This is a genomic window from Actinomadura sp. K4S16 (assembly GCF_008327685.1).
Classification (GTDB): Bacteria; Actinomycetota; Actinomycetes; order Streptosporangiales; family Streptosporangiaceae; genus Spirillospora.
This window is the reverse complement of sequence record NZ_BDDE01000024.1, coordinates 115,343-227,726: the sequence shown is the minus strand read 5'-3', so window position 1 is coordinate 227,726 and position 112,384 is coordinate 115,343. Positions and strand designations below refer to the sequence as shown.

Below are 112,384 nucleotides of genomic sequence, written 5' to 3'. Positions count from 1 at the left end.
GGTCGTCTGAAGCTGGCGAAAATGGATGACCCACTGGACATCCGCTGGTCGCGGCCCCTGCCCCCAGAAGTGGACCCGACGACGGTGACGGTATCGCGGGACGCGGGAGGCCGATGGTTCGTTTCAATTCTCTGTGAAGACTCCATCGCCCGACTGCCCCCGTCAGACCGGATGGTGGGGATCGATGCCGGAATTACCTCATTGGTGACACTGTCGACCGGCGAAAAAATCGCCAATCCCCGTCACGAACGGCGCGATCGTGAGAGGTTGGCTAAAGCACAACGCCACTTGTCACGTAAAGCCCGCGGGAGTAAGAACTGGGAGAAGGCGCGCCACCGCGTTGCCCGAGCATACGGCCGGATCAGCGATCGCCGTCTTGACTTCCTGCACAAATTGTCGACTCGATTGGTGCGCGAAAACCAAACGCTCTGCATCGAGGATCTGCACATCCGGAACATGGTGAAGAACCGTGCCATGGCCCGTGTCATCTCCGACGCGGCCTGGCATGAACTGCGGTCACTGCTGGCATACAAAGCTGACTGGTACGGGCGGCGGCTGGTGACCGTGGACCGCTGGTACCCGAGTTCCAAGTTGTGCTCCACCACCGGGTGCGATTACATCAATGACACCGTGCCGCTGGGCGTGCGGTCTTGGACGTGCCCCGCCTGCCGGGCCGTCCACGACAGGGACGTCAACGCGGCGAAGAACATCCTCGCGGCCGGGCTGGCCGAGAGGTGAAACGCCTGTGGAGGGCTGGTGAGACCGGTTCCGGAGTCTCCGGGAAGGCGCGGCCCGATGAACCAGGAAGCCTCACCGGAGTGATCCGGGGAGTCGCCCCCTTCGGGTGGGAGAGAAGCCAACAACTCCTCAGACCGACCATTCGGGGAGAAACGGAGAGCAGCCGATGAGAGGCGTTTTCGCGCGCGGGACGTCCAGGGGTCTCGCTGTGCTGGCCGCCGCGGGGCTGCTGGCGCTGAGCGCCTGCAGCAGCTCGGGCGGCAAGAAGTCCGAGGAGACGCCGGAGGGCGCCGGCCCCCGGCTGAAGATCGCGATGGTCACGCACTCCGGCGCGGGCGACACCTTCTGGGACATCGTCCAGAAGGGCGCGAAGGCCGCCGCCGCCAAGGACAACGTCGAGTTCCTGTACTCGGCCGACCCGGACGGCGGCAAGCAGGCCCAGCTCGTCCAGGCCGCGCTCGACAAGAAGGTCGACGGCATCATCGTCACCCTCGCCAAGCCGGACGCGATGAAGGACGTGCTGGCCCGCGCCGCGGCCGCGAAGGTCCCGGTCGTGTCGATCAACTCCGGCGCCGAGGAGTCGGCGAAGCTCGGCGCGGTCGCGCACTTCGGGCAGGACGAGTCGATCGCCGGTGAGGCGGCGGGCACGGAACTGGCGAAGATCGGCGCGAAGAAGGCGCTGTGCGTCGTCCACGAGCAGGGCAACGTCGGCTTGGAGGACCGCTGCGCCGGAGCCAAGAAGACGTTCGGCGGCGACCTGCAGAACCTGTTCGTCCAGGGCACCAACATGCCGGAGGTGAAGTCGTCCATCACGGCCAAGCTCCAGGCCGACAAGAGCATCGACGGCATCCTCACGCTCGGCGCCCCGTTCGCCGCGACCGCCGTCGACGCGGTGAAGGAGACCGGCAGCAAGGCGAAGGTCGGCACGTTCGACCTGAACAAGGACCTCATCGCCTCGATCAACTCCGGGGCGATCGAGTTCGCCGTCGACCAGCAGCCCTACCTGCAGGGCTACGAGGCCGTCGACGAGCTGTGGTTGCTGAAGAACAACGGCAACGTGCTCGGCGGCGGGCGCCCCGTGCTGACCGGGCCCGCGATCGTCACCAAGCAGAACGCAGGGCAGCTGGAGGCGTTCGCGAACCGGGGGACGCGGTGACCCAGGCGGTCGCCGAGCCGCCGGTGGCCCGCCCCGACGAGCGCCTGGCCCGGCGGTCGCCGCTGCGGCGGCTGCTGGGCCGCCCGGAGCTCGGCGCGCTGCTCGGCGCCCTGGCGCTGTTCGTGTTCTTCTCGGTCGTCGCCGACGCGTTCCTGCGCGCCGGGTCGTTCTCCACCGTGCTCTACGCGGCCTCCACCTTCGGGATCATGGCGGTCGGGGTGTCGCTGCTGATGATCGGCGGCGAGTTCGACCTGTCCGCCGGGGTGATGGTGACCTCCTCGGCGCTGATCGCCGCGCTGACCGCCTACCAGTTCACGCTGAACGTGTGGGCGGGCGTGGTGATCTCGCTGGTGCTGACGCTGGCGCTCGGCATGGTGAACGGCGTCCTGTACGTCCGGACGCGGCTGCCGAGCTTCATCATCACGCTCGCCACCTTCTTCATGCTCGCGGGCCTGAACCTCGGCGTGACGAAGGCGCTCACCGGCAACGTCGCGAGCGACTCCGTCCGCGACATGGACGGCTTCTCCTCCGCCCGCGCGGTCTTCGCCTCCGATGTCGACGTGCTCGGCGTCAACGTCAAGATCACGGTGTTCTGGTGGCTGCTGTTTACAGCGGTCGCCACCTGGCTCCTGCTGCGCACCCGCCTCGGGAACTGGATCTTCGCGGTGGGCGGGGCGTCCGCCAGCGCCCGCGCGGTGGGCGTGCCCGTCGACCGCGTGAAGATCGGCCTGTTCATGGGGGTCGCGTTCTGCGCGTGGTTCTCCGGGATGCACCTGGTGTTCGCGTTCGCGACCGTCCAGTCGGGGGAGGGGATCGGCAACGAGTTCCTCTACATCATCTGCGCGGTCATCGGCGGGTGCCTGCTCACCGGCGGCTACGGCTCGGCGATCGGCGCGGCGATCGGCGCGTTCATCTTCGGCATGACGAACAAGGGCATCGTGTACGCCGAGTGGAACCCCGACTGGTTCCGGTTCTTCCTCGGCGCGATGCTGCTGGTCGCCACCGTGGTCAACCTGGTCGTGCGGCGCAGGGTGGAGCGGTCGGCATGACGGAGGCGAAGGAGGCGCCGCTCATCAGGCTGACCGGCGTCGGCAAGAACTACGGCAACGTCATCGCGCTGCGCGACGTCGACCTGGAGGCGTCCGCCGGCGAGGTCACCTGCGTCCTCGGCGACAACGGGGCCGGCAAGTCCTCGCTCATCAAGGTCGTCGCCGGGCTGCACCGCCACGACAGCGGGACCTACGAGGTGCGGGGCGAGAAGGTGGCCTTCGGGTCGCCCCGCGACGCGCTCGACCGCGGCATCGCGACCGTCTACCAGGACCTCGCGGTCGTGCCGCTCATGCCGGTCTGGCGCAACTTCTTCCTCGGTTCGGAGCTGCGCGGGCGCTTCGGCCGCCTGGACGTCGGGACCATGCGCGAGACCACCCACCGCGAGATGGCCGCGATGGGCATCGACCTGCGCGACGTCGACCAGCCCATCGGGACGCTGTCGGGCGGCGAGCGGCAGTGCGTGGCCATCGCCCGAGCCGTCCACTTCGGCGCGAAGGCCCTCGTCCTGGACGAGCCCACCGCCGCGCTCGGCGTCAAGCAGGCCGGGGTGGTGCTGCGCTACATCGTCCAGGCGCGGGAGCGGGGCCTCGCCGTCGTCTTCATCACCCACAACCCGCACCACGCCTACCCGGTCGGCGACCGCTTCCTGATCCTCAACCGGGGGCGCAGCATCGGCTACCACACCAAGGAGGAGATCACCCGCGAGGAGCTGACCGCCCTCATGGCGGGGGGCAGCGAACTGGAGGAGCTCGCCCACGAACTCGACGCGGCGGGCTCGTCCGCCGCCGCAGCCCAGGTGACGAAGGAGGCCGAAAGCCTGGGCCTCACCGAAGACTGACGACACCCCTGTGCCGCTCACCGCGCCCCGGGCCGCTGCCGCGGCCCGGGGCGCGGTCGTCGTGTTCCGGGCCGGTCACCGGAGCCCGGCTCGTCACCGCGCCTCGGGGGGCCGCCGAGGTTCGGGGGCGGTCGGGTCGGGCGTGGCCGGGTCGGGGCGGGCGGCGGTGATGTGGTCGGCGAGTTTGCGGACGCGGGCCTCGTGCTCGTCGTAGCCGACGACGACCGGGGGCTCGTTGTAGGGCATCGTGTCGGACGAGCGGCGCAGCTTCACGTACTGGCCGCACGCGTCGATCGCGTACGGCTCCATGTCGTCCTGCAGGGCGCCGATGACGGTGATGCCGTGCGTCTCACCGATCTTGCGGAAGAGCGCCACCGCCTCCTTGCGGTGCTCCTTGCCGAGGTTGCGGCCGAGCTCGTCCAGCACGAGGCACAGCCGGCCGCCGCCGGAGCTGGCGAGCGCCGCCGCGCACACCAGCTTGACGGCCTTCTCGTCCATGAGCGCGGTGTTGGCGCGGCGGTTGTAGGGGACGTACCGCTGCCCGTCCGAGCGGCGCCATTTCGGCGTGACGCGCCAGCGCCACTCCTGCTCGGGGTCGCCCGGCTGCTCCGGCGTGGGGAACTCCAGCGTCGCGCCGTACCCCCCGTACGCCACGTCCAGCTTCTCGAACTCCTCCGACACCCGCTGCAGGCGCGCGCGGATCGCGGCCGTCAGCGCCGTGCGGTGCGCCTCGGCCGCGCCCGCCGCCTCCGTCGCGCCCTTCTGCGCCTTGTCCAGGTCGGCGCGGCGCGCCGACAGCTGCACCTCGATCTGCCGCCGCTGGTGCTTCTCGTAGTCCTCCTGCTGGCGCAGGTAGCTCTCCACCGCCTTCACCAGGCGCGGGAACGTGGCCTGCTCGCGGTCGGTGCGGCGGCCCTCGCCCTCGGCGCGCTCGCGCAGCAGGAACCGCATCTCCTCGGGCATGTCCTCGTCGGACGGGCCGTCGGGGAAGACCCGCCGCAGCGCCTCCGACAGGTGCTTCTCGGCGGTGTGCCACCACTCGGCGGGCGTCCAGGTGGCCTCGTCCTCGTCCAGGCCGGACAGCCACTCGGCGGCGCCCTCGCGGGAGCCGCCCCACGCCTTCTCCAGGTCGTCCAGGCCGAGCGCGGCGCGCCTGTCGGCCAGCTCGGACGCGGCGCGGCGGACCTTGTCGCGCTCGCGCTCGTGGCCCTCCTTGCGGCCGCGCAGCCGGTCGACCTCCAGCGCGCGCGTGTCGGCCTTCGCTTGCAGCCGCCGCAGCGCCTGCTCCGCCGCCCCGAGGCGCGGGCCGAGCCGCGACTCGCTGCCGCCCAGCTCCTCCAGGCCCTCGCGCAGCCCCGCCATCGCCGAGCGGACCTCCTCCAGCTCGGCCGCCGCCCGCGCGCCCGCGAGCCGCCGCCCGGCCAGCGCCACGTCGGCGGCGGCGTCGGCCGTGGCCTGCCGCGCGCTTTCCAGCGCCTCCTTGGCGGAATCCACCGCCGTCCTGGCCGCCTGGACCCGGGCCACGCGCCCCGTGACGGGCTCCTCGAACCCGCCGACGACCACGGCCCCCGTGCCGTCCCCTTCGAGAGCGGCGAAGAAGCCGGCCGGCGCGGGTTCGCAGGCCACGCCCTCCGGGAGCGGCCCAGGGCCGTCCGCGGGCACGATCATGGAGCCGGGCATGCCCTCCAGGGCGGCGACCGCGGCGTCCAGGTCGTCCGCCCCAATGACGACGGCCTCCCGGTACGGCCAGAGGGCGGCCTCCCAGCGCTCCCGGACGTCCTCGGCCAGCTCCACGGCGTCCAGCAGGCCCACCGCCGCGATGCCCGCGGCGGACAGCGCGCGGATCTGCGCGGGCGCGCTGCCCTCGCCCGCCTCCGCCTCGGCCAGGGACCGCTCCGCGCGGGCGACGGCGCCCTTGGCCATCCCGTACTCCTGCTGGGCCTCGTCCCGGCGGGCCTCGGCCTCCGCCAGCTCGGCGCGCGCGGTGTCGCGGTCGCGCCCGTCGGCCTCGCGGCGGCGCTCCTCCAGCGCCGACACGCGCCGGCGCAGCTCGTCCAGGCGGTTGCGGGCGACGGCCTTGTCGGCGCCGAGCTTGTCGGCCTGGCCCTTCAGCTCGGCGAGCGCCGCGCCCGCCTCCTGGAGCTGCGCCTCCAGGGCGCCGCCGGTGAGCTGCTCGATCTCCTTCTCGGCGGCCTTCGCCGCGGCGGCGAGTTCCTCGCCCTCCCGGTGCAGCCGCTCCTGGTCGGCGGCGTGCGCGGCGTCGGCCTCGGCCGCGTCCGCCAGCAGCCGGGCCTGCCGCGTCCGCCAGTGCCGCACGGCCGCGGCCACCTCGTCGCGGGCCCGGTCGCGGCGGTCGAACGTCTTCAGCAGGCTCGCCGCCTCCCGCTCCCACTCGGCGAGCCGCTCGGCCGCCTCCGCGGCCTTGGCGCGCTCGCGGTGCTCCTCCGCGCGGGACTTGCGCTCTGCCTCCAGCTCCCGGTCCAGCCCGGTCAGCGCCGCGATCGCGCTGAAGATGCGCTCCGGGCTGATCTCGTTCAGCGGCTGCGACAGCAGGTTCGTCGCGACCTTGGACCGCACCGACGTCGACAGGAACGACACGCACCGGACCTGCCCCCCGTACAGCACGCGGGACAGGTCCTTCGCGACGAGGTCGCGGCGCCCGGCGCTGCGCGGCAGGCTCGCCCACAGCCGGTCGGCCAGCGACACCCGGTCGGCCTCGGACGGGGCCGACGCCAGGTAGACGCCCTGCCGCCACCGGATCTCCAGGTGCGGCGCGTCGACGTTCACCCGCAGCCACACGGTCACGGCGGTCTCGCCGTGCTCGTCCGCGGTCCCGTCCTCCGAGGTCCCGTCCTCCGCCGCGGCCCCGCCGCCCTCCGGGGGCTCGGCGTGGTCGAATACCCCGACGATGTACCCGTGGTCGGCGCTGGCCCACTGGCTGTCGCCCTGCGCGGCCAGTTCCGCGTTGAACAGCAGTTCCGCCACCGCACGCGCGCCCGATGCGAACCGCCACTGCTCGTCCCCCAGCAGCGCGGTGATGGCCGCGATGAACGAGGACTTGCCCGCGCCGTTGGAGTCCTTCGGCCCCTGCCCGGCCACAACGATGAGCGTCCCCGGGACGGTCGGCACCGGATGCGTCGACAGCCGCGAGATGTTCACCGCCTGCACGGCCACGAGGGTCCGGTCGCCGACGACGTTCTCGGCGTCGCGCGCGGTCACCATCGGTTCGAGGACCGCCGTCATGTGTGCTCCCCCTGCTCGCGTTCCCGCCCCCTGCGCCGCGCCCGGATCGCCGCCGCGAGCGGCGAGTCCGGCCCGGCGGCCAGGATCAGCTCCTCTTGCAGACGCCTTCGCGCGGCGCCGGTCAGCCGGTGGAACTGCGGCCCCGGCACGAACCCCCCGGCGTCGTCCGCCCCCGCCTTCACCTGCGACACCAGCCCGGCCAGCCGCAGCCGCCGCAGCGCCGACTCCAGCTCCCCGACCGGCAGCTGCGTGCGGCGGCGCAGCTCGTCCAGCGGCGTCGGGTGGGGCGACAGCCACGAGTCGTCCTCCAGCAGCCCCGCCGCCCTCGGGATCGCCACCGAGTGGATCAGCACCAGGGTCAGGACGGCCCGCTCCCGCACCGGCGGGACGCACTCGGGGTCGGCGGCCAGCTCCGCGGCGACGTCGTCGCGGTAGCCGGAGACCCAGCGGGTCTGCTCCGACCGGATGAGGGTCCGCCCGCTCAGGGCGAGCATCTGCTCCACCGTCCTGCGCAGCGCCGGCTCCCGCAGCGCCGCGAACCGCACCTCCGAGACCGGCTCGGCGGCGTGCTCGACCGCCATGTAGGCCGCCACGAGCTCCGCCCGGCGCCGCTCGTCGTAGGGCCGCAGCACCGGTTCGAACATGTCACTCACCCGCGTCCTCCCCGGTGCCGGGTTCGGGGAGGCGGCGCAGGAGGTCGCGCAGCGACCCCAGGGAGCCTTCCGGCCAGAGCGCGACCCGCGGACCGGGGCGGACGGTGCCGGAGGACTCGTCCAGCAGCAGCCAGCCGGTGTCGGACAGGCGGCGGAGCTCGCCGGTCGCCCAGCGGCGGGCCAGGTCGGTGTCGCCGCGCGTCATGCCCGCGTACACCTCCAGCACGTCCGCGACCGTGGACGGCGAGCCCGGCCAGGGGGCGTCGTCCAGGCGCGTCCAGCAGCAGCGCAGGGCCGCGGCGAGGACGCGGCGGGCCTGGCCTGCGCGGTCCAGGGGCATGGGGGCGGTGTCGTACTCCTCCAGCAGCGCGGGCGTCGCGCCGTCCGGCCACTCGGGCAGGAGCCAGACGCGGTCGCCGTCCGCCGCGGCGACCGTCCCCGGCGGCACCGGCTCGGACACTGGGACGGACGGCCCGCCCAGGACGCGGGCGCGTGCGCGGGCCAGGACATGCGGGTCGACGGTCACCGGTCCGTCCTTTCGAACCGGCCCGGGGACACCCATGTCGGGGAGCCCTCCGGACGCACCGCCAGGCCGTCGGACCAGACGAGGCGGTAGGGCAGTTCGGGGTGCAGGTGGATGGACGACAGGTCCGCGAGCATGCGGCGGGCCGTGGCCCAGTCGTGGGCGAGGACGTCCTCGACCGCGATCGCGTCGTGGCCGCGGAGGATCTGCTCGGCCAGGCCGCGGAGCCTCTCCGCCGCGGCCGTGTCCGAGCCGGTGTCGCCCGACAGGCCCGGGTCCGGGACCGACGGGCGGGGCGGCGCGGGACGCGGGGGCGTGGCGCGCGGGCCGTCCTCCACGGCCGTCACCACGGCGGACGGCTCGTGCCACGGCGCGGGCGCGTCGAAGACGAACCCGTCCAGGACGGCGGCGAGGTCCTCGCGGGACGCGGTGCGGGTGAAGGTGCGCCACGTCTCGGGCGGCAGGAGGGTCAGGTTGCGGGTCGTGCCCGCCGAGTCCGACAGCCGGGCGGCGGCGCGGCGGGAGGCGTCGCCGTAGGCGTAGATGGCGGCGCGCAGGTCGGTGCAGGTGCGGTCGAGCTGCGGCCAGCGGCGCAGGATCGCGCCGTGCAGCCGCTCGGCGCGCAGCAGGATCTCCTCGGTGCCCCAGAGCTTCGGCGCCTGCTCCCGGAGCTCCTCGATGGTGCCGTTGGTGAGGGTGACCAGCTCGACGCTCCACAGCCGGAACGCGCGGGCGAGGCCGTCCGCGCCGTCGCGGGCCTGCTCGGGCGTCATGCGCGGGTCGGCCACGTTGAGCTGCTCCAGCGCGAGGAGCCGGTGCATCTCGCTCTGGCCGCCGTCAAGCATCATCCGCCGGACGAACATCAGCCCGACGACGCTCGTGAACGAGGCCCTGTAGCGCAGCTGGTTCGGCTTGGGGAACACCTCGCGGACGGCGCCGAGCCCCTTGAGCACCCGCAGCCGGTTCTCGAAGACCTCGGCCGGGTAGCGGCGGCACACGTACCGCATCTGCTCGCGGCTCAGCCCGTCCTCGCCCGCGTCGGCGAACGCCGCGAGCAGCGTCTCGGCGACGTCCACGAGCTCCGGGTCGTCGACGACGGCGCCGCTGTCGCGGGCCAGCGCCGCGAACATCTGGCGGTAGACGCCCAGCACGGCCTCGCCGACCAGGACGTCGTCGAGGCTGGCGGCCGCGTTGTCGGAGGCAGGGGACACAGAGGACACGGCGCACTACGGTACGGCCACCGCGCCGCCAAGGTGGAATCGGCGCGGTCGCGCCCCGGCCTGCGGGCGTTCCCGCGCGCCCGGTGGGCGCGCGGGAACCGCGGAGGTCAGCCGGCGGGGGCCGGGTGGGGGATGGACTTGTGCTCCAGGTAGGCGTGCAGGCCCTCGGGGCCGAGTTCGCGGCCGAGGCCGCTGTTCTTGTAGCCGCCGAACGGAGTGTTCGGGTCGAGGGTGTACATGTTGACGCCGCAGCTCCCGGTGCGGATGCGGCGGGCGACCTCCACGCCGTGGTCGACGTCGGAGGTCCACACCGAGCCGCCGAGGCCGTAGTCGCTGTCGTTGGCGATCTTGATGGCGTCGGCCTCGTCCTCGTAGGGGATGAGGACGAGGACCGGGCCGAAGATCTCCTCGCGGGCGATGCGCATGTCGTTGCCGACGTCGCCGAAGACGGTGGGCGCGACGTACCAGCCGCGGTCGTGCGGGCGGTTCAGGCCGCCGGTGATGATCTTGGCGCCCTCGTCCTGGCCGATCCGGATGTAGTTCTCCACGCGCTCCTGCTGCCGCTTGGCGACCAGCGGGCCGATCTCGCAGCCGTAGTCGGCGGGGTCGCCCACGTTGAGGCCGCTCACCATGGTCGCGAGCGCGTCGGCGACCTCGTCGTAGCGGCGGCGGGAGGCGAGGATGCGGGTCTGGGCCGCGCACGCCTCGCCGTTGTTCATCAGCGAGGCGAGCTTGAAGCCCTCGACGGTGGCGGCGAGGTCCGCGTCGTCCAGGATGATCGCGGCGGACTTGCCGCCGAGTTCGAGGGTGACCCGCTTGAGCTGCTCGCCGCAGACCGCGCCGATCTTGCGTCCGGCGGCGGTGGAGCCGGTGAAGGACACCTTGTCGACGTCGGGGTGCGCGACGAGGTAGGCGCCGACCTCGCGTCCGGCCGGGACGAAGTTGACGACGCCCTCGGGGATGCCCGCCTCGCGGATCCACTCGGCGAGCAGGTAGGTGTCGAGGGGGGTCTCGGGGGAGGGCTTGGCCACGACGGTGCAGCCGGCGATGAGCGCGGGGGCGAGCTTGAGCATCAGCGTGAACTGCGGGACGTTCCACGGGACGATCGCCGCGACGACGCCGACCGGCTCCTGGGTGACCGTGACCGGGCCCAGCATGCCCTGCCGCTCCTCCTCCCAGGTGTAGGCGGCGGCGAGGTCCACGTAGTACTGGAGCACCATCTGCGGGATGGCGGCCTGCCCGAACACCGAGAACATGATGGGCGAGCCCATCTCGGCGGTGACGAGGTCGGCCATCTCCTGCTGCCGCTCGGCGTAGATCGCGGAGAGCCGGCCGACGATCTCGGCGCGCTCGGCGGGGGTCATCCGCGGCCAGGGGCCCTCGTCGAAGGCGCGCCGCGCCGCCGCGACGGCCGCGTCGATGTCGGCCTCGGTGCCCTCGGGCACCCGCCCGATGACCTCCTCCGTGTGCGGGGACACGACGTCGATCACGCCGGTGCCGGCCGGTGCGGCCCACTCGCCTCCGATGAACAGCCGATCGTGCTCGCGCATGCTGCTGTGCCTCCCCTGCCCGAAGGGCCGACGCGGGTAACCGAATGCTTGCTTGGCCACAGCATCGCATGACGTCCCCGGGCGTTGGCAAGAGCAAATGAGACTGGAGTCTCATTTGATAGAACGGGCCCATGGCCGAGATCGCGGACGTCTGGTTCGACCCCGCCTGCCCGTACACCTGGATCACGTCGCGGTGGCTGCTGGAGGCCGCGCGGGCCCGGCCCGTCGAGCCGCGCTGGCACCTGCTGAGCCTGGCGGCGCTGAACGAGGGCCGCGACGACGATCCCGAGAGCGACCCCGAGGGCTACCTGTGGCTGCCCGCCCGGGTCTGCGCGGCGGTCGCGGAGCAGGCCGGGCAGGAGGCGCTGGGCCGCTTCTACACCGCGTTCGGCTCCCGCGTCCACGAGCGGAAGGAGACGGGGCCGCAGACGATCCCCGACGCGCTCGCCGAGGCGGGCCTGTCCGCGGGCCTCGCCGAAGCGGCCCTGTCGGACCGCTACGACGCCGCGGTCCGCGCCTCGACGGCCGCGGGGCTCGCGCGGGTCGGCCCGCACGTCGGCACGCCCGTCGTCGCGGTCGGCGAGGTCGCGTTCTTCGGGCCGGTCCTGTCGCGGATCCCGCGCGGCGAGGAGGCCGGGCGGCTCTGGGACGGGACGCTCCTCGTCGCCGGGGTGCCCGGCTTCCACGAGCTCAAGGGGGTCCCGCACGCCGACCCCGACCCCTCCTAGAGCAGGTGGGCGTTCGGGCGGCGGGCGCGCTCGGCGAGCGCGGGCAGCTCGACCGCCTCGACGCCCGCGGCCTCCAGGATCTCCGCGCCCGTGCCCGCGGCGAACAGGGCCGGCTCGCGCCAGGCGAACACGACGCGCCGGGCGCCCGAGGCGACGATCAGCTCCGCGCACGTGCGGGGGCGCGACGCGCGGTGCCCGCACGGTTCGAGGGAGCTGTAGACGGTCGCGCCGGCGAGGTCCCCGCCGGTCCTGGCGAGCGCGGCCTCCTCCGCGTGGTCGTGCGGGTCGTCCTCGCGGGAGAAGCCGCGCGCGATCTCCAGCCCGTCCGCGCCGACGATGACCGCGCCCACCGAGAACGCGGTGCGCGAGGGCGGGCACAGCGCCGCGAGGTCGCAGGCGAGCGCCAGCCAGCCGAGGTCATCCACGCGCGCCTCCGATCAGGTAGCGCAGCAGGGCGAGGTCGCCGATGCGGGTGGCCTCCGCCAGCCGCATCGGGCGGGCCGGCGACTGCGGGAACACCCCGGACCGGACGAAGCGCGGCGCGGACGGGTCGCCGATGAAGAACGGCGCCACGACGAGCTGGATCTCGTCCACCGCGTCGGCGGTGAGGAACAGCGTGTGGATCCCGCCGCCGCCCTCGACCATCAGCCGCCGGACGCCCCGGGACGCGAGGTCGGCGAGCACCGCGCTGAGTGCGGGCGGGTCGCCGGCGTCCACGACATCGGCGAGGCCGCCCAGCCGGGCCGCGAGCTCCGGAGCGGTGCCGGTCGGGGCGTACACGAGCTTCGGGGACTCGCCCGTGGTGAAGAACTTCGCGCCCGGGTCGAGGTCGCCGCTCCAGGTCAGCGTCACCTTGGTGAGGTCGCCCGGCAGCCCGCGCGCGACGCGCTGCTCCCGCCGCGCCGCGGAGCGCACGAGCAGCTTCGGGTCGTCGGCCCGGACGGTCCCCGCGCCGACGAGGATCGCGTCGCAGCCGGCGCGCACCGCGTCGACCCGGTCCCAGTCGGCCGTGCTGGACAGCCGCAGCCGCTCCGGAGTCGCGTCGTCGATGTAGCCGTCGGCGGACATCGCGCAGCTCAGCAGCACGTAGGGGCGCTCGCTCACGCCGCCACCCTACGGGAGCGCCGCGCCCGCGGGCGCCACCGCCCGCGGAGATCGTTTGAGGCGACTCGGCGTTTCTGCGCCGGATGTGTCGGAGGGGGTGCCTATGGTTGCTGCGACATGCGAATCCTGCACACCTCCGACTGGCATCTCGGCAGATCGTTCCACCGCGAGGACCTGCTGGCCGCACAGGCGGCGTTCGTCGACCACCTGGTCGAGACCGTCGAGGCGGAGCGGGTCGAGTGCGTGCTGGTCTCCGGGGACGTCTACGACCGGGCCCTGCCCGCCGTCGACGCCGTCCGGCTGTGCGACGAGGCCCTGAAGCGGCTCGCCGACCGCACCCGGGTCGTCGTCATCGCGGGCAACCACGACTCCGCGCGCCGCCTCGGCTTCGGGTCGGGGCTGATGGACGCCGCCGGCGTGCACGTCCGCACCGAATTCGCGACCGTGGGGGAGCCCGTCGTCGTGGGCGACGCCGCGATCTACGGCATCCCCTACCTGGAGCCCGAGCTCGTCCGCCACCCGTGGGAGCTGGACGAGCGCAGCCACGCCGCCGCGCTCACCGAGGCGATGCGCCGCGTCCGCGCCGACGCCGCGCGCCGCGACGAGCTCTCGGTCGTGCTCGCGCACGCGTTCGTCACCGGCGGCGAGTCCAGCGAGAGCGAGCGCGACATCTCCGTCGGCGGGTCCTCGCAGGTGTCGGCGTCGGTGTTCGACGGCGTCGACTACGCGGCGCTCGGCCACCTGCACGGCCGCTGGAGCATCACCGACCGCGTCCGCTACTCGGGCTCCCCGCTGGCGTACTCGTTCTCCGAGGAGAAGCACGTCAAGGGCTCCTGGCTGGTCGACCTGCGCGCGGACGGCGTCGCCGCGGAGTTCGTGGAGGCGCCCGTCCCGCGTCGCCTCGCCCGGGTTCGGGGCCGCCTCGACGACCTGCTCACCGACCCGTCCTACGACGAGCTCGAAGACCGCTGGCTCCAGGTCACGCTGACCGACGAGCGCCGCCCGTCCGCCGCGATGGAGCGGCTGCGCCGCCGGTTCCCGCACACGCTCGTCCTCGGCTTCGAGCCCGAGGGCGGCGGCGCGGACGGCGCCCGCACGTGGTCGGGCCGCGTCCGCGAGCGCTCCGCCCTCGACGTCGCGGGCGACTTCGTCGCCGAGGTCACCGACGGGCCCGCCACCGACGCCGAGCGCGCGCTTCTGCACGAGGCCTTCGAGGCGTGCCGCCGGAAGGAGGCCATGGCGTGAGGCTGCACCGGCTGGAGATCGCGGCGTTCGGGCCCTTCTCGGGGACGGAGGTCATCGACTTCGACGCGCTGTCCGACGCCGGGCTGTTCCTCATCCAGGGCCGGACGGGCGCGGGCAAGACGAGCATCCTCGACGCGGTCTGCTTCGCGCTCTACGGCCAGGTCCCCGGCGTCCGCAACGCGGTCAAGGGACTGCGCAGCGACCACGCGCCGCCCGGCGCCGGGCCGCGCGTGGTGCTGGAGACGACCATCCGGGGCCGCCGCATGCGCATCACGCGCTCGCCCGCCTGGGAGCGCCCCAAGCTGCGCGGGTCCGGGACGACGACCGAGCACGCCAAGGTGATCCTGGAGGAGTTCGAGCACGGCGCGTGGGTGGGTCTCAGCACCCGGATCGACGAGGCGGGCGACCTCGTGTCGGGGATGCTCGGAATGACCGCGGTCCAGTTCTGCCAGGTGGCGATGCTGCCGCAGGGGGAGTTCGCCGGGTTCCTGCGCGCCGGCGCCGAGGAGCGCCGCAAGGTGCTGGAGCGGCTGTTCGCCGCCGAGGTGTTCGCCCAGGTCGAGAAGTGGCTCGCCGACCGGCGCGCCGCGACCGGCCGGGAGGCCGCCGAGCTCGGGGCGCGCGCAGTCTCGATCGCCGACCGGATCTGCGAGACGACCGGCGCCGCGTCGCCGCGCGGGCCCCGTCCGGCCGTCCCGGCGCCCCGCCGCGGGGAGCCCGTGGTCGAGCCGTTCGCCGAGGTGGAGGCGCTGCCCGCGTGGGCCGCCGAGCTGGCGGGCGGCCAGGAGGACGTCCGCGCGGTCGTCGAGGAACTGCGCGCGGGCGTCGCCGCCGCCGCGCACGCGGCGCGCGCGGCGCTGGAGGAGGCGAGGGCGCTCGCCGACCGGCGGCGCCGCCACGCCGACGCGCTCGCCAGGCGCGACGCCCTGGCCCAGCGTGCGGAGGAGAAGTCGCGGCTGGCCTCGCGGCTCGACGCCGCCGCCCGCGCCGACCGGGTCGTCCCGCTGGTCAGGGACGTCCAGGCCCGGCACGGGGAGGCGGCCCGCGCCCGGCGCTGGGCCGAGGAGACCCGCTCCCGGGTCGCGGCGCTGCTGCCGCCGAAGGCGCCGCAGGACGTCCTCGCCAAGGCCGAGCGCCAGCGCCGCGACGAGGTCGCCGCGCTGGAGGGCCGCCGTGCCGCCGCCGCCCGCCTCCGCCAGATCGGCCGCGACCGCGAGGCGCTGGCCGGGGAGCTGCGGCGGCTGGAGCCCGAGGACGCGCGGATCCGCGCCGCCCTCGCCGAACTGCCCGCGCTCGTGGAGGGGCGCCGCGCCGAGCTGGACGAGGCCCGGCTCGCCGCCGCCGGGCGCTCCGGCGCCGCGGCCGCCGTCCAGGACGCCGGGCGCCGCCTCGACGCGGCGCAGCGCCGCGACCAGGTGGAGCACCGGCTCGCCGAGGCGGAGGCCGGGTACCGGACGGCGGTCGACGCCGCCCAGGACGCCCGCCAGCGCGTCCTCGACCTCCGCCAGGCGCGGCTCGACGGCATGGCCGCCGTCCTCGCCGAGGAGCTGGTGGACGGCGAGCCCTGCCGGGTCTGCGGCTCCACCGAGCACCCGGCCCCGGTCACCTCGCTCGCGATCATCCCGACCGAGGAGCAGGTGGAGGAGGCGCAGGCCGAGGCCGACGGCGCCCAGGACGTCCGGGAGCAGGCCGCGACCGCGGTCGGGGAGCTGCGCACCGAGCGCGACAAGCTGCTGGAGATCGCCGGCGAGGCGGACGCGGACGCCCTCGCGGCCGAGCTCGCCGAGGCGCAGGCGGCGCTGGCGGCGGCGGAGGCCCGCGCGGCCGAGGCCGAACGCCTGGAGGCGGAGCTGCACCGGCACGAGCAGGAGCTCGACCGTGTCCGCACCGCGCAGGAGGAGACCGGCCGGGCCCTCACCGAGAACCGCATCCACGACCGGGAGCTGGCCGCCGAGCAGGCCAGGCTCGCCGCCGAGCTGGACGAGGCGCGCGGCGGCGACCCGACGCTGGAGGCCCGCATCGCCAGGCTCGGCGAGGAGGCCGACGCGCTCGCCGCGGCCGTCGAGGCGGTCCGCGCGCACGGGCGCGCCGACGAGGAGCTGGCCGCCGCCCGCGCGAAGGCGGGGCAGGAGGCTGCGGAGCAGGGGTTCCGCACGCCGGAGGAGGTCCTCGAAGCCGCGCTCTCCGACGAGGACCAGGGCGTCCTGCGCGACAGGGTCCGCAAGCTCGACGACGAGGAGGCCGAGGTCCGCGCCCTGCTCGCCGACCCGGAGCTGGTCGCGGCCGCCGCCGCGCCCGCCCCCGACCTGCCCGCCCTGGAGGCGGCGGTCGCCGCGGCCGACGCGGCGCACACCGGGGCCGCGAACGCGGCCGACCGCGCGCGGCACCGCTGCGAGCGCCTCGCGGAGCTGCGCATGGAGCTCGCCGCCGCCGTCGGCGAGTGGCGCCCCGCCGCCGCGCGCCACGAGGTCGCCGAGCGGCTCGCGGGCCTCGCCTCGGGCAAGCACGCGGCGAACCGGCACTCCATTTCGCTGTCGGCGTACGTGCTGGCCGCCCGCCTCGAACAGGTCGTCGCCGCCGCGAACGAGCGGCTGCACCGCATGTCCGGGGGCCGCTACGCCCTCGTCCACACCACCGACAAGGCTGCGGGCGACCGCTCCAAGGGCGCCGGGGGCCTCGGCCTGCGCGTCGCCGACTCCTGGACGGGCCTGGAGCGCGACCCGGTGACCCTGTCGGGCGGCGAGTCGTTCATCAGCTCGCTGGCGCTGGCGCTCGGGCTCGCCGACGTCGTCACCGCCGAGGCGGGCGGCACCGAGATCGGCACCCTGTTCGTCGACGAGGGGTTCGGCACGCTCGACGAGGAGACCCTCGACGAGGTCATGGACGTCCTCGACGGCCTGCGCGACGGCGGCCGCGCGGTCGGCATCGTCAGCCACGTCGCCGAGCTGCGCGCCCGCATCCCCGCCCAGCTCCGCGTCACCAAGGACCGCGCCGGCTCCACCGCCGCGGTCGTCGTCTGACGCGGGCGCCGGTCGGAGCCGGTCAGCCGGAGATGTACTGCAGGATCACGTTGTGCACGTGGTGGCTCTTGTCGGCGCCGCGGAACTCGACCTCGTAGGTGTGGGTGCCGACGTTGATCGCGATCGAGCCGGTGGAGAAGTAGGACCCGGCCCACGACTTGTTGCTGACCACGCTCACCGAGGTGATCCTGGAGTAGGGGATGCTGGTGATCGCGTACTTCTTGCCGGCGAAGCTGCGGTCCTGGACGATCACCCGGCGGTCGGTGAGCCCGATGAACCCGGTGCCCGTGCCGACGGCGTCGTAGACGGCGATGATCTGCTCGCCGGGCAGCAGCCCGCTCTCGATCTGCTTGAGCTGCCCCGACCTGTCGTGCTCGACCCCGTCTCCCATGGCTCCTCCGGTGCTCGTGGCATTCGTCCCGTTCCGTAGCGAGTGTCTCAGCCGCCGGGGGTGGACCGGGCGGCTTCCAGGAAGCCGACGCACCGGCCGAGCAGTTCGATCAGCGTCGCCCGCTCGGCCTCGGTGAACTCGGCGGCGAGCCCCCGCTCGACCTTGACCGCGCGGACGTCGGCCCTCTCCAGGACCGCCGCGCCCTCGGCGGTGAGCCGCGTCTCCAGGATGTTGCGGTGCCACTCGTGCGGGGTCCGCTCGATCAGCCCGCGCTCCTGGAGGTTCTTCAGGACGGTGTTCATCGTCGGCGGGGTGACCGCGCACGCCCTGGCCAGCGCGGCGGCCGACATGCCCGGGTTGTCGGCGAGGTGGAGCAGGGCCGCGTACTGGGGGACCGTGAGCCCGCTCGGCTTGATCGCCGCCTGCTTGGCGCCGTTGAGCGCCTGCTCCGCGCGCTTGAGGTGGGAGCCGAGCCGCTCCGGGACGGGCAACGAGGTCATGCCCGCATGGTATCGAGCCTGTTCAGCCTTCCGACAGAAGACCGTTGACGAGCATTAGGGTTCTAACTATCGTATGTACGCGTCCTAACGAGCTAACTCGAACGGAGAAACAATGACGCGCATCCAGCGCACCACCGCGGCCGCGGCCGCGGCGCTCGCCGTCGCGGTGCTGCCCGCGTCCCTGGCCGCCGCCCCGCCCGCCGCCGCCGCGCGGGCGGCCGCCGCGCGGATCTCCACCGCCTACGTCCTGCCGGGCGACCGCGTGTACCCCGAGGGCATCGCCGCCGACCCGCGCGGCGGCGCGATGTACGCCGGGTCCTTCGCCGACGGCACCGTCTACCGGATGCGTCCGGGGCACCGGACGGCGGAGGTGTTCCTGCCCGCGGGGGCGGACGGCCGCCGCACCGCGAACGGGTTGAAGGTCGACTTCGCGGGACGGCTGTGGGTCATCGACTCCACGTCCGGCGTCGCGGTCTACGACGCACGGAGCCGCGCCCTGCTGGCGCGGTTCGTCGTTCCCGGCGACGGCGCCCGGTTCGTCAACGACCTCGCCGTCGCCCCGGACGGCGCCGTCTACCTGACCGACAGCACCCGTGCCGTCGTCTACCGGGTCACGCCGCACGACCTGGACGCCGCCAGGGGAGGGACCGGCACGCTCGCGCCGGCCTTCGACCTGAGCGGCGTCCTGGAGCCGCACAAGCCGACCGACTTCACGCTGAACGGGATCGTCGCCGACCCCGCGGGCCGGTTCCTGCTGACCGACGACATGCTCGGCGGCGACCTCTACCGGCTGGACCCGGCGACCGGCGCCGTCCGCAAGGTCGCGCTGAGCGGCGGCGACATGCACAACGCCGACGGCCTCGAACTCCAGTACGGGCGCCTCTGGACGGCCAACAACGTCGACAACGTCCTCACCCGCTGGCGCGTCGCGCGGGACGGGACGAGGGCCCGCCTCGAGCGCACGCTGGCGGACCCGTCCCTCCAGCTCCCGACGACGCTCGTCCGCCGCGACGGGACGCTCTACGTCGTCCGCTCGCAGTTCGACAAGGGCGGCCCGCTCGGCGACGGCACCCCGGAGATCCCGTTCACCGTCGCCGCCGTCCGGGGCCTCTGACCGCCGCAGTCACGGGCCCGCCGTCACAGGTTCGTGAGCAGGACCGCGGGGTTCTCCACGCAGTCGGCCACGAACCGCAGGAACCCGCCCGCCGCGCCGCCGTCGCAGACCCGGTGGTCGAACGTCAGCGAGAGCTGGGTGATCTTGCGGGGCACGACCGCGCCGCCGACCACCCAGGGGCGGTCGATGATCCGGCCGACGCCGAGCAGCGCCGCCTCCGGGTGGTTGATGATCGGGGTGGAGCCGTCGACGCCGAAGACGCCGTAGTTGTTGAGGGTGAACGTGCCGCCGGTCAGCGCCTCGGGCGGCAGGCCGCCCGAGCGCGCGAGGCCGGTGAGCCGGGCCAGCTCCGCGGCGAGCTGCGCGGTCGTCATCAGGTGCGCGTCCCGGACGACCGGCACGACGAGGCCGCGTTCGGTCTGCGCGGCGAAGCCGAGGTTGACGTGCCCGTACCGGACGATCTCCTGCCGGTCGGCGTCGACCGAGGAGTTCAGCTCGGGGAACTCCGCCAGGCCCGCCAGGCAGATGCGGGCCAGGATGGCCAGCAGCCCGATGCCGGCGTCCGGGCGGGTCCGCCGCAGCGCGTCCTTGGCCTCGACAAGGGCGGTGGCGTCGGCGTCCACCCAGGTCGTCGCGTCCGGGATCTCGCTGCGGCTGCGGGTGAGCTTGTCGGCCACCGCGCGGCGGAGCCCGCGAAGCGGGATGCGCTCGGGCATCGGACGGGCGGCCGGCGCCGGCGCCTCGGCCGGCGCCGGCGTCCCGGAGGCGGCGGCGACGGCCTGCTCGACGTCGCGGCGCAGGATCACGCCCTGGGGCCCGGTGGCCGGGATGCCGGCGAGGTCGAGCCCGTGCTCGCGCGCCATCCTGCGGACGAGCGGGGAGATCACGCGGGGGGCCTCCGCCGGGCGGGGAGGCGGTGCCGGGGCCACGGGCGCGGGAGCCGCCGCGGGGGCGGCCGCCGCCGGGGCCTTCGGTCCGCCCGCGCGGCGGCGTCCCCGCCGACCGGGCCCGTGCCCGGTGCCGTAGCCGATCAGGACGTTGCCGGAGCCGGCCTGCTCCTCCTCGCGGTACCGGGCCGCGTCGGGGTGGAGGTCCGGGGCGGGGCGCACGGCCGCGACCGGCGCCGTGCCGGACCCCGCGTCGGAATCCGCGCCGGCCGGGCCGACCTCGATGAGCGGTTCGCCGACCGCGAGGATCGCGCCCGCCTCCGCGTGCAGTTTCAGGACGGTCCCCGCGAAGGGGACGGGCACCTCCACCGCGGCCTTGGCGGTCTCGACCTCCACCACGACCTGGTCGACCTCGACGGTGTCGCCCGCGGCGACCTTCCATTCGATGATCTCGGCCTCGGTCAGGCCCTCGCCGAGGTCGGGCAGCCGGAACACCTGCCGGGTCGCGGCGGCGGTCATGAGGCCTCCCTGTCCAGGTGCAGGAGGTCGGGCGTGTCGTCGAACTGGAGCCGGTCGACGGTGTCGAGGACGCGGTCGGCGTCCGGCAGGTGCGAGTGCTCCAGCTTCGGCGGAGGGTAGGGGATGTCGAAGCCGGAGACGCGCAGCACCGGCGCGGCCAGCGAGTGGAAGCAGCGCTCCTGCACGCGGGCCGCGATCTCCGCGCCCACGCCCGCGAAGCCCTGGGCCTCCTGGACGACCACGCAGCGGCCCGTCTTGCGCACCGAGGCGGCGACGGTCCCGTCGTCGAACGGGACGATGGTGCGCAGGTCCACCACCTCGAGGTCGCGGCCCTCGCGCGCGGCGGCCTCGGCGGCCTCCAGCGCCACCGGGACGCTCGGTCCGTAGGCGACCAGCGTCGCGTCCCGCCCCTCGCGGCGCACCTCGGCGCGCCCGAACCCGGGGGCGCGGCGGTTCTCGCGGTCGGTCTCGCCCTTGGCCCAGTACAGCCGCTTCGGCTCCATGAAGACGACCGGGTCCGGGTCGGCGATGGCGTCGCGCAGCAGCCAGTACGCGTCGTCGGCGGTGGCCGGCGTGACGACCTTCAGGCCCGGCGTGTGGGCGTAGTAGGCCTCGCTGGAGTCGCAGTGGTGCTCGACGCCGCCGATGCCTCCCGCGTAGGGGATGCGGATCACCATCGGCAGCGACAGGCGGCCGCGGGTGCGGTTGCGGAACTTGGCCACGTGCGAGGCGATCTGCTCGAAGGCGGGGTAGGCGAAGGCGTCGAACTGCATCTCCACCACGGGCCGGAAGCCGCCCATCGCCATGCCCACGGCCAGGCCGACGATCCCCGACTCGGCCAGCGGGGTGTCGAAGCAGCGGTCCTCGCCGAAGTCGCGGGTCAGCCCGTCGGTGATGCGGAAGACCCCGCCGAGCGGGCCCACGTCCTCGCCGAAGACCAGGACCCGCTCGTCCTCGGTGAGCGCGTCCCGCAGCGCGGTGTTCAGCGCCTGCGCCATCGTCATCGCGGGCATGTCAGTCCTCTCCGGGCATCATCTCGGACGCCAGCAGGGCGCGCTGCTCGCGCAGCTGCGGCGTGGGTTCGGCGAAGACGTGGTCGAACAGCTCGAACGGGTCGGCCTCCGGGTCGGCGGCCATCCGGTCGCGCAGCCGCGCGGCGTACTCCTCGGCGGCCTCGTTCGCCGCGGCGACGTCCTCCGCGGAGAGCAGGCCGCGCCCGCGCAGGTGCGTCTCCAGCCGCGCGAGCGGGTCGGCGGCCTCCCACCGCGCGACCTCCTCGTCCTCGCGGTACCGGGAGGCGTCGTCGGCGTTGGTGTGGGAGTCCATGCGGTAGGTGTGCGCCTCGACCAGGAATGGGCCGCCGCCGGAGCGGGCGTGCTCGACGGCGGCCGTCAGGACCGAGAGCACCGCGACCAGGTCGTTGCCGTCCACCTGCTCGGACCGGATGCCGTACCCGACCCCCTTGTAGGCCAGCGCGGGCGCGGCGGTCTGCTTGGCCAGCGGCACGGAGATCGCGTACTTGTTGTTCTGGACGAAGAACACCACGGGCGCGCGCAGGACCCCGGCGTAGTTGAGCGCCTCGTGGAAGTCGCCCTCGCTGGTCCCGCCGTCGCCGACGAACGCCATCACCACGCCGTCCTCGCCCTTGCGGCGCATGGCGTCGGCCATGCCCACGGCGTGGATCGTCTGGGTGGCCAGCGGCGTGCACTGGGGCGCGACGCGCGTGGCCACGGGGTCGTAGCCGCAGTGCCAGCCGCCGCGCAGCAGCGTGAGGACCTCGACGGGGTCCATGCCGCGGGCGACCAGCGCCACCGAGTCGCGGTAGGTCGGGAACAGCCAGTCGTCCTCGCGCAGCGCGAGCACCCCGGCGACCTGGCAGGCCTCCTGACCGCGGCTGGACGGGTAGACGGCCAGCCGGCCCTGCTTGGTCAGCGCGGTGGCCTGCCGGTCGAAGCGGCGGCCGAGCACCATCCGGCGGTAGGCCTCGACCAGCGCGCCGTCCTCCGGCGCCTTGTATCCGGCGGGCGCTCCGGCGTCCGTGCCGTCCTCGGCGACGAAGCGCACCGGGACGGGGGAGGGGAGGAGGCCCTCGGCCTCCTGGTGAGGTGTCCGCACGGACATGGCGCCGCTCCCTTCCTGTGGACGGTTGTCGGTTCGATCGTCCGCTCGGACGACGATCTGCTCAAGACATCAGGCACAATGGGCGACAAATGGCTTGTTCGGCGGCTATGGGGGCACCAATTGTCATCGGAGGCGGGGGCTGAGGGCATCCGGCCCGGACGTTCTGCCGCGCGGCTGGACGCCGTGGACCGCGCGATCATCGCCGAGCTGCTGCGCGACGGCCGGATCTCGGTGCGGGCGCTGGCCGAGCGCGTGCACGTCTCGCGCGCCAACGCCTACGCGCGGCTGACCCGCCTGACGGACGAGGGCGTGGTCACCGGCTTCACCGCGGAGCTCGCCCCGCACAAGGCCGGCCTCGGCACCAGCGCGTACGTCTCGGTCACCATCGAGCAGAACTCCTGGCGCTCGGTCTCGGCCCGGCTCCAGGACACCCCCTACGTCGAGCACTTCGCGATGGTCGGCGGCGACTACGACGTCCTGGCCCTGGTCAGGGCCCCGGACAACGAGGCGCTCAGGCACGTGGTGCTGGAACGCATCCAGGACATCCCCGGCGTCCGGGCGACGCGCACCTGGCTGGTCTTCGACGAGGCGCGGGGCCGGGGAGCGCAGTGGGAGAGCTGGGACGACTGAGGTCCCGGCCGTCCCGCGGGCCGGGCGTGCCGCCCTTCTTGCACCCTCGCGCGGCCTGTGTCACGCTGAATACAGACCGCTCGGTCAGTAAATAGGCCGAGTTCAGCCGGGTCCCCAGCGGGAGGAGCCCATGACGACGACGCCGCAGGCCGCGCCGCAGCCGGCGCCCGCCGAGCAGTTCGAGGCGACGATCGCGCGCAACGACCGGATCGAGCCGCGCGACTGGATGCCCGACGCCTATCGCAGGACGCTGGTCCGGCAGATCGCCCAGCACGCGCACTCGGAGATCATCGGGATGCAGCCGGAGGGCAACTGGATCACCCGGGCCCCCTCGCTGCGCCGCAAGTCGATCCTGCTGGCCAAGGTCCAGGACGAGGCCGGCCACGGCCTCTACCTCTACTCGGCGTGCGAGACCCTCGGCGTCTCCCGTGCCGAGCTGACCGAGATGCTCCTCACCGGCCGGCAGAAGTACTCCTCGATCTTCAACTACCCCACGCTCTCCTATGCCGACGTCGGCACCATCGGATGGCTGGTGGACGGCGCGGCGATCTGCAACCAGGTCCCGCTGTGCCGCACCTCCTACGGCCCCTACGGCCGGGCGATGATCCGCATCTGCAAGGAGGAGTCGTTCCACCAGCGGCAGGGCTACGAGCTGCTGATGACGATGATGCGCGGCACCGACGAGCAGCGCCGGATGGTCCAGGAGTCGGTGAACCGGTTCTGGTGGCCGTCGCTGATGATGTTCGGGCCCCCGGACGCGAACTCGCCGAACTCCGAGCGGTCCATGGCGTGGGGCATCAAGCGCAACAGCAACGACGAGCTGCGCCAGCGCTTCGTCGACATGACCGTCCCGCAGGCCGAGGCCCTCGGCGTCACGCTCCCGGACCCCGACCTGCGGTGGAACGAGGAGCGCCAGGCCCACGACTTCGGCGAGCCCGACTGGTCGGAGCTGTCGGCCGTCATCAAGGGCGAGGGCCCCTGCAACGCACAACGGCTGGCGCACCGCCGCCGCGCCCACGAGGAGGGCGCGTGGGTGCGCGAGGCGGCGACCGCCTTCGCGCGCAAGCAGGCGGCCCGGAGCAGTGCGGACGCAGGGCGCGAGGAAGGAGCCGAGGCATGAGCGAGTGGCCGCTCTACGAGGTTTTCGTGCGCGGCAAGCGCGGCCTCAACCACGTGCACGTCGGGTCGCTGCACGCCCCCGACGACGAGATGGCCGTCCGGCACGCGCGCGACGTGTACACGCGCCGCAACGAGGGCGTGAGCATCTGGGTGGTGCGGTCGGACGCCATCACCGCGTCCAGCCCGGACGAGAAGGACCCGCTGTTCGCCCCCAGCGGCGACAAGGTGTACCGGCATCCGACGTTCTACGAGATCCCCGAGAACGTCCCCCACATGTGAAGGCCGCCATGGAGAATCAGCACGCCTCTCAGCACGGCTCCGTGTACGACGGGCTTCTGGACGGCGACAGCTCCCAGTGGGCGTTCGGGACCGACTTCGAGGACCCGCTGGCCGGCGTCGACACGACCGTCCCGGACGGCGTCGACCCGCACGCGCTCGCGACGTACTGCCTGATGCTCGCCGACGACGCCCTCGTCCTGTCGCACCGGCTCTCCGAGTGGTGCAGCCACGCGCCGGACCTCGAAGAGGACATCGCCCTCGCCAACATCGCGCTGGACCTGCTCGGCCAGGCGCGGCTGCTGCTCGCCCGCGCGGCCACCGCCGACCCGTCGGTCGTCCCGGCGCTGCCGGAGGGCTCGCCGGTCCCGGCCGAAGACGCGCTGGCGTTCTTCCGGGACGCGGACGCCTTCCGCAACGTGCGCCTCGCCGAGCTGCCGAACGGCGACTTCGGGCACACCATGGCCCGCGTCCTGGTGTTCGCGACCGCTCGGCTGGCGCTGTTCGAGCGGCTCACCGGCAGCCGCGACGCCGTCCTCGCCGCGGTCGCGGCCAAGGGGGTCAAGGAACTGGCCTACCACCGCGACTTCGCGGGCCGGTGGTTCCTCACCCTGGCGCAGGGCACCGAGGAGTCGCGCCGCCGCGTCCTCGCCGGGCTCGACGACGTGTGGCGCCACCACGACGAGCTGTTCCGCACCCACCCGGTGGAGCGCGCGCTCGCCGAGGCGGGCGTGGCCGCGGACCCGGCCGCCACCGCGGACGACGCCGACGCCGTGCTCGCGCAGGTCTTCGCCGCGAGCGGGGTCGAGCGGCCGGAGGTGCCGCAGACCGGGATGCTCGCCGGCCGCGCCGGACGCGACGGCGTCCACACCGAGGCGCTGAGCCGGATGCTGGCCGAGATGCAGGTCGTCGCCCGCGCGCACCCGCTGGGACGGTGGTGAGCGCCGTGCCCGGCACCGCCCACGCCGTCGCCGCGTCCGTCCGGGACCCGGAGATGCCGATGCTGACCCTGGAGGACCTCGGCGTGCTGCGCCGCGTCGAGGAGCACGGCTCCGCGGTCACCGTGGCGATCACCCCGACGTACTCGGGGTGCCCCGCGCTCGCCACGATGCGCGACGACCTGGTCCACCGGCTCACCGACGCCGGATACGCCGACGTGCGGGTCGAGATCGAGCTGACCCCCGCGTGGTCCAGCGACTGGATCAGCGAGCGGGGCCGCGCGGCCCTCGCCACCGCCGGGATCTCGCCGCCCGGCCCGGCCCCGGAGCGCTCCGGGCCCGTCGCGCTGACCCTCGCGCCGACCCGCCGCAGGCTGCGCTGTCCGCGCTGCGGGTCGGACTCCGTGGAGCTGACCTCGGAGTTCGGCTCCACCTCCTGCAAGGCGCTGTACCGGTGCACCGCCTGCCTTGAGCCGTTCGAGCACGTGAAGGAGATCTAGCGGTGGCGGCTGCGACGTTCCACCCACTCAAGGTCGCCGCGGTCGACCGGCTGACCGACGACTCGGCGGCGGTGACGTTCGACGTCCCGCCCGAACTCGCGGGCGACTACGCGTTCGCGGCCGGCCAGAGCCTCACGCTGCGCCGGACGGTCGACGGCCGGGAGCACCGCCGGTCGTACTCGATCTGCGCGCCGGCGGGGGCCCGGCCGCGGATCGGCGTCCGGGAGATCCCCGACGGCATGTTCTCCTCCTGGCTCGTGCGGGAGGTCCGCCCCGGCACCGAGATCGAGGTCCAGGTCCCGTCCGGCAGCCTGCGGGCCGACCCCTCCGAGCCCGGTCGGCACCTGCTGATCGCGGCGGGCTCCGGCATCACCCCGATGATCTCGATCGCGGCCACCGTGCTCACCCACCCCGGCTCCCACGTGCGGCTGCTGTACGGCAACCGCACGAGCGGGACGGTCATGTTCGCCGAGGAGCTCGGCGACCTCAAGAACCGCTACGGCCCCCGGTTCCAGCTCGTGCACGTGCTGAGCCGCGAGCCCCGCGAGGTGGACCTGTTCTCCGGCCGGCTCGACGCCGACCGCCTGCGCCGCCTGCTCACCTCCGTCACGCCGGTCGACGACGTCGACCACGTGTGGCTTTGCGGCCCGCTGCCGATGGTGACCGGCGCCCGCGACGTCCTGTCCGAGCTCGGCGTCCCGCGCGAGAAGGTGCACGTCGAGCTGTTCTACGTCGACGAGCCGCCCCCCGAGGTGCGGCGCGAGGGCCCGGTCGTCACCGGGGAGACCAGCAAGGTCACCGTCGTCCTGGACGGCCGGTCGAGCACCGCCCCGATGCCGCGCGACGAGCGCATCCTGGACGCCGCCCAGGCCACCCGCGCCGACCTGCCCTTCGCCTGCAAGGGCGGCGTCTGCGGCACCTGCCGCGCCAAGGTCACCGAGGGCGAGGTCGACATGGTCCGCAACTACGCCCTGGAACCCGAGGAGGTCGAGGCGGGGTTCGTGCTCACCTGCCAGTCGCACCCGGTCAGCGCCGCCGTCACCGTCGACTTCGACGCCTGAGCGGGCCGGCTCAGGACGGCGGCGCGGCCAGCCCGTCGAACGCGATCGTGGTGATGGCGTCCGACAGGGCGGACGCGCTCACCTCGCCCCCCGGGCGGTACCACTCGACTAGCGAGTTGACCATGCCGAACAGGAGCCTGCTCACCAGCTCGGGCGGCACGTCGCCGCGCAGCGCCCCCTCGGCGGCCGCCGCGCGCACGAGCTCCGCCAGCCGGGCGTCGATCCAGCGGCGCCGCTGGAGCGCCGCGAGCTCGACCTCGCTGTTGCCGCGCACGCGCAGCAGCAGCGTCACCGCCGGCTGGTGGGCGACCAGCACCTCGACGCTCTTCCGCACCACCCGGCGCAGCCGCTCGTAGGCGGTGCCGCCCGACTCGTCCTGGGCCGCGCGGATCACCGCGGTCAGCTCGTCGAGGGCCTCGTCGAGGGCCAGCGCGAGCAGATGCGTCTTGCCCGGCACGTGGTGGTAGATCGCCGACTTGCCGACCCCGAGCTCCTCGGCGAGGTCGCCCATGCTGGTCCCCTCGTAGCCCTTCCGGTTGAAGAGCTCGATGGCCCGCCGCAACACGGTCGCCTGGTCGTAACCCGGACGCCCAGGGCCCCGGGGACGCGCGCTGACCGGCTCGGACATGAGTTCATGATTCCACAAGGGGCACGGTCGACAGATGGGTGGCGGGGAGGGGTTTTCATGTAGCACGTTTGTGTTTATGGTCGTCGGTGTCGGGGGTGCACCACCTGTCCGGATCCGCTCCCGAACCGGAGGCCCGCCGTGGCGCTCTCCTTCCTCGATCTGCGGCACACCGTCGCGAAACCGGGGTACAACCGCTGGCTCATTCCACCGGCCGCGCTCGCCGTGCACCTCTGCATCGGTCAGGCCTACGCGACCAGCGTCTACAAGACAGCGCTCGTCAAGCACTTCGACGCCAGCCTCACCGCGGTCGGCGTCGTCTTCTCCATCGCGATCGTGATGCTCGGCGCGTCCGCGGCGGTCATGGGCACGTGGGTGGACCGCGTCGGGCCGCGCCGGGCGATGTTCACCGCCGCGTGCTTCTGGGCGTCGGGCTTCCTGGTCGGGGCGCTCGGCATCGCCCTCGGCCAGCTCTGGCTGGTCTACCTCGGCTACGGCTTCGTCGGCGGCATCGGGCTCGGCATCGGCTACATCTCACCGGTGTCGACCCTGATCAGATGGTTCCCGGACCGGCCGGGCCTCGCGACGGGCATGGCCATCATGGGCTTCGGCGGCGGTGCGCTGGTCGCCTCGCCGCTGTCGCGCCGGCTGCTGGCGCTGTACGACCCGGGCGGCGACCCCGCGTCCGGCGGCGCCGTCGCGCTGCTGTTCGTCACGCTGGGCGTCGCGTACTTCCTGGTGATGATGCTCGGCGTGTTCACCGTGCGGGTCCCGCCGCCGGGATGGAGCCCCGCCGGATTCGCGCCCGCGGCGGAGCCCTCCAGGGCACCGGTCGCTCCGCGCGGCGTCTCGGCGGCGTCCGCGATCAGGACGCCGCAGTTCTGGCTGCTCTGGACGGTGCTGTTCTGCAACGTCACCGCCGGCATCGGGATCCTGGAGCAGGCCGGTCCGATGATCGGCGACTTCTTCCGCTCCGGCGGCTCGACGTCGGTGTCGGCGACCGAGGCCGCCGGGTTCGTGGGCCTGCTGTCGATGTTCAACATGGCCGGGCGGTTCGTCTGGTCCTCGACCTCGGACTACATCGGCCGCAAGCGCACCTACGTCGGCTACCTCGGCGTCGGCATGGCCGCCTACGTCCTGCTGGCCCTCTTCGGGGACGCCTCGACCGCGTTCTTCGGCGCCCTCGCCGCGCTGATCATCTCCTTCTACGGCGGCGGGTTCGCGACAGTCCCGGCCTACCTGCGGGACCTGTTCGGCACCTACCAGGTCGGCGCGATCCACGGCCGGCTGCTGACCGCCTGGTCGGCGGCGGGCATCGCCGGGCCGCTGATCGTGAACCGGTTCCTGGACGCGCGCGGCGAGCCGGGCGCGCTCGTGGCCGCCGACTACCGGCCCGCCCTGTTCACCATGGTCGGGGTCCTGGCGATCGGCTTCGCCGCGAACCTGCTGATCCGCCCGGTGGCGGAGCGGCACCGCGCGGCGGAAGCCGAGGCCCGCGTCTCCGACCCCAGCCCGGCAACCTGACCCCGACAGCGAAGGAGAAGCACCATGGCGTCAACGCCGGGCCCCGCGCCGGAGGAGAACCCCGAAACGGCCACCGACACGGCCGTGCCGCGTCTCGTCGTCTCCTGGGCCGTCGTCGGCATCCCGCTGATCTACGGCGTGGTGGAGACGGTCAGGGCGACCCTGCCCCTGTTCGGCGGCTGAGCTCGGGGCGCGCGAGGACGTGCACGAGGGCTTGCAGCGCGTTCTCGAAGGCGTGGTCCGGCGGTGTCGCGTAGCCGACCACCAGGCCGTCCTCGGGCGGGAGGCGGGCGGCGGGGTGGCGGAACATCGACAGGCCGTCGACGGCCACTCCCGCCCGGGTCGCGGCCTCCAGGGCCGCGGTCTCGGTGCCGGGCGGCAGGCGCAGGACGGCGTGCAGGCCGGCCGCGATCCCCGTCACGTGGACGTGGGGGGCCTGCTCGGCCAGAGCCGTGACGAAGCGGTCGCGGCGGGCGCGGTAGCGCTGGCGCATGCGGCGGACGTGGCGGTCGTAGGAGCCGGAGTCGAGGAAGTCGGCGAGGGCCAGCTGGTCGAGCACGCCCGCCCACGCCTCGCGCTCGCCCTTGGCCTTGAGCGCGCCGTCCACCAGATGGTCGGGCAGCACCATCCAGCCGAGCCGGACGGCGGGGGACAGGCTCTTGCTGGCGGACCCGATGTAGAGGACGCGGTCGGGGGCCAGACCCTGCACCGCGCCCACCGGCTGGCGGTCGTAGCGGAACTCGCCGTCGTAGTCGTCTTCGAGGATGAGCCCGTCCGATGCGGCGGCCCACTCCACCACCGCCGTGCGCCTGCGCGAATGCAGCGGACCGCCGGTGGGGAACTGGTGCGCGGGGGTGAGCAGCACGGCGCGCTCCGCTTTCGAGAGCTCGTCGACGCGGGCGCCGTCGCCGTCCACGGTCAGGGGGCGGGTCCGCACGCCGGCCTGCTCCAGCAGCCCCCGGTGGAAGGGCAGGCCGTACCCCTCGACCGCCAGGGGACCGGTCAGCGGGCCGCCGCCGAACAGCAGGCGCAGGGCGTGCGCGAAGCCGGAGCAGACCACGATGCGGTCGGCGTCGGTCCGGACGCCGCGCGTGCGGGCCAGGTACTCGGCGAGCGCGCGGCGCAGCTCGGGGCGCCCGCGCGGGTCCCCGGGGCCGAAGGCCTCGTTCGGCGCGGCCGTCACCGCCCGGCGGGCCGATGCCAGCCAGGCGGCGCGCGGGAAGGACGAGGCGTCCGGCTGCCCCTGCCGGAGGTCGTGCGCCGGTCCGGGGGAACGGCCGCCGGCGGAGCGCGCCGCCTGGCGCGCCGGGGCCGGCTGCGCGCCGAGCGCCACGCGCGTCCCGGAGCCTTGGCGGGCGGTCAGCCAGCCTTCGGCGACGAGTTCGGCGTAGGCGTCGGCGACGGTGTTGCGGGCCAGGCCGAGGTCGGCGGCCAGCGACCGGTAGGGCGGCAGCCGGGTGCCGGGGGCCAGGCGTCCGGAGCGGACGGCCGCGCGCAGCGCCCGGGTCAGCGCGGCCCGGCGCCCGCCGCCGCCCGGCAGCTGCAGATGGAGGTCGGCGCCGATCCGCTCCGCCAGATTGACCCAGTTTTCCGCCATGGGATTGCACTCTATCGCCGGTCTTCTTTCCTCCTAGATTGAGTTGCGGAGATCGTTCTCCGCACACCTGAACTGGAACTACGGAGGAACATGATGGACGCCCTGCGATCCGCCGTCCGTGGCCGGGTCCTGCTGCCCGGCGACCCGGAATTCGACGCCGCGCGCCGCCCCTGGAACCTGGCCGTGGAGCAGCCGGTCGAGGCCGTGGTCGAGGCCGCCGACGCCGATGACGTCGCCGCGCTCGTCCGGCACGCCCGCACGGCCGGGCTGGGCATCGCGACCCAGCCGAACGGGCATGGCGCCACGGGCCGCACCGGGGGCGCGATCCTGCTGCGCACCCGGCGGCTGGACGCCCTGGAGATCGACCCCGCCGCCCGCCGCGCCCGCGTCGGCGCGGGCGTCGCCTCCGGACGGCTCCAGGCGGCGGTCGCGCCGCACGGCCTGACCGGCCTGCCCGGAAGCTCTCCCGTGGTCAGCGTCGCCGGGGTCGCCCTCGGCGGCGGGCTGAGCTGGTTCGGCCGCGCCCACGGCTGGGTCGCCGACTCCGTCACCGCCTTGGAGATCGTCGACGCGGACGGCCGCCGCCGCCGCGTCGCCGCGGACACCGACCCGGACCTGTTCTGGGCGCTGCGAGGCGGAGGCGGCGACGTCGCCGTGGTGACGTCCCTGGAACTGGCCCTCCACCCCGCACCCCACCTTTACGGCGGCCGGGTGCTGTGGTCGGCCGAGCACGCGTCCGAGGTGATGGACGCCTACCGCCGGATCACCGCCGCGGCCCCGGACGCGTTGACCGCATGGCTGGACCTGCTGCACTTCCCCGGCGCCGACCCCATGGTCGCCGTGGACGCCACCTACCTCGGCCCGGCGGACGAGGCGCGCGACCTGCTGCGGCCCCTGGACGGGCTGCCCCGGCCCCTGTCCGACGGCAGGGCGGTCATGCCGGTCTCCGAACTGGGCGCCATCACGGCCGAGCCCACCGACCCCGGCGCGGGCCGCTCGCGCGCCGAACTGCTGACCGCCCTGGACGACGGCGCGGTCAAGGCGCTGCTGGCCGACCCCGTCGCCCCCCTGCTGAGCGTGCAGATCCGGCACCTGGAGGGCGCGTTCGCCCGGCCGTCCGACAGCCCGCACGGACCGCTCACCGAGCCCTACGCGCTCTACATGTTCGGAATCCCGTCCGACCCGGCGACCGCCGAGGCCGTCGCCGCGAAGCAGGCCGCGCTGGCCGGCCAACTGCCCACCACCGGCCGCAAGCCTTACACCTTCCTCAACCCCGAGGAGACCGCGGCGAACGCGTTCACCCCGGAGACCCTGACCCGCCTGCGCGGCATCAAGACCCACCACGACCCCCACAACGTCTTCCGCAGCAATTTCCCCGCCACCCCCTGAGAACCGAAGACCGAAACCACCACAGCACCACGCACCAACCCGGGGGCCCGCGATCGCGTCCGAAGGCAGATTCGAGCGAAGCGAGAATCTGATCGCGCAGCGAGCCGCAAGGCGAGTCGGAGCGATGCCAGCGATCGCCGCAGTGCTCGACGATGGAGGGCCGCCAAGGCCCGAAGGAGGAGAGCGCTGCAATAGACACAGAAAGGCAATAAGATCCCCAAGGCAGGGTTCGAATTGCAGAGGCGTCGCGCGTGTGCCGGTCCGCTGCCTTTATACCGGGACATGGGGCGGTGCCTCGCGCGGCCGCGGCCATGCCCGGCACAGCGTCGATGACCTGGTCTGTTCCCCGGCGGCCTAGTATGGAAGACGGGACCGTCATTCGTCACTGACCGAAGGGGAAGGCAATTCATGGCGCAGCAGGTCAAGGTTCACCTGGTCGACGACATCAGCGGTGGGGAGGCCGTGGAAACCGTCGCGTTCGCGCTCGACGGTAAGGCCTATGAGATCGACCTGAACAAGAAGAACGCCGCCAAACTGCGCAAGGTCATCGAGCCTTACCGGGAGCACGCCCGCAAGGCGCGCCGCACCGCGGGCCGGCCCGCCGCGCGCACGGCGGGCAGCCGCGAGCGCAGCGCCGAGATCCGCCGGTGGGCGCGGTCGGCGGGCATCCCGGTCAACGACCGCGGCCGCATCCCGGCCGACGTGATCCAGAAGTTCGAGGCCGCGCACTGACCCGCCGCCCGGAACGCCGGGTCGGACCGAGTGGGTGGCAGCCAGGCAGATGCCCGGCTCCAAACGGCTGCGAGTGCGGGTGCCGACCGCTCCAAAACGTCGTGCACCCGCCGCCGCACGGCAAGAGGCGACCGCGAGAGCGTCGAGGCCTTCAGGAAAGCCGCGACCTCAACCGGCACCGCAACCACGCGCCGACCCCAACCTCTGCGATCGCGTCCGAAGGCAGATTCGAGCGAAGCAAGAATCTGATCGCGCAGCGAGCCGCCAGGCGAGCCGGAGCGATGCCAGCGATCGCCGCGTTTTTCGACGATGGAGGGCCGCCAAGGCCCGAAGGAGGAGAAAAAGGCTATAGATACAGCCCGGTGCCGTGCTCGGGGCGTTCGCTGGCGATGGCGTGGAGGTCGCGTTCGCGCATGACCAGGTAGTTCTCGCCCTGGATCTCGACCTCGTACTGGTCGCCGGGGTGGTAGAGCACGCGATCGCCCGGTTTGACGATCCGGACGTGGTGGCCGACGCCGCAGACCTCTCCCCAGACGAGCCGGTTCTGCTGCTCGACCGTCGCGGGGATGACGATGCCGCCGGTGCTGCGGCGCTCACCGCTGTCCTTCTCGGTCTTGATCATGACCCGGTCGTGCAGCATCTGGACTTCGAACTTCGGCTCGGACACGCGGGCGAGTTTATCCGTCCGCGCGGGTAGGAACGTTCCGCGGCCGGTTCCGTCGTCCGGCCGGGGTGCCGGGTCAGGGCATGGAGGCCAGCTTGGCGTAGACGCCGGGGTATCCGGGCTTGCCGCAGCCGTAGCCCCAGGAGACGAGCGCGGCCACGCGCCCGCCGGCGATCAGCGGGCCGCCGCTGTCGAACTGGCAGGAGTCGGCCTTGGCCGATCCGGCGCACAGCATGTCGGACGGGTCGAAGGAGTCGCCGTACGCGCGCCGGCATGCCGCGTCGCCGGGGAGCGGCACGCGGGCCGCCCGCAGGCGGGTGTTGAACAGGTCGTTCTCGGAGGTGAAGCCCCACCCGGCGATCTCGCCGGTGCGGGCGTCGCCGGGCGCGCCGAGGGGTGCGGACGGGCGGTTCACGCGGCGGGCGAGCGTCAGGACGGCGAGGTCGTGGTGGCTGACGGTCTCGCCCTTGAAGGAGGTCTCGCGGTACTTCGGGTGCACGCGCACCGACTTGACCGTGACCGTCTCCCCGCCCCGGTTCGTCAGGTCGTCGCGGCCGAAGGTGACCGTCAGGACGCCGGGCACCGAGCGGAACATCGACACGCAGTGGCCCGCGGTGAGGAGCCGGTCGGGCGCGGTCAGCACGCCGCCGCAGAACTGCCCGGACGGCCGGACGAAGAAGATCGGCGACCCGACCGCGGCCAGCCACGGGTACCGCGCCGCGGGCACCGGGGCGCCGCCCAGCACGGCGTTCGCGGGCGGCGCGGCGAGCGGCGCGAGCCCCAGGGAGGCTCCGAGCAGTGCGGTGCCGAGCAGCCGGCGGGAGAGCAGCGCCATCCCGGCACTGTAAGCGATCAGGGGGTCGCGCGCACGCCCTTCCCGGCGGCCGCGCGGACCGGCGCGACCGGGTCCTCGTACCGGGGGAACAGCGCCAGCGCGGCCAGCGCCAGCGCGAAGCCGCCCGCACGCAGCGCGAACGGCCCGGTGTCGCGCGGCCACTGCTCGCCGAACAGGACGGTGCTGCTGACGACCAGGTACGTCCGGCCGATGACGGTCAGCACGACCGCGACGATCGCGACCCGGCAGCGCTGCAGCGCGACCTGCAACTGGCCGAGCGCGATCGCGGCGAGGCCGAGCGTCAGGTACGGGTAGGGGGACTCCAGCACGGCCCGCACGCTGCCGGTGTCCTCGTAGAGGATCGAGATGCCGCGGATGCCGGCCTCGGCCAGCCCGGCGCAGGCGCCGGCGCCGATCCCGTAGGCGACCCCGGCGAGCTTGCGGGCGTGCCGCCCGCCCGTGCGGCGGTCGCCGACCAGCCACACCAGGGCCGCGACGACGACCGCCGGGGCGCACACGGCGAGCATCGGCCACGGGCGGGTCAGCGTCCCGGTGAGGGTGGCGTCCGCGTGCGGCTCGCCCTCGGCCGTGGCCGAGAGCCCGATCAGCCCCGTGGCGAGGACGAACAGCGCGACGCTCGCCCATTCGCGCACGCTCAGCCGCTCACCGAGGACCCCCACCGCGAAGGCGACGAGGAACACCAGCCCGAGGGCGAAGACGGGCTGCGCGACGGCGAGCGGTATCGCGGAGAAGGCGACGACCTCGTAGCCGAGGCCGAGGAACAGCAGCAGGCCGCCGCCGAGCCAGACGGGGTCGGTCAGCATGAGCCGGGCGACCCGGAAGGGGCGGCTGCCGCGCAGCGGCTCCATCCGGCGCGCGGAGACGCGGAAGACGAGGAAGGCGATGTAGTAGACGGTGGTGGCGAGCAGGGCGAGGGCGGCGTAGCCCAGGTCGTGACCCATCGGGAAAGACCCTTCGGCGGACGGGGGCGGGAAGAGTCGTCCGGCGCGCCATCGAATCGACTTCCCTGCCACCTTGCCTTGTCGCACCGCCCGTGACAAGGCCGTGACCCTTGACTAAATGATCAATCGTATTTACGGCCGGTGGTGGACGACAGGCGGGCGATGAGCCCGCGCGGCAGCAGCCGCGTGGCGCCGACGACGGCCTTGTACTGCGCCCCCGGGACGCTGACCTGGACGCCGCGGCGCAGGTCGCGCAGGGCGGTGGCGACGACGTCGTCCTTGTCCAGCCACAGGAACTCCGGCACGCCTGACATGTCCATCTGGGCGCGGTCGTGGAACTCGGTGTGGACGTATCCGGGGCAGAGCGCCATCACCCGGACCTTGCCCCGCGACCGGTTCCGGATGTCGGCGGCGACGCCCTGGCTGAAGTTCACGACCCAGGCCTTGGAGGCCCCGTACGTGCCGCGCGTCGCGAACGCCGCGACCGACGAGACGTTGACGACGCCGCCCCGGCCGCGCTCCAGCATGCCGGGGAGGACGGCGTGCGTGAGCCGCAGGACGGCCTCGCAGTGCACGCGGAGCATGGTCAGCTCGTCCGACACCGGCACGTCGAGGAACACGCCCTTGTTGCCGAACCCGGCGTTGTTGACCAGCAGGTCGACGTCCTTGCGGACGCGCTCCTCCGCCGCGGCGAGCCCCTCGTCGGTGGACAGGTCGGCGGGCAGCGTCTCGGCGCGCACGGCGTAGGTGGCGCGGAGGTCGGCGGCGGTCCGCTCCAGCCGCTCGGCGTCGCGGGCCAGCAGGACCAGGTCGAACCCGTCGGAGGCGAGGCGGCGGGCGAAGGCGGCACCGATCCCCGCGGTCGCGCCGGTGATGAAGGCGGTCGGCATGGCACCGAGCCTAGGCCGCGTCGGCTACCGGACGGTAGCGCGGCGCGCGCGGAAGTGCCGCGGGTCGGGGCGGCGGGTCGCGCGGCGGTAGGCGAAGGTGTAGCCCGGCCAGTTGTTGACGATCTTGCCGCCGGCCGTCATGTACCAGCTCTGGCAGCCCGCCTGCCACACGGTCGAGCGCATCCGCTCCTGCATGTCCCGGGTGAAGGCGTCCTGCACGTCCGGCCGCACGTCGATCCAGTCGAGGCCCGCGCCGCGCAGCGCCTCCACGCAGCCGAGGACGTACCGGAACTGCGACTCCAGCATGTAGATGATCGAGTTGTGCCCGAGGTTGGTGTAGGGGCCGTACAGCAGGAACAGGTTCGGGAACCCGCTGACCGTGATGCCGAGGTGCGCCTGCGCGCCGTCCCGCCACGCCTCGTTCAGCTCCCGGCCGTCCCGTCCGACGATCTTCATGGGGGACAGGAACTCGGTGGAGCGGAACCCGGTCGCGTACACGATGACGTCCACCTCGTGCGCGCGGCCCGCCGCCCGGATCCCCGCCGGGGTGACGCGCTCGATCGGGTCGGTGACCAGATGGACGTTCGGCCTGGTCAGCGCCGGATAGTAGTCGCCGGACAGCAGGATCCGCTTGCATCCCATGCGGTATCCGGGGACGAGTTCGGCGCGCAGCGCGGGGTCGGCGACCTGCTCGGCCAGGAACCGGCGGAAGCCGCGCTCCATGACCCCCATCAGCCGCGGGTACCGGATGAAGCCGAGGGCGCGGGCCTCGAACAGCGCGTAGATCCGGGCGCGGCTCAGCGCGTACAGCCCCGGCACGGCCCGCAGCGCGGCGCGCTCCCAGGCCCGGTACGGCCGGTCGGGCTTGTCGATCACGTACGGCGCGGACCGCTGGAACAGCAGCAGCTCCGCCGCCTGCGCGGCGACCTCCGGGACGATCTGGATCGCGCTCGCCCCGGTCCCGACCACCGCCACGCGCCTGCCCCGCAGGTCGGTGCCGTGGTCCCAGCGGGAGGAGTGGAAGGACGGGCCGGCGAACGACTCGCGCCCCTCGATCGGCGGCAGCTCGGGCCGGTTGAGCTGCCCGCACGCCGAGACCAGGACCCGCGCCTCCAGGTCACCGGTCGTCGTGGAGATCCGCCAGAGCGCCGCGTCCTCGTCGAAGCGCGCCTCGGTCACCTCGGCGCCGAACCGGATCTTCTCCAGCACGCCGTACTCGCGGGCGCAGTGCCGCAGGTACTCCAGGATCTCCGCCTGCGGCGGGAATCGGCGCGACCAGTCGGTCTTGCGCTCGAACGAGAAGGAGTACAGGTGGGAGGGGACGTCGCAGGCCGCGCCCGGGTAGGTGTTGTCGCGCCAGGTCCCGCCGAGGTCGCCGGCCTTCTCCAGGACCACCACGTCGTGGACGCCGGCCTGCCGCAGCCGGATCGCCATCCCGATCCCGCCGAACCCGCTCCCGATGATCACAACGCTGTGCGCCATGGCCGCCCCGAACCTCATTCTGTCTCGGTACCCCCCGAGCGTAGGTGACCACGAAGTCACTGAACAGGTGTCGCCGCGGCGCGTTTTGTCGGTCGGATCTGCCAGCATCCCGGCATGCCCGACGCCACCCCCGCCACGGAAGCGCGCACGCGCGACGGCCTCGAAACGGTCCAGGCGCTGCTGGCGCGCGCCTGCGAGTCCGGGGAGGACGGCTACCGGTTCGCCCTGCTCCTCCAAGAAGTCCTCCCCGCCGCCGAGCGCCTCGACGCCGGGGCTCTGCGCGGGCTGGCGCCGCTGCTGAAGCGGGTCGAGGGCAGCTTCGCGCGGGCCGACGTCCCGATCGGGTACCGGCAGCGGGTCGACCGCCGCCTCCAGGCGCTGCTGGCGATCGTGGACGAGGCGTACCTGCCCGAAGGGGTGCTCCCCGTCCACGGCACGTGGGCCGCCCCGCTCCGGGAGCGTGCGCGGGCGGCGCCGTCGGCCGAGCTGGCCCGGTTCGTCCGGCACCTGGCGAGCCTTTCGGCGCCGCGCCCCACGCTGAAGTGGCACCGCGCGTGCGTCGCCCTCATGGACGAGGCGGCCGCGCGCGAGGACGTCGCCGAGTGCCTCCGCGCCCTCGCCGAGGACGCGCCGTACTGCCCCCACGACGACGCCCCGGGCACCGACCGGTCCTGCTGGTACCACCACCTGGTCGAACCGCACCATGGGGACGTCGCGCGCGGAATCGTCTGGGCGGGGGCCCTCACCGGCGGCGCGGAGGCCGTGCTTCGCCTGCGCTCGCTCGCCCTGCGCGCGAGCGTGTCCGGCGACGTCGTCAGGGATCTCAAGGTCGCGGGCGCCGCGATCAACGCGCTGGGCGCGATCGACGATCCGCGCGCGCTGGAGGCGCTGTGGCGGCTCCGCGCGCCGATCAGGGACCGCGCGCTGCGCAAGCAGCTCGACACGGCGCTCCAGGCGGCGGCCGAGCGGCAGGGCATCACGCGGGCGCAGCTCGTCGAGCGCACCGTCCCCGCCCACGGCCTGGGCCCGGACGGCGCGGTGGAGCGGACGCTCGGCGGCCACCGGGCGCGCGTCGCGGTCGAAGGCGCGGCGACCGTCCGGATGACCTTCACCGGCGCGGACGGCCGCGCCTCCCGGACGGCCCCGGCCGCGGTCAAGGACGGCTTCCCCGAGGAGCTGAGGCGGCTCAAGGCGCTCGCCAAGGAGGTGCGGGCGACGCTGTCGAGCGAGCGGGCGCGCGTCGAGGGCCTCATGTCCGAGGACCGCGTCTGGCCCTACGCCGAATGGTGCGAGCACTACCGCGACCACCCGATCACCGGCGCCGTCGTCCGCGGCCTCATCTGGGAGTTCCAGGGCGAGGACGGCGTCTGGCGCGCGTCCCTGCCGGTCGGTTCCGGCGCCGCCGGCGGCGGTGCCGCGCGGGTGCGGCTCTGGCATCCCATCCGGGCGGCCGTGGACGAGGTGCGGGCATGGCGGGAGCGCGTCGTCGAGGAGGAGATCCGGCAGCCGTTCAAGCAGGCGTTCCGCGAGATCTACCTCCTCACCCCCGCGGAAGAGGAGACCGCGACCTACTCCAACCGGTACGCGGCGCACATCGTCCACTACCGGCGGCTGTACGCCCTGTTCAAGGAGAGGGGCTGGCAGGCCAATTTCCTCGGCCCGCACGACGGCGGCTACAACGGCGAGGCGCGCGGCGAGTTCGGCGGCGGCGAATGGCGGGCGTGCTTCTACCACGAGCCGGTCGACGACGGCGGCGACTGGACGGTCGAGCACGCCGCGACCGACCAGGTCCGCTTCGAGCGCAGGCACGGCCGGCGCTGGTGTGAGGCGCCGCTCGCCGACGTCCCGCCGCCGGTGTTCAGCGAGGCGATGCGGGACGTGGACCTGTTCGTCGGCGTCACCTCCATCGCCGCCGACCCGGACTGGGCCGACCGGGGCGAGGACCGCCACGCCGCCTACCGGCGCGCGGCGGCCTTCGGCGCGCTGACCGCGAGCGCCGAGGTCCGCCGCGCCGCGCTGGAGCGCATCCTGCCGCGCACGCGGATCGCCGGCCGCTGCGCCCTCGACGGCCGCCACCTGGTGGTGCGCGGCGAGCTGCGCACCTACCGGATCCATCTCGGGTCCGCCAACGTGCTGATGGAACCGGACGGCGCCTACCTGTGCATCGTCCAGGGCCGCCGGCCGCCCGGCACGCTGTACCTGCCGTTCGAGGACGAGCGGCTCTCGCTCATCCTCAGCAAGGCGTTCCTGCTGGCCGCCGACCACAAGATCACCGACGCCTCGATCCGCCGCCAGATCGGGGGTGTGATCACCTGAAACGCCCCGGAACCGGAGCTTCCATCTGGAAAGATCACCTCATGTCCGACGACCTTCACGCGCCGCCGGCCGCGCTCGCCCTCCTGGACCGCCCGTCCGGCCCCGACGAGCCCGCCGTGCCCGCGCACGGCCTCGGCAGGGACGGCTCGCTCGCCCGCGACATCGGCGGCTACCAGGCGGTCCTCGCCATCACCGACCCGCTGACCGTGCGGCTCACCTTCATCGGCGCGGACGGCCGCCCGCTGCCGACCGTCCCGGGCGCGCTCAGGGTGCCGTTCGCCGCCCAGGTCAAGGAGACGAAGGCCTTGGTGAAGCAGGTCCGGGAGACGCTGGCCGCCGAGCGGGCGCGGGTCGAGGCGCTGATGGCGCTGGAGCGGACCTGGCCGTACGGCCAGTGGTGCCGGCACTACCGCGACCATCCGGTCACCGGCGCGGTCGCGTCCGGCCTGGTCTGGGAGTTCGAGACGCCGGACGGGCACTGGCACGCCGCCACCCCGGGCGAGGACGTGCTGGTCACCGTGGACGGCCGCGCCCTGCCCGTCCCGCCGCGCGGCGCGCGGGTGCGGCTGTGGCATCCGGCGCGGGCGTTCCCGGGCGCCGTCCGGGCCTGGCGGGCCTTCGTGACCGGCAACCGGATGACGCAGTCGTTCCGGCAGGCGTTCCGCGAGACCTACCGCCCCGGCCCGTCCGGCGCCGGGGCGGACCTGCGCCGCGGCCGCCTCGACGCGCGGCTGCGGCACGTCATCGCCGGGGGCGCGTGGCGGGTCGGCCGCGGGGGAGGGCCGGCGCGGGTGGCGTTCGAGCGGCGGATCGCCGGCCGCTGGCGGGACGTGCCGCCGCGGGAGGTCCCGCCGCTGGTGTTCAGCGAGGGCATGCGGGAGGCCGACCTGTTCCTGCGCGCCGCCCCGGCCGCGGACGAGGACCCGTTCGGCGAGCCGTCCGCGAGTGCCGAGATCCGCGGGGACGTGCTGCGCCGCGTCCTGCCCGGCACGAAGATCGCCGACCGCTGCTCGGTGGACGGGCGGTTCCTCGTGGTCCGCGGCGGGCTGCGCACCTACCGCGTCCACCTCGGCTCCGGCGGCGTGCTGATGGAGCCGGGCAACGACCGGCTGCTGGTCGAGCCGGTCCGGCGGGCCCGGCAGAAGGGCCTGTTCCTGCCGGTCGAGGACGAGCGGCTCACGCGCATCCTCGGCACCGCGTTCCTGCTCGCCGCCGACCACCGGATCACCGACGAGTCCGTCCTCCGGCAGATCAAGAGGGGCGCCTGATGGACCTGCCCGCGCGGCTGCTGCGCGCCATGACCGACCCGGCGCCGGAGGACGAGGAGTTCCGCACCTGGTATCCCGACCTGTCGGTCCTGTCCGACCAGGACCTCGGCGCTCTCGTGCCCGCCGCCTACGCGGTGGGCCGTGAGGCCCCGTTCGTGTCGATGTCCGTCCGGCTCAGGATCGAGGACGAGGCCAAGAACAGGCAGCCGCGCTACACGCCGGAGGCGTGCGAGCGGATGTTCCAGGCGCTCGTCGGCGGGCTGGCCCAGCGCAAGTGGGCCGACATCCAGCTCGGTGCGGGCGCGCTGGTCCGCTGCACCGGGCCCTGGCCCGACGTCTCGGGCCCGGCCCGGACGCTGGTCGAGTACCTCCTGAGCCGCAAGCGCCTCGACCAGCCCTTCGCGCTGCTCGCGATCGGCGGCCTCGCGGGCGACGACGTCCTGCGCGCGGTCGCCGGGCGCCTCCACCAGGTCTGGAAAGGGCCGATCGTGCACGATGAACTGGACGCCGTCCTGCGCCTCGCCCCGGTGGAACGGGTCCTGCTGGCCCAGGTGGCCGAGAACCGGTCGTTCAACGCTCCGCCTGTCCCGCCGGAGGTGTGGGAGCGGGTCGCCGCCGTCCCCGCCTGCGCCGAGTTCGCCCGCCGGGCCCTGGAGGCCGCCGCCGCCCGCGCCCGCGCCGTCCAGGAGGGTGAGATCCCGTTCCGCGCGGACAGCGCGTTCACCGGGGACGAGGTCGCCGCCGTCGGGCTCGCCGCGCGCATCGCGCTGCTGCGTGACGAGCCGTGGCTGCCCGCCCTGTTCGACCGCCTCCTGCCCGACATCTCCGTGGCGCCGACGCAGGCGAAGACGCTGCCGTCGCAGGCGCTGCTCTACGAGATCGTCCGGGCCGCGCAGGAGTTCCCGACGCCCGAGCTGGTCACCGTCGTCCGGAACGTCCGCCGGAACGTCCGGCACGCCGGGGTGCCCAAGCAGCTCGACAAGATGCTCAAGAAGGTCGAGGCCGCCCTCGCCGAGCGGACCGAGGTCGCGCTGCGCCTCCCCGACCACGGGTTCGGGCCCGGCGGCGTCCTGCGCCGGGAGCTCGGCGGCCACACCGCCGTCGTCACTGTCGCCGGCAAGGCCGAGCTGGCCTTCGAGAAGGACGGCAAGGCCCTGAAAGGCGTCCCCGCCGCCGCCCGCCGCGACCACAAGGACGAGCTCAAGGAGCTCCGCGACCTCGTCGCGCGCGTCAACGCCCAGCTCGTCACGCTCGCACGGGCGCTGGAGGCCGGATTCACCGTCGACGCAGTCCATCCGTTCGGCCACTGGCGCGACACGCTCCTGCTCCATCCGATCGCCGGGCCGACGGTACGCGTGCTCCTCTGGGAGATCGAGGTCGCCCCCGGCGACCGGCGCACCATCCTGCCCGAGACGGACGAGATGCCCGATGCCGCCGACGACGCGGCCGTCCGGCTGTGGCACCCGATCAGGTCGCGGCCGGACGAGGTGCGCGCGTGGCGCGACCTGCTCGTCGACCGGCGGATCCGGCAGCCGTTCAAGCAGGCGTTCCGCGAGATCTACCTGCTCACCCCGGCGGAAGAGGGCACTGGGACGTACTCCAACCGGTTCGCGGCCCACCTCGTCCACTACCGGCGCATGTTCGCGCTCTTCCGGGCCCGCGGCTGGACGAGCGCGCTGCTCGGCCCCTGGGACGGCGGAGGCTCCGACGAGGCGGCCCGGACGCTCGCGGCGGGGGAGTGGCGGGTCAGGTTCTCCCACGTCCTGGCCGACTGGCAGGGCGAGCACGAGATCGCCGGCACGAACCGCGTCATGTTCGACCGCCGCGCCGACGGCGGCGGCTGGCGGGAGGCGGCGCTCGCCGACGTCCCCCCGCTGGTGTTCAGCGAGGCGATGCGGGACGTGGACCTGTTCGTCGGCGTCACCTCCATCGCCGCCGACCCCATGTGGGAGGACGGCGAGGCGCACGAGTACTGGGTGCGCGAGTGGCACGCCGACCTGGCCGAGTCGACCCGGACCCGCAGGGACGCCCTGGAGCGCGTCCTGCCGCGCACGAAGATCGCCGACCGCTGCACGATCGACGGCCGCCACCTGGTCGTCCGCGGCGACCTGCGCACCTACAGGATCCACCTCGGTTCGGCCAACATCGCGATGGAACCGGACGACACGTACCTCTGCATCGTTCCCGAGCGCCGCAAGACGGGCGCCAAGGTCTTCCTGCCGTTCGAGGACGAGCGGCTCTCCCTCATCCTCAGCAAGGCGTTCCTCCTCGCCGCCGACGGTGCGATCGAGGACGAGTCCATCCTGGCGCAGATCAAGAGAGGTGCCTGATGCCCGCGGTGACCTTCCGCGACGAGACGGCGGCGGGCGCGCCCGTCGCCGGGTTCCAGGTGGCCGGGCTGCCCGACCGGATGACCGTACGGGAGCTGATCAGGCTCCGGGTCCGCGAGGAGGTCGCCCGGCACAACGCCCGCCCGTCCGACCGGTTCAACGGCCTGGTCCGCCCGGACGGCGCCGAGGCGGAGCTGAACGGCTACCGGCTCCGCGAGCCCCGCCGCCTCGACTGGGAGCGGCAGGCCGACATCGCCGAGCGGGCCTTCCTCGGCAACGGCTTCTTCGTGCTCGCCGGCGACCGGCAGGTCGAGGACCTCGACGAGGAGATCGACCTCACAGGCGACCCCGACCTGGTCTTCATCAGGCTCGTCCCGCTCGTCGGCGGCTGAGCCCTGCCCGGCTGCGGCCCTGCCCGGCCGAGGGCCTGACCGGCCGAGGGGTCAGGCGAGTCATTGTGGGGGGTGCCCCCCACGCCCCCAATCTCACCGCCGCATGAGTCCGAACTCGTGGGCGCGCAGGCCCGCCTGGAAGCGGGAGTCGGCGTCCAGGAGGACGAGGATCTCCGCGACGCGGCGCCGGTAGGTGCGCAGCGACATGCCGAGCCGCCGCGCGGCCGCCTCGTCCTTCAGCCCGCCGGCGAGCAGCCGCAGGATGCGCAGGCTCTCCTCGCCCAGCGCGGGCGGCCGGCCGCGCCGGTGGTCGGCCAGCTCCGTCGACGTCTCCCACGTCGCCTGGTACAGCGAGACGACGCCCTTCACCACGCCCGGTGACCGGACGACGGTGTACTCGCGGACGCCGCCCTCGGGCGGTCCGGCGAGGATGGCGACCCTGCGGTCCACAATGATCGTCTCGTGCGGGAGCGGCGTCGGGCAGATCCGCACGAGGACCCCCGCGGCGGCGACCTCCAGGAGCCGCCGCTCGGACTCCTCGTCGGCGAGGGCCGCCGGGGTGTACAGCTTGCGGACGGCGGGCGCGGGCCGGATCCGGCGCCGCTCGGCGACGATCCGCTCCCGCAGGCCCGGCAGCGCCCAGGTGTTCTGGTCGGTCGCCGCGCAGGCGAACTCCTCGCACGCGAGGAACAGCGGTCCGGCGCGCTCGACCAGCTCCGCCTCGCCGCGCAGCACGACGTTCCGGTCAAGGTCGACGCTCACGGATCCAGTCTGCCACGCGGCCCGCGCCGCGCCGCCGTGGCAGCAAGCTGCCAGCCGTTCGCCCCCGGCGGGCGGGCGCAGCACAGTGGACCGCATGACACGACACTTCGATCTCGGCGGCGATCTGCGGATCTCCCGGATGGGCTTCGGCGCGATGCGGCTGCCCGTGAGCACCCTCGGCGGGCCGCCGAACGACCGGGACACCGGGATCAAGATCCTCCAGCGGGCCGTCGAGCTGGGCGTGGACCACGTCGACACGGCCGCGTTCTACTACCACCAGGACGGCTTGGCGGCCAACGAGATGATCCGCGCCGCGCTCGCCCCCTACCCGCCCGGCCTCGTCATCGCCACGAAGGTGGGGCCGTACCGGGGGCCGGGCGACCCGATGCCGACCGGGCAGGTCCCGGCGTCCGGGCTGCGCGCCGAGGTGGAGCGCAACCTCACCGAGCTCGGGCTCGACCGGCTCGACCTCGTCTACCTGCGGCCCGGCGGCCTGGAGGCCCCGTCGGAGGAGCCGGTCGGGGAGCGCTTCGCCGTCCTGGCCGGGCTCCGCGAGGAGGGTCTGATCCGGCACCTCGGGCTCAGCCACGTGAGCCATGCCCAGCTGGAGGAGGCGCGGCGGATCGCGCCCGTCGCGGCCGTCCAGAACCGGTTCGACGTGACGCTCCCGCAGGACACCGAGCTGCTGGCCGCCTGCGAGCGCGACCGGATCGCCTACGCGCCCTACTTCCCGCTCGGCGGGTTCGGCATCCCGGACGACGCGCGCGTGAACGCGGTCGCCGCCCGGCACGGCGCCACCGTCCCGCAGGTGCTCCTCGCGGGCCTGCTCGCGCTCTCGCCCGTGATGCTCGCGATCCCCGGCACCGGCTCCCCGGCCCACCTGGAGGAGAACGTCGCCGCCGCGGACCTGGCGCTCGCCCCAGAGGATCTCGACGCCCTGAAGCGGTGACCCGCGCGCGCGGCGCGCGCGGGACCCTCTACCCTGAACAGGTTTGCGATCAGGGGGAGAGGATGTCGACGACGCGGCTGCTGGTGCTCGGCGGGGTGCGGCGGTTCGGGCGGGCGCACGGCTACGAGGTCCGCCGCGAGCTGCTCTCCTGGGGCTCGGACGAGTGGGCCCACGTCAACCCGGGCTCGATCTACCACGCGCTCAGGCAGCTGGCCAAGGAGGGCCTGCTGCACGCCCACGAGGTGGAGGAGAGCGAGGCCGGGCCGCCGCACACCGACTACGAGATCACCGAGGCCGGCCGGGAGGAGTTCCACCGGCTGCTGCGCTGCGCCCTCGCCGCGGTCGACGTCCGGCACCCGGAGATGCTCACCGCGGGCCTCGGGTTCCTCACCGAACTGCCGCGCGCCGAGGCGCTGGCCCTGCTGCGCGAGCGCCTCGAAGGCCTGGCCGGCTGGCGCGCCTCCGTCGCCCCGCACCTGGACGAGCTGAACCCCTCCGACCACCTGCGCGAGCTGCTCGGCTGGTGGGTCCACTCCGCCGACTCCGCCACGGCCTGGACGCTCGGCCTGATCGAGCGACTGGAGGCGGGCGCCTACGTCATGGCCGACGAGCGCGAGCCGGGCCGGCCCGGCGAGGTGCCCGGGGCGACGGCGCGGTAGCGGCCGGCCGCGCGGGTTTCCCGGCCGGTCACGTGTCGACGAACGACTGCGGGACGATCACCCGCAGGGCGTTGCCGCGCAGCTTGATCGACACCGGGGTGCGGCCGCGGACCTCGCCGTCCACGTCCACCTGCATCGGCGGGTCGGTCTCGACCTCGACGTGCGCCGTGGTGAGGAAGGCGTCGTCCTCGAGGGACCGCCACGGGCCGGTGAGGACGTGCCGGGCCGTGGCCGACGCCAGCCGCAGCCGCCGCTCGTCGCCGAGCCGGTAGACGGCGAGGAGCCGGTCGTCCGGGCTGGCGTCGCGGGCGATCCGCTGCCCGCTGTGGTGCGCGCCGTTGGCGATGTTGAGCTGGTGCGTAGCGACCTCGTGCGTCTCGCCGTCGATCGTGATGCGGGCGGTGAACGCCTCGTGCCGGGGCAGCAGCCGCGCCGCCGTCAGCGCGTACGCCGGGCGCCCGATGAAGCGCTTGAGCGTGTGCGGGACGTGCTCGGCGACCTCGACCGACAGGCCGAGGCTCACCATGTTGGCGAAGATGTGCTCCCGGTCGGCGCCCGGCCCCTCGCCCTGCGGGTCGCCCGTCGACTCGAACCAGCCGACGTCGACGTCGGCGACCTTGCCGGCCTCCGGGCGGCCGAGGGCGAGGGTCGCGACCGCGCCCGGCAGGTCGAGCGGCAGCTCCAGGCTGCGGGCGAAGTTGTTGGTGGTGCCGAGCGGCAGCACGCCGAGCGCGATGTCGCGGTGCGCCAGGTGCCCGACCGCCTCGGCGACCGTGCCGTCCCCGCCGCCGACGACCACGAGGTCGGGCTCCAGCGCGAGGACGTCGGCGAACAGCTCCCGCAGCCGGGCGGGGTCGGTCACCGGGAACACGTGCGGGAACTCCAGCCCCGCCTCGCGCAGCAGGCGGCGGGCCGTGCCGTAGAGCCGCCGGCCCCGCCGGGAGCGGGAGTTGATCACGAGCACCGCGCGTCCGCCGTCCGCGATCGCCGCCTGCAGCTCCGCCTTGCTCCGCATCTGGACGCTCCGCATCTCCGCCGGTCGCCCCCTTCGTCCGCGTCACCCTACAAGGAACGTGGACCGGAACTCCCGGCCCGACATTTTATAAACCGATTACACAGCGTTGAAACATTCCCGTCAGAGGGAACCTTTACAGAAGGCGAGTTCTGGAAGACCGGGGCGTGGACATGTGGATGCGCGGCTTGGCGGGTGCGGGTCTCATCGCGGCGGTCGCCGGGCTGACCGCGTCGATCGCGGCAGGCGGCACGGCCCCGGCCGGCGCCCCCGCCGACGACGGCGCGGCCGTGGTCGGCGAGCGCCGCCCGCGCCGCCGCGTCCTCGACCTCGCGGTCCGCTCGCCCGTCCTGGAGAGCGTCGCCCATGCCCGGCTCCTGCTGCCTCCGGGCTGGTCACGGGACGCCTCCCGCACCTGGCCGGTGCTCTGGCTCCTGCACGGAGCTGGCGCGGGCCGGGACGGCCACACCGCGTGGAGCGAGCACAGCGACATCGAGGAGCTGACCGAGGACGCCGACGTGATCGTCGTCATGCCGGACGGCGGCCCGTGCGGCAACTACACCGACTGGTGGAACCGCGGCGGCGGCGGGGCGCCGAAGTGGGAGACCTTCCATCTCGCCGAGCTCAGGCAGATCCTGGAGCGCGGATACCGGGCCGGGGCCGAGCGCGCCGTCGCGGGCAACGCGATGGGCGGGCTCGGCGCGCTGGCGTATGCGGCCAGGCACCGCGGCCTTTTCCGGGCGGCCGCGTCGTTCAGCGGGCCGGTCCACACGCTGCACCGCGACCCGTCCGGGCTCGACGTCGCCGACCTCGTCGAGTTGAGCGTCGCGATCGGCGCTCCGTCCCTCGACTGGACGGACGTGTGGGGCGACCCCGAGGCGCAGCGCGTCGTGTGGCGGCAGCACAACCCGTACGACCTCGCGGGCCGGCTGGCGGGCGTCCGCGTGCACGTGAGCGCGGGGGACGGCACCCCCGGCCCCTTCGACCACGGCCCGGCGTCCCGGGAGGCCGCCCCCCGCGACGTGCTGGAGGCCCTCGCCCACACCGTCTCGCGGGAGTTCGCGGGCAAGCTGAGGAAGCTCGGCGTCCCGGTGTCCACGCACTTCTACCGTGGTACCCACACCTGGCCCTACTGGCGCCGCGAACTGAGGGCCACGCTGCCCGCCCTGCTCGCGGAGATCACCTGAGCGGCGGCTAGGGTCGGGTCGTGGCCGAACCCCGTTCTGATTCAGCTGTCCCCACGTTCTGGCGCTCGCTCGGGCTGCCCGGCATCATCGACGTCCACGTCCACTTCATGCCGCCGCGCCTGATGAGCGCGGTGTGGGGGTACTTCGACGAGGCCGGTCCGCTGATCGGCACCGAGTGGCCCATCCGCTACCGCGACTCCGAGCAGGAGCGGCTGGGCCTCCTGCGCGGGCTCGGCGTCCGCGCGTTCACCTCGCTCACCTACCCGCACAAGCCCGGCATGGCCGAGTCGCTGAACGAGTGGACCGCCCAGTTCGCCGCCCGCGTCCCCGAATGCATCCAGACCGCGACGTTCTACCCCGAGCCCGGGGTCGAGGAGTACGTGCGCCGCGCGCTGGACGCGGGCGCCCGCGTATTCAAGGTCCACCTCCAGGTCGGCGGCTTCGACCCGCGCCTCAAGGAACTGGACGCGGTGTGGGGGATGCTCGCCGACGCCGGGGTGCCCGCCCTCGTGCACGCCGGGTCCGGGCCGGTCGCCAACGGCTACACCGGCCCCGGCCCGTTCGGCGAGGTCCTGGCCCGCCACCCGGGCCTGACCGCGATCGTCGCCCACCTGGGCGCGCCGGAGTTCGACGGCTTCTTCGCCCTGGCCGACGCCTACGAGCGCGTCCACCTCGACACGACGATGATCTTCACCCGCTTCGCCGCGCTGGCGCCGTTCCCGGACGCCCTGCTGCCCCGGCTGCGCGACCTCGGCCTGGAGGGGCGCGTTCTGCTCGGCACCGACTTCCCGAACATCCCCTACGAGTACGCGCACCAGCTGGAGTCGCTGGCCGCGCTCGACCTCGGCGACGACTGGCTGCGGTCGGTCTGCTGGCGCGGCCCGGCCGAGCTGTTCGGGCTCTCGTAGAGGCGCGCCGCCGTTTCACGGGTTTTCACGCGGGACGCCTGGTCACCGCGGGGCGCCCGGCCGCGTCCTTGACAGGCCGGTCGCCGGTCGCGACTTTGGGAGCGCTCCCACTGGCTCGACCGAGGACCCCGCATGAGAACGACCATGACCGCGAGACTCCGGCGGATCCGGCTCGTCCCGATCCTCGTGGCCGCGCTGCTGGCGCTGGCCCTAGTCCAGGCCGTGCCGCGCCCGGCGCAGGCGGCGGGCGCCGGCTACTGGCACACCAGCGGCCGGCAGCTGCTCGACGCGAACGGGCAGCCGGTGCGGATGACGGGCATCAACTGGTTCGGCGCCGAGACGTCCAACTACGCCCCGCACGGCCTCTGGTCGCGCGGCTACAAGGACATGCTCGACCAGATCAAGAGCCTGAAGTACAACACGCTGCGGCTGCCCTACAGCAGCCAGCTGTTCGACTCCGGCAGCAGCCCGAACAGCATCGACTACGCCAAGAACCCCGACCTGCAGGGCCTGAACGGGCTGCAGATCCTCGACAAGATCATCGCCTACGCGGGGCGGATCGGGCTGAAGGTCGTCCTCGACCGCCACCGCCCGGACTCCGGCGGCCAGTCCGCGCTCTGGTACACCGCCGCCTACCCCGAGTCGCGCTGGATCTCCGACTGGACGATGCTCGCCCGGCACTACGCGGGCGACACCACGGTCATCGGCGCCGACCTGCACAACGAGCCGCACTCGCCGGCCTGCTGGGGCTGCGGCGACCAGACGCGGGACTGGCGCCTCGCCGCCGAGCGGGCCGGGAACGCGATCCTCGCGGCCAACCCGAACTGGCTGATCATCGTCGAGGGCGTCAACGACCACGGCGGCGACAACTACTGGTGGGGCGGCAACCTGCAGGGCGCGGCGCAGTACCCGGTGCGGCTGGACGTCCCGAACCGGCTCGTCTACTCCGCCCACGACTACGCCACCTCGGTGTACCCGCAGCCGTGGTTCGACGACCCGTCCTTCCCGTCCAACCTGGCCGGGATCTGGGACAAGAACTGGGGCTACCTGTACAAGAACAACGTCGCGCCCGTCCTGCTCGGCGAGTTCGGGACGACCCTCTCGGACCCGCGCGACCAGACCTGGCTGCGCACCCTGATGGCCTACCTCGGCAAGGGCACCGGCGGGATCTCCTTCACCTTCTGGTCGTGGAACCCCAACTCGGGCGACACCGGCGGCATCCTCAACGACGACTGGACGACCGTGAACACGGCCAAGCAGTCCTACCTCGACCCCTACCTGCTCGGCGCGGGGGACCCGAGCGGCGACCCCGGTGACCCGGGCACGCCGGGGACGTCCTGCAAGGTCGCCTACACGGTGCAGAACAGCTGGTCGGGCGGCTTCACAGCGCAGGTCACGATCACCAACGGCGGGTCCTCGGCGCTGAACGGCTGGACGCTGGAGTTCGCGTTCCCCGGCGACCAGAAGGTCACCCAGGGGTGGAGCGCGACCTGGTCGCAAAGCGGCGCCGCGGTCACCGCCAAGAGCCTGGACTGGAACGCCTCCCTCGCGCCCGGCGCCTCCGTCACGGTCGGGTTCCAGGCGACCGGTGCGGCGAGCGGTGCGCCCGCCGCATTCGAGGTCAACGACAAGGCATGCGAGGTGTGACATGACCCGGAAGGCCTGGCTCGCCGCCGTGGCGGCCGCCGCGCTCCTGCCGTGGGCGGCGCCCCCGGCGCAGGCCGCGGACGGCCCCGCGCTGACCGTCGACCCGTCCGCGTCCCGGCACGCGATCAGCCCCTACGTCTACGGGATGAACTTCGCCGACGAGGCCCTCGCCAAGGAACTGCGGCTCCCCGTCCGGCGGTGGGGCGGCAACGCCACGAGCCGCTACAACTACCTCTACGACGAGACCAACCGGGGCTCGGACTGGTACTTCGAGAACGTGCCCGGCCCGGCCCCGGACCCCGCGAAGCTCCCCGACGGGTCCGAGACCGACCAGTTCACCGAGCAGGACCGCCGGACCGGCACCGACACGCTCCTCACCGTCCCGCTCATCGGCTGGACGCCGAAGGGCCGCGACTACACCTGCGGGTTCGGCATCGCCAAGTACGGGCCGCAGCAGGGCGCCGACACCCAGTGGCGGCCCGACTGCGGCAACGGCGTGAAGCCGGACGGCACGAACGTCACCGGCAACGACCCCGCGGACACCAGCGTCCCGGCGGGCCCCGAGTACGTCACCGACTGGCTGTCCCACCTGACCGGCAAGTACGGCCGGGCGGACGGCGGCGGCGTGCGCTTCTACGACCTCGACAACGAGCCCGACCTCTGGCACGCGACCCACCGCGACGTCCACCCGGACGGCGCCGGCTACGACGAGATGCGCCGCCAGACGTACGCGATCGCCTCCGCCGTGAAGGCCGCCGACCCGGGCGCGAAGACGCTCGGGCCGGTCGGCTGGGGCTTCCAGTCGCTCACCCTGTCGGGCCTGGACAAGCAGACCTGCGACCGGGAGGGCGGCGACTGCTGGTCCGACCCGCCGGACCGGGCGGCGCACGGCGGCCTCCCGTTCGCGGACTGGTACCTCCGGCAGATGAAGGCCTACGAGGAGGAGCACGGCACCCGCATCCTCGACTACTTCGACGAGCACATCTACCCGCAGCAGGCCGGGGTGTCCTCCACCGACCCCGGCGACGCGGCGACCCAGGAGCTGCGGCTGCGCTCGACCCGGCAGCTGTGGGACCCCTCCTACACCGACGAGAGCTGGATCAACCAGCCGATCAACTTCATCCCCCGGATGCGGGACCTCGTCGAGCAGAACTACCCGGGCACCAAGCTGGCGATCACCGAGTACAACTGGGGCGCGCTCGGGCACCTGAACGGGGCGCTGGCCCAGGCCGACGTACTCGGGATCTTCGGGCGCGAGGGCCTCGACCTGGCGACGCTGTGGGCGCCGCCGGGCACGTCCGACCCGGGCGCCTACGCCTTCCGCATGTACCGGAACTACGACGGCGCTGGGGCCTCGTTCGGCGAGACGTCCGTCCGCGCGTCGAGTGCCGACCAGGGCAGGCTCGCGGTGTACGCGGCGGAGCGCTCGTCCGACAAGGCGCTCACCCTGATGATCGTGAACAAGTCGCTCACCGACGACCTCACCAGCACGGTCTCGATCGCCGGGCGGTCGGGTTCCGCAGCCGGACGCGTCTACCGGTACAGCGGCGCGGACCAGTCCGCGATCGTCCGGGCCCCGGACGTGGCCGTGGGCGCGGACGGCTTCACCTCGACGTTCCCGGCGTCCTCGATCACGCTGGTCGAGATCCCCGCGGACGACGGCCCGGCCGCGTCGGCGTGCGAGGTCGGCTACACGGTGCAGAGCCAGTGGGGGAGCGGCTTCACCGCGCAGGTCACCGTCGCGAACACCGGCGCCTCGCCCGTCTCGGGCTGGACGCTGGGCTTCTCGTTCACCGCGGACCAGCGCGTCACCCAGGGCTGGAACGCCGCCTGGGCGCAGAAGGGCCCGGACGTCACCGCACGCAATCTCGACTGGAACCGGACGATCCGGCCGGGAGACTCGGTGACGATCGGCTTCAACGGATCGAGCGCCGGGACGAACCCGCCTCCGACCGCCTTCACCCTCAACGGCGCCCCCTGCACCCGCCGCTGACCACCGGGCCCCGCCGGCCGGCCGATCACCCCGGCCGCGGGGCCCGCCGGCGGTAGGCCCTGCGCTTCCCGAGGGCTCGGCGACCACTGGGCCCCGCGGCCGACCGGCCCTCGCGACCGCGCGGCTAGTGGTCGCACGGGGTGGTGCCCGCGTGCTCGTGGGGCTCGTCGGCCTCCGCCATATGGCGGGGGCCGTGCGCGTCGTCGCAGTGGCCGTGCCCGCCGCCGGCGGGCTCGTCCACGTGGTCGACCTCCAGCGTCGTGTGCGTGATCCCGTAGGCGTCGCGCAGCAGCTCCTGGAGGTCGCGGCGGACGGCGTGGCAGTCGCCCTGCGTGTCGACGAGCACGTGCGCCGACAGCGCCGGGTAGCCCGAGCTGACCTCCCACACGTGCAGGTCGTGGACCTCCTCCACGCACGGGCGCCCCGCGAGCCGGGCGCCGAGCTCGGACGGGTCGACGCCGGCGGGCGCGGCCTCCATGAGCACCCGGCCCGCGTCCCGCAGCAGCCGGTACCCGGCCTTGAGCATCAGCGCGGCCACCACCAGCGAGGCGATCGCGTCCGCGCGGGCGAAGCCGGTCGTCCACACGACCAGGCCCGCGACCGCGGTGGCGACGAACGCGAACAGGTCGTTCAGGATGTGCTGGAACGCGCCCTCGACGTTCAGGCTGCGCCGGTCGGCCCGGCTGATCAGCACGGTCGCCGCGACGTTGACGGCGATGCCCGCGAGGGCCGTCCAGAAGACGAACTGCCCCTCCACGGCGGGCGGCTCGATCAGCCGCCGGACGCCCTCGTACACGAAGTAGACGGTGAGCAGGATCAGCGTCAGGCCGTTGAGCTGCGCGGACAGGATCTCGGCGCGGCGCAGGCCGAAGGTGTACCCGCCCTTCGGCGGGCGCGCGGCGATGCGCATCGCGACCAGCGCCAGCGCGATCGCGAACGCGTCGGTCATCATGTGCGCGGCGTCGGTGATCAGCGCCAGCGACCCGGCGAGCAGGCCGATGACCACCTCGCCCGACATGTAGGCGACGATCAGCGCCAGCGCGCCGGTCAGCAGCCGCCGGTCGGCCCCCGCCGAGACGGCGTGCCCGTGGCCGTGCCCGTGCCCGTGGCCGTGCCCTTCGTGCCCCCGCTTGCCGGGCGCGTCCTCACGGTCCCCGATCATGTGCCTTCCTCCCCGTGGCCGACGTGGGTGAGGGCGAGATCGAGCAGCAGCCGGACGTGCGAGTCGGCCAGCCGGTAGTAGGCCATCCGGCCGGCGCGGCGGACCCGGACCACGCGGTTGGCGCGCAGCAGGCGCAGGGCGTGCGAGACCGCGGACTCCGAGTGCCCGCAGGCCGCCGCGATGTCGCACACGCACATCTCCCCTCCTTCGAGCAGCGCGGTGATCACCCGCAGCCGTCCGGGGTCGGACAGCAGCCCGAACACCTGCGCCAGCTCGGTGATCGTGTCCCCGTCCGGCAGGGACGCCGAGACGGCGGCGACCTTCGCGGCGTCGACCACCCGGACGGCGCAGGCGTCCGGGGCGATGACATCTGAAGCACTGCTCATATGAGCAAAGATAGCGCACCAGGGTCAGGAGGTCACGGGAGCGGGCTCCTCCGACGGCGGCAGGGACACCGGTCCGTGCCCGCCCTCGCCCGGCGTCTCCATCCCCCCGGCGCCCGTACCCGGGGCCTGCGTGGTCACGCCCGCGCCCGGGGTCGAGGGCCCGGGCTCCGGCGTCTCCGGCCCGGGCGGCTCCGTCCTCGGCGTCTGCGGCCCGGGCGTCTCCGTGCCGGGAGTCCCCGTGCCGGGCGACTCGGTGCCCGGCGACTCGGTGCCCGGCGACTCCAGGCCCGAGCCGGACGGCGCGGGCGAGTCGCTCGGCGCGGCCACCGTCTCCGTCACCGGCAGCGCGGTCGGGGGCCCGTCCGCCTTGCCCTCGGTGGCGCGGGGCCGCTCGAACCCCATCGTGGCCTCCGGGTCGACCAGGACGAAAGTGGTGATCGTCCCTTCCCGGGAATCCCGCGGCCGGATCCGGGTGACATTCCCCTTCTCGAATCCCGGCCAGGACCGGCCACTGTACGCCGCGTTCCGGGTAGAGATCTTTTTGTCGGGCGGAGTGAGGGGATTGCCGCAATTGCACTTCACCGTGGGCACACCGTAACCATTGACCAGAACGCCCATTCCGGCCTGCAGGACGGCGGGGCCGCTCGTCGCCCGGCCCTCGGAGTACCCGTGGTTGGTGACCAGCGTGTCGGTGCGCAGCAGCACCGGCGTCAGCCGCGACACGTACCGCGGGATGTCGCTCGCCGCGATGCCCTGCACCTGCGCCCACGCCCGCGCCTTCTCCGGGTTGGCCTGCAGGAACGCGGCCAGTCTGGCCCGGTCGCAGGTCGAGGCCCGGCGCGTCCCGCCGTAGAGTCCCGGTGCGTCCCCCTCCCTCGTGCCGCCTGCCTGCGGCCGCGCCTTCACGTCGCTCCGGTCGGTGCCGGCCACCAGCGTGTACGGCTCGGGACCGGGCGATCCCACCGTCAGCCGCGTGATGGTCGCGCCGGCGTCCCCGCACCCGGACAGCGCGCCCGCCGCCGCCACGAGGGCCGCGACGGCCCCCGCCAGCGACCGGGCGCGGGCCCCGGGCCGCGCAATTGTCGAACGAATCTCCAGCATCCTCTTCCCCCGCCTCGGGTTCGCCGAACCTATACTCTTCGATGCCGGGCGGAGCGGTTTTGTGCCCGCAGGAATGCTCGATTTTTTTCGCGGGGGTGCGAATGGCGGGTCCGGTTCCCCTCACGGCGGCCGATCCCACCCGGCTCGGCGGCTGGGAGCTGCTCGGCCGGATCGGCGCCGGCGGCCAGGGGGTGGTGTACCTCGGCAGGCCCGCGGCGCCGGGCCCCGGGCCCTCCCGCGTCGCCGTCAAGCTCCTGCACGCCCAGCTCGTCGGGGACGCGAACGCGCGAGAGCGGTTCGTCCGCGAGCTGGCGGTGCTGGAGCGGGTCGCCGGGTTCTGCACCGCGCAGATGCTCGCCGCCGACGTGGCGGGCGACCGCCCCTACATCGTCAGCGAGTACGTGCCGGGGCCGTCGCTGCGCGCCCTCGTCCGCGACGAGGGGCCGCGCACCGGCGCCGCCCTCGACCGGCTCGCGATCAGTTCGGTGACGGCGCTGTCGGCCATCCACCGCGCGAACGTCGTGCACCGCGACCTCAAGCCGCAGAACGTGCTGATGGGCCCGGACGGGCCGCGGGTGATCGACTTCGGGATCGCCCGCGCGTTCGACGCGGGCGCGACCATGACGAGCCAGGTCGTCGGCACGCCCGCCTACATGGCCCCCGAGCAGTTCACCGGGCGGGTCGGGCCGTCCGCCGACCTGTTCTCGTGGGCGAGCACCCTGCTGTTCGCCGCCACCGGCCGCGACCCGTTCGCGGGCGGCCCGCTGCCCGCGGTGATGTACCGGATCCTGCACGAGACGCCCGACCTCGGCGCCCTGCCCGGCCCGCTCGCCGAGGTCGCCGCCGCGTGCCTCGCCAAGGACCCGCAGGCCCGCCCCACCTCCGAGGACGTCCTGCTCTGGCTGCTCGGCGAGAGCGAGAGGCACGCCCGGCTGGAGATCCCCACCGAGCGCCTCGCCCCGCCGACGGCCCCGGCGCCGAGGCCCGCGCCCGACGCCGTCCCCGCGCCGGAACCGGCCGGCGGCGCGTTCGTCCAGGCGCCGGGGCCCCGGACGCCGCCACCGCCTGCGCCCACCCCGCACGCGCCCACCCCGCACGCGCCCACCCCGCACGCCCCGACTCCGACCGCGCCCGCGCCGACTCCGCCGGGTCCGATCCCGCCCGCGCCCGCTCCGGGCCCGCCGGCGTCCGCCGCGCAGGCGGGGCCGCGGCGGCTGCGGCGCGGTCCGGCGGTCGTGACCGGCCTGCTCCTCGCCGGGCTGCTCGCCGCCCTGGACGTCGCCGCCCTCGCGATCCTGATCGCCCGGCCGTCCCTCAGCGAGGGCCACCGGGGCGGCCTGCTGCCCGTGGTGGCCTCGTCGTTCGCCGTCGTCGCGGTGGTCACCCTGGTCGGGGTGATCCTGGCGTGGCGCGGCAGCCGTCCCGCGGCGTGGACGGTGATGGCCGCCCGCGTCGCCCGCGTCGCGATGTGGGCGGCCTGGGGCGCGCTCGTCCAGATCCAGCCGTCCGCGCTGGCGGGCCACGCCGCCCTGACCGCCGTCGTGGTGGTCCTACTGGCGCGCGGCCTGTCCCGCCCCTCCCGCTGACGCCGTCACCGGTCTCCCGCGGCGCGCTCGGACCACTCCCCGAGGTCGCGCCGTTCGATGGCCGCGGCCATCAGGCCGGGGAAGGCGTCCGGCGTGCACGCGAACGCCGGGACGCCCATCGCGGCCAGCGCCGCCGCGTTGTCGTGGTCGTAGGCGGGCGCGCCCTCGTCCGACAGGGCGAGCAGCACGACGACCTGCACGCCCGCCGCCGTCAGGGTCGCGACCCGCTGCAGCATCTCGTCGCGGATCCCGCCCTCGTACAGGTCGCTGACCAGCACGAGGATCGTCTCGGCCGGCCGCGTCACCAGCCCCTGGCAGTACGCGACGGCCCGGTTGATGTCGGTGCCGCCGCCGAGCTGCGTGCCGAACAGCACCTCGACCGGGTCGTGGAGCTGGTCGGTGAGGTCGACCACGCTGGTGTCGAACACCACCAGCGACGTGCGCAGCGACCGCATCGACGCCAGCACCGCCCCGAACACGCTCGCGTACACCACCGAGGCCGCCATCGACCCGCTCTGGTCGATCGCGAGCACCACGTCCCGCTTGACGGCCTGCCGCCGCCTGCCGTACCCGATCAGCCGCTCCGGCACGAGCGTCCCCTGCTCGGGCAGATAGTGGCGCAGGTTCGCGCGGATCGTGCGGTCCCAGTCGACGTCGGCGAGCCGCCTCGGGCGCAGCACCCGCGCGGACCGGTCCAGGGCCCCGCCGACGGCCGAGCGCGTCTTCTGCGCGAGCCGCCGCTCCAGGTCGCGGACGACCTTGCGGACCACCGCCCGCGCCGACTCCCGCGCCTTGTCGGGCAGCACCCGGTTCAGCGACAGCAGGGTCCCGACGAGGTGGACGTCCGGCTCGACGGCGTCCAGCATCTCCGGCTCCAGCAGCAGCCGGGTGAGGTCGAGGCGCTCGATCGCGTCCTTCTGCATCACCCGCACGACGCTCGACGGGAAGTACGCGCGGATGTCGCCGAGCCACCGGGCCACCGAAGGCGCCGAGTCGCCGAGCCCGGCGCCGCGCCGCCCCGGCCTGGGCCGCCCCTCGCCGCCGCCGGCCCCGTAGAGCCGCTCCAGCGCCCCGTCCATGCGGACGTCGTCCCCGGCCAGCGTCGCCCCGGTCCCGTCGGCCTGGTCGCCGCCGAGGACCAGCCGCCAGCGCCGCAGCCGGTCGTCCGCGCTCTCGCCGCTCACGTGCTCGTCGGTCACGGTCTCGTCGCTCACGAGGGCCTCTCCCATCCGAGGATCCGCAGGGCCGTTGCGGCCGCCGGCGCGGCCCGCGCCGCGTCCACGTCCTCCTCCGCCGGCCCGGCCCGCCCGGCGGGAGCGGCGCCGCGGCGGCGGAGCCGCTCGCCGATGGCCCGGCGCTCGGCGGCGGGATAGGCGCCGAAGGTGCGGCGCAGCAGGGGGAGGACGTCGGTGAACGAGTCGGCGGGCAGCCCGGAGATCCACTCGTCGACGAGCCGCAGGAGCGCCTCGTCGTGCATGAGGACGAGCCCGCCGCCGGCGAGGAAGCCCTCGACCCACGCGGCGGCGCGGTCGGGCGCGGCGCCGACGGACACCGCGCGCGCCATCCGGTCGGGGACGTCGTGCAGCCGCCCGGCGTCGAGCAGGAGGCGGGTCAGGCGGCCCTCGATGAGGCCGTGCAGGGTGTCCGGGCGGCCGAGCAGGCCCTCCAGGGTGCGGCGCCAGCGCTCGATGTGGCCCTCGTCGGCGAGCAGGGACAGGGCGCCGTGGACGGCGTCGACGTGCCCGAGGAACTCGCGGGCGGCGTCGTCGTCCAGGCCGGTGATCGCGGGCGGGAGGCCGACGCAGACGCGGACGACGAGGCCGTCCAGCGCCGTGCGCAGCGGGCCGGTGGAGGTGCCGCGGACGTCGCCGTAGCGCAGCGCGCGGACGAGCGCGGGCATCGCCGCCATCAGGTGCGCGACGTCGGCGTCCACCGCGGCGCGGTCGGCGAGGGCGCGCATGACCGCGGGGAGCGCCTCGCCGAGGTCGGCGAGCAGGCAGCGCTCGGCCACGGCGGTGAGGTCGGCGAGGGCGGTCGCGTCCTCGGCGGCCGCCTTGGCGCGGGCGGTGCTCGCGCCCCGCACGGTGGTGCCCCACGCGCCGGCCTCGATCAGCTCCACGTCGAACTCGGGCCGCCAGGCCAGCGTCCACGTCTCGCGGAACGTCCCCTTGGAGCGGCTCTCGGACGGCACGCCCCAGTTCACGTCCAGCAGGCGGAGCCGGTGCAGCAGGCGGCTGCGCTCCAGGTCGGTGGGCTTGCGGAGGTCGAGGTCCTGCTCCTTGTCGAGCGCGGACGGCCTCAGCCTGAGCCGCCGCTGCTCGGCCTGCAGGTCGCGCTGGAGCGGCACCATCGGGGTCCGCTCCGGGACGGCGCCGAGCCGCTCCCCGACGACCATCCGGTCCTGGATGAGCCGGACCGGCAGGTCGGCGCCCTCGCACAGGACGGCCCGGGTCGCCTCGGTGACCTCGTCCAGCCCGGCGAGGGGGCGGCCGCGCAGCGCGGCGAGGGCCTCGGCGAGCCGGACGGCCTCGATCACGTGCGCGGAGGAGACGTGCAGGTCCTCCTCGCGCAGGACGCGGGCGGCGGCGGTCAGCCAGCGCTCGATCGGGCGGTCGCGGGCCGTGAACAGGTGGTGGTACCAGCCGGGGGAGCGCACGCCGGCGCCGTAGCCGGAGCGCCCCGCGAGCCGCCCGTGCGTCCACGGCACCCACGTGATCGCGACCTTCGTCTTCGGCAGGCCGCGCAGCGTCCTGTCGTCGTGGGCCGCCGGGACCCTGGCCCGCAGGGCGGGGACGTGCCACGCCCCGCACACGACCGCGACCCGGTCGAGCCCCTCCTTGAGGGCGCGGCGCACCGTCCGGCGCATGTGGGCCTCGCGCTGCGCCTCCCGCGGGGGAGGTTCGAGCCCGCCGCGCAGCTCCGCCATGGCCTCGCCGATGGCGGGGAAGGGCGACGGGCCGTCGTGGCGGTGCTCGACCACGTCGTCCCACCAGCGCTCGGCGTCGTCGTACCCGGCGGCCTTCGCCAGCCAGCCGAGCGGGTCGAGCCGGATCCCCTCCTCGGGCGGCTCCTCCTCCGCGGCGACGAGCTGGTTCGCGGCGGGCAGGTCGCAGAACCGGACCGGGACGCCCGCCGACAGCCCGTACCTGATCGCCTGCCATTCGGGGCTGAACTCGGCGAACGGCCAGAACGCGGCCCTGCGGTCGCCGTCGGCGGGGGCGGGGGAGTAGGCGAGCAGCGCGACCGGCGGCACCATCCCGGCCTCGCCCGCCAGCTCCACGATCGCGTCGGCCTCGGGCGGCCCCTCGATCAGCACCGCGTCCGGCTTGAAGTCCTCCAGCGCATCCCGCAGCGCGCGGGCCGACCCCGGCCCGTGGTGCCGGATGCCGAAGACTTCGACCTCGCTCAAGAGACCTCCCGGCAGGCGCGGTAGAAGTCGCGCCACTCGGGGCGGTCCCGGACGACCGCCTCCAGGTACTCCTGCCACACGACGCGGTCGGACACCGGGTCCTGGACGACGGCGCCGACGATCCCGCCCGCCACGTCGGCGGCGCGCAGCACGCCGTCGCCGAAGTGCGCCGCCAGGGCCAGCCCGCTGGTGATCACCGAGATGGCCTCGGCGGTGCTGAGCGTCCCGCTGGGCGACTTCAGCTTGGTGCGCCCGTCGGCCGTGGCGCCGGAGCGCAGCTCCCGGAACACCGTGACGACGCGCCGGATCTCCTCCAGGCCCGCCGGGCTCTCGGGCAGCTCCAGCCCGGCGCCGATCTGGTCGACGCGGCGCGCGACGATCTCCACCTCGTCCTCGACGGACTCCGGCAGCGGCAGCACGACCGTGTTGAACCGGCGGCGCAGCGCGCTGGACAGCTCGTTCACGCCCCGGTCGCGGTCGTTGGCGGTCGCGATGACCGTGAAGCCCTTGCGCGCCTGCACCTCGGTGTTCAGCTCCGGCACCGGCAGCGTCTTCTCCGACAGGACGGTGATGAGGGTGTCCTGGACGTCGGAGGGCATCCGGGTCAGCTCCTCGATGCGGGCGACCGCGCCGCGCCGCATCGCGCGCATCAGCGGGCTCTCCACCAGCGCCCGCTCCGAGGGGCCCTCGGCGAGCAGCCGCGCGTAGTTCCAGCCGTAGCGGATCGCCTCCTCCGCCGTGCCCGCCGTCCCCTGCACGAGCAGCGTGGAGTCGCCGCTGACCGCGGCGGCGAGATGCTCCGACACCCAGGTCTTCGCCGTGCCGGGGACGCCGAGCAGCAGCAGCGCCCGGTCGGTCGCGAGCGTCGCCACCGCGACCTCCATCAGCCGCCGCGGGCCCACGTACTTCGGGCTGATCAGCGTGCCGTCCGGCAGTTCGCCGCCGAGCAGGTACGTGGTGACCGCCCAGGGCGACAGCCGCCAGCCGGGCGGCCGCGGCCGGTCGTCGTGCTCGGCCAGCCGCGCCAGCTCGCCGGCGTGCTCCTGCTCGGCGTGCGGGCGCAGCACGGCGTCCGCGGTCGGCGCGGGGGACGCGCCCCCGACCGGGCCTGCCTCTTCGGTCACTGGTCAAGCTCCTTCAGCATCTCGTCGCGGAAACGCAGGGTCGCGATCAGGTCGGTGACGGCCTGCGGGGCGGCCGGTCCGAGGCCCGCCAGGCGGGCCGCGGCGGCCGGGTCGAGCCGCTGGTCGGCGAGCCGGCACAGCTGCGTGATCAGCAGTTCGTCGCGGCGGGTGAGCCGCTCGGCGGACGCGGCCAGCGTCTCGACCACCGCCGCGGCGAGCGGCCCGGCCCACGGCCCGGGCACCCGTTCGAGGACCCGCAGCGGGCCCGACCGCCCCTCCACCCAGCGGAGCAGGTCGACCGCCGCCGGGTCGCGCTCCGGGCCGGGCAGGACGGACAGCAGGTCGGCGAGCTCCTCCGGCTCGTCCGCCATGACGCCGCCCCTGAGCAGGGCCCGCGCCCACTCGGTGTCGCGCTGGCCCAGGGCGGCGCGCGCCCAGCCGATGCGGACGTCCCGCCCGTCGGACTCGGAGACGGGCAGGCACACGATCTCCATGGGCGGCAGCCCGAACAGCTCCGCCCAGGTGACCAGCGGGGTGCGGGCCAGGATCTCGCGCAGCCACGCGGCCCGCGTCCCGACCGGCGCGCCGCCGCCGCGCGGCGCGAACGACCCGCTCGGATGGAACGGGACGCCGTCGCGCGCCATGCCCTCGTCGTGGTCGTGCGGCGGCTCCACCCGGATCCACGTCTGCCTGCGGCCCCCGACCGTGCGCTCCTCGGCTGTCAGGCAGGCCCGTGCGCGCGCCGCCATGCGCTCCCCGTACGCCGAACCCGGCAAGCGGGCCAGCAGGTCGGACGCGATCTGCCGGACGTCCTTCCCGCGGTCGTCCAAGGCCGTCTCGAGGAACTCCTCGTCGTCGAGGGACAGCCCATGCGCGAACGTGGCGATGAACGCGGCACGATCGGGCGCGGGCTCCTTGGCCCATGTCTCCAGGAGGAGTTCCCGCGCGCGCTCGGGGTCGGTCTCGCGGAGCCCGGTCAGATAGGCGACCCGCCGGTTGCGGGTGCCGGTCTCCCACACCTCGGGGCCGCCGCCCGGATCGTCGCCCGACCCCACCAGGTAGGCCCAGTCGGTGTTCTGGAGGGCCAGCCACACCCCGCGCCTCCCGCACGCCCGCGCGATCGACGGCCGCAGCATCCGGTCGCTGCGCCCCCGCTCCAGCAGGTCGGGCAGCGCCTGGGCGGGCACCCGCAGGCCCCGGGCGGCCGCCGCGTCCAGCCATTCGGGCAGCACCCGGATCTGCTCGCCGCCGAGGATCCGCCGCAGCCGCGCCGCGGCCGCCCTCGGCACCGCCGGGGCGTCCTCCACCGGGGCCGACGCCACGGGCTCGGGGCCCGCGCCCGACGGGACCAGGCCCGCCCGCCGCCGGACGGCCAGCAGCGCCGCCTGGTCGAGCAGCCGCCCCGCCTTGCCGGCGCCCTCGCCGCCGTCGCCGGGCGCCTCCGCCAGGGCGGGCGGGTCGCGGCGCTCGGTGCCGAGCAGCGCGGCGGTGACGTGCTCGTCCCACGCCGTCACAGGATCACCGTCCCCTCGTCCTCGTGCCAGGCGGCCAGCGGGCGCAGGCCCAGCGGGCGCCACTCCCCGGCCAGCGTGACCGGCCCGCCCCCCGACAGGGCGAGCAGGCGCCACGGCTCGCCGATCCGGAGCGGCAGCGCGTCACCGGCGTCGTCGACGACGTGCAGTTCTCCTCCTTCGGTGCGCGCCAGGCGGACCCTCTCCAGCGTCGCGGGCCAGCGGTCCAGCCACGGGTCGAGCGCGACGGCCGCGGCGTGCTCGTCCAGGAACCCCCGGACCGACGTCCCCGCGGGCGTGCCAGGCACGGCCGCCCCGTGCCGCTCGGCGACCAGCGCCCGCAGCGGCTGCGCGCCCGGATAGAAGGCCAGCTCCGCATCGACCTGCGTACCCACGACGAGCGAGGTGTCGAGGGTGGTGCCCGGCGCGGCGAAGGACAGCACGAGCGCGGGCCGACCTGTCCGGCTCCCGCGCAGCCACACCCGCCGCGTCGTGAGCAGCTCCTGCGCGGTGTCGCGCGACCCCGTCACCGACCACACGTCCCGGACGCGCTCCCCGCCGGACAGCACGTCCTCCTGCGGGACGGTGAACCCCACCCGCGAGCGGACGGTCGCGCGCAGCCCCTCGGGCAGCTCCTCCTGCCGCTGGTAGGCACGCACGAGCAGCCGCAGCAGCGCGTACTCCTCCAGCAGCCGGCCGGGCCAGCCCGGCCGGCGCGGGATCGCGGCGAGGCCCCTGACCTGGCCCGCGAGCGCCCCCGCCTGCGCGTCGACCAGGCGCCGCGCCGCGTCGTCCCACAGCCGGTAGGGGGCCTTCTCCGCCTGGGCGAGGCCGTGCGCGACCTGGTCGCGGAGCCACTGGTCGAGCTCGGCGAGCCCGTCGTCGACCCGCCTGGCCCGCCGCTCCACCGTCCTCGGGTCGCGGGCCTTGGCCGCCGACGCCGCCCGCCGCCCGGCCGTCCTGCCGGCCCGCTCCTGGCGGTCCTCCATCCACTCGGCCACCCACCCCGGCCGCACCCCGACCTGGGCTGTGTCACTTGCGGGGGGTGCCGGGATGAGGCCGTCCGCCCACAGGAGAAGCAGCGCCAAGGCGTGCTTGCACGGGAACTTGCGGCTCGGGCACGTGCACCGGAACGCGGGGCCGGTCAGGTCGGCGCACGTCCGGTAGACGGACTTGCCGCTGCCCTGGCAGTCGCCCCAGACCGCCTCGTCGTCGCACCCCGTGCGCGCCCACTTGGCGGGCTTGGCGACGCCGCCCGCCGCCTTGGCGGACGCCGCGTCGGGCGCGAGCCCGAGCACCTGCTCACGAGACCACCGATCCCTCACACAGCCGAAACTATCCGCGCCCTCGGACAGTCGGGGACGGACGGCGCGGGCCGGGCGTCAGCCCGTCCCGCCGAAGCCGGGCGGGGTCGGGAGGTCGGGCATGGAGACGTCCGGGACGAGCAGGGCGCCGCCCGCCAGCAGGGCGAGCAGGGCGGTGGCCGCGAACAGGCCAACCCACGCGAGCCCGGGGACGCCGGTGAGGTGGGCGAGCTGGTCGGCGTCGGAGCTCGGCGCCATGTGCCGGGCCCGCATCCGCTGCAGCTCGATCACCGGGCGGGTGGCGGCCAGCAGCAGGAACCAGGCGGCCAGGTAGGCGAACCCGGCCTGCACCGTGGCGCTGCCCAGCCACGACACCGCGAAGATGACCGCGCCCGTGGCGATCACCGACAGCGCCCCGTAGGCGTTGCGGATCATGACGAGCATCCCGGCGAGCAGGGCCAGCGAGAACCACAGCATCAGCGTGATGCGGCCGTCGGCGAGGAGCAGCGCGAACAGCAGCCCGAGCAGCGGCGGCGTCAGGTACCCGGCCATCGCCGTGAAGATCATGCCGGGGCCGTGCGGCTTGCCGCGCGAGACCGTGACGCCCGAGGTGTCGGAGTGCAGCTTGATCCCGTCCAGCTTGCGGCCGGTGACCAGCGCGATGAGCGCGTGCCCGCCCTCGTGCGCGATCGTGACGGTGTTGCGCGCCACCCGCCAGGTCGGGCCGTGGACCACCGAGGCGAGCGCCACGAGGCCGACGAGGGCCACCAGCCACCACGGGGGATCCGGCTGCGTTCCCGTCACCCGGTGCCACAGGTCGGCGATGCTCACGTTTTCCACGTCCACCTCGGAGTCGTCGTCGCGATGCCCAACATTAGGACGTCACGGATAACGTTCGCGTTCGGTTCTCCGACCCACGGACAGGGGCATGGCACCCCCGCCGGGCGGATGTGATCGATGTCATGGCGCATCCCCCGTAACGCGGCGTACCGGCACCGGACCACCAGGCCGATCTTCGCCATCTCGTTCCGAGGCGCCCCGCAATGCCGTTATGGTGCCCTTCGCGCCCCGGGTCCGCGGCTCCCGCGCCCGGCGCGCCGAGAGGGTGAGCGGGGATTGAACGGGGACCGATCCTCCGCGCGGACCAGGGGCCCGCGCGGTCTTTTCCGAAACTTCCGGCGTGACAGGCTGACGGGCCAGATCGCGGCCGGGCTGGTCGGCGTGCTCGGCGTGAGCGCGCTCGTCTACGGGGTGGGCACCGCGAGCGCGCGGTACCACGTCTCCGACGTGGGGGCCTGGCTGAGCGCGAGCGCGAAGGGCCTGGTCGTGCACGCCAACGGGCTGGCCGGCAAGGTCGACGGCAAGGCCGCGGTGGTGCCGCAGATGCGCGGCCACCGCATCAAGGTCGTCCAGGACGGGACGACGGTGCTGCTGGTCGACGAGGACACCGGCGTCGTCAGCCGGATCGACCCCTCCCAACTCAAGATCACCGGGAGCCGGCGGGTCGGCGGGCCGGGCCTGCAGGTGCTCTCCGGCGCCGGCGCCGCCTACACGGTCGACCTGCTCAAGGGCGCCGTCCAGCAGATCGATCCGCTGAGCCTGGCGCCGGTCGGCGGGCCCGCGGCCCTCACCGCGCCGCTCGGGCAGGCGGGCATCGACGCGGACGGCGCGCTGTGGGTGCCCGTCCCGCAGACCGGCCAGGTGGTCCCGTTCCGGTCCGGCCGCCAGGGCGAGCCCGTCGCGGCCGGGAAGGCCGGCGACCGCCTCGCGCTGACGATCGCCGCCGGCGCGCCCGTGGTCGTCGACAGCACGTCCGCGACCGCGCTGATCGTCCGCCCCGAGGGCACCCGGCGGATCAACCTGCCGGCGCCCGTCACGCGGGCCGCGAACGGCCTCAAGACCCCGGCGGTCGCCGACGGTCAGATCGTCCCGATGCTCGGCGCGGGCGGCGCCCTGTACCTGCTGGACACCGGCGTCGGACGGGTCGACTCGGTGGCCCTGCGCGTGCCGGACCACGCCTTCGAGCCCCCGAGCGTCCTCGGGCAGCGCGTCTACCTGCCCGACCGGACGTCCGGTCGCCTGCTGGTCTTCAACACCGAGCGCAACGCCTGGGAGCGGCCGATCACGGCCACCCGGCCCGGCGGCGCGATCGAGGTCCTCGTCCGCGACCACATGCTGTGGGTGAACGACCCCGACGGCCCCACCGCGCTCGCGTTCGGCCCCGACGGCGGCATGAAGCGCATCAAGAAGTACGAGGACAAGGTCCCCGGAAGCGCGCGGCGCCCGCTGCCCGTCCAGGCGAACCCGGGAGGCGGCCAGGGCAACCGCAACGGCGGCGGCGGGGGGACCGGCGGCTCCAACGCCGTGCCGCCGCCGGGCAGGCCCGCCAAGCCGCCGGTCAAGAGGGACCCCGCCGCGCCCGACCCGCCCACGCCCGCCGCGTCCGGCGACAACGGCTCGGTCCGGGTCCGGTTCACGGCGGCCGCGCAGCCGCCGGGCGTCTACCCGGTGAGCCGGTTCGTACTGCTCGGCCAGGACGGCAGGCCCGTCGCGAACGCGAGCCCCGCGCGGTTCCCCGGCTCCAGCCAGGGCGGCACGTTCACGGTCGGCGGCCTGACCTGCGACACGACCACCTACCTCTACAAGGTGGCCGCCGAGTACAAGGGGAAGGGCGGCAAGACCGCCTACAGCGAGTCCAGCCCGGTCGGCGCCACCGCCTGCACCGCCCCCGGCCCCCCGACCGGCCTCACGGCCACGCCCGTCAACCACGGCGCGGACCTCAGATGGGGGCCCTCCGCGGGCTACGACGTCACCTACGTGGTGACCTCGCCCAGCGGGACGCTCACGACCAGGCGCACGTCGCAGGCGGTCCGCGGGCTCGCCAACGCCACGACGCACCAGGTGACCGTCAGGGCGCGCAACGGCGCCGGCGACTCCACCGAACTGGTGAAGACCGTGGACCTCGCGTATCCCACGAAGCGGATCCGCAACCAGAACAACGGCCAGACCAACACGCTGATCCGGTCGGCCCCGAACACCTCCGGCCCCACCACAGGCAAGATCCCCCAGGGGCAGATCATCACGATGACCGTAGTGTGCCAGGTCCAGGGGCCGTCTTACCACGACGATGAGAGCAACACGTCGAGCACCGTCTGGAACCAGGTCCAGACGCAGTACGGCAACGGCTACCTCAACGACACGCTGGTGGCGACGTCCAAGAACGGCTACCCGTCGGACGGCCTCTTCGAATGCCAGACGTGAGCGGCCGAGGCCGAGGGGGAGCGAACGAACCATGTCGAGCGCGCAGGGATGCGGACGATGACTGAGAACCCCGGAATGGACGCGGACGCGCTGGCCGGGCGGTTCGCGCAGATGTTCGCGGCGCTGGCGGGCAACATCGAGCGGGTCGTGCGCGGCAAGCGGGAGAAGGTCGAGCTGGCGCTGATCTGCCTGCTGGCCGAGGGGCACCTCCTCGTCGAGGACGTCCCGGGCGTCGGCAAGACGACCCTGGCGCGGGCGATTTCGGCGTCCGTGGAGGCCAAGTGGGCGCGCATCCAGTTCACGCCCGACCTGCTGCCGAGCGACATCACCGGTGTGTCGATCTTCAACCAGGGGACGAGCGCGTTCGAGTTCCACCCCGGCCCGATCTTCGCGAACCTGGTCGTCGCCGACGAGATCAACCGCGGCTCGCCCAAGACGCAGTCGGCGCTGCTGGAGGTCATGGAGGAGCGCCGGGTCACGGTCGAGGGGGTGCCGCATCCGGTGCCGCGCCCGTTCATGGTGATCGCCACGCAGAACCCGGTCGACATGGACGGCACCTACCCGCTGCCTGAGGCGCAGCTCGACCGGTTCCTGATGCGGATCTCCATGGGCTACCCCGACCACCAGGCCGAGGTCGCGCTGCTCGCCGGGGCCCCGACCGGGGCGATGCTCGACCAGATGCCGCCGTTGATGGGCCGCGAGGACCTCGCCCGCATGATCGACTTCGCGCAGCGGCTGCACGTCGCGCCGCCGCTGCACGACTACCTCGTGCGGGTCGTCTCGGCCACCCGCGGGCACCCCGACCTGCGGCTCGGCGCGAGCCCGCGGGCCAGCATCGCGCTGCTGCGCGCCGCGCGGGTGCGGGCGGCGGCGGCCGGGCGCTCCTACATCGTCCCGGAGGACGTGAAGGCGCTGGCGGTCCCGGTCATCGCGCACCGGCTGATCGTCACGCCGGAGGCCGAGCTGCGCGGGCGCTCGGGCGCCGACGTGGTCGCCGAGGCGCTGGGCGGCGTGCCGACGCCGCAGGCCGCCGGGGTGTGACGTGCTGACGCCGCTCGGGTGGGGGACGGCGGCCGCCTCGGTCCCGCTGTACGCGGCGGGCTGGTGGCTCGGCTACCCCGAGCCCGCCGTGCTGGCCGTCGCCGGGCTCGCCGCCGTGGGGGCGGCGGCGCTGTGGACGCTGCCGCGCCCGAAGCTGGAGGTCCGCCGGGAGATCGCGCCGACGCGGGTGGAGCGCGGCCGGCCCGCGGTCGGCGTCCTGCACGTGACGAACAAGGGGCGCGGCGTCCGCGGGCTCAGCGCCGAGGACGCGGCGGGGGCGACCCCGGTGGCGGTCGACGTTCCGCGGCTGCGGTCCGGCGGCACGCGCACCGTGACCTACCGGCTGCCGACGGCCCGGCGCGGCGAGATCCCGGTGGGGCCGCTGCGGCTGGTGCGCGCCGACCCGCTCCGGCTGGCCCGGCGGGTCCGGGAGTACGGCACGCCGCAGATCCTGCTCGTCCGGCCGAGGACGGTGCGGCTGGGGCTGCTGCCGTCCGGCCGCGCCCACCACCTGGAGGGCCCGACCAGCGACCGGTCCCCGGCGGGGACGGCGACGTTCCACGCGCTGCGCGAGTACGTCATCGGCGACGAGCTGCGCCACATCCACTGGAAGTCGTCGGCCCGCACCGGGACGCTGATGGTCCGCCAGCTCGTGGACGCCAGCCTGCCGACGACGACGGTCGTGCTGGAGGCGCGCCCCGGTTCGTGGCCGGCGCCCGACGACTTCGAGCTGGCCGTGGACGCGGCGGCGTCGGTCGCGGTCGGCGCGGCGTCGGCGAGCTTCCCCGTCCGGATCCTGACCGGCGACGGCCAGGTGGCCGACACGCGGGGCGGGCCGGACGACGTGGAGGTCCTCCTCGACCGGCTCACCTCCGTCCAGACGCGGGAGGGGGCGCGCTCGGCCGTGGACGCGGTTCGCCGCGTGCGCGCGGGCGGCTCCCTCGTCGTCATCACCCCGGACGACGCCGAGCTCGGGCGCGTCGCGGCCGTCCGCGGCCGCTTCGACCGGATCGTCGTGCTGCGGGTCAGGCCGTCCGCGCCCGCCGCGGCGCCGCCCGGCGTCCAGGTCGCCGACTTCGCCGACCTGGACGCGCTCGCGGAGGCGTGGCGGCGGCTGGGGAGCGCGCGGTGACGCGGTACGCCTCGATCGCGGTGACGGCGTGCCTGGTCGCGGTCGCCGGGCTGGCGTTCCAGCGGGTCTTCGGGCTCGGGCCGGTCGTTCCCGTCGCCGCCGTCGCGGCGGTCGTGCCGACCCTGCTGTGCGGGCTGCTCTCGGGGCCGCGCAAGGACAAGGGCCCGTGGCCGCTGTGGATCTCGCTGGTGCTGACGGTAGTGGCCTGGGCGGGGGCGGTCTCGGTCACCGTCCTGCGCCCCGCCCTCGGCGACGGGACGCTGCCGCAGGCGGTGCGCGAGGGCGTGCTCGGCTCGTGGAAGTCGATCCTGACCACGCTGCTGCCCGCCCCCGCGAAACCGGAGTACCTCGTCCTGGTCCACGTGGTGGTGTGGCTGGCGGCGTTCGCGGCGGCGGAGCTGGCGCTGCGCACGCCGCTGCGCGCCCTGCCCTGCGTGCCCGCCCTCGGCGTGTGGGCGGTCGCGCTGCTGCTCGGGGTGGACGGGCCCGGGTCCAACCTGCCGCTCGCCGCCGCGACCGTCGTGCTCATCGCCGTGCTCGTCCTCGTCCGCGCGGACGGTCCGGGCGCGGGCGCCGCGTGGCGGCCCCTCGCGATCGGCGTGCCCGCCGCGGCCGTCCTCGGGGCGCTGGCCTTCGCCGCCGGTCCCGTCGTCCCCGTCAGCGCGGAGCCGTACAACCCGCGCGAGCAGGTGCAGGCGCCGCCGCCGCAGCAGCGCGACAGCGTCAGCCCGCTGGACCGCGTCGGCGGCTGGCTGCTCAGCCCCGACCAGGTGATGTTCACGGTCCGGGCGCGGCGCGGCGAGATCGAGCGGCTCGCCGTGCTGGACCGGTTCGACGGGGTGACGTGGTCGTCCACGGCGCGGTTCGTCCCGACCGGGAGCCGCGTGCCGCAGGGGCTGGACCCGGACCGCGAGCACGAGGTCGCGCAGCACATCACGATCCGCGACCTGCCGGGCGTGTGGGTGCCCGCCGCCGACCGGCCGCGGGAGGTCGCCGGGCTCCCCGTCGTCGTCGACCCTGCCAGCGGCGCGCTCGCCGCCGCGCAGCCGCTGCGCCCCGGGCAGACCTACCGCGTCGAGTCCGTCGTCCCCGAATGGACCGCCGACGACCTCGCCGGAGCGGAGGCGGCGGTCGACGCCGAGGCGAGGGCGGCGCGCGACCTGCCGTGGGGGCCGGGCGCGAAGGAGCCGCCCGTCCAGCTCGCCGAGTTCCGCAGGTTCGCCCAGGCCGCGACGCGGGGCGCGGTGTCGCCCATCCAGAAGGCCGCGATGCTCGCCGAGTACCTCAAGCGCTACGCCCGGTACGACGTCACCGCACCGCCCGGCCACAGCTACCGGCAGCTCGACTACTTCCTGGGCGAGGGCAGGCGCGGCACGCCCGAGCACTTCGCGACCGCCTACGCCCTGCTGGCCCGGACGCTCGGCCTGCCGTCCCGCGTCATCGTGGGCTTCGACGGCGGCGCCCGCGCGGGCGACACCGTCCAGGTCCGCTCCGGGGACGTGATGGTGTGGCCCGAGATCAAGTTCGAGCGGCTCGGCTGGATCCGGTTCAACCCGCTCCCCGACAGCGCGCGCCGGTCCAAGAACAACGACTCCGTCGCGGCGGGGGAGACCGAGCAGAAGCTGGAGCAGGCGCAGAAGAACGCGGCCTCGCAGCAGCGCGGCCAAGGATCGGGCGACACGCCGCAGAAGGGCCCGCGGAAGGCGCCCGCCGCCGCTGACCCGCCCACCCCGTGGTGGGTGTTCGCGTCGACGGCGGTGGGCGCGCTCGTCTTCGGCTACCTGTGCGCCGTCCTCCTCGCCCCCGCGCTGCGGAGGCGGCGCCGCCGGGCCGGACCGCCCGCCGCCCGCATCACCGGCGCCTGGCACCAGGCGCTCGACCACCTCGCCGACGTCGGCCTGGCCACGGCCAGGACGCTGACCGCGCACGAGGTCGCCCGCTTCGGCGCGTCCGCCGTCGGCGACGACGCCCACGGCCACCTCGGGCCGCTCGCCGACCTCGTCAACCGCAGCCGCTTCGCCGCGTCCCGGCCGGACGAGGCCGCCGCCGACCGGGCCTGGCGGCACACCGACGAGCTCGGCCGGCTCGTCACCGCCAGGGCGGGGCGGCTGCGCCGGCTCCGGCGCCGCCTGCACCCCCGGTCCCTGCGGGACGGGGCGCTGCGGGACAGTACGCTGCGGGACGGGTCGCCGGTGGAGGGCTCGCCGCGGCCCGAGCGGACCGTCAGGACGCGGGCACGCTGACCGCGATCTCGCCGCCGAGCACCGCGCCCGTCTCCAGCTCCAGGTCGTCGCCGCTCCAGAACCGGCCCGGGTCGAACCAGTTCGGGCGGCGCCCCTTCGGCAGCAGCCCCATCGACTGGTACGTCACCGCGACGATCTCGGCGCAGAACGCCGTCTCCAGGTTCGCGTCCCGCTCGGCCGGCCGCCGGATCGGCACCCGCCCGCGCAGCCACCGCGTCGCCAGCTTCGACGTTGAGGGGAACGGCGTGCCGTCCAGCCGCGCCACCGCGCGCAGCGCCGCGTCCTCCATCGCCCGCGTCGGCGGCGGTTCGAGCTGCCGCAGCCAGGCCCGCTGCCCGTAGCGGTTCCCCCAGGCCAGCACCGCGTCGCGCAGGTCGTGCAGCTGCGCGCCGCGGTGGTGCCCGCCCGTCCACATGTCCCGCAGCGAGCGGCCGAGCTCCGCGTGCCACATCAGCGGCGGCAGGTCGTCGATCACCAGCGCCATGCCGACGTGGTTCACGGGGCTGTTGGTCGTCATCTGGATGGCGCGGTCGGCGACCGTGCGGCCGCGGAACAGCCACACGTCCCCGGTGCGGGTCAGCTCGACGGCCTCGGCGAGGGAGATGCTCGTACCCGACATGATCGCTACGGTAGCCGTATGCGCACGTCGAGAGGGTCCGCACTGGGGAAAGCAGCCCGTCTGGTGAAGGCGTCCGACCTCTGGAAGGCGCCGAACCTCTGGAAGGCGCTGGGCGTCGCCGGGTTCATCGGCGTCGCCGCGACCGGGGCCGTGATCGTGCGGTCCGAGCGCCGCCGCCGGGCCTACACGCCCGAGGAGATCCGGGAGCGCCTCCACGAGCGGCTGGAGGAACCGCAGGGGGAGCGGTCGTGACGGCGCGCGCCGTTCGCCCGCCCGGCCCGGACGACCTCGACCGCGCCTGGCGGGCCGTGTCCGCGGAGCTCGCGCCCACGCCGCTGGTCCCGTCGGGCCTGGCGCCCGGCGCGCTGCTGAAGCTGGAGACGTTCCAGCCGATCGGCGCGTTCAAGGTGCGGGGCGCGCTCGCGGCCGTCGCCGCGCTCCCGCCGGGGGAGCCGGCCGTCACGGCGAGCGCGGGCAACCACGGGCTCGGCATGGGGTACGCCGCCGCGAAGGCGGGCGCGGACGTCACCGTCGTGGTCTCCACCCGGGCGTCGCAGGTCAAGGTCGACCGGATCGGCGCGTTCCCGGTGCGGCTCGTCCTGCACGGGACGACCTACGACGAGGCCGAGGCGTACGCCATGACGCTGCCCGGCCACTACGTCTCGCCCTACAACGACCCGGCGGTCATCGCGGGGCAGGGCACCATCGGGCGCGAACTCGACCGGCAGGCGGAGGGCCCGCTCACGGTCGTCGCGCCGGTCGGCGGCGGCGGGCTGGTCGCCGGCCTGTGCCTGTGGGCGCGCGAGCGCGGCGACGTGCGGGTCGTGGGCGTGGAGTCGGCGGTGTCGCGGGGCGTGTCGGCGTCGGTGGCGGCCGGCCGCGTGGTCGAGGTCGAGGTCGGCGAGACGTTCGCCGACGGCCTGCCCGGCAACCTCGAACCCGGCTGCGTCACCCCGGAGGTGATCGGCGCCACGGCCGAGCTGACGTCCGTCACCGACGAGCAGATCCGGACGGCGCTGCGCTGGCTGTTCCACGAGCACGGGCTCGTCGCCGAGGGCGCGGGCGCGGCGGCGGTCGCCGCCGTCCTCGCCGGGAAGGTCGAGTTCACCGGACGCCCCGTGGTGGTCGTCTCCGGCCGCAACATCACCGTTCCCGCGTACATCGCCGCCCTCGGCGGGCACTGAGCGGCGACGTTCCCGCGAACCCCGGCGCCGGTGGGACACGAGCGGCTACGGTGTCCGGTGCGAAGAGGTGGGTGATTTCAGGACATGTCTGGCCTGGGAGTTCTGTTCAGGCGTGACCGGCTGACGGGACAGGTCGCCGTCGGGCTCACCGGCGTGCTCGTCATCGCCGCCGTCGTGTACGGGGTGGGCGTCGCGAGCGCCAAGTACCGGCTCTCCGACGTCGGCGCCTGGCTCACCGCGCGGGGCAAGGGCATCGTCGTGCACGCCAACGGGCCGGCGGCCAAGGTGGACGGCAAGGCCGCCCTGCCTCCGCAGATGCGCGGCCACAACATCAAGGTCGTCCAGGACGGCGCCACCGTGCTGCTAGTCGACCAGGACACCGGCGTGGTCAGCCGGCTCGACCCCTCCCAGCTGGACGTCGGCGCCAGCCGCCCGCTCGGCCAGGGCATCCAGGTCCTCGCGGACGCCGGGAAGGCGTACACGGTCGACTCCGTCAAGGGCGTCCTCCAGCAGATCGACCCGGTCGGCCTGACCCCGGTCGGCGCGCCCGCGACGCTGCCGCCTGTCCTCGGGCAGGCGGGCATCGACGCGCGCGGCGCACTGTGGGTGCCGGTGGCGGGCAACGGGCAGGTCGCCGCGTTCAAGGACGGCCGGACGCAGCCGCCGGTGAAGGTAGGCGGGGCGGGCGACGACCTCGCGCTCACCATCGCCGCGGGCGACCCGGTCGTGGTGAACTCCACGGCCGCCACCGCCACGGTCGTCAAGCCGTCCGGGACGCCGCTGACCGTGGCCCTGCCGGCGACCGTCAGGCAGGCGGGACGCGGCGGCGTGCTCGCCCCGCCCGCCACCGAGGGCAAGACCGTCCCGCTGCTGGTGCCCGGCACCGGGTCGCTGGTGACCGTCGACACCGACACCGGGCGGTACTCCAGCACGCGGCTCGCCATGCCGAAGCACCGGTACCGGCCGCCGCAGATGCTCGGGCCGAAGATCTACATCCCCGACGAGACGGCCGGGGCCCTGCTCGTGTACGACTCGGCGGGCAACCGGTTCGAGACGCCGGTCCCGGTCACCGGGCGGCCCGCCAGGCTGGACGTCTTCGTCCGCGACGGGCTGCTGTGGGCGAACGACCCGGCGGGGCCGCGCGCCGTCGTGATCGACGGGCAGGGCGGCCGCAAGGGCATCGACAAGTACCGGGACAGGGTCGCGGGCGGCCCCGGGCGCCGCACCCTCCCGCAGCCCAGCGGCGCCCCGCCGAGCACCGCCCCGCAGGACCCCCGCCGCCCGCGCCCCGGCGAGCCGCCGACCGCGCCGCTGAACGTGTCGGTCACCCCGGGGGCGGGCACGATGCGGATCGACTTCCAGCCGTCCCAGGGCGACGGCGTCCTCGGGTACGCGCTGAAGGACGTCCCGCCCGGCCTCGCAGTGAGCCCGTCCGCGATCCCGCCTGGCGCCGGGCCGTTCACGTTCACCGTCCGGGGCGGGGACTGCGGCCGCGAGTACCGCTTCCGCGTGGCCGTGCGCTACCGCGACGCCCGCGGCCGGACCCGCGAGCAGATGTCGGCGCCCAGCGACCCCGCGCGCCCGTGCGTGACGCCGGGCGCGCCCACCGGCCTCGCCGCGCAGGCCACCGCGTCCGGGACGAAGGTCTCCTGGACGGCCCCGCCCGGCGCGTCCGCCTACCGGGTCGCCTGGGACGGCCCCGTCAAGGGCGCCACGACGGTGACCGCCGCGGCGGGCTCGGCGATGTCCACGACGCTCGGCAACGTCTGGACGAACGGGTCCTACACCTTCAAGGTCGCCGCCGTGAACGGCGCGGGCACCGGCGCGGCGGCCTCCCTCGCCGCCAGGCTCACCGGCCCCGCGGCCAAGTATCCGGTCGAGCGCAACGGGAACTCCAACGCCTACATCCGGAGCATCCCCGACGCCAACAACGGCGCGGTCGTCGCCACCATGAACAACAACAACGGCGAACTCGTCGTCGTGAACTGCCAGACCAAGGGCGCCTACTACCAGCACCCGAATGCCGCCAGCCTCGCCGGCGACATGTACGCCAACATCACATGGAGCGGCAAGACCGGCTACATCATCGGGTACCTGGTCAACACGCCGGGCGACTGGAAGAGCTTCGCCGGCCCCGCGGTCTGGACGTGCGAGCCCTGACCCGCCGCCCGGCGGGCGCCGGTACGGCTAGGCCCGCTTCTTCTTCCTGCCGACGCAGGCGGGAGCGGACCAGGCCACGTCCGGCGCCCGGCCCGGGTTGAGGCGCAGCACCGCCCCGACCTTGAAGCAGTAGGCCGTTTTCGGCCGCAGGCCCGGCATGGTCGCCGAGTGCGAGCCCGCCTTGACCGCCACGATCGGCTTGGTCCCGGCGGGCTGCTGCTGGACGAGCAGCGGCAGCTCGCGCGCGGCCGGGGGCAGCGCCCACAGCACCGCCGCCCTCTGGCCGGCCTGCCGCACGACCACCTTGCGCGGCCGCGCCGCCGCCAGCTGAGCGGCCGTGATCGGCTCCTGCGGGTCCTGGGTGGCCTGTCCCTGCGGGCCGGTCTGGGAAGGCGGCGTCGACCCCGCGGCGGTCCCGCCCCCGCCGTCGCCGCCGCCGGACAGCACGAGCGCCCCGACGCCGAGGGACACCCCGCCGACGAGCGCGATCCCGGCCGCGACGATGAGGCCTCGGCGGGGCCCGTCGTGCGGACGGTCCTGGGTGATCTGGTGCGGGCCCGCGTGCGGGGTGGTGTGCGGTGACGTATGCGGTGAGGTGTGCGAACCGCTCGCGCTCTGGTCGCGCGCCTGGGGCGCCTGGGGCCAGGCGGGCTCGGGCGCCGGACGCGGGCCGTCCTTGGGGAGGAGGGCGTCCGGGGTCTGCGGCGGGACGGCGTTAGGCGCCCACGGCGACGGCGGCGGTTCGGGTGCGGCGACGGGCGCCGGGGCCTGCCGCGCCGAGGCCGGCAGGGACGGCGACTGCGTGGACGGCGACTGCGCGGTCGGCGCCCACTCCGGCACGAGCGGCGGGCCGGAGACGTCCGGGAAGGACGGGCGCGGGCCGGCGTCCGGCGCGGACGCGGCGCCGCGGCTGCTGTGCGCCACGTCCGTCACCGGCAGCCCCAGCTCGGCCTGCACGCGCTGGAGCGCCTGCGCGAACTCCACGGCGCTCGCGAACCGCTGCTCGGGAGTCTTGGCCATCGAGCGCGCGATGACGTCCGCGACCTGCCGGGGGACGTCGGGGCGGGGGACGGGCGGCGGCGGGTCGTTGAGGATCCGCAGCATCAGCAGGGCGATGCCCTCGCCGGGCGGCCCCTTGAACGCGGGGTGCCCGGCGAGCAGTTGGTAGAGCGTCGAGCCGAGCGAGTAGAGGTCGGACCCGACGCCCGGCTGCCGGCCCTCCAGGATCTCGGGGGCGGCGTGGTGCGGCGTGAACGCCTGGGTGTGGGTGGCGTCGAAGCTGTCGACCAGGCGGGCGATGCCGAAGTCGGCCAGGGCGGGCTCCCCGTACCGCGACAGCAGCACGTTCTGCGGCTTGACGTCCCGGTGCAGGACGTCGGTCTCGTGGGTGGCGGCCAGCGCGCCCGCCATCTTCACGCCGATCCGCAGCACCTCGGCGACCGGCAGCGGCCCCTCCCGCGCGAGCCGGTCGGTGAGCGCGCCGTGCTCGAAGTACTCCATCGCGATGTAGGGGCGCCCGGACCGGGTGGTGCCGGTGTCCAGCACGGTCACGATGTTCGGATGCCCGGAGAGCCGCCCGGTGATCTTGCACTCGCGCTGGAACCGCCGCATCGCCGCGTCGTCGACCGCGCTGACCGACAGGACCTTCAGCGCGACCATCCGGTCCAGGCGCTCCTGGTGGGCGCGGTAGACGACGCTGAAGCCGCCCTCGCCGACCTGCTCCAGCACCCGGTAGCCCGGAACGTCCTCGGTCATGGGTGGGGGGATCCCTCTCGCTTGCTCGTCTCGTCCGGGGGCGCGGCGGGGGCGCGATCGTTCGATGCCGTGCGGCCCGGGGCGGTTCCCCCCGGGGGCAACAGCGTAGTACGGGGAGGAAACGGGCGCGGGTGCTCTCGCCGGGAAGGCCCGACCCGGCCGCCGCCCAGCACCCTTGACGGAAATGAGATGACATTTCCATTGCCCCGGTTAATCGTTGTGCCAATTGCGCTCCAGTACCGGCCCTCTTCGTCCTAACCTCGGGATTCGCGACGAAGGAACTGCCCCAGAGGGAGTGGCCCGCCGTGACGGACGAAGTCATGACAAATCCGCACGAGGAAGCACCGCCATCCGAAACGGCTTATGGGGAACTTGTGCGGATGGCGTATTTCGTTCTGCCGGGGCGGGGAAAGCGCGTCTACCGGCTGGCGATCGCCCGCCGGATCGTGGACTCCACCGCGCGCGGCGCCCGCGACCGCTCGGCCGCCGGGCACGCACGCCGCCGCACCCGGGTGCTGCGCCGGGCACTGCGCCCGCCCCGCCGGCTCCAGATCGGGCTCGGCCCGTGGCTGCGCGCGCTGCCCGCGCGGCTGCCCGACCCCGCGCTGACCGCGGCGCTGTCCCGGCTCGACCCGCACGTGCGCGTCGCCTACGTCCTGCGGAACGTGGAGGGGATGCCCCGCTACGCCGTCCGGGACCAGCTGATCGAGCTGCGGGTGCGCGACCCCTTGCCGGTGATCCGCGCCGCCGAGGCCGTCGAGGTGCCGGTGCCCCGCCGCGCCGACCGGTTCGAGCCGGCGCTGCTGCGCCCCGTCCGCACCCGCTCGGTGCTCCCGCTCGCGGCCGCGGTCGTCCTCACCGCCGCGCTGGTCGGCGCGCTGCTCACCACCGAGCGGGAGGGCGCGCGCGAGGCGTCCGCCCGCGGCCTGAGCCTCGCCGCCGCGGCGCCGGACGCCTGGACGCGCGGCGCCCGCTCCCTCGACGTCTGGCCCGCCCGCGGCGACCTCGCCGGCGACCGGGCCTTCACCCGGCGCGCCGCCGACGCGTGGGCGGCCGCGCCCGGGGGCCGCCGCCCCGACAGCGGCGCCGCGCAGCTCCTGTACGCCGGCCGGCTCGACGGCGCGCCTCTCGCGGTGATGCGCAGCGGCGGCCGCCTGGCCCGCTACGCCTCCGGCCGCGTCGACGTGGCCGCGATCGGCACCGACCCGTCCGCGCCGATCGCCCTCGGCGGCGGCCGCTACCTCCTCGCGCCCTGGGACGCCCGGCCGGAGACCTTCGCCGGACGGCGGCTCGCCACGTCCGGCGGCGTGACGGACCCGGTCCGCCCCGGCACCGGCTGCGGCCGGGGCCCGCTCTTCCACCTCGGCTCGCGGACGGTCGGCGACCTCGGCGGCGCGCGCGCCGCCGTCCTCGGACACCGCGCGCCGGACCGGCGCCCGGGAGGCCGGGACCGCCCCGCCGTCCTCGGCCGCACCGCCCGGTCGTTCTGGAAGAAGCTGGCCTGCGCCGTGCCCGCGGCGTCCCGGCCCGTCTCGGCGGCGATGGCGTTCGACTTCTGGTCGGGGACGCTGCCGCACGGCGGGCGGCACGCCGACTGGGCCTGCACCCGGTTCGCCTACGCCGACGGCGGCGCCGCCGCCTTCGCGACCCTGCTCGCGGTGGAGAGCCGGGCGACGGGCGCCTGCGACGTCCAGCGGCCGGTGAGCGGGACGTGGTGGCGCGCGCCGTCGGGCCGCTGGTACTACCTGGCGGCGGCGGGGCGCGGTCTCGTCCCGCACGCCGAGGGGGTCCGGCGGCCGGTGACGCGCGACCGCCTCCTCGTCGCCGGCGGTGCCCCCGGTACCCCCGTCACCCCGACCGCCCGTTAGGGCGGGCCGGTCAGCATCCGCTTACCCTGATCGGGCACACTGAGGGGAACCGAACCAGATTCAGGGAGTCGCAGATGGGCAAGGGGCCGCTCTCCGGAGTACGCGTGATCGAACTGGCCGGGATCGGGCCGGGGCCGTTCGCCGCGATGCTGCTGGCCGACCTCGGCGCCGACGTGATCCGCGTCGACCGGGCGTCCGCCGTCCGGGACGGCGAGACCGCCGGCGGCACCGACTTCACCAACCGCGGCAAGCGGTCGATCGCCGTCGACCTCAAGAGCGAGGGCGGCAGGGAGGTCGTCCTGCGCCTGGTGGAGAAGTCCGACGTCCTGATCGAGGGGTTCCGCCCCGGCGTCACCGAGCGCCTCGGCATCGGCCCGGACAACTGCCTGGCCCGCAACCCCCGCCTCGTCTACGGGCGGATGACCGGCTGGGGGCAGGAGGGGCCGCTGTCGCACACGGCGGGCCACGACGTCGGCTACATCGCGATCACCGGCGCCCTGCACGCCATCGGCCGCGCCGGCGGCCCGCCGCAGGTCCCGATGAACCTGCTCGGCGACTTCGCGGGCGGCAGCATGTACCTCGTCACCGGCGTCCTCGCGGCCCTGCTCGAGACGCGGGCGAGCGGGCGCGGCCAGGTCGTCGACGCCGCCATCGTGGACGGCACCGCCCACCTGTCCACCTTCATCCACGGCTTCCTCGCGGGCGGCATCTGGGAGGACCGCCGCGGCGTCAACATGCTCGACACCGGCGCCCCCTGGTACGACGTCTACGAGACCTCCGACGGCCGCCACATGGCGGTCGGCGCCATCGAGCCGCAGTTCTACGCCGAGTTCCTCCGCCGCCTCGGCCTCGACGGGGACGACGACCTCCCCGCCCAGTACGACCGCGAGCGCTGGCCCGCCATGCGCGAGCGCTTCGCCGCCGCCTTCCGCACGAAGACCCGCGACGAGTGGACGGAGGCGTTCGTCCCCAGCGACGCCTGCGTGGCCCCCGTCCTGTCGCTGGCCGAGGCCGCCGAGCACCCGTACAACACCTCCCGCGAGGTCTTCCCCGAACTCGCCGGCCACCGCCAGCCCGCCCCCGCCCCCCGCTTCTCCCGGACCCCCACCGGGACCGACGGAGTCCCCGTCCTCCCCGGCGGCCAGACCAGGGCCGTGCTGGACGACCTCGGCTTCGACGACGCCGAGGCCCTCCTCAAGGAAGGCGCCGTCGCCCAGGCGTGACCGCCCCGGTGGCCGTCCCCGCGCCGTCCCGCCCGGGCACGGCCACCGGAGCCGATGAACGCAGGCCGCGCCGCCCGTGCGCGGGCGGATAGTTAATCGGCTGACAATTCCCTCGCGGTAACCGGCGGTCATTCCACAAGACCGCGCCGGAACGCGGCCGTACGTTGTGGGCACTCCACCCCGACAGCACGACGACGGTAAAGGCCGGACGCCGGCCCTGTTCGCCGTGCCCGCAAAAGGGAGATGCCCATGCGTTTCAAACGGCTCCGCTCGTGGGCGGTCATCACCGCGGCCATTCCCGCCGCACTCGGCCTGACCGGGGCGGTCGCCCCCGCGGCGCACGCCGAGACGAGCCCGGAAGGGGCGAACGACTGGAACTGCAGACCCTCGTTCCCGCATCCCCGCCCCGTAGTGCTCGTGCACGGCACTTTCGAGAACATGGCGTTCAACTGGCAGAAGCTCTCGCCGGCGCTGAAGAAGGCCGGGTACTGCGTCTACGCCCTCAATTACGGCGGCCCGAAGGACGGCCCCATCCAGGGGATCAACGACATTCCCACGTCGGCCGGTGAGCTGTCGGCGTTCGTCGACAAGGTCATGGCCTCCACCGGGGCGTCCAAGGTCGACATCGTCGGGCACTCGCAGGGCGGCATGATGCCGCGGTACTACATGAAGTTCCTCGGCGGCGCCGCGAAGGTGAACAAGCTGGTCGGCATCGTGCCGTCCAACCACGGCACCAACATGTCCGGGCTGGTGGAGCTGGGCACCCTGCTCGGCATCACGCAGGAGGTCGTGAAGGCCGCGCCGGCGGCCGGCCAGCAGATCGTCGACTCGGACTTCCTGAAGAAGCTGAACGGGGGCGGCGACACCGTGCCCGGCCCGACCTACATCGTGCTGTCCACCAAGTACGACGAGGTCGTCACGCCCTACACCTCGGAGTTCCTCAACGGCTCCAACGCGCAGAACGTCCTGCTGCAGGACAAGTGCCCGAACGACACCAACGCGCACGTCGGCATCGCCTTCGACCCGGTGATGATCAAGTTCGTGCTGAACTCGCTCGACATCTGGGGCCCGTACTGGCCCATCGACTGCGCGAAGCCCCTCGGCTGACCCGTGCGGCGCCCGGCGGGTCTCCCCTCTCACCGCCGGGCGCCGCCGCGCCGCGGACCGTGCCACCGGCCGCGCCGCGGCGATGTCACAGGCCGCGCCGCGGCGGCGTCACAGGCCGAGGCGCTTGGCGGCGATCTCGTTCATGATCTCGTTGGTGCCGCCGCCGATGCCGAGGATGCGGGCGTCGCGGTAGTGGCGCTCCACCTCGGACTCGCGCATGTAGCCCATCCCGCCGTGCAGCTGGACGGCCTCGTGCACCACGTGCTCGCAGGCGAGGACGGCGGTGTTCTTGGCGTAGGCCGTCTCGGTGAGGACGTCCTCCCCGGCCGCGTGCCGCTCGGCGACCGCGCGGGTGTAGGTGCGGGCGACGTCGGTCCGCCGCGCCATCTCGGCGATCTTGTGCCGGACGAGCTGCCGGGAGGCGAGCGGGCGGCCGAACGTCTCCCGGTCCCGGACCCAGGCCAGGGTGAGGTCCAGGCAGCGCTGCGCCGTCGCGTACGCCTGGACGGCCAGCGACAGCCGCTCGGTCACGAAGTTCTGGACGATCTGCAGGAATCCGCTGTTCTCCGCGCCGACGAGGTTGGCCGCGGGAACGCGGACGCCGTCGAACGACAGCTCCGCGGTGTCGGAGCAGAGCCAGCCCATCTTGCGCAGCGGCGCGGAGACGGTGAAGCCCGGGGTGCCCTTCTCCACGACCAGCAGGGAGATGCCGTCGAAGCCGGGCCCGCCCGTCCGCACCGCCGTGGTGACGAAGTCCGCCCGCACGCCCGAGGTGATGAACAGCTTGGCGCCGTCGACGACGTAGTGCCCGCCGTCGCGGACGGCGGTGGTGCGGATGCCCGCGACGTCCGATCCGGTGCCGGGCTCGGTCGCGCCGAGCGCGCCGATCTTCTCCCCGGCGAGCGTCGGCCGCGCGAACCTGTCGATCAGCGCCGCGTCCCCGGAGGCGATGATGTGGGGGAGCGCGATCCCGTGCGTGAACAGGGAGGCGACCACGCCGCCCGACCCGCCCGCCTGGATGATCTCCTCGGCGACGATCAGCGCGTCGAGCAGCCCCCCGCCGGACCCGCCGGCCTCCTCCGGGAACCCGGCCCCTAGCAGTCCCGCCTCGGCGGCCCGGACGTGCAGGGACCGGGGCAGCTCGCCCGCGTCCTCCCAGTCGGCGACGAAGGGCGCGATCTCCCGCGCGGTGAAGTCGCGGACGAGGGCGCGCAGCGCCGCCCGTTCCGGGGTCTGCCAGGAATCCACCGCGCCTCCTCGTACAGAACGAGGTTCGGAATCTAGCAGGCGGCGCGTCAGTCCCCGGCGCGCAGGTCCTCCGGGTCGGACGGCGCGGGCAGGTCCCCCGCGGGGACGCCGGTCAGCTCGCTGACGTGCCGGCGCAGTACGGCCCGCAGCTCCGCCGGGCCGGTGGCGTCGGGCCGCAGGACGGCGTGGGAGGTCAGCCCGTCCACCAGCGCGTGCACCCGCGCGGCCTCGACCTCGACGTCCAGTCCGGGGCGCAGGGCGCCGGCGCGGCGGGCCGCCCGCAGGACCCGGCTCGCGATCGAGCGCAGGTCGTCGTGCATCTCCCGGGCCAGCGGGCCCAGCTCGGGACGGGTGCGGGCGCCGGTGGTGAACGCCAGCCACACCTCGGCCTCCTCGCGCCGCTCGGCGTCCAGCGGCAGCAGTTCGGCGAACAGCGCCTCCATGGCCGCCGCGTGCTCGGCGGGCGGTGCGGCGGGGCCGGGGTCCGCGAGCCGGGCCGCGCGCAGCCGCAGCCGCTCGCCGGCCCGCTCGGCGAACGTGCGCATCGCGAAGATCATGATTTCGGCCTGGCCGTCGAAGTAGTGCCGGACCGATCCGATGGCCAGGCCCGCCTCGGCGGCGACGGTGCGCAGCGACGCCTGGTCCAGCCCGTCCCGGCGCACGACGCGGAACACGGCCTCGGCCACCTCGCGGCGGCGGGTCTCGGCATCGACGATCTTCGGCACCGCTCTTTTATAGCACGCCCATGCTACAGTCGTATTTAGCACGAGCCTGCCAAATAAGTTCGACCGAAGGGGAGGCCGACATGGACGAAGTGATGAACATCCTGCTGATCCGCTTCGCGATCATCGTCGCCGGGATCGCGCTGCTGGTCGTGGCGGTGTTCAGTGTGGCGATCATGCTGAAGCGCCGCGGCCGGCTCGGCCGGGCCCGGGGCCTGGTCGAACCGGTCCTGCGCGCCTGGGCCGACCGCCCGGCGGCCGGCCCGGACCCGCGCCGGAACGCGGGCCGCGGCGGCCTCGACGCGCGGCGCGGCGGCGGCCGGTCCGAACTCGGCCGGCTCGCCGTCCGCGGCGCCCTGCACTACCTCGACCGGAGCGAGACCCGACGGACGGGAGGGGGCCGGTGACCCCGGCCGCCGACGACGCGGACGTGGTGATCGGCCTTCTCGTGGACCGGCTGATCAAGGGCGGGATCGTCGTGGCCGCCCTCGTCGTGGTCGTGGTCGCCCTCACCGTCGTCTACCGCAGGACCGGCCCGAAGGACCGGCCCTGACGGTGGGACTCCGCGTCGGCGCGGACTAGCCGACGGCGTCGGCGACGGCCTCGGCCCACAGGGCCAGGCCGTCGTCGATCTGGTCGCCGGTGATGACCAGCGGCGGGATCATCCGGACGACGTTGCCGTACGCGCCGCAGGTCAGCAGCAGGAGCCCGCGCTCGGCGGCGGCCGCGTGCGCCCGCGCCGCGGCGGCGGGGTCGGGCTCGCCGTCCGGCGTGGTGAACTCGCTGGCCTGCATGAGCCCGAGCCCGCGCACGTCGCCGATCGCCGGGTGGTCGGCGGCGACCTTGCGGAGCCCGTCGTTGAGCCGCGCGCCCTGCAGGGCGGAGTTGCCGACGAGGTCCTCGTCGGCGATGACCTGCAGGGTGGCGAGCGCGGCGGCGCACGAGACGGCGTTGCCTCCGTACGTGCCGCCCTGCGACCCGGGGCGGGCCTTGGCCATCAGCGTCTCGGGCGCGGCGATCGCCGACAGCGGGAACCCGCTCGCCAGGCCCTTGGCCGTGATCAGGACGTCGGGGCGCGCGGCCGAGTGCTCGTGGCCCCAGAACCGGCCCGTCCGCCCGTACCCGGTCTGCACCTCGTCGACGACCAGCAGGATGCCGTGCCGGTCGGCGCGCTCGCGCAGCCCCTCCAGGAACGCGGGGGGCGCGGGGATGTAGCCGCCCTCGCCGAGCACCGGCTCGACCACGAACGCGGCCGTGTCGGACGCCGGGCTCGCGGTGACGAGCAGGTAGTCGAGCTCACGCAGCGCGAACCGCGTCGCCTCCTCCTCCGACCACCCGTACCGGTACGCCTGCGGGAACGGCGCGATGGCGGCGCCCGGCATCAGCGGGCCGATCCCGGCGCGGAACTTCGTGCCCGCCGTGGTGAGGGCGGCGGCGCCCATCGTCCGGCCGTGGAAGGAGCCGTGGAAGACGACGATGTTCTGCCGGCCGGTGGCGTGCCGGGCGAGCCGGATGGCCGCCTCGACGGCCTCGCTGCCGCTGTTGAGGAAGAACAGCGAGTCCAGGCCCTCCGGCAGCACCTCGCCGAGCGCCTCGGTCAGCCGCAGCAGCGGCCGGTGCATGACGGTCGTGTACTGGCCGTGGATGAGCGTGCCCACCTGCTGCTGCGCGGCCTCGACCACGCGCGGGTGGCAGTGGCCGGTGTTCACGACGCCGATGCCCGCGGTGAAGTCCAGGTGCCTGCGGCCCTCGGCGTCGTAGAGGTACACGCCCTCGCCGCGCTCGGCAAGGACGGGGGTGGCCTGCTTGAGCAGGGGAGACAGCGTCGCCATGGCGTCCCTCCGGTAGATTGTCGACAATCTGCAATCTAGGTGGCCCCGGGCCGGTTGTCCAGCGGGGCCGTTCCTCTGTGGCGGCGCCGGAAGCTAGGACTCGCGGAGCCGGGTGATGGAGTCGGTCATGTGCTCCTCGATGAGGGTGAGCAGGCGCTCCTCCTCGCCGTCGCCGATCGCGTCGACGAGCCGCCGGTGCTCCTCGACGAGGTCGGCGGGCTCGGGGTAGGTGTCCTGGAGGGCGTTCAGGCACATGCGCGTCTCCACCAGCAGCGTGTGCGCCATCCGCTCCAGCCGCGGGCTGCCCGACGAGCTGACCAGCACCTCGTGGAACGCCTGGTCGGCATCGCTCATCGCGACCCGGTCGCGCTGGCGGGCCGCGGCCACGAGCGCCTCCAGGGCCTCGGTGAGCCGGGCCACCGCCTCGCCCCGGTTGCGCTCCATGATCAGCCGGCAGGCCTCGCGCTCGATCGCGAGCCGGGCGAGGTAGACGTCCTCGACGTCCCCCTCGTCCAGCGTGATCACGAACAGTCCGCGGTGCGGCTCGCTGACGAGCAGCCCCTCCTGGACGAGCCGCTGCATGGCCTCGCGCAGCGGTCCGCGGCTGATGCCGAGGCGCGCGGCGAGGTCGGCCTCGCCGAGCTGCGCGCCGGGCTCCAGCGACCCGTACATGATCGCCGAGCGGAGCTCGTCCGAGACGATCTCCACCGTCGACTTGCGGGGAACAGGCTCCAGCTCACCCAGTCGGCCCATGCGCGGTTCCCTTTCGTCTCTATTCAGATTTGCCATGCATGTCGTCCCCGCAGGGGGACCGCGGCGGGGACGGCGAAGAGCCGGCCCAGCCCGGTGCGCGGCGGGAGCCCGTCGGGCCCCGACGCGAGTCGCAGCCCCTCCCAGACGCTCACCTGGTTGGCGGTCAGCACCGGCTTGCCGACCCGCGCCTCCAGCTTGTCGAGCCAGGCGACGGTGTGCAGCGCGGTGTCGGGCACCAGCACCGCCTCGGCGTCCGGATGGTCGTTGGCCGCGACGAACGCCAGCACCTCGTCGCGGCCGAGGGTGCCGACCTCGGCGGCGGTGACGATGCCCCGGCAGGACAGCGCCACCACCTCGATGCCGGCGCAGGCGAGGAACGCGACGAACCGCTCGGCGACGTCGGCCGGATAGGTCGCCGCGACCGCGACGCGGGTCACGCCCAGTGCCTGCGCCGCGTGCACGAACGCGAACGACGTGCTGGAGGCGGGCACGCCCGCCGCCTCGCGGACGCCCGCGACCTGCTGCGCGGCGCCGTCCCAGCCGAACACGAAGCTTCCGCTGGTGCACGCCCACACGGCGGCCTTCACGCCGTGTTCGCGCAGGGTACGGGCGCCGTCTCCGAGCACGTCGGCGCCGCCGATGTCCAGCAGCGCGTCGACGCGGTGCGCGTCCTCGCGCATGAGCGTGTGCACGACCGGGAGGCTGACCTCTCCCAGGGCGCGCTCGATGGTGGGGTAGTCGTCCTCGGCGCTGTAGCCGGGGTAGAGGAACCCCGCGCGCAACCCGTTCTGGCGCATGTTGTCGACAATCCTACCTTTGGGGATCATGGCGGCTAGGCCGCCGTGAAGGGAGCGAGCCCGACCAGGGACTGTCCGGGACCGGACGCCGAACGCCCCATGGCGCGCAGCGCCGAGCACATCGTCACCTGGTTGGCGGTGAGCACCGGCTTGCCGATCATCTGCTCCAGCGGTGCGATGATGTCGTACGTCGGGACGTTCGTGCAGCTGATGAAGACGGCCTCGGCCTCCGGGTGGTCGACCGCCGACACCGCCGACACGATCTCGCCGTAGCCGACCTTCCAGATGTGGCTGAGCAGGCCCAGCCCGACCGAGGACACCACCTCGATGCCGTGCTCGCCGAGGAACGACACGAGCCGGTCGGTGACGGCGTCGATGTAGGGCGTGACGACCGCGATCCGCCGGGCGCCGAGGAGCCCGAGCGACTCCACCAGCGCGCCGGAGGTCGTCGTCGAGACCGGCGCGCCGGCCTGGAGCATCGACTGGTGCAACTGGATCTCGCCCGCCTTGCCGCGGATGAAGCTGCCCGACGCGCACGCGTAGGCGACGGCGAGCGGCTCCGGGGCGAGGACGTCGCGGGTCGCCTGCCGGACGATCGACTGGTCCGACAGGGCGGAGGCCATCTCCACCGTGACCGGGACCGGCACGTACGGCAGGCGGGTCATGAACAGGGACACGTCGTCGGGCGTCCAGCGCCACAGCTCCCTGTCGAGGGCGAAGTCGAACGGCGCGACCACCCCGATGCCGTGCTGGGCGAGCAGCTCTGGGCCGACGACCAGCGAGGGGTCGAATGTCATCTGCGCGGCCGCCACTCTAGGACTCTGCGCGCGCGTAGAGGAGGCGTTCGCCGACGCCGCCCGACCGCCACACGTCGTTGCACGCCTCGGCCATGCGGTCGAGGCCGTCGACGATCGTCGCGTAGACGTTGCCGGGGACCCAGCCGACGTCCCCGTTCAGCAGCAGGTTGTTGCGGCCGTAGAAGATCGCGAGGTCGATGACGCCGGGCAGCGCGTGGATGTTCTTCTCCTCCTTGAACTTCCGGTCGAGCATCCCGCCGGGGAAGGAGAAGTAGACGACGTCGCCCGGGATCGGGGTGACGGTGGGGTTCTCCAGGCCGATCTCTTCCTCGGAGAACCGTTCGACCATCGTGTACACCTCGTTGCGGGCGTACTTGGCGTGGTACGCCTCGCCGCCGAGGGGTAGAGCGTTCCAGACCGCCTCGCAGGTGCGCGGCGCGTCCTTCTCGAGAAGCTCCGCGACGCACGACACGCCGCGGCGCTCCAGAGTGATGGTCATGAGCTTGGGCATGCTGACCTCCCCGTGAACAGGGGTGGGCGAGAGCGTCGCCACCCGAAGGACTCTCCATGTTCGTGGGGGGTCGTCCCCCCACACCCCCGAACGGGGGCTGTTAGAGCGCTCTGGGATCCGTCCTGGCCCTGCTGGGCAGCGGTTGCGACGGTCTTGCAGCACATGTCCCATTGCGGTGACCGAGGCCGCAGTGCACCGCGTTGATTGTTGACAATCCTACGAACGCTTCCTAGCGTGTCAATGCCTCCCGCCGTTGCCTTCTCGTAAACTCCGCACACCCCGGAAGTGACGCCGATGGACCCTGCCCAGCCCGCATCCGGCAACCCGCCTGACGTGGTGGTACTCGTGGGCGACGTCCATCCGCGCGGCATGGAGGAGGCGGAGCGCCTCGCGCGCGTCCGTTACGTGCGCGAAACAGAGCTGGCCGAGGCGCTTCCCGAGGCCGATGTTCTGTTCATGTGGGATTTTCTCTCGGACGCCCTGGCCGGTGCGTGGCCCCGGACCGGCGGGCCCGGATGGGTCCACATCGCCAGTGCCGGCGTCGACCGCCTGATGTTCCCCGGGCTCGTCCGCAGTGACACTGTTGTCACCAACTCGCGCGGCGTCTTCGACGAGCCCATCGCAGAATACGTGCTCGGGCTGGTGCTCGCGTTCGCCAAGGACCTGCACACCACCTTCCGGCTGCAGGGCGAGCGGCGCTGGCGGCACCGCGAGACCGAGCGGATCACCGGCGCCCGCGCGCTGGTCGTCGGCACCGGGCCGATCGGCCGCGCGATCGGCCGCCGGCTGTCGGCTGCCGGCCTCGCCGTCACCGGCGTCGGGCGCACCGCCCGCGACGAGGACCCCGACCTCGGCGCCGTCCGCCCGATGGACCGGCTCGGCGAGGAGCTCCCCGCCGCCGACTACGTCGTGCTGGCCGCGCCCCTCACCCCGCAGACCCGCGGCATGATCGACGCCGCCGCGCTGGAGCGGATGCGGCCGTCCGCGCGGCTGATCAACGTCGGGCGCGGCGCCCTCGTGGCCGAGTCGGACCTGGTCAAGGCGCTGCGGGCGGGCCGGATCGCGGGCGCCGCGCTCGACGTCTTCGAGGACGAGCCGCTCCCGCCGTCCTCGCCGCTGTGGGAGATGCCGGGCGTCATCGTCTCGCCGCACATGTCCGGCGACGTGGTCGGCTGGCGGGACGAGCTGGTCCGGCTGTTCGTCGACAACCTCGGCCGCCGCGTGGCCGGCCGTCCCCTGCGCAACGTCGTGGACAAGGGGCTCGGCTACGTGGGCTCGGAGCCGGCCGGCCCGCGGTAGCGGGCCGCATCACACCAGAGGGGGCAACCATGGCCGATGCGGCCGACCTGACCGCGACCGAACTGCTCGCGGAGTACCGGGCCGGGGCGCTGTCCCCGGTCGAGGCCGCCGGGGCCGTCCTCGCCCGGATCGAGCGGGACGACCCCGAGCTCAACGCGTTCTGCCTCGTCGACGAGGAGACCACCCTCGACATGGCGCGCGCGGCGACCGAGCGGTGGCGGCGCGGCGCGACGCTCGGGCCGCTGGACGGCGTGCCCGTCTCCATCAAGGACGTCCTGCTCACCCGGGGCTGGCCGACGCTGCGCGGCTCCCGGACGATCGACCCCGCCCGCCCGTGGGACGAGGACTCGCCGTCCGTCGCCCGCCTGCGCGAGCAGGGCGCGGTGTTCGTCGGCAAGACGACGACGCCGGAGTTCGCGTGGAAGGGCGTCACCGACAACCCGCTGACCGGCGTCACCCGCAACCCGTGGGACCCCTCCCGCACGCCGGGCGGGTCGAGCGGCGGCGCGGCGGCGGCGGTCGCGGCGGGCATGGCGCCGCTCGCCCTCGGCACCGACGGCGGCGGCTCGGTGCGCATCCCCGCCGCGTTCACCGGCACCTTCACGATCAAGCCGACTTACGGCCGCATCCCGCACTACCCGGCGAGCCCGTTCGGGACGCTCGCGCACACCGGCCCGATGACGAACACCGTGGCCGACGCGGCGCTGCTGCTCGACGCCGTCAGCGGCGCCGACGCCCGCGACTGGTCGGCGCTGCCGCCGCCGGACGTGGTGTTCGCCGAGGCCGGCGCCCGCCTCGGCCGGGACGACCTGACCGGCCTGCGCGTCGCGTTCAGCCCCGACCTCGGGTTCGCGGAGGTCGACCCGGAGGTCGCGGCGTCCGTCGCGGCCGCCGCCGAGGTCTTCGCCGAGCTCGGCGCCAAGGTCGAGCTGACCGGCCCGGGCTTCGGCGACCCGGTCGAGGAGTTCGAGGTCCTGTGGTTCGCGGGCGCCGCCAAGGTGGTCGAGCACCTGTCGTCCGAGGAGCGCGAACTGCTCGACCCGGGCCTGCGGGAGATCTGCGAGCAGGGCGCGCGCTACTCGGCGCAGGACTACCTGACGGCCACCGCGCGCCGCATGGAGCTTGGCCGCCTGATGGGCCTGTTCCACGAGCGCTACGACCTGCTGCTCACCCCGACGACGCCGATCGCCGCGTTCGAGGTCGGCCTGGAGGTCCCGCCGGGCTCGGCGTCCCCGCGCTGGACGGGCTGGACCCCGTTCACCTACCCGTTCAACATGACCCAGCAGCCCGCGGCGAGCCTGCCGTGCGGCTTCACCTCCGGCGGCCTGCCCGTCGGCCTCCAGGTCGTCGGCGCCCGGCACGCCGACGCCCTGGTGATGGCCGCATGCGCCGCCTACGAGCGCGCCCGCCCGTGGACGAGGTTCACCGGGAGGCGATGACCGCGCGGCCCCGCTGAAGGCGGGCCTCCGCGAGTCGACCGGCCACCCGACGGCGCCGTCACGAGAATCCACGACCGGCGCGAATGACCCGTGCCCAGGTTCGCAAGCCACCATTCCTGCGCGCCGATTTCCTCTGGTGTGCGCGTCGTATTACTTGAAAAGGCCCGTCTGAACCGTTGTTCGTCCTGCCTCGGACGCGAGTGGGAACGAGCTTGCAGTTTTGGAACGGTGAGGCATCGTGAAACGTATGTGAGTTCTGCGGTCTTCGTGTCGCGCACGTGCAAAGTTCGCACGTGCGCGATTACATAGGGGGCGGTGTGGTCCGGGCGTTGGCCCCGCACGTCACGGATACGCCCGGTGAACCGTCCGGCGGGCCGGTTCACCTCCCCCCAATGGAAGGGCTGCGAGCGTGGGCGTGGACAATCCCTCCGGTGGACCGGTCAAGGACCCCGAGACCACCGACAAGCCCGCCCCACCGCGCAACGGCGGCGAGTCACCGTCCACCACTCCCGGAGCGGACGGCAGAACGCCCCGCATCGACAGCCTCAGAGCAGCCGGTTGGACGATCCCTGAGCGGCCGGACACCGACAACGGACAGCAGGGTGACCGCGAGGACCAATCCGGCGAGTCCTCCTCCGCCGCCCCGGCCGGCGAGAAGCCAAAGACCCCCGCCGACCCGTCGCCCGAAACCGACCCCAAGGCCAAGGAGAAGCCGGAGACCGGCGACGCCGAGAGCGGCTCCCAGCCGCCAGACGAACACGCCCATGAGAAGCCCGATCCGGCCCAGACCGGCAACAGCGGCACAGAAGCGGAGAAGTCAGGCCAGGCCAAGCCGGAGGACTCGCGCCAGGACGAGGGTGAGCGCGGCAACGCGGGCCCCGAACCCAAGTCCGGCCGAGCCGAGACCGACGAGACGGGAGGAAAGGACGACCCGGGTAAGGAACCGTCCTCCCAGGACAGCGGCACTACAGCCGACGACCCGGCACCCAGCGGGGAACAAAGCGCCCTTCCGGCAGAAGCGTCTCAGTACCCGCCCGGATCCCGCATGGAAAGCCTCGCCCGCACCCGTGCAGAACAACATGCGAACGCGGAACAAAGGCGCGCCGTGTTCCAGGACACCCAGGCCACCGAGGGCGTCGACAAAACGGCCGCCGGCGAGAACGGTGACGGAGGCGTGCGGCCGGACAGTGAGAACGCGGGGAAGAGCGAGCCCGGACAGGAAGCGCAGCCCCCCGGCAACGAGATACCGACCGGGGGCACGGGCGATTCCGGCGGCGCAGACACGCTCGACGGTTCCGACAAGTCCGAACCACCGACCTCCGGGGAAGGAACCGAGCCCCCCGCGCCAGAGTCCGCACGCCCACAGGACCAGGGCCACGCCCCCCTCCCGCCGCAGGACTCCACCGACTCAGGCGACGCCGGTGGCGATCCGCCCACCGAACCACCAGCGGACGGCATGAAGCCCGCCGACGACCGGGCACCAGACGGACAAGGCGATCCGCCGCCGGGCCCAGAGGGCGACCCACCCCCCGAGCCCACCGCCGAAAATGGTCCCGCCGTTCCCGAACCCGGCCGCGAGGCATCCTCGATCGGCTCGGAGACCATAGACCAAGGCACCGAGCCCCCAGAACCCAAGGCAGACGCCGGAGGCACAGGCAACGAAGCAGACGCCCCGCAACCCAGCGGCGAGACCATTCCCCCGGCTCAAGAAGCCAGCGAGAACACCACACCCCCAGAAGCCCTCGGTGAACAGAGCGACGGCCATGGTAGAAATGCGGAGGGCGACGGTACCGAGTCGGACCCGGAAGGTAATTATGAATCGAAACCGGAAGTCCGCCCCAATCCCATTATTTCCGAGGTGTACACCGACAGCCAAGGCCAGGTACATGTCGAACCCCGGTACGGACGAGAACAGACCCGCGAACCGGGCAGCGAGGTGGCGCGAAACGAACCGGAGACCACAGAACCAGCAGGCCTTCCGACCCGCGAGGACCTCGATCCGGTAGGAGCCAGAGGCGGCGAGCCCGGACGAGGTGAACTCCGCGACCCTGAGGACGATCCCGCGGAGCGGAATCCGGGAGAACCTGCCCCTGAACGCTCCTCGCGCCGAAAAGAGCTTCTGAAAGAGGCCATGGGTGAATCCGAGGATATCGTTGATGTAGGCAATAAGGCAATTGATGGGGCTTTCAAAGCGCTTAAGCCCAAACCTCCTACGGGGCACCCATGCACTGCTCGAGACACCAGCGCCCATATGGATCCCGTGCAGACACCCGCGCAAGCAGGAAGTGCTGCAATCGCACTGATCGGCACCGCAATCGTGGTGACTCAGGCAACACGATGGACCGCCGAAAAGGTTAGAGATGGCAGGAGAAGAGAGAATGCCGACAACAGGTGATCAGGTAGCGACCTTGCATGCTTTGCTTGCCGGACGTCGCGAGGAGCATCGCCAGCTCCTAAACCAGCTTGACCGAGCCGAGGCTAATAAGGGCTACTCCGCACTACTTGCCGCCGGTCTTTTTGAAGCCGTCGAACGTCGTTTTATTGTGGATGGCAAGGTCGCCGATCGCGCCGAAGTCATCGCTTTCGTTGCCTCTGTTCGAGAAAGAGGGGACGAGATGCCCGACCTCATCAATCCAGAGGTGGCCGAACGGATAATTCTCCGAATGCTGGACCAAGGCGGCTCAGTCTCCGGAATCGACGCCGACACCATGATCCGGCACCAGATTATTCTTTTGGCCGGATTGATTGGCGATGCCAATCTCAGTGAATCAGAACTCAATGAGTTCATGCAAAAGATTCGCGTCGATGCGGACGAGTTGCTTGAGTGATGGACTATTCGAAAGTTAGGATTGGCGAGGAGAATATTCTCGCGTTGCGGTCGTTCCTGTTGGAGGGGCCTGAGGCATGGGTGCCGCTGCAGGACCAGATGCAGTGGACGACGAGACGGCGGCCGGGTACATGTCGCTGCTCTTCTGCGCGTTCGAGGTTGAGGTGCGTCGAAAGTTCGCGCCGACCTACTTCGTGGGTCAACTCGCCCTTTTGTCGATGATGTAAGGATAGCGGCCAGCGAGGACGCGTTTCCGATTGACCCGCTCGTCGCCGAGGACATGGTCCGCCGTGCCGGCGATGCGATGGTTGGCGTGGTCAGTGGTGGCGGTCGAGATGACTCGACGAAGCGTCCAGTACCTGAAACGACAGATGGGAAGAGAGCATGCCAGTAACGGATGAGCAGGTTGCGGCCCTCTATGCTCAACTGGCAGGGCGTCCGCCAGAGGAACATCTTCGGCTGTTCAACGAGCTCGATCAGAACGATAACGTCGGTTACGCGGCGCTGCTGGCGGCAGGACTCTTCGAGACTATCCAGCGGCGCTTTGTCAAGGACGGCGAGATAGCCGACCGTTCAGAGATCATCCAATTTGTCGCGCAAGTGCGTGCGAGAGGCAATGAATCTCTGGAGGCCATCAATCCGGGAGTGGCAGAGCAGATCATTTTGCACGCTCTGGGGAAGGGTTCCCTCTCGGGCATTGACGACCAAACGGTTCTCGGCCACCAGATCGTTCTGCTTTCGGCTCTGGTAGGCCGGGCGAACTACAGTGAAGCCGAACTCAACGACTTCATGGCGCAGATTCGTGCAGACGCGGACGAAATTCTGGAGTAATGGACTACTCGACCGTCGAGATTCGGGAGAAAAACATTCTGGCGCTCCGGTCCTTTCTCTTGGAGGGACCGGAGGCTTGGGTGCCTCTGCAAGATGAGTTGCAGGTGGACGACGAGACGGCGGCCGGGTACATGTCGCTGCTCTTCTGCGCGTTCGAGGTTGCCATGCGCCGAAAGTTCGCGCCGACCTACACCGTGGGGCAGATCGTTCGGTTCGTCGCCGACCTGCGGATCGCGGCCGGCGAGGACGCAGACTTGATCGACCCGCTCATCGCCGAGGACATGGTTCGTCGCGCAGTCGACGCACCCGCGCTGAAGGCGACCGTCCCAGACGACCTGACGGCCGCCCTGAACGCCGAGGTCTTCATCCTGCTCTACCTCGTCGCTGAGATGGATCTCGATCGAGCTGGGTTGGAGCAGTTCATCGAGGAGGTCATCGCTTACACCGAACAGTGGCTCGCCGCGCGGCGCGAGGCCTCCACTGCGCCCTCCTCGTAGGTTCCAAGACGGGTTGACTGGACCGCTGGCCGCACGCACCGGGCACGCGCTGACTCGGTCTTGGCGGGGCGACAGTTGGAGCGCGGAAGGCAGAGGACGTCCTGTTCTGGCAGCGTTCTTCGGAGTCGCGACGAGGGTCGGAAGCGGCACGAATCGGCGGCGGGTTTGGCTGCTCGAGGCTACTCACGCTTTCCGGAACATGCGGGTATGGGTGTTTGTGAATGGTGATCTAAACGGCCGAAACGGACTGGCACAGGTTGCAAAGTCCGAGTTCCGCACGTGCGGATTTTTAGCTCTCACGTCGCTGTGGCGCGATTTTGTCGGGGCGTGACTTTACTATTGCCGGGCATCGTTCGATTGCAGTGAGTTAGCGATCAGTGCGGACCGTGTCCGACGCGATTTCGGGAGGACGGCCATGCCGAGCCCCTACGTCCGCCGCCGCCGTTTGGCGGGGGAGATCCGCAAGCTCCGCGAAAACCGCGGCCTCACGACCGATGATCTCGCCCGCCTCGTCTTCCACTCCCGGACGAAGATCACCCGCCTCGAGAACGCCCAGATCCGCCCGGACCTCACCGAGATCATGAACCTGCTCGACGCCCTGGAGATCACCGGCGATGAGTACGACCGGATCTGCAAGCTCGCCAGAGAAGCCAGTCAGAAGGGCTGGTGGGATCGGTATGGCGTCTCCATGGGGCCGCGTCAGAAGCTCTACGCGGACCTTGAGTACAACGCGGACAGCGTGCGCGACTACAACCAGACGCTGATGCCTGCCGTTTTGCAAGCTCCCGAGTTCATCTCAGCGCTCGTTGAGCTGGATGCTTGTCAAGGGAAGCTCGACTACGTCCCGGAGCGCATGGCCGAGGCCCGCATTCGGCGGCAGCGCGAGTTGCTCCGATCGGGCGGTCCCACCTACGAGACCGTGCTCGACGAGTGTGTGATTCATCGACTCGGCGTCCCTCCTCAAGCCATGACCGCCCAACTGCATCACGTGATCAGAGTGGTGTCGGAAGAGGAGCGGATCACCGTTCGTGTGCTGCTGCACGACGCCCGCATCCAGGGAGCGTTTCTCCCCATGTCCTCCTTCTGCCTCTACACGTTCGCTGAACCAGGTGACGCACCCCTGGCAGTCCTCGAAACCGTCACTGCCGATGTCATCCTCACTCAGCGGGGCGAAGTGGCGCGGTATACAAGGATTTACGACCGCCTGCGGGAGGCTGCCCTCTCCCGTGAGGACAGCATCGCCTTCCTCGAAGGGGTAGCCGATCGGCTCGCCCACCAGAGAGGATCGGGGACATGAAGGACTTCCAGCGCTGGCGCAAGTCGCGACACAGTCAACCGAACGGCGGATGCATCGAAGCCGGTCGCGCCGCAGATGGCACGGTCGGTGTCCGGGACACCAAGCACAATGGGGCTGGGCCGATCCTGGAGTTCACGTCGGACGAATGGCGCGCTTTCCTCCGCACGATCCGCGCAGGGGCCTGACACCTACGGACATCATCGGTCTTGAGGTGGGCCCGCCTTGCGGGGCTTCACTCCGACGCCCCCCCAGAACGCCAGGCCCTACGACCACGGCCGGCGAGCCCGGCATGCCGGGCCCGCTCAACCGCTGGTCGAACCGGAGCGTGATCGGGAGGGCCCGGGCGGCCGCCGTGCGTCGCATGGAGCCGGGCCGTCTGAGGGGGCTGTTCCGCGAGCACTTCGACCTGCGGCTCAACCGGTGACGCCGATTGCCGTCTGCGAGCGGGCCCGGGCGTGGACGTGGGTTACTCGAAGGTGATTACCGCGCGGCCGCGGTTGGTGCCCTCGTCCATCGCGGCTAGGACGGCCGGGGCCTCGTCCAGGGTGACCGGGGTGACCTCGGGGACGATGCCGTGCGCCACCGCGAACGCGAGGGTGTCGCGCAGGTCGTGCGGGGAGCCGGACGGCACGCCCATCACCCGCAGCCGGCCGGAGACGAGGGCCATCGGCGGCACGCTCACGTTCTCGGCGCCCATGCCGAGGTAGAGCAGGGTCCCGTCCGGGCGCAGGCCGCCGAACGCGGCGAGCCCCGTCGCGGTGTCGGGCGCGGTGTTCACCACCAGGTCGGCGCCGCCCCACGCCCGCAGGGCCTCGGCGGGGTCCTGCTCGGCGGTCGCGACGAACAGCTCGGCGCCGAGGTCCAGCGCCTCCTTCTCGGCGCGGCGCGACCGCGACACGACGGCGACGCGGGCGCCCATCGCCGTGGCGAACCGCTGGGCCATCGTCCCGACACCGCCGGTGCCGAGCACGGCCACCTTCGACCCGGCGACGGCCCCGGCCCGCCGGAGCCCGTTGAACGCGGTGATGCCGGCGCACATCAGCGGCGCGCCCGCGACCGGGTCGAGGCCGTCAGGCAGCGGGGTGACGAACCCGGCGCGGCCGACGAAGTACTCGGCGTACCCGCCGTCGCGGTTGACGCCCGTGATCTGCTTCGGCGCACCCGTGCAGAGGATCTGGTCGCCGCGAGCGCACTGGTCGCAGTGGCCGCACGACCCGTACACCCAGGCGGCCCCGACCGGGGTGCCGACCGCGGGCCAGTCGACGCCCTCGCCGAGCGCCGCGACGACGCCGCTGACCTCGTGGCCGGGGACGACGGGGAACGTTCCGAACGGGTAGTGCCCCCGCAGGTGGTTGACCTCGGAGAAGCACATCCCGCAGGCGGTGACCTTCACCAGGATCTCGCCGGGGCCGGGTTCGGGCGCCTCGCGCTCGATGATCTCCAGCGGCTTGCCCTGGGCGGTCAGAACGGCGCTGCGCATGGCGGCGCCTCCTCTCCTGTCGCGGCGGGCCGGCGGCCCGCCATAGCGTCGGTATAACGCAAACTATAGTCACGCTATACGAGCCAGCATAACGCTGCTCCGGAAGTTCTGTAACATCGTTGTTGTGACCGCTCAGAAGGACCCCGACACACGCGACCGCATCCTGCGCGCGGCCGCGCGGCTGCTCATGGAGTCGGACGGCGAGCCGGTGTCGACCCGGGCCGTGTGTACCGCCGCCGGGGTCGGGGCCCCCACGCTGTACCACCACTTCGGCGACAAACGCGGGCTGTTCGACGCCGTCGCCGCCCGCGGGTTCGAGGAGTACCTGGCGAGCAAGCGGGCGCAGGGCAGCACCGGCGACCCGGTCGAGGACCTGCGCCGCGGCTGGGACCTGCACATCGAGTACGCCGTCACCCACCCGGCGTTCTACACGCTGATGTACGGGACGCCCCGCACCCCGGCCGCCGCAGGCGAGGCGTACGGCATCCTGCTGGGCCTGGTCGAGGCCGTCGCCCAGGCGGGGCGGCTCCGCGTCCCGGTCGCCACCGCCGCCCGCATGATCCACGCCGCCGGGGTCGGGGTCGCCCTCACGCTGATCGCGAGCCCGGCCGGCGATTCCGCCGACCGGGACGCCTCGGTCCGCACCCGCGAGGCCGTCCTCGCCGCCGTGACCGAGGACGGCGGCGCCGAGGACGCGGCAAGCCCGGCCGACTCGCCGCTCACGTCCCGCGCGGTGGCGCTGAAGGCGGCCCTCCAGACGGCCCCGCAAACGGGACTGACCGCCTCAGAGGCGGCCCTGCTGGGCGAGTGGCTCGACCGCCTCTCCGACTAGTCCGAATCCCCTTGCTGCCCGGCCTTGCGGCGGGCGCGGCGCTTTACGGCGACTCCGCCCCAGAAGGCCAGGCCCTTCACCACGACCGTGGGGGAGCCCGGCGCGCCGGGGCCGCTCGCCCGCTGGTCGAACCCGCCCATGATCCCGAGCCCGTTGACGTGCACGGTGATGTCGTCCGGCACGATGATCTCGAACCCGGCCATGATCGCCAGGGCCCGGATCACCACCTGGCCCTCCTCGAACCGGGCCTCCCGCAGGTCGATCTTCCCGCCGCCCCAGAACGCGAACGCGCTGAACCTGCTCGGGACGTTCCACACGCCCGCGCGGCGGAACCCGCTCATGATCCCGATGCCGCTCCGCCAGGACGGCGCGCCCGGCACCGGCCGCCAGTCCGACCCGGTCGCCGGGGGAGCCGCGCGGTCCGGCGTCGGCAGGTCCCGGGTGATCGGCTCCAGTTCCGCGTAGGTCTTGGCCGCGTACACCGCGTCCAGCCGCTCGTCCAGCTCGGCCAGCGTCAGCCGCCCGTCGCCGGCCGCGTCCCGCAGCACCTGCGCGACCCGCTCGCGGTCGGCGTCACCGGCCCGCATCTCCGGCGTACCGGGCGTTCCGGGATGCTCCGGGAGGTTCGTCATGCCCGCACTCTAGACCAGGACCGGCCGCCGCGCCGGAGGTCCGATTCGCCGCGGGGTCAGGGCCTGGCGGGCTCCAGGCGGATGACGACGGACTTGGACGTGGGGGTGTTGCTGATCTCGGCCGTGCTGTCCAGCGGGACGAGGACGTTCGTCTCCGGGAAGTAGGCCGCCGCGCAGCCCGGCGCGGTCGGGTAGGAGACGGCGCGGAAGGCGGGGGCGCGGCGCTCGGCGCCGTCAGGCCACTCCGAGACGAGGTCGACGGTCGCGCCGTCCGCGACGCCGAGGCGGGACAGGTCGGCGGGGTTGACGAGCACGACGCGGCGGCCCGCCTTGATGCCGCGGTAGCGGTCGTCGAGGCCGTAGATCGTGGTGTTGTACTGGTCGTGGCTGCGGAGGGTCTGGAGCAGCAGCCGCCCCTCCGGGACCCGCAGGACCTCCAGCTCGTTCACCGTGAGGTTGGCCTTGCCGGTCGCGGTCGGGAACCTGCGCTCGTCGCGGGGCGCGTGGGGGAGCGTGAAGCCGCCGGGCTCGCGGAGGCGGGCGTTGAAGTCCTCGAACCCGGGAACGACCCGGGAGACGTGGTCGCGGATCACGTCGTAGTCGCGCTCCATCGCCTCCCAGCCGGTGCCCGAGCCGGGGAGCGCGGCCCTGGCGAGCCGGCAGACGATCGAGACCTCCGACAGCAGGTGCCCGGACGCCGGGGCCAGACGGCCGCGGGAGGCGTGCACCATGCCCATCGAGTCCTCGACGGAGACGAGCTGCGGCCCCGTCTCCTGCACGTCGCGCTCGGTGCGGCCGAGCGTCGGGAGGATCAGCGCCACCTCGCCGGTGACCGCGTGGGACCGGTTGAGCTTGGTGGACACCTGCGCGGTCAGCCGGCAGCCGCGCAGGGCCGCCTCCGTCACGGCGGAGTCGGGGGTGGCGCGGACGAAGTTGCCGCCCATGCCGAGGAACACCTTCGCCCGGCCGTCCCGCATGGCGCGGATCGCCTCCACGGTGTCCAGGCCGTGCTCGCGGGGCGGCTCGAAGCCGAACTCGGCGGCGAGGGCGTCCAGGAAGGCGGGCTTCGGCCGCTCCCAGATGCCCATCGTCCGGTCGCCCTGCACGTTGGAGTGGCCGCGCACCGGGCAGACGCCTGCGCCGGGCCGGCCGATGTTGCCGCGCAGCAGCAGGAAGTTGACGATCTCGCGGATCGTCGGCACGGAGTTGCGGTGCTGGGTGAGGCCCATCGCCCAGCAGACGATGATCCGCTCGGCGCCGAGGACGTCGCGCAGCGTCGCGTCGATCTCCGCGCGGGTGAGGCCGGTCGCCTCCAGCACGTCGTCCCAGTCCAGGCCGAGGACGTGCTGGCGGAACGCCGCGAAGCCGTGCGCGTGGGCGTCGAGGAACTCCCGGTCGAGGGCGCCCGGGGCGTCCGACTCCAGCAGCAGCCGGTTGAGCGCCTGGAACAGCGCGAGGTCGCCGTTCAGCCGGATCTGCAGGAACCGGTCGGCCAGCACCGTGCCCCGTCCGGTCAGCCCGGCGGGGCGCTGCGGGTTCCTGAACCGCATCAGCCCCGCCTCGGGCAGCGGGTTGACGGCGATGACGCGGGCGCCCTCCTTCTTCGCCCGCTCCAGTGCCGACAGCATCCGCGGGTGGTTCGTCCCCGGGTTCTGGCCGACGACGAAGATCAGGTCGGCCCGGTAGAGGTCCTCCAGCAGCACCGACCCCTTGCCGATGCCGATCGTCTCGTTCAGCGCGGACCCGGACGACTCGTGGCACATGTTGCTGCAGTCGGGCAGGTTGTTCGTGCCGAACTCCCGCGCGAACAGCTGGTAGGCGAACGCGGCCTCGTTGCTCGTCCGGCCGGAGGTGTAGAAGACGGCCTCGTCCGGCGACTCCAGGGCGTTCAGCTCGGACACGAGCAGGCCGAACGCCTCGTCCCACGAGAGCGGCTCGTAGTGCTCGGACCCGGCGCGCTTCACCATCGGCTCGGTCAGCCGCCCCTGCTGCCCGAGCCAGTGGTCGGAGCGTCCGGCCAGGTCGGCGACGCCGTGCTCGGCGAAGAACTCCCGGGTGACGCGCCGGACCGTCGCCTCCTCCGCGACGGCCTTCGCGCCGTTCTCGCAGAACTCGGCGGCGTGCCGGTGGTCGCCCTCCGGCCAGGCGCACCCGGGGCAGTCGAACCCCTGCTTCTGGTTGACGCGCAGCAGCGTCAGCGCGGTGCGCCGCACGCCCATCTGCGCGTGCGAGTGGCGCAGCGCGGCCGTCACCCCGGGAACGCCCGCCGCCCAGGTCTTCGGCTCCGAGACCTCGATACCGGCGTCGTCGAAGTCATCGGCGGGGGCTTTGCGCGTCATGGGGTCCTCCTGGTCGGCCGACATCCCCACTTTCGCACGGCGGCGCGCCCCGGGCACGCTACTGGGGCGGGCCTTCCGTCAGGTGGACGGTCCCCGTCATGCGCTCGCCCTGCTGCGTCGTCCACTCGATCCGGACGGCGTCGCCCGGGTGGTGGGCCAGCATCAGGGTCGTGAGGGTGGACGGCGTGTCGACGGCGGCGTCGCCGAAGGCGACGATCACGGCGCCGACCGGGACGCCGGCGGCCGCGGCGGGGGAGCCGGGCACGAGGTCGGCGACCAGCGCGCCCGGGGAGCGGCCGTTGGGGCGGACCTTGACGCCGAGCATCGCGGTCCGGCCGATGTGCACGGTCGAGGACGCCTCGCCGCGCTGGATCTGCCGGGCGATCTCCAGCGCCCGGTCGGACGGGATGGCGTAGCCGCGGTGGTCCTGGCGCTGCTCGGCGCCCCTCGTCGCGATCCCGGCGGACGCCGCGGTGTTGATGCCGATGACCTTGCCCGCGGTGTCGAGCAGCGGCCCGCCGGAGTCGCCCGGCCTGATCGGGGTGCTCGTCTCGATCAGGCCGGTGAGCCGCTCGGAGGTGCCGTTGCTGTCGTCGCGCGCGGTGACCGACTGCTCCAGCGCGGTGACCCGGCCGGTGACGACCGCGGGCGTGCCGCCCTTGCCGCCCGCGTTGCCGACGGCGGTGACCGTGTCGCCGATCTCGACGCCGCGCGCGGAGGCGAACGCGGCGGGCTTCAGCCGCGCCGCGCCGGACAGCCGGATCACCGCGATGTCGCCCGTCCGGTCGTAGCCGACGACCTGCGCGGTGTAGGTGCGGCGGTCGTCGACGTCGGTGCCCCTGATCGCGGTGGCGCCCTGGATGACGTGGTTGTTGGTCAGCACGAAGCCGGACGGGGTGAGCACGATGCCCGTCCCGGCGGCCCGGGTGCCGTTCAGCGTCTGCTCGGTCTCGATGTTGACGACGCCGGGCCGGCGCCCGCTGGGCTTGGCGTGCTTGCTCCTGGTCGCCGTGGGGGCCGGCGGGACGTCCTGCGGGCTCCCGCTCTCCACGACCCGGCAGCCCGGGGCGAGCAGGGCGGGGAGCAGGGCCAGCAGCAACGGGACCGCGGCGCGGGCGCGGCCGCGCCTGGAATCCTCGCTCACCTCGAAGCCTCCTCCCGCAGGTTCCTCCCATGATTCCCGATTCCGGGGGAATAGTCCGTGCGGAAGGAGGCATCTGGCCCGGGCGGGCTCAGCGGGTGAAGTACCGGCGGGGGTTCTCCACGAGCATCTGGTCGATCTGGGCGTCGGAGACGCCGCCGGCGCGCAGCGCGGGCAGGACGTCCTCGCTGATGTGCCGGTAGTTCCAGTTCGGCTGCATCGCCGGGACCGTCGCCGGGTCGGGGCCGAACCAGTCGATGAAGCAGGACGCGTCGTGGCTGAGGACCATCCGGTCGGCGTAGCCCCGCTCGCACAGGGCCGCGATGGTGGCGACCCGGTCCGCGGTCGGGTTGATGATGTCGAGGCCGAAGCGGTCCATGCCGAGGATCGCGCCGGTGTCGGCCAGCTCCATCAGGTAGTCGAGGTCGTTGCTGTCGCCCGCGTGCCCCACGACGACCTTGGCGAGGTCCACGCCCTCCTCGCCGAGGATGCCGAGGACCGGCCGCCCCGCGTGGATCGAGCTCTCGGTGTGCACGGTGACCGGCGCGCCCGTCTCGCGGTGCGTCGCGGCGACGGCCCGCAGCACCCGCTCGACGCCGGGGGTGAGGCCGGGGGCGTCCACGGCGCACTTGAGGAACGCGGCCTTGACCCCCGTCCCGGCGATGCCCTCGGTCAGGTCGCGGGTGAAGTCGGCGATCATGGGGTCCGGGCCCTCGTCCACCAGCGTGCCGGGGCCCCGGTGGTGGAACTGGAACGGCAGGTCGTTGTAGGTGTAGATGCCCGTCGCCACGATGATGTTGAGCTCCGGCACCGCCTCGTTGATCCGCTGGATCCGCGGGATGTAGCGGCCGAGCCCCCACACCGTCGGGTCGGCGATGGTGGTGACGCCGAGCCCGGCCAGCTCGCGCAGCTTGCCGACCGCGTCCGCGACCTTCTCCTCCTCGTCCCACCAGTCGCCCGCGCCGTAGTTCTGGACGTGCTCGGCGCCGAGCACGAAGACGTGCTCGTGCATCAGCGTGCGCCCGAGACCGGTGGCGTCGACGGGGCCGCGGACGGTTTCAACTGCGGGCATCGGTTCTCCCCCTTGCGGTGCGTGAAGAGGCTGCGGTGCGTGTGAGGCCGTGCGTATGAGGTGCGGTGCGGGACGCGGCTGCGGGTGCATACTGGCCCTGCGCATACCGACCGGTCGGTTTCTGGCAAGCTATGGCGCGGGACACAACGGAGTCAATGCCCGCGCGCGAAGGAGGTGCCCCAGGTGACCGAGCCCGGATCGGCCTCCGGCCCGGTGCCGGAGTCCACCGCGCCCGTCCGGCAGAGCGCGGTCGAGCGGCGGATCCTGGACGCGGCGCTGCGGCTGTTCGCCGAGCGCGGCTTCGACGGGACGTCCGTGCAGAACATCGTGGAGGCCGCCCAGGTCACCAAGGGCGCGCTCTACCACTACTTCGACTCCAAGGACGATCTGCTCTACGAGATCTACCACTCGCTGATCGCCCGCCAGCTCGCCGACCTCGGCGCGGTCCTGGCGCGGGGCCTGCCGCCGCGCGAGGCCGTCCGCGCGGTGCTGACCGGGCTGATCCGCAGCACCGCGGAGCACATCGACGAGGCGAAGGTGTTCGCCCGCGAGATGCACCGGCTCGACCACGCCCGGATGCGCTCGGTGCGCGCCGACCGCCGCCGCTACCACGTGACGTTCCGGGGCCTCATCGAGCAGGGCCAGCGGGACGGCGTGTTCGGCACCGGCACGCCCGCCGAGACGATCACGATCGTGGCGCTCGGCATGGTCAACCAGATGCCGTCCTGGTACCGCTCGAACGGCCCCAAGCCCGCCTCCCGGCTCGCCGACGAGGTCGCCGGGTTCATCCTCGGCGCCCTGGACCGGCCCGCGGGCTGACGGCGCCGGTCGGCGCGTCAGGCTCGGTTCAGAGCTGCGCCGCGGCCCGCGGCGCGCGGGAGGCGACGGCGGCGGCCGGGGCAAGGACCGCGAGCGCGGCGATGGTCACGGCCATCGGGACGGCGGTGCCCGGCCCGGCGACCCCCGCCAGCGGAGCGGCGGCGCCGCCCAGCGCGAACTGGGTCACCCCGAGCAGCGCCGACGCGGTCCCGGCGACCCGCGGCGGGCGGCCCGCCAGCGCCAGCGCGGTGGCGTTCGGCAGGATCAGCCCCTGCCCGGCCGCGACCAGGAACAGCCCCGGCAGCACCCCGGCCAGGCCCCACCCGGCGAGGACCGCCGCCATCAGGACCGCTCCGCCGGCGGCGACGACGGCGAGCCCGGCGGCCAGCAGCCGCACCAGCGCGACCCGTCCGGCGAGGAGCGCGCCCGCCTGCCCCGCGGCCACGATCCCGAGGGAGTTGGCGCCGAAGGCGATGCTGAACCCCTGGGGCGACATGCCGTAGATGTCCTGGAGCACGAACGGCGATCCCGAGATGTAGGTGAACAACGCCCCGAACGACAGGCCGATCGTCAGCGCGTACCCCGCGAACGCCCGGTCCCGGGCGAGCGCCTTGCCGGCGGCGGCGGCCGCGCGCAGCCCGCCCGTCTCGCGCCGGCCGGCCGGCAGCGTCTCCGCCAGCCCGAGCAGCGAGCCGAGGAACAGCGCGACGCCGATCGCGGCGAGGACCGCGAACACCCCCGGCCACGGCACGATCCGCAGCAGCTGCCCGCCGAGGACGGGCGCGAGGATCGGCGCCAGCCCGTTCACCAGCATCAGCACCGAGAAGAACCGGGCCGCGGCGACCCCGTCGTACAGGTCCCGGACGACCGCCCGCGCGATCACGATCCCGGCCGCCCCGGCGGCGCCCTGCACCAGCCGCAGCGCGATGAGGGTCTCCACGGTCGGCGCCGCCGCGCACAGCAGTGACGCGGCGGCGTAGAGGACGAGCCCGGCCAGCAGCGGGCGGCGGCGGCCGAGCGCGTCGCTGAGCGGCCCGGCGACCGCCTGCCCGAGGGCGAGGCCGACGACGCACGCGGTGAGCGTGAGCTGCGTCTGGACCGCGCCCGTCGACAGGTCCGCCGACATGCGGGGCAGCGCCGGCAGGTACATGTCGATCGACAGCGGCGCCAGCGCGGTCAGCGCGCCCAGCACGAGGACCAGCACCGGCCTCCGGCCGCCCGCGCGGGGCGGGGAGAGATCGGAGCCGGAGGAGGCGGCGGCCTCGGTCATGGGGGTCTCCAGCGGGGCGGGGTCAGACCGTGGTGATGACCTGGGCGGCGTCGAGGCGCGGGTTGCGGGGGCGGAAGGCGTCGGGGGCGGGGTGTCCCGCGTTGATCACGAGGAGGGGGTGCACGCCGCCCTGCGGGAAGAACTCCCTCTCGACGGCGTCCGCGTCGAAGCCGGCCATCGGGCCCGCGGCCAGCCCGGCGGCGCGGATCCCGAGGATGAGGTAGCCGATCTGGAGGGCCGCGTTGAACCGGGCCGTCGCGGGCCGGCCGGGGTTGTCGCGCTGGGCCTCGCGGGCGCCCGCGCGGTGCGGGAACGTGACCGGCAGGTGTTCGTGGAAGTCCTCGTCGGCGGCGGCGATGAGCGTCAGCGGGGCCGTCGCGGTCTTGGCGCGGTTGCCCTCGCTCATCAGCGGGACGAGCCGCTCGCGCGCCTGCCGGCTGCGCACGTCGACGATCCGCAGCGGCTGGATGTTCATGGCGGTCGGGGCCCACTTGACCAGGTCGTAGATGGCGCGGACCTGCTCCTCCGCGACCGGTTCGCCGGTGAAGGAGTTGGCGGTGCGCGCCTCGCGGAACAGCAGTTCCTGGGCGGCGGGGTCCAGGACGAGCGGTGTCTCGGTCAGGGTCGTCGTCATGGCGGGGCCTCTCGGACGGGGATTCTCTCCGATGGGACAAGCCGAAGACGGTCCGTTATCTTCCGTGTCAGGAAGTGCGATCCGTCACACCGCTCGGGAGCGCCGGTCCGGAGGTCAGAACGGGAGGCGCTCGGCGGCGGCGAGGGCGGCGCCCGCGATGGTGGCGACGGTCAGGACCGACAGCCCGGCCAGCACGGCCCAGCGGCCGACCTGGTACCCGGCGGGGACGCGGCCGGAGCCGCGGCCGCGCACCGGCCACGGGGCGCGCAGCGGCGCGGTCCCCGGGAGCTCCGCCGGGACGTCGGTGAGCGCGCGGTCGCCGTTGGCGCCCCCGGCGGCGGGCAGCCCGGTCACCCAGCCGAGCAGGTCCGCGACGTCGGCCGGCTCGGTGCCGAGCCCGGAGGCGAAGTACCGCACCTGGGCGGCGACCTGGTCGAGGGTGCGGACGGTGTTGCCGAGCCCGACGCGGTCGAGCCAGGCGCGCAGGTCGGCGTCGGGGTCCAGGCCGCGGCCGATCTCCGTGCGCGCCAGCAGGTCGGTCTTGGTGACGACGACGGCGACCCGCTTCTGCCGGCCCTGGTCGGGACGGGAGCGCAGCTCGTTCAGAACCCGCTGCAGGGTGTCGGCCGGGTCCTCTTCCGACGACGCGGCCGCCTCGTCGACGAACTCCCGCTCGTCCCCGGTCAGGGACCGGCGGAGCCGGGGGAGCGCGAACGGGTCCACGACGAACAGCAGCGCCTCGCTGTGGTCCAGGTAGCGCAGCGACTCGACCTCCGTCGCGCCCGTGTAGTGCTCGCCCGCGGGGTCGAACAGGTAGAGGATGCGCCTCGCGCGGCCTGGCAGCTCCACGTCCACCATGGTGGCCAGTGGCAGCTCGGGGCCGGTCTTGGCGAGGCGCCCGCCGCGCTGGAACTCGCGGATCGCGCCCGCGTACGCCTGCGCGTGCCGCTGCTCGACGAACGACAGCCGCCCGTGGACGGCGCGGGCCCGCGCGTGCAGGGCCCGGATGCCGAGGACCATGAATGTGGTCTTGCCGGCAGCCGGTCCGCCCACGAACGGCAGGGGCTCCACGCGGACGCGGCCGATGCGCTCGGGCAGCCGCCCGCCGCAGTGCGGGCAGTACGCGGCCAGGCGGAAGCGCCCGAGCGGGACGGTCGTCGGAAGCCGCGCCCCGCAGCGGCACACGTGCCGGAACGCGCCGCCCGCCCCCGGCGAGAGCCGCCGGTGCCGCGCGCCGCAGTTCGGGCACGCGTACTCCGGCAGCCCGATCCGCTCGTAGCAGAAGGGGTGCGGGCAGGTCTGCAGGATGCGCGCGTACCCCATGAAGACGCGCTCGACCGCCGCCAGGACCAGCACGCACACCAGCCACGCCGCGAGCCCGACCGCCGCGACCAGCCCGTACAGGACGGTCAGCGCGAGGACGAACACCGACGCGGGGACCGCGGCGGCGACGATGCCCGCGCACAGCGCCAGCCAGACCGGGAAGGCGAAGAACCCCCACGGGCCGCCGAGCAGCGTCCGCGTCAGGGCCAGCACGACGCTCCGGGCCGTCCGGTACACCTGCGGGACGACCGTACGGCTGATCGTCCACCAGTCGCGCCACACCTGGCCGAGCAGGTAGTGCCGGTAGGCGGTCTCCGGCGGGGCGACCGGCGAGGGCCCCTCCAGCGTGGACGGCGCGAGCGTGCGGCACGCGTGCACGTAGTACACGCCGAGCGCGGCGGCCCCGGCGACGACCAGCGTCGCGGCGAACAGCACGGGGAACACGTACATGAACCCGAGCCACATGGCGCCGAGCCACACGGCGATCATCAGCAGCACGATGACGGGGTTCACCGCGCGTCCTCCGCGAGGAGGTCCCGCAGCTCGGCCCGCAGCTCCGGGCGGCGCGCCAGATGGGAGTCGAGCTGCTTGGCCGCGAGCCACCGCCGGGCCGCGGCCCGGGCCCACGCCTCCAGCGACGGTTCGGCCCCGCCGCGCTTGCGCAGCCGCAGCACCGTCTCGACCAGCTCGTTGCGCCGCTCGACCTCCCGGCCCCGCAGCGGGGCCCGGCCGGCGCGGACGCGGTCGGGCAGCTCGCCCGTCCACCGCGCGGCGAGCCGCGCCCGGACGGGCGCGGGCACCGCCGCCAGCAGCTCGGCCCGGAACGCGGGCGGGCGCAGCGACAGGCGCCGCGCCGCGTCGGCGAACGCCTCCCGGGCGAGGCGTTCGGTGGCGCCGCCGGCGTCGGCGAGGCTCTCCAGCGCCCGCGCGGCGCGCGCCGCGCCCGCCGTGATGGCCATCCCGTACGCCTGGACGAGTGCGGCGTCGCGCGCGGCGCGCCCGTCCGGCAGGAGCGCGCGGACCCGTTCGGCGAGCCGCAGCGTCGCGGGGTCCGTGAGGCCGTCGCCGCCGGTGCCCGCGAGCCGCGCGAAGGTTTGGGACGGCAGCTCGGCCAGTGCTGCGGGCGGCGGCTCCGGCCCGCAGGCGTCCAGCAGGTCGAGGCATTCGGCCGCGGACGGGGGCGCCGCCCAGACCTCCCGGACCGCCGCGTCGACGGCGCCCGCTTCGCCGCCGTCCAGCCGCAGCAGCTCGGCCGTCACCGCGATCCGGCGGCCGGGACGCCGCCGCCCGACCGACGCCAGCACGGGGACCGCGACGCCGGGCGCCGCGCGCAGCCGCCCGGCGTGCTCGTAGAGCAGGTCGCAGTTCTCGGGCGTGAGGACGGAGGAGCGGTCCCCGGCATCGGCGAGCCCGGTGACGATCCCGTCCAGCAGCGCGTCCCGCAGCCCCGCCGGGCAGCTCGTGAGCGCGTCCTTCAGCCCGGCCGGGCCTTGCCGGACGCAGCGTGCCGCCGACGCCGCCACCTCGCCGGGGCCGACCCGGACCCCGGCCCGTTCCGCCACCCCGGCCGCCTCCACGACGTCCGCCAGCCGGGACGCCCCGGCGAGCCTCTCGGAGACCAGTTCGCCGACGCGGAGCTCGCACCGGGCGGCGAGGTCGGCGGCCCCCGATTCCTGTGCCCGCGCGTGCACGGCGAGCGTGAGGCCCAGGCCCATGGACGGGACGCCCGGGACGAGATCGCGCCACACCCAGCCGGGTACGGCGGTTCCGCGCCGCGCCAGCAGCTCGGCCGCCGCGCCCTCCTCGTCCGCCGTGACGGTCGCGTCGCCCCGGCACAGCGCCAGCAGCGCGGCGGCCCCCTCCCGCGCGGGGTCGTCCGGCGGGGCCAGCTCGGCGAGGGCGTCCAGGCCGCCGAAGTCGCGGTCGCGCCAGCATCCGGCGACGGTCCTGGCGAAGCGGCTGGCCCGGAAGTCCGGAGCGCCGCGGCGCAGCTCGAACGCGGACGCGTGCGAGGCGTGGTTCTGGGCGGTGGCCCAGACGGCGGGCGTCGTGCCGACCAGGCGCTGCGCGGCGCCGTCCGGGTCGGCGGTGTAAGTGGTGAACGACAGCCGGGCCGCCGCCGCGACCGGCAGCGAGTACGACACCACCGCGATCCAGCGGGCGATCGCCTCCACGTCGTCGGCGACGAGGACGACGCGCCCGTGGCCCCGTCCAAGCACGCCCGCGACGGCGTCCACCAGATGGGCGAGCAGCGCGTACGGGTCGCCCGGCCCGGCGGCGGCGAGCCACCCCGCGAGGGCCTCCGGATCGAGCGCGGACCCCGGAGTCAGCTCCTCCAGCGGGTCGAGGACGCCCCCCGGCGCGGGCAGCGGCGCCCAGTGCGCGGCGTGCCACAGCTCGGCGGGGCGCAGCCCCTCCAGCTCCTCGGGCTCGGCGACCACCGCGTGCGCGAAGAAGTTGCCGTAGCGGCCCGAGTAGTCGCGGCCGAGGTAGCGGCAGCGCAGCAGCAGCGGGCGGCCGTCGACCTCGTCGTACAGCAGCGAGACGGGGAACAGGTCCAGTTCGGCGTCGCCCGGGGACGGCGGCGCGTCCGGCGGCGGGCGGTACGACAGGTACGGCGCCACCGCGGCCCGCGTCCCGTCGGGCAGGCCGGGGGTCTCGGCGACGAACTGGAACCCGGCCCGGCCGGTGGGCCCCCGCCGGGCCGACGTGTAGTGCAGCTGCCAGGCCACCGCTACGCCCCTCCCGGACGGACGCCGTCGAGCATCCCGAACCGGTACAGCAGCCACAGCAGCGGGTCCTCCGCCCGGTACGGCCGGACGCCGCCCGGCCCGACCCGCCCCTCCTCCGGGACGCCGCCGAGCGCCGACAGGCCGAACAGCGCGTGGTCGGCGTACTGCTGCCCGAGGTAGGTGTCGAGCTGCCCCGCCTGCCAGTCGTGCAGCAGCGCGCGGACCTGCTCGTGCACCGCGTCCCTGTCGTCCAGGTCGAGGACGCCCTGGCCGGACCGCGACCGGTGCAGCGCCGACTGGCGCAGCAGCCCCGGCCGCAGCACGTCGATCTTGGTGAGCGCGACCGCGACCGGGACGGGCAGCGGCTCGCCCGGACGGGTGCCGTGCCGCGGCCGCAGCGCCTCGGTGACGCGCGCGATGACGTCCAGCGGCTCCCCGCCGTCGCCGGGCGCGCCGCCGCCGGGCGCGCGCGGGCCGGGCACGGCGTCCCGCACGCCCGCCCGCGCGCCCGGCAGCTCCAGCGGGTCGACCAGGAAGATGATCGCGTCGGCCGCCTCCAGGTACCGCAGGTGCAGGTCGGTGGCCTCGCGGCTGCGCAGGTCCTCGCCGGCGGTGTCGAACAGCACCAGCGCCAGCGAGTCGTTGCGGGACCGGGAGAAGCGGCCCCTGCGGGTGCGGGTGAGCAGGTACACCAGCGGCTCGCGCGGGCCGGTCGCGGCGCTCGGCGTCGTCGGCAGCAGCCGCCGCTCCTCCAGCAGCGGCCGGGCGAAGTCCCGCTTGTACCGCTCGATCGTCCGGTCGTCGCACGCGACGAGCGACGCGTCCAGCTCGGTCCCG

Annotated in this window: 102 protein-coding genes (2 of these 102 cut by a window edge); 53 read left to right on the top strand and 49 right to left on the bottom strand. The window is 74.0% G+C overall.

The annotated features are described in order from the left end of the window. The 4 genes from K4S16_RS36945 to K4S16_RS36930 form a co-directional block, all read left to right on the top strand. A protein-coding gene (locus K4S16_RS36945) for an RNA-guided endonuclease TnpB family protein (protein ID WP_149263718.1) crosses the window boundary here: on the top strand, window positions 1-738 show its 3' portion. The gene continues 378 nt to the left of window position 1, outside the view; 738 of the gene's 1,116 nt are visible here — the last part of the coding sequence; its start codon lies beyond the left edge, outside the window; it ends in the stop codon at window positions 736-738. A 166-nt stretch (window positions 739-904) separates the two neighbouring features. Continuing rightward, window positions 905-1,894, top strand: coding sequence for a sugar ABC transporter substrate-binding protein (locus K4S16_RS36940; RefSeq protein ID WP_149263717.1), 990 nt, complete (start codon window positions 905-907; stop codon window positions 1,892-1,894). Beyond that, window positions 1,891-2,943: an ABC transporter permease gene (locus K4S16_RS36935; protein WP_149263716.1), complete on the top strand. Its 1,053-nt coding sequence runs from the start codon at window positions 1,891-1,893 to the stop codon at window positions 2,941-2,943. Before K4S16_RS36940 ends, K4S16_RS36935 begins: the two co-directional genes overlap by 4 nt. After that, the gene (locus K4S16_RS36930) at window positions 2,940-3,782 is read left to right on the top strand and encodes an ATP-binding cassette domain-containing protein (RefSeq protein WP_149263715.1); all 843 of its coding nucleotides are present in this window, start codon (window positions 2,940-2,942) and stop codon (window positions 3,780-3,782) included. The genes K4S16_RS36935 and K4S16_RS36930 overlap by 4 nt, the downstream gene beginning before the upstream one ends. 93 nt (window positions 3,783-3,875) lie before the next feature. Here K4S16_RS36930 and K4S16_RS36925 read toward each other — a convergent pair whose 3' ends face one another. The 5 genes from K4S16_RS36925 to K4S16_RS36905 all read right to left on the bottom strand — a co-directional run bounded on the left by K4S16_RS36925 (window position 3,876) and on the right by K4S16_RS36905 (window position 10,971). Continuing rightward, window positions 3,876-7,025: a chromosome partitioning protein ParA gene (locus tag K4S16_RS36925; protein WP_149263714.1), complete on the bottom strand. Its 3,150-nt coding sequence runs from the start codon at window positions 7,023-7,025 to the stop codon at window positions 3,876-3,878. Then, a complete protein-coding gene (locus K4S16_RS36920; protein WP_235037315.1) occupies window positions 7,022-7,669 on the bottom strand; it encodes a hypothetical protein in 648 nt (215 codons plus the stop codon). The genes K4S16_RS36925 and K4S16_RS36920 overlap by 4 nt, the downstream gene beginning before the upstream one ends. A 1-nt stretch (window position 7,670) precedes the next feature. Beyond that, window positions 7,671-8,204 carry a hypothetical protein gene (locus K4S16_RS36915; protein ID WP_149263712.1) on the bottom strand — a complete coding sequence of 178 codons (534 nt, stop codon included), beginning with the start codon at window positions 8,202-8,204 and terminating at the stop codon, window positions 7,671-7,673. Continuing rightward, window positions 8,201-9,421 (bottom strand): hypothetical protein, encoded by a 1,221-nt coding sequence (locus tag K4S16_RS36910; protein ID WP_235037311.1) that lies wholly within the window; start codon window positions 9,419-9,421, stop codon window positions 8,201-8,203. The genes K4S16_RS36915 and K4S16_RS36910 overlap by 4 nt, the downstream gene beginning before the upstream one ends. A gap of 107 nt (window positions 9,422-9,528) precedes the next feature. Beyond that, complete coding sequence (locus tag K4S16_RS36905) at window positions 9,529-10,971, bottom strand: aldehyde dehydrogenase (RefSeq protein WP_149263711.1); 1,443 nt, start codon at window positions 10,969-10,971, stop codon at window positions 9,529-9,531. Window positions 10,972-11,102: 131 nt separating this feature from the next. Between K4S16_RS36905 and K4S16_RS36900 the strand changes: the two genes are divergently transcribed. Beyond that, window positions 11,103-11,699, top strand: coding sequence for a DsbA family protein (locus K4S16_RS36900; RefSeq protein ID WP_149263710.1), 597 nt, complete (start codon window positions 11,103-11,105; stop codon window positions 11,697-11,699). Here K4S16_RS36900 and K4S16_RS36895 read toward each other — a convergent pair. Both K4S16_RS36895 and K4S16_RS36890 read right to left on the bottom strand, forming a co-directional pair. After that, window positions 11,696-12,124, bottom strand: coding sequence for a dCMP deaminase (locus K4S16_RS36895; protein WP_149263709.1), 429 nt, complete (start codon window positions 12,122-12,124; stop codon window positions 11,696-11,698). The two genes, K4S16_RS36900 and K4S16_RS36895, sit on opposite strands and share 4 nt — an antisense overlap. Then, the gene (locus K4S16_RS36890) at window positions 12,117-12,803 is read right to left on the bottom strand and encodes a dihydrofolate reductase family protein (RefSeq protein ID WP_200842324.1); all 687 of its coding nucleotides are present in this window, start codon (window positions 12,801-12,803) and stop codon (window positions 12,117-12,119) included. Before K4S16_RS36890 ends, K4S16_RS36895 begins: the two co-directional genes overlap by 8 nt. Window positions 12,804-12,920: 117 nt before the next feature. Between K4S16_RS36890 and K4S16_RS36885 the strand changes: the two genes are divergently transcribed. Together K4S16_RS36885 and K4S16_RS36880 are read left to right on the top strand one after the other, a co-directional pair. Further along, window positions 12,921-14,048 carry an exonuclease SbcCD subunit D gene (locus K4S16_RS36885; protein WP_149263708.1) on the top strand — a complete coding sequence of 376 codons (1,128 nt, stop codon included), beginning with the start codon at window positions 12,921-12,923 and terminating at the stop codon, window positions 14,046-14,048. Then, window positions 14,045-17,068: an AAA family ATPase gene (locus K4S16_RS36880; protein WP_149263707.1), complete on the top strand. Its 3,024-nt coding sequence runs from the start codon at window positions 14,045-14,047 to the stop codon at window positions 17,066-17,068. Before K4S16_RS36885 ends, K4S16_RS36880 begins: the two co-directional genes overlap by 4 nt. A 22-nt stretch (window positions 17,069-17,090) precedes the next feature. On the opposite strand, the gene K4S16_RS36875 is transcribed toward K4S16_RS36880, so the two are convergent. Further along, window positions 17,091-17,459, bottom strand: coding sequence for a PH domain-containing protein (locus tag K4S16_RS36875; RefSeq protein WP_149263706.1), 369 nt, complete (start codon window positions 17,457-17,459; stop codon window positions 17,091-17,093). Window positions 17,460-17,506: 47 nt separating this feature from the next. Next, window positions 17,507-17,959, bottom strand: coding sequence for a MarR family winged helix-turn-helix transcriptional regulator (locus K4S16_RS36870; protein WP_200842323.1), 453 nt, complete (start codon window positions 17,957-17,959; stop codon window positions 17,507-17,509). Between the two features lie 112 nt (window positions 17,960-18,071). Between K4S16_RS36870 and K4S16_RS36865 the strand changes: the two genes are divergently transcribed. After that, complete coding sequence (locus tag K4S16_RS36865) at window positions 18,072-19,073, top strand: SMP-30/gluconolactonase/LRE family protein (RefSeq protein ID WP_149263705.1); 1,002 nt, start codon at window positions 18,072-18,074, stop codon at window positions 19,071-19,073. A 23-nt stretch (window positions 19,074-19,096) separates the two neighbouring features. Here the strand turns inward: K4S16_RS36865 and K4S16_RS36860 are convergent, their stop codons facing one another. From K4S16_RS36860 to pdhA, 3 genes are read right to left on the bottom strand one after another with little or no spacing between them, the layout of a single operon-like run. Continuing rightward, entirely contained in the window at window positions 19,097-20,479 is a 1,383-nt protein-coding gene (locus K4S16_RS36860) for a dihydrolipoamide acetyltransferase family protein (RefSeq protein WP_149263704.1), read from the bottom strand. Continuing rightward, a complete protein-coding gene (locus tag K4S16_RS36855; protein WP_149263703.1) occupies window positions 20,476-21,492 on the bottom strand; it encodes an alpha-ketoacid dehydrogenase subunit beta in 1,017 nt (338 codons plus the stop codon). The genes K4S16_RS36860 and K4S16_RS36855 overlap by 4 nt, the downstream gene beginning before the upstream one ends. Window position 21,493: 1 nt before the next feature. Continuing rightward, window positions 21,494-22,600: a pyruvate dehydrogenase (acetyl-transferring) E1 component subunit alpha gene (gene pdhA / locus K4S16_RS36850; RefSeq protein ID WP_149263702.1), complete on the bottom strand. Its 1,107-nt coding sequence runs from the start codon at window positions 22,598-22,600 to the stop codon at window positions 21,494-21,496. Between the two features lie 183 nt (window positions 22,601-22,783). On the opposite strand from pdhA, the gene K4S16_RS36845 reads away from it, so the two are divergent. The 6 genes from K4S16_RS36845 to paaE all read left to right on the top strand — a co-directional run bounded on the left by K4S16_RS36845 (window position 22,784) and on the right by paaE (window position 27,124). Beyond that, entirely contained in the window at window positions 22,784-23,230 is a 447-nt protein-coding gene (locus K4S16_RS36845; protein WP_235037310.1) for an Lrp/AsnC family transcriptional regulator, read from the top strand. A gap of 130 nt (window positions 23,231-23,360) precedes the next feature. Then, a complete protein-coding gene (paaA, locus tag K4S16_RS36840; protein WP_149263700.1) occupies window positions 23,361-24,350 on the top strand; it encodes a 1,2-phenylacetyl-CoA epoxidase subunit PaaA in 990 nt (329 codons plus the stop codon). Beyond that, window positions 24,347-24,628, top strand: a complete 282-nt coding sequence (gene paaB / locus K4S16_RS36835; protein ID WP_089315753.1) for a 1,2-phenylacetyl-CoA epoxidase subunit PaaB — start codon at window positions 24,347-24,349, stop codon at window positions 24,626-24,628. Before paaA ends, paaB begins: the two co-directional genes overlap by 4 nt. A gap of 8 nt (window positions 24,629-24,636) precedes the next feature. Next, window positions 24,637-25,566, top strand: a complete 930-nt coding sequence (gene paaC / locus K4S16_RS36830) for a 1,2-phenylacetyl-CoA epoxidase subunit PaaC (protein WP_149263699.1) — start codon at window positions 24,637-24,639, stop codon at window positions 25,564-25,566. After that, the gene (gene paaD, locus K4S16_RS36825) at window positions 25,560-26,063 is read left to right on the top strand and encodes a 1,2-phenylacetyl-CoA epoxidase subunit PaaD (protein WP_375708362.1); all 504 of its coding nucleotides are present in this window, start codon (window positions 25,560-25,562) and stop codon (window positions 26,061-26,063) included. Before paaC ends, paaD begins: the two co-directional genes overlap by 7 nt. Window positions 26,064-26,065: 2 nt before the next feature. Beyond that, window positions 26,066-27,124 carry a 1,2-phenylacetyl-CoA epoxidase subunit PaaE gene (paaE, locus tag K4S16_RS36820; RefSeq protein ID WP_149263698.1) on the top strand — a complete coding sequence of 353 codons (1,059 nt, stop codon included), beginning with the start codon at window positions 26,066-26,068 and terminating at the stop codon, window positions 27,122-27,124. A 10-nt stretch (window positions 27,125-27,134) separates the two neighbouring features. Here paaE and K4S16_RS36815 read toward each other — a convergent pair whose 3' ends face one another. Beyond that, the gene (locus tag K4S16_RS36815; RefSeq protein ID WP_149263697.1) at window positions 27,135-27,752 is read right to left on the bottom strand and encodes a TetR/AcrR family transcriptional regulator; all 618 of its coding nucleotides are present in this window, start codon (window positions 27,750-27,752) and stop codon (window positions 27,135-27,137) included. A 138-nt stretch (window positions 27,753-27,890) separates the two neighbouring features. Between K4S16_RS36815 and K4S16_RS36810 the strand changes: the two genes are divergently transcribed. Together K4S16_RS36810 and K4S16_RS44690 are read left to right on the top strand one after the other, a co-directional pair. Then, entirely contained in the window at window positions 27,891-29,273 is a 1,383-nt protein-coding gene (locus K4S16_RS36810; RefSeq protein WP_149263696.1) for an OFA family MFS transporter, read from the top strand. Between the two features lie 24 nt (window positions 29,274-29,297). Further along, window positions 29,298-29,456 (top strand): hypothetical protein, encoded by a 159-nt coding sequence (locus K4S16_RS44690; protein ID WP_160161157.1) that lies wholly within the window; start codon window positions 29,298-29,300, stop codon window positions 29,454-29,456. On the opposite strand, the gene K4S16_RS36805 is transcribed toward K4S16_RS44690, so the two are convergent. Beyond that, the gene (locus tag K4S16_RS36805) at window positions 29,425-30,870 is read right to left on the bottom strand and encodes a PLP-dependent aminotransferase family protein (RefSeq protein ID WP_149263695.1); all 1,446 of its coding nucleotides are present in this window, start codon (window positions 30,868-30,870) and stop codon (window positions 29,425-29,427) included. The genes K4S16_RS44690 and K4S16_RS36805 overlap by 32 nt on opposite strands. A gap of 93 nt (window positions 30,871-30,963) precedes the next feature. Here K4S16_RS36805 and K4S16_RS36800 point away from each other — a divergent pair, with 93 nt between their 5' ends. Together K4S16_RS36800 and K4S16_RS36795 are read left to right on the top strand one after the other, a co-directional pair. Next, a complete protein-coding gene (locus K4S16_RS36800; RefSeq protein WP_149263694.1) occupies window positions 30,964-32,259 on the top strand; it encodes an FAD-binding oxidoreductase in 1,296 nt (431 codons plus the stop codon). A gap of 408 nt (window positions 32,260-32,667) precedes the next feature. After that, window positions 32,668-32,991, top strand: coding sequence for an Lsr2 family protein (locus tag K4S16_RS36795; RefSeq protein ID WP_149263693.1), 324 nt, complete (start codon window positions 32,668-32,670; stop codon window positions 32,989-32,991). A gap of 346 nt (window positions 32,992-33,337) precedes the next feature. On the opposite strand, the gene K4S16_RS36790 is transcribed toward K4S16_RS36795, so the two are convergent. The 5 genes from K4S16_RS36790 to K4S16_RS36770 form a co-directional block, all read right to left on the bottom strand. Next, a complete protein-coding gene (locus K4S16_RS36790; RefSeq protein WP_149263692.1) occupies window positions 33,338-33,658 on the bottom strand; it encodes a co-chaperone GroES in 321 nt (106 codons plus the stop codon). 73 nt (window positions 33,659-33,731) lie between these two features. Continuing rightward, window positions 33,732-34,490: a serine protease gene (locus K4S16_RS36785; protein WP_149263691.1), complete on the bottom strand. Its 759-nt coding sequence runs from the start codon at window positions 34,488-34,490 to the stop codon at window positions 33,732-33,734. A 17-nt stretch (window positions 34,491-34,507) separates the two neighbouring features. Next, on the bottom strand, window positions 34,508-35,452 hold the full coding sequence (locus K4S16_RS36780; RefSeq protein ID WP_149263690.1) for a DMT family transporter: 945 nt from the start codon (window positions 35,450-35,452) through the stop codon (window positions 34,508-34,510). Between the two features lie 122 nt (window positions 35,453-35,574). Beyond that, window positions 35,575-36,342, bottom strand: coding sequence for an SDR family oxidoreductase (locus tag K4S16_RS36775; RefSeq protein ID WP_149263689.1), 768 nt, complete (start codon window positions 36,340-36,342; stop codon window positions 35,575-35,577). Window positions 36,343-36,366: 24 nt separating this feature from the next. Further along, the gene (locus tag K4S16_RS36770; RefSeq protein WP_149263688.1) at window positions 36,367-37,824 is read right to left on the bottom strand and encodes an NAD(P)/FAD-dependent oxidoreductase; all 1,458 of its coding nucleotides are present in this window, start codon (window positions 37,822-37,824) and stop codon (window positions 36,367-36,369) included. A gap of 114 nt (window positions 37,825-37,938) precedes the next feature. On the opposite strand from K4S16_RS36770, the gene K4S16_RS36765 reads away from it, so the two are divergent. From K4S16_RS36765 to K4S16_RS36750, 4 genes are read left to right on the top strand one after another with little or no spacing between them, the layout of a single operon-like run. Then, window positions 37,939-40,140: a DUF4132 domain-containing protein gene (locus K4S16_RS36765; protein ID WP_149263687.1), complete on the top strand. Its 2,202-nt coding sequence runs from the start codon at window positions 37,939-37,941 to the stop codon at window positions 40,138-40,140. Window positions 40,141-40,181: 41 nt separating this feature from the next. Further along, entirely contained in the window at window positions 40,182-41,408 is a 1,227-nt protein-coding gene (locus K4S16_RS36760) for a DUF4132 domain-containing protein (RefSeq protein WP_149263686.1), read from the top strand. Beyond that, entirely contained in the window at window positions 41,408-43,738 is a 2,331-nt protein-coding gene (locus tag K4S16_RS36755) for a DUF4132 domain-containing protein (RefSeq protein WP_149263685.1), read from the top strand. Before K4S16_RS36760 ends, K4S16_RS36755 begins: the two co-directional genes overlap by 1 nt. Then, on the top strand, window positions 43,738-44,130 hold the full coding sequence (locus K4S16_RS36750) for a hypothetical protein (RefSeq protein WP_149263684.1): 393 nt from the start codon (window positions 43,738-43,740) through the stop codon (window positions 44,128-44,130). The genes K4S16_RS36755 and K4S16_RS36750 overlap by 1 nt, the downstream gene beginning before the upstream one ends. Window positions 44,131-44,223: 93 nt before the next feature. Here the strand turns inward: K4S16_RS36750 and K4S16_RS36745 are convergent, their stop codons facing one another. After that, window positions 44,224-44,892: a response regulator transcription factor gene (locus K4S16_RS36745; RefSeq protein ID WP_149263683.1), complete on the bottom strand. Its 669-nt coding sequence runs from the start codon at window positions 44,890-44,892 to the stop codon at window positions 44,224-44,226. 94 nt (window positions 44,893-44,986) lie between these two features. Between K4S16_RS36745 and K4S16_RS36740 the strand changes: the two genes are divergently transcribed. Then, window positions 44,987-45,841, top strand: a complete 855-nt coding sequence (locus K4S16_RS36740; RefSeq protein WP_149263682.1) for an aldo/keto reductase — start codon at window positions 44,987-44,989, stop codon at window positions 45,839-45,841. A gap of 62 nt (window positions 45,842-45,903) precedes the next feature. After that, window positions 45,904-46,500 carry a PadR family transcriptional regulator gene (locus tag K4S16_RS36735; protein WP_149263681.1) on the top strand — a complete coding sequence of 199 codons (597 nt, stop codon included), beginning with the start codon at window positions 45,904-45,906 and terminating at the stop codon, window positions 46,498-46,500. A gap of 28 nt (window positions 46,501-46,528) precedes the next feature. Here K4S16_RS36735 and K4S16_RS36730 read toward each other — a convergent pair whose 3' ends face one another. Then, a complete protein-coding gene (locus K4S16_RS36730) occupies window positions 46,529-47,515 on the bottom strand; it encodes a diacylglycerol kinase family protein (RefSeq protein ID WP_149263680.1) in 987 nt (328 codons plus the stop codon). 185 nt (window positions 47,516-47,700) lie between these two features. On the opposite strand from K4S16_RS36730, the gene K4S16_RS36725 reads away from it, so the two are divergent. From K4S16_RS36725 to K4S16_RS36710, 4 genes are all read left to right on the top strand, one after another. Beyond that, entirely contained in the window at window positions 47,701-48,699 is a 999-nt protein-coding gene (locus tag K4S16_RS36725) for an alpha/beta hydrolase family protein (protein WP_200842322.1), read from the top strand. Between the two features lie 20 nt (window positions 48,700-48,719). Next, entirely contained in the window at window positions 48,720-49,607 is an 888-nt protein-coding gene (locus K4S16_RS36720; protein ID WP_149263679.1) for an amidohydrolase family protein, read from the top strand. 144 nt (window positions 49,608-49,751) lie between these two features. Then, on the top strand, window positions 49,752-51,254 hold the full coding sequence (locus K4S16_RS36715; RefSeq protein ID WP_149263678.1) for a cellulase family glycosylhydrolase: 1,503 nt from the start codon (window positions 49,752-49,754) through the stop codon (window positions 51,252-51,254). 1 nt (window position 51,255) lies between these two features. Further along, a complete protein-coding gene (locus tag K4S16_RS36710) occupies window positions 51,256-53,247 on the top strand; it encodes a glycoside hydrolase family 44 protein (RefSeq protein WP_149263677.1) in 1,992 nt (663 codons plus the stop codon). A 124-nt stretch (window positions 53,248-53,371) separates the two neighbouring features. Here the strand turns inward: K4S16_RS36710 and K4S16_RS36705 are convergent, their stop codons facing one another. From K4S16_RS36705 to K4S16_RS36695, 3 genes are read right to left on the bottom strand one after another with little or no spacing between them, the layout of a single operon-like run. Further along, the gene (locus tag K4S16_RS36705) at window positions 53,372-54,409 is read right to left on the bottom strand and encodes a cation diffusion facilitator family transporter (protein ID WP_149263676.1); all 1,038 of its coding nucleotides are present in this window, start codon (window positions 54,407-54,409) and stop codon (window positions 53,372-53,374) included. Continuing rightward, entirely contained in the window at window positions 54,406-54,795 is a 390-nt protein-coding gene (locus K4S16_RS36700) for a helix-turn-helix transcriptional regulator (RefSeq protein WP_149263675.1), read from the bottom strand. The genes K4S16_RS36705 and K4S16_RS36700 overlap by 4 nt, the downstream gene beginning before the upstream one ends. A 24-nt stretch (window positions 54,796-54,819) precedes the next feature. Next, window positions 54,820-55,896 carry a DUF6777 domain-containing protein gene (locus K4S16_RS36695; RefSeq protein ID WP_149263674.1) on the bottom strand — a complete coding sequence of 359 codons (1,077 nt, stop codon included), beginning with the start codon at window positions 55,894-55,896 and terminating at the stop codon, window positions 54,820-54,822. A gap of 101 nt (window positions 55,897-55,997) precedes the next feature. On the opposite strand from K4S16_RS36695, the gene K4S16_RS46095 reads away from it, so the two are divergent. After that, on the top strand, window positions 55,998-57,482 hold the full coding sequence (locus K4S16_RS46095) for a serine/threonine-protein kinase (RefSeq protein WP_235037309.1): 1,485 nt from the start codon (window positions 55,998-56,000) through the stop codon (window positions 57,480-57,482). A 5-nt stretch (window positions 57,483-57,487) separates the two neighbouring features. Here the strand turns inward: K4S16_RS46095 and K4S16_RS36685 are convergent, their stop codons facing one another. From K4S16_RS36685 to K4S16_RS36660, 6 genes are read right to left on the bottom strand one after another with little or no spacing between them, the layout of a single operon-like run. Then, window positions 57,488-58,711, bottom strand: a complete 1,224-nt coding sequence (locus K4S16_RS36685) for a VWA domain-containing protein (protein WP_149263673.1) — start codon at window positions 58,709-58,711, stop codon at window positions 57,488-57,490. Next, window positions 58,693-60,891: a DUF5682 family protein gene (locus K4S16_RS36680; RefSeq protein WP_235037308.1), complete on the bottom strand. Its 2,199-nt coding sequence runs from the start codon at window positions 60,889-60,891 to the stop codon at window positions 58,693-58,695. Before K4S16_RS36680 ends, K4S16_RS36685 begins: the two co-directional genes overlap by 19 nt. Further along, window positions 60,888-62,015 carry an AAA family ATPase gene (locus tag K4S16_RS36675; protein ID WP_149263672.1) on the bottom strand — a complete coding sequence of 376 codons (1,128 nt, stop codon included), beginning with the start codon at window positions 62,013-62,015 and terminating at the stop codon, window positions 60,888-60,890. The genes K4S16_RS36680 and K4S16_RS36675 overlap by 4 nt, the downstream gene beginning before the upstream one ends. Next, window positions 62,012-63,529 (bottom strand): DUF5691 domain-containing protein, encoded by a 1,518-nt coding sequence (locus K4S16_RS36670; RefSeq protein ID WP_149263671.1) that lies wholly within the window; start codon window positions 63,527-63,529, stop codon window positions 62,012-62,014. Before K4S16_RS36670 ends, K4S16_RS36675 begins: the two co-directional genes overlap by 4 nt. Beyond that, window positions 63,526-64,851, bottom strand: a complete 1,326-nt coding sequence (locus K4S16_RS36665) for an SWIM zinc finger family protein (protein ID WP_149263670.1) — start codon at window positions 64,849-64,851, stop codon at window positions 63,526-63,528. Before K4S16_RS36665 ends, K4S16_RS36670 begins: the two co-directional genes overlap by 4 nt. 57 nt (window positions 64,852-64,908) lie before the next feature. Further along, window positions 64,909-65,670 carry a M50 family metallopeptidase gene (locus K4S16_RS36660; protein ID WP_149263669.1) on the bottom strand — a complete coding sequence of 254 codons (762 nt, stop codon included), beginning with the start codon at window positions 65,668-65,670 and terminating at the stop codon, window positions 64,909-64,911. Window positions 65,671-66,060: 390 nt separating this feature from the next. Here K4S16_RS36660 and K4S16_RS36655 point away from each other — a divergent pair, with 390 nt between their 5' ends. The 4 genes from K4S16_RS36655 to K4S16_RS36640 are packed head-to-tail and all read left to right on the top strand — an operon-like array spanning window position 66,061 to window position 72,507. Then, complete coding sequence (locus tag K4S16_RS36655; RefSeq protein WP_149263668.1) at window positions 66,061-68,091, top strand: fibronectin type III domain-containing protein; 2,031 nt, start codon at window positions 66,061-66,063, stop codon at window positions 68,089-68,091. Between the two features lie 57 nt (window positions 68,092-68,148). Beyond that, a complete protein-coding gene (locus K4S16_RS36650) occupies window positions 68,149-69,132 on the top strand; it encodes a MoxR family ATPase (RefSeq protein ID WP_235037306.1) in 984 nt (327 codons plus the stop codon). Between the two features lies 1 nt (window position 69,133). Next, the gene (locus K4S16_RS36645) at window positions 69,134-70,264 is read left to right on the top strand and encodes a DUF58 domain-containing protein (protein ID WP_149263667.1); all 1,131 of its coding nucleotides are present in this window, start codon (window positions 69,134-69,136) and stop codon (window positions 70,262-70,264) included. Then, complete coding sequence (locus tag K4S16_RS36640) at window positions 70,261-72,507, top strand: DUF3488 and transglutaminase-like domain-containing protein (protein ID WP_149263666.1); 2,247 nt, start codon at window positions 70,261-70,263, stop codon at window positions 72,505-72,507. The genes K4S16_RS36645 and K4S16_RS36640 overlap by 4 nt, the downstream gene beginning before the upstream one ends. On the opposite strand, the gene K4S16_RS36635 is transcribed toward K4S16_RS36640, so the two are convergent. Continuing rightward, window positions 72,488-73,126, bottom strand: a complete 639-nt coding sequence (locus K4S16_RS36635; protein ID WP_149263665.1) for a hypothetical protein — start codon at window positions 73,124-73,126, stop codon at window positions 72,488-72,490. The two genes, K4S16_RS36640 and K4S16_RS36635, sit on opposite strands and share 20 nt — an antisense overlap. 18 nt (window positions 73,127-73,144) lie before the next feature. On the opposite strand from K4S16_RS36635, the gene K4S16_RS36630 reads away from it, so the two are divergent. From K4S16_RS36630 to K4S16_RS36620, 3 genes are all read left to right on the top strand, one after another. Then, entirely contained in the window at window positions 73,145-73,378 is a 234-nt protein-coding gene (locus K4S16_RS36630; protein WP_200842328.1) for a hypothetical protein, read from the top strand. Next, window positions 73,375-74,310, top strand: a complete 936-nt coding sequence (locus K4S16_RS36625) for a threonine/serine dehydratase (protein ID WP_149263664.1) — start codon at window positions 73,375-73,377, stop codon at window positions 74,308-74,310. The genes K4S16_RS36630 and K4S16_RS36625 overlap by 4 nt, the downstream gene beginning before the upstream one ends. Window positions 74,311-74,394: 84 nt before the next feature. Further along, window positions 74,395-76,470, top strand: coding sequence for a fibronectin type III domain-containing protein (locus tag K4S16_RS36620; RefSeq protein ID WP_149263663.1), 2,076 nt, complete (start codon window positions 74,395-74,397; stop codon window positions 76,468-76,470). 27 nt (window positions 76,471-76,497) lie between these two features. Here the strand turns inward: K4S16_RS36620 and K4S16_RS36615 are convergent, their stop codons facing one another. Next, window positions 76,498-78,225, bottom strand: coding sequence for a serine/threonine-protein kinase (locus K4S16_RS36615; RefSeq protein WP_149263662.1), 1,728 nt, complete (start codon window positions 78,223-78,225; stop codon window positions 76,498-76,500). Window positions 78,226-78,605: 380 nt separating this feature from the next. Between K4S16_RS36615 and K4S16_RS36610 the strand changes: the two genes are divergently transcribed. The 3 genes from K4S16_RS36610 (at window position 78,606) to K4S16_RS36600 (ending at window position 82,423) form a co-directional block, all read left to right on the top strand. Further along, on the top strand, window positions 78,606-80,093 hold the full coding sequence (locus K4S16_RS36610) for a hypothetical protein (RefSeq protein WP_149263661.1): 1,488 nt from the start codon (window positions 78,606-78,608) through the stop codon (window positions 80,091-80,093). 74 nt (window positions 80,094-80,167) lie between these two features. Then, on the top strand, window positions 80,168-81,316 hold the full coding sequence (locus K4S16_RS36605) for a CaiB/BaiF CoA-transferase family protein (RefSeq protein ID WP_149263660.1): 1,149 nt from the start codon (window positions 80,168-80,170) through the stop codon (window positions 81,314-81,316). A gap of 249 nt (window positions 81,317-81,565) precedes the next feature. Next, complete coding sequence (locus K4S16_RS36600) at window positions 81,566-82,423, top strand: alpha/beta fold hydrolase (protein WP_149263659.1); 858 nt, start codon at window positions 81,566-81,568, stop codon at window positions 82,421-82,423. Between the two features lie 108 nt (window positions 82,424-82,531). On the opposite strand, the gene K4S16_RS36595 is transcribed toward K4S16_RS36600, so the two are convergent. Beyond that, window positions 82,532-83,671 carry an acyl-CoA dehydrogenase family protein gene (locus tag K4S16_RS36595; RefSeq protein ID WP_149263658.1) on the bottom strand — a complete coding sequence of 380 codons (1,140 nt, stop codon included), beginning with the start codon at window positions 83,669-83,671 and terminating at the stop codon, window positions 82,532-82,534. Window positions 83,672-83,718: 47 nt separating this feature from the next. Further along, entirely contained in the window at window positions 83,719-84,396 is a 678-nt protein-coding gene (locus K4S16_RS36590) for a TetR/AcrR family transcriptional regulator (RefSeq protein WP_149263657.1), read from the bottom strand. A gap of 80 nt (window positions 84,397-84,476) precedes the next feature. On the opposite strand from K4S16_RS36590, the gene K4S16_RS44685 reads away from it, so the two are divergent. Together K4S16_RS44685 and K4S16_RS44680 are read left to right on the top strand one after the other, a co-directional pair. Next, window positions 84,477-84,800 (top strand): hypothetical protein, encoded by a 324-nt coding sequence (locus K4S16_RS44685; protein WP_160161156.1) that lies wholly within the window; start codon window positions 84,477-84,479, stop codon window positions 84,798-84,800. After that, window positions 84,797-84,946: a hypothetical protein gene (locus K4S16_RS44680; RefSeq protein ID WP_160161155.1), complete on the top strand. Its 150-nt coding sequence runs from the start codon at window positions 84,797-84,799 to the stop codon at window positions 84,944-84,946. The genes K4S16_RS44685 and K4S16_RS44680 overlap by 4 nt, the downstream gene beginning before the upstream one ends. Window positions 84,947-84,971: 25 nt before the next feature. Here the strand turns inward: K4S16_RS44680 and K4S16_RS36580 are convergent, their stop codons facing one another. The 5 genes from K4S16_RS36580 to K4S16_RS36560 all read right to left on the bottom strand — a co-directional run bounded on the left by K4S16_RS36580 (window position 84,972) and on the right by K4S16_RS36560 (window position 89,071). Beyond that, on the bottom strand, window positions 84,972-86,225 hold the full coding sequence (locus K4S16_RS36580; protein WP_149263655.1) for an aspartate aminotransferase family protein: 1,254 nt from the start codon (window positions 86,223-86,225) through the stop codon (window positions 84,972-84,974). 93 nt (window positions 86,226-86,318) lie between these two features. Continuing rightward, a complete protein-coding gene (locus tag K4S16_RS36575) occupies window positions 86,319-86,978 on the bottom strand; it encodes a GntR family transcriptional regulator (protein ID WP_149263654.1) in 660 nt (219 codons plus the stop codon). A 23-nt stretch (window positions 86,979-87,001) separates the two neighbouring features. Beyond that, window positions 87,002-87,775, bottom strand: a complete 774-nt coding sequence (locus K4S16_RS36570; RefSeq protein ID WP_149263653.1) for a maleate cis-trans isomerase — start codon at window positions 87,773-87,775, stop codon at window positions 87,002-87,004. Between the two features lie 35 nt (window positions 87,776-87,810). Next, window positions 87,811-88,572 (bottom strand): Asp/Glu racemase, encoded by a 762-nt coding sequence (locus K4S16_RS36565; protein ID WP_149263652.1) that lies wholly within the window; start codon window positions 88,570-88,572, stop codon window positions 87,811-87,813. A 16-nt stretch (window positions 88,573-88,588) separates the two neighbouring features. Beyond that, window positions 88,589-89,071 (bottom strand): DUF3830 family protein, encoded by a 483-nt coding sequence (locus K4S16_RS36560; protein WP_141587347.1) that lies wholly within the window; start codon window positions 89,069-89,071, stop codon window positions 88,589-88,591. 306 nt (window positions 89,072-89,377) lie between these two features. Between K4S16_RS36560 and K4S16_RS36555 the strand changes: the two genes are divergently transcribed. The 10 genes from K4S16_RS36555 (at window position 89,378) to K4S16_RS46610 (ending at window position 97,697) form a co-directional block, all read left to right on the top strand. Continuing rightward, window positions 89,378-90,382, top strand: coding sequence for a D-2-hydroxyacid dehydrogenase (locus tag K4S16_RS36555; RefSeq protein ID WP_149263650.1), 1,005 nt, complete (start codon window positions 89,378-89,380; stop codon window positions 90,380-90,382). Between the two features lie 29 nt (window positions 90,383-90,411). Then, window positions 90,412-91,821, top strand: coding sequence for an amidase (locus tag K4S16_RS36550; RefSeq protein WP_149263649.1), 1,410 nt, complete (start codon window positions 90,412-90,414; stop codon window positions 91,819-91,821). A gap of 409 nt (window positions 91,822-92,230) precedes the next feature. After that, window positions 92,231-94,216 (top strand): hypothetical protein, encoded by a 1,986-nt coding sequence (locus K4S16_RS36545; RefSeq protein ID WP_149263648.1) that lies wholly within the window; start codon window positions 92,231-92,233, stop codon window positions 94,214-94,216. Next, complete coding sequence (locus K4S16_RS36540; RefSeq protein ID WP_149263647.1) at window positions 94,182-94,649, top strand: hypothetical protein; 468 nt, start codon at window positions 94,182-94,184, stop codon at window positions 94,647-94,649. Before K4S16_RS36545 ends, K4S16_RS36540 begins: the two co-directional genes overlap by 35 nt. Before the next feature lie 103 nt (window positions 94,650-94,752). Continuing rightward, on the top strand, window positions 94,753-94,875 hold the full coding sequence (locus tag K4S16_RS46615) for a hypothetical protein (RefSeq protein WP_268843298.1): 123 nt from the start codon (window positions 94,753-94,755) through the stop codon (window positions 94,873-94,875). Between the two features lie 157 nt (window positions 94,876-95,032). Further along, a complete protein-coding gene (locus K4S16_RS36535) occupies window positions 95,033-95,479 on the top strand; it encodes a hypothetical protein (protein ID WP_149263646.1) in 447 nt (148 codons plus the stop codon). Next, window positions 95,479-95,976 (top strand): hypothetical protein, encoded by a 498-nt coding sequence (locus K4S16_RS36530; RefSeq protein WP_149263645.1) that lies wholly within the window; start codon window positions 95,479-95,481, stop codon window positions 95,974-95,976. The genes K4S16_RS36535 and K4S16_RS36530 overlap by 1 nt, the downstream gene beginning before the upstream one ends. Window positions 95,977-96,391: 415 nt before the next feature. After that, window positions 96,392-97,273: a helix-turn-helix transcriptional regulator gene (locus K4S16_RS36525; RefSeq protein ID WP_149263644.1), complete on the top strand. Its 882-nt coding sequence runs from the start codon at window positions 96,392-96,394 to the stop codon at window positions 97,271-97,273. Continuing rightward, entirely contained in the window at window positions 97,270-97,458 is a 189-nt protein-coding gene (locus K4S16_RS36520; RefSeq protein WP_149263643.1) for a DUF397 domain-containing protein, read from the top strand. Before K4S16_RS36525 ends, K4S16_RS36520 begins: the two co-directional genes overlap by 4 nt. Window positions 97,459-97,562: 104 nt before the next feature. Beyond that, window positions 97,563-97,697 carry a hypothetical protein gene (locus K4S16_RS46610; protein ID WP_268843297.1) on the top strand — a complete coding sequence of 45 codons (135 nt, stop codon included), beginning with the start codon at window positions 97,563-97,565 and terminating at the stop codon, window positions 97,695-97,697. Window positions 97,698-97,739: 42 nt separating this feature from the next. On the opposite strand, the gene K4S16_RS36515 is transcribed toward K4S16_RS46610, so the two are convergent. Beyond that, entirely contained in the window at window positions 97,740-98,753 is a 1,014-nt protein-coding gene (locus tag K4S16_RS36515; protein WP_149263642.1) for an alcohol dehydrogenase catalytic domain-containing protein, read from the bottom strand. 124 nt (window positions 98,754-98,877) lie between these two features. On the opposite strand from K4S16_RS36515, the gene K4S16_RS36510 reads away from it, so the two are divergent. Beyond that, complete coding sequence (locus K4S16_RS36510; protein ID WP_149263641.1) at window positions 98,878-99,585, top strand: TetR/AcrR family transcriptional regulator; 708 nt, start codon at window positions 98,878-98,880, stop codon at window positions 99,583-99,585. Here the strand turns inward: K4S16_RS36510 and K4S16_RS36505 are convergent. The 4 genes from K4S16_RS36505 to K4S16_RS36490 form a co-directional block, all read right to left on the bottom strand. Further along, a complete protein-coding gene (locus K4S16_RS36505; RefSeq protein WP_235037305.1) occupies window positions 99,582-100,217 on the bottom strand; it encodes a DUF1707 domain-containing protein in 636 nt (211 codons plus the stop codon). The genes K4S16_RS36510 and K4S16_RS36505 overlap by 4 nt on opposite strands. 56 nt (window positions 100,218-100,273) lie before the next feature. After that, window positions 100,274-102,556, bottom strand: coding sequence for an FdhF/YdeP family oxidoreductase (locus K4S16_RS36500; protein ID WP_149263640.1), 2,283 nt, complete (start codon window positions 102,554-102,556; stop codon window positions 100,274-100,276). A gap of 58 nt (window positions 102,557-102,614) precedes the next feature. Continuing rightward, a complete protein-coding gene (locus K4S16_RS36495) occupies window positions 102,615-103,700 on the bottom strand; it encodes a S1C family serine protease (protein WP_149263639.1) in 1,086 nt (361 codons plus the stop codon). An 88-nt stretch (window positions 103,701-103,788) separates the two neighbouring features. Continuing rightward, window positions 103,789-104,769, bottom strand: a complete 981-nt coding sequence (locus K4S16_RS36490; RefSeq protein ID WP_149263638.1) for a phosphotriesterase — start codon at window positions 104,767-104,769, stop codon at window positions 103,789-103,791. A gap of 183 nt (window positions 104,770-104,952) precedes the next feature. Here K4S16_RS36490 and K4S16_RS36485 point away from each other — a divergent pair, with 183 nt between their 5' ends. Continuing rightward, window positions 104,953-105,588 carry a TetR/AcrR family transcriptional regulator gene (locus tag K4S16_RS36485; RefSeq protein WP_235037304.1) on the top strand — a complete coding sequence of 212 codons (636 nt, stop codon included), beginning with the start codon at window positions 104,953-104,955 and terminating at the stop codon, window positions 105,586-105,588. Window positions 105,589-105,616: 28 nt separating this feature from the next. Here K4S16_RS36485 and K4S16_RS36480 read toward each other — a convergent pair whose 3' ends face one another. The 5 genes from K4S16_RS36480 to K4S16_RS36460 form a co-directional block, all read right to left on the bottom strand. Then, window positions 105,617-106,858: a multidrug effflux MFS transporter gene (locus K4S16_RS36480; RefSeq protein WP_149263637.1), complete on the bottom strand. Its 1,242-nt coding sequence runs from the start codon at window positions 106,856-106,858 to the stop codon at window positions 105,617-105,619. 22 nt (window positions 106,859-106,880) lie between these two features. Further along, the gene (locus tag K4S16_RS36475) at window positions 106,881-107,492 is read right to left on the bottom strand and encodes a malonic semialdehyde reductase (protein WP_149263636.1); all 612 of its coding nucleotides are present in this window, start codon (window positions 107,490-107,492) and stop codon (window positions 106,881-106,883) included. 114 nt (window positions 107,493-107,606) lie between these two features. Beyond that, window positions 107,607-109,328, bottom strand: a complete 1,722-nt coding sequence (locus K4S16_RS36470; protein WP_149263635.1) for a hypothetical protein — start codon at window positions 109,326-109,328, stop codon at window positions 107,607-107,609. Beyond that, window positions 109,325-111,547, bottom strand: a complete 2,223-nt coding sequence (locus tag K4S16_RS44675) for a hypothetical protein (protein WP_160161154.1) — start codon at window positions 111,545-111,547, stop codon at window positions 109,325-109,327. Before K4S16_RS44675 ends, K4S16_RS36470 begins: the two co-directional genes overlap by 4 nt. A 2-nt stretch (window positions 111,548-111,549) precedes the next feature. Beyond that, window positions 111,550-112,384, bottom strand: partial view of a GTPase gene (locus K4S16_RS36460; protein WP_149263634.1) — the 3' portion only. Its footprint extends 413 nt past the window's final position; the window shows 835 of its 1,248 coding nt (coding positions 414-1,248); its start codon lies off the right edge, out of view; it ends in the stop codon at window positions 111,550-111,552.

What these genes read in the sequence shown, in the direction of transcription:
- K4S16_RS36940 (WP_149263717.1), top strand. Translation starts at nt 905, where the DNA reads ATGAGAGGCGTTTTCGCGCGCGGGACGTCCAGGGGTCTCGCTGTGCTG.
- K4S16_RS36930 (WP_149263715.1), top strand. Translation starts at nt 2,940, where the DNA reads ATGACGGAGGCGAAGGAGGCGCCGCTCATCAGGCTGACCGGCGTCGGC.
- K4S16_RS36925 (WP_149263714.1), bottom strand. Translation starts at nt 7,025, where the DNA reads ATGACGGCGGTCCTCGAACCGATGGTGACCGCGCGCGACGCCGAGAAC.
- K4S16_RS36920 (WP_235037315.1), bottom strand. Translation starts at nt 7,669, where the DNA reads ATGTTCGAACCGGTGCTGCGGCCCTACGACGAGCGGCGCCGGGCGGAG.
- K4S16_RS36905 (WP_149263711.1), bottom strand. Translation starts at nt 10,971, where the DNA reads ATGCGCGAGCACGATCGGCTGTTCATCGGAGGCGAGTGGGCCGCACCG.
- K4S16_RS36900 (WP_149263710.1), top strand. Translation starts at nt 11,103, where the DNA reads ATGGCCGAGATCGCGGACGTCTGGTTCGACCCCGCCTGCCCGTACACC.
- K4S16_RS36885 (WP_149263708.1), top strand. Translation starts at nt 12,921, where the DNA reads ATGCGAATCCTGCACACCTCCGACTGGCATCTCGGCAGATCGTTCCAC.
- K4S16_RS36875 (WP_149263706.1), bottom strand. Translation starts at nt 17,459, where the DNA reads ATGGGAGACGGGGTCGAGCACGACAGGTCGGGGCAGCTCAAGCAGATC.
- K4S16_RS36870 (WP_200842323.1), bottom strand. Translation starts at nt 17,959, where the DNA reads ATGACCTCGTTGCCCGTCCCGGAGCGGCTCGGCTCCCACCTCAAGCGC.
- K4S16_RS36865 (WP_149263705.1), top strand. Translation starts at nt 18,072, where the DNA reads ATGACGCGCATCCAGCGCACCACCGCGGCCGCGGCCGCGGCGCTCGCC.
- K4S16_RS36860 (WP_149263704.1), bottom strand. Translation starts at nt 20,479, where the DNA reads ATGACCGCCGCCGCGACCCGGCAGGTGTTCCGGCTGCCCGACCTCGGC.
- K4S16_RS36855 (WP_149263703.1), bottom strand. Translation starts at nt 21,492, where the DNA reads ATGCCCGCGATGACGATGGCGCAGGCGCTGAACACCGCGCTGCGGGAC.
- pdhA (WP_149263702.1), bottom strand. Translation starts at nt 22,600, where the DNA reads ATGTCCGTGCGGACACCTCACCAGGAGGCCGAGGGCCTCCTCCCCTCC.
- paaA (WP_149263700.1), top strand. Translation starts at nt 23,361, where the DNA reads ATGACGACGACGCCGCAGGCCGCGCCGCAGCCGGCGCCCGCCGAGCAG.
- paaB (WP_089315753.1), top strand. Translation starts at nt 24,347, where the DNA reads ATGAGCGAGTGGCCGCTCTACGAGGTTTTCGTGCGCGGCAAGCGCGGC.
- paaC (WP_149263699.1), top strand. Translation starts at nt 24,637, where the DNA reads ATGGAGAATCAGCACGCCTCTCAGCACGGCTCCGTGTACGACGGGCTT.
- K4S16_RS36815 (WP_149263697.1), bottom strand. Translation starts at nt 27,752, where the DNA reads ATGTCCGAGCCGGTCAGCGCGCGTCCCCGGGGCCCTGGGCGTCCGGGT.
- K4S16_RS44690 (WP_160161157.1), top strand. Translation starts at nt 29,298, where the DNA reads ATGGCGTCAACGCCGGGCCCCGCGCCGGAGGAGAACCCCGAAACGGCC.
- K4S16_RS36805 (WP_149263695.1), bottom strand. Translation starts at nt 30,870, where the DNA reads ATGGCGGAAAACTGGGTCAATCTGGCGGAGCGGATCGGCGCCGACCTC.
- K4S16_RS36800 (WP_149263694.1), top strand. Translation starts at nt 30,964, where the DNA reads ATGGACGCCCTGCGATCCGCCGTCCGTGGCCGGGTCCTGCTGCCCGGC.
- K4S16_RS36795 (WP_149263693.1), top strand. Translation starts at nt 32,668, where the DNA reads ATGGCGCAGCAGGTCAAGGTTCACCTGGTCGACGACATCAGCGGTGGG.
- K4S16_RS36785 (WP_149263691.1), bottom strand. Translation starts at nt 34,490, where the DNA reads ATGGCGCTGCTCTCCCGCCGGCTGCTCGGCACCGCACTGCTCGGAGCC.
- K4S16_RS36780 (WP_149263690.1), bottom strand. Translation starts at nt 35,452, where the DNA reads ATGGGTCACGACCTGGGCTACGCCGCCCTCGCCCTGCTCGCCACCACC.
- K4S16_RS36775 (WP_149263689.1), bottom strand. Translation starts at nt 36,342, where the DNA reads ATGCCGACCGCCTTCATCACCGGCGCGACCGCGGGGATCGGTGCCGCC.
- K4S16_RS36770 (WP_149263688.1), bottom strand. Translation starts at nt 37,824, where the DNA reads ATGGCGCACAGCGTTGTGATCATCGGGAGCGGGTTCGGCGGGATCGGG.
- K4S16_RS36765 (WP_149263687.1), top strand. Translation starts at nt 37,939, where the DNA reads ATGCCCGACGCCACCCCCGCCACGGAAGCGCGCACGCGCGACGGCCTC.
- K4S16_RS36760 (WP_149263686.1), top strand. Translation starts at nt 40,182, where the DNA reads ATGTCCGACGACCTTCACGCGCCGCCGGCCGCGCTCGCCCTCCTGGAC.
- K4S16_RS36755 (WP_149263685.1), top strand. Translation starts at nt 41,408, where the DNA reads ATGGACCTGCCCGCGCGGCTGCTGCGCGCCATGACCGACCCGGCGCCG.
- K4S16_RS36750 (WP_149263684.1), top strand. Translation starts at nt 43,738, where the DNA reads ATGCCCGCGGTGACCTTCCGCGACGAGACGGCGGCGGGCGCGCCCGTC.
- K4S16_RS36740 (WP_149263682.1), top strand. Translation starts at nt 44,987, where the DNA reads ATGACACGACACTTCGATCTCGGCGGCGATCTGCGGATCTCCCGGATG.
- K4S16_RS36735 (WP_149263681.1), top strand. Translation starts at nt 45,904, where the DNA reads ATGTCGACGACGCGGCTGCTGGTGCTCGGCGGGGTGCGGCGGTTCGGG.
- K4S16_RS36730 (WP_149263680.1), bottom strand. Translation starts at nt 47,515, where the DNA reads ATGCGGAGCAAGGCGGAGCTGCAGGCGGCGATCGCGGACGGCGGACGC.
- K4S16_RS36715 (WP_149263678.1), top strand. Translation starts at nt 49,752, where the DNA reads ATGACCGCGAGACTCCGGCGGATCCGGCTCGTCCCGATCCTCGTGGCC.
- K4S16_RS36710 (WP_149263677.1), top strand. Translation starts at nt 51,256, where the DNA reads ATGACCCGGAAGGCCTGGCTCGCCGCCGTGGCGGCCGCCGCGCTCCTG.
- K4S16_RS36705 (WP_149263676.1), bottom strand. Translation starts at nt 54,409, where the DNA reads ATGATCGGGGACCGTGAGGACGCGCCCGGCAAGCGGGGGCACGAAGGG.
- K4S16_RS36700 (WP_149263675.1), bottom strand. Translation starts at nt 54,795, where the DNA reads ATGAGCAGTGCTTCAGATGTCATCGCCCCGGACGCCTGCGCCGTCCGG.
- K4S16_RS36695 (WP_149263674.1), bottom strand. Translation starts at nt 55,896, where the DNA reads ATGCTGGAGATTCGTTCGACAATTGCGCGGCCCGGGGCCCGCGCCCGG.
- K4S16_RS46095 (WP_235037309.1), top strand. Translation starts at nt 55,998, where the DNA reads ATGGCGGGTCCGGTTCCCCTCACGGCGGCCGATCCCACCCGGCTCGGC.
- K4S16_RS36685 (WP_149263673.1), bottom strand. Translation starts at nt 58,711, where the DNA reads ATGGGAGAGGCCCTCGTGAGCGACGAGACCGTGACCGACGAGCACGTG.
- K4S16_RS36650 (WP_235037306.1), top strand. Translation starts at nt 68,149, where the DNA reads ATGACTGAGAACCCCGGAATGGACGCGGACGCGCTGGCCGGGCGGTTC.
- K4S16_RS36635 (WP_149263665.1), bottom strand. Translation starts at nt 73,126, where the DNA reads ATGTCGGGTACGAGCATCTCCCTCGCCGAGGCCGTCGAGCTGACCCGC.
- K4S16_RS36630 (WP_200842328.1), top strand. Translation starts at nt 73,145, where the DNA reads ATGCGCACGTCGAGAGGGTCCGCACTGGGGAAAGCAGCCCGTCTGGTG.
- K4S16_RS36620 (WP_149263663.1), top strand. Translation starts at nt 74,395, where the DNA reads ATGTCTGGCCTGGGAGTTCTGTTCAGGCGTGACCGGCTGACGGGACAG.
- K4S16_RS36615 (WP_149263662.1), bottom strand. Translation starts at nt 78,225, where the DNA reads ATGACCGAGGACGTTCCGGGCTACCGGGTGCTGGAGCAGGTCGGCGAG.
- K4S16_RS36610 (WP_149263661.1), top strand. Translation starts at nt 78,606, where the DNA reads ATGGCGTATTTCGTTCTGCCGGGGCGGGGAAAGCGCGTCTACCGGCTG.
- K4S16_RS36605 (WP_149263660.1), top strand. Translation starts at nt 80,168, where the DNA reads ATGGGCAAGGGGCCGCTCTCCGGAGTACGCGTGATCGAACTGGCCGGG.
- K4S16_RS36600 (WP_149263659.1), top strand. Translation starts at nt 81,566, where the DNA reads ATGCGTTTCAAACGGCTCCGCTCGTGGGCGGTCATCACCGCGGCCATT.
- K4S16_RS44685 (WP_160161156.1), top strand. Translation starts at nt 84,477, where the DNA reads ATGGACGAAGTGATGAACATCCTGCTGATCCGCTTCGCGATCATCGTC.
- K4S16_RS36580 (WP_149263655.1), bottom strand. Translation starts at nt 86,225, where the DNA reads ATGGCGACGCTGTCTCCCCTGCTCAAGCAGGCCACCCCCGTCCTTGCC.
- K4S16_RS36575 (WP_149263654.1), bottom strand. Translation starts at nt 86,978, where the DNA reads ATGGGCCGACTGGGTGAGCTGGAGCCTGTTCCCCGCAAGTCGACGGTG.
- K4S16_RS36570 (WP_149263653.1), bottom strand. Translation starts at nt 87,775, where the DNA reads ATGCGCCAGAACGGGTTGCGCGCGGGGTTCCTCTACCCCGGCTACAGC.
- K4S16_RS36565 (WP_149263652.1), bottom strand. Translation starts at nt 88,572, where the DNA reads ATGACATTCGACCCCTCGCTGGTCGTCGGCCCAGAGCTGCTCGCCCAG.
- K4S16_RS36560 (WP_141587347.1), bottom strand. Translation starts at nt 89,071, where the DNA reads ATGACCATCACTCTGGAGCGCCGCGGCGTGTCGTGCGTCGCGGAGCTT.
- K4S16_RS36555 (WP_149263650.1), top strand. Translation starts at nt 89,378, where the DNA reads ATGGACCCTGCCCAGCCCGCATCCGGCAACCCGCCTGACGTGGTGGTA.
- K4S16_RS36550 (WP_149263649.1), top strand. Translation starts at nt 90,412, where the DNA reads ATGGCCGATGCGGCCGACCTGACCGCGACCGAACTGCTCGCGGAGTAC.
- K4S16_RS36540 (WP_149263647.1), top strand. Translation starts at nt 94,182, where the DNA reads ATGGCAGGAGAAGAGAGAATGCCGACAACAGGTGATCAGGTAGCGACC.
- K4S16_RS36535 (WP_149263646.1), top strand. Translation starts at nt 95,033, where the DNA reads ATGCCAGTAACGGATGAGCAGGTTGCGGCCCTCTATGCTCAACTGGCA.
- K4S16_RS36530 (WP_149263645.1), top strand. Translation starts at nt 95,479, where the DNA reads ATGGACTACTCGACCGTCGAGATTCGGGAGAAAAACATTCTGGCGCTC.
- K4S16_RS36525 (WP_149263644.1), top strand. Translation starts at nt 96,392, where the DNA reads ATGCCGAGCCCCTACGTCCGCCGCCGCCGTTTGGCGGGGGAGATCCGC.
- K4S16_RS36520 (WP_149263643.1), top strand. Translation starts at nt 97,270, where the DNA reads ATGAAGGACTTCCAGCGCTGGCGCAAGTCGCGACACAGTCAACCGAAC.
- K4S16_RS46610 (WP_268843297.1), top strand. Translation starts at nt 97,563, where the DNA reads ATGCCGGGCCCGCTCAACCGCTGGTCGAACCGGAGCGTGATCGGGAGG.
- K4S16_RS36515 (WP_149263642.1), bottom strand. Translation starts at nt 98,753, where the DNA reads ATGCGCAGCGCCGTTCTGACCGCCCAGGGCAAGCCGCTGGAGATCATC.
- K4S16_RS36505 (WP_235037305.1), bottom strand. Translation starts at nt 100,217, where the DNA reads ATGACGAACCTCCCGGAGCATCCCGGAACGCCCGGTACGCCGGAGATG.
- K4S16_RS36500 (WP_149263640.1), bottom strand. Translation starts at nt 102,556, where the DNA reads ATGACGCGCAAAGCCCCCGCCGATGACTTCGACGACGCCGGTATCGAG.
- K4S16_RS36490 (WP_149263638.1), bottom strand. Translation starts at nt 104,769, where the DNA reads ATGCCCGCAGTTGAAACCGTCCGCGGCCCCGTCGACGCCACCGGTCTC.
- K4S16_RS36480 (WP_149263637.1), bottom strand. Translation starts at nt 106,858, where the DNA reads ATGACCGAGGCCGCCGCCTCCTCCGGCTCCGATCTCTCCCCGCCCCGC.
- K4S16_RS36475 (WP_149263636.1), bottom strand. Translation starts at nt 107,492, where the DNA reads ATGACGACGACCCTGACCGAGACACCGCTCGTCCTGGACCCCGCCGCC.